At 71.1% G+C, this 114,108-nt stretch carries 94 protein-coding genes and 1 pseudogene (2 of these 95 running past the window's edge); 37 read left to right on the top strand and 58 right to left on the bottom strand.

Annotated elements, in window-relative coordinates:
* The 10 genes from ACIBEJ_RS22195 to miaA form a co-directional block, all read right to left on the bottom strand.
* A protein-coding gene (locus tag ACIBEJ_RS22195; protein ID WP_397184670.1) for a 2Fe-2S iron-sulfur cluster-binding protein crosses the window boundary here: on the bottom strand, positions 1 to 601 show its 5' end (the start). The gene continues 2,492 nt to the left of window position 1, outside the view; 601 of the gene's 3,093 nt are visible here — the first part of the coding sequence; it begins with the start codon at positions 599 to 601; its stop codon lies off the left edge, out of view.
* Positions 598 to 837, bottom strand: a complete 240-nt coding sequence (locus tag ACIBEJ_RS22190) for a sarcosine oxidase subunit delta (protein ID WP_397184669.1) — start codon at positions 835 to 837, stop codon at positions 598 to 600. Before ACIBEJ_RS22190 ends, ACIBEJ_RS22195 begins: the two co-directional genes overlap by 4 nt.
* Positions 837 to 2,039 (bottom strand): sarcosine oxidase subunit beta family protein, encoded by a 1,203-nt coding sequence (locus tag ACIBEJ_RS22185; RefSeq protein ID WP_397184668.1) that lies wholly within the window; start codon positions 2,037 to 2,039, stop codon positions 837 to 839. The genes ACIBEJ_RS22190 and ACIBEJ_RS22185 overlap by 1 nt, the downstream gene beginning before the upstream one ends.
* 316 nt (positions 2,040 to 2,355) lie before the next feature.
* Positions 2,356 to 4,968: an FAD-dependent oxidoreductase gene (locus tag ACIBEJ_RS22180; RefSeq protein ID WP_397184667.1), complete on the bottom strand. Its 2,613-nt coding sequence runs from the start codon at positions 4,966 to 4,968 to the stop codon at positions 2,356 to 2,358.
* 494 nt (positions 4,969 to 5,462) lie between these two features.
* The gene (locus ACIBEJ_RS22175; protein ID WP_397184666.1) at positions 5,463 to 5,825 is read right to left on the bottom strand and encodes a phosphomannose isomerase type II C-terminal cupin domain; all 363 of its coding nucleotides are present in this window, start codon (positions 5,823 to 5,825) and stop codon (positions 5,463 to 5,465) included.
* A 48-nt stretch (positions 5,826 to 5,873) separates the two neighbouring features.
* Positions 5,874 to 6,632, bottom strand: a complete 759-nt coding sequence (locus ACIBEJ_RS22170; RefSeq protein WP_397184665.1) for an SDR family NAD(P)-dependent oxidoreductase — start codon at positions 6,630 to 6,632, stop codon at positions 5,874 to 5,876.
* On the bottom strand, positions 6,632 to 8,908 hold the full coding sequence (locus ACIBEJ_RS22165; RefSeq protein WP_397184664.1) for a tetratricopeptide repeat protein: 2,277 nt from the start codon (positions 8,906 to 8,908) through the stop codon (positions 6,632 to 6,634). Before ACIBEJ_RS22165 ends, ACIBEJ_RS22170 begins: the two co-directional genes overlap by 1 nt.
* Before the next feature lie 19 nt (positions 8,909 to 8,927).
* Positions 8,928 to 9,683, bottom strand: coding sequence for a hypothetical protein (locus tag ACIBEJ_RS22160; protein WP_397184663.1), 756 nt, complete (start codon positions 9,681 to 9,683; stop codon positions 8,928 to 8,930).
* Positions 9,684 to 9,708: 25 nt separating this feature from the next.
* Positions 9,709 to 10,521, bottom strand: coding sequence for a diaminopimelate epimerase (gene dapF, locus ACIBEJ_RS22155; RefSeq protein WP_397184662.1), 813 nt, complete (start codon positions 10,519 to 10,521; stop codon positions 9,709 to 9,711).
* Positions 10,518 to 11,411, bottom strand: a complete 894-nt coding sequence (miaA, locus tag ACIBEJ_RS22150) for a tRNA (adenosine(37)-N6)-dimethylallyltransferase MiaA (RefSeq protein WP_397184661.1) — start codon at positions 11,409 to 11,411, stop codon at positions 10,518 to 10,520. The genes dapF and miaA overlap by 4 nt, the downstream gene beginning before the upstream one ends.
* Positions 11,412 to 11,491: 80 nt before the next feature.
* Between miaA and ACIBEJ_RS22145 the strand changes: the two genes are divergently transcribed.
* A complete protein-coding gene (locus ACIBEJ_RS22145) occupies positions 11,492 to 11,773 on the top strand; it encodes an antitoxin (RefSeq protein WP_397184660.1) in 282 nt (93 codons plus the stop codon).
* Here the strand turns inward: ACIBEJ_RS22145 and ACIBEJ_RS22140 are convergent.
* Positions 11,770 to 12,297, bottom strand: coding sequence for a methylated-DNA--[protein]-cysteine S-methyltransferase (locus ACIBEJ_RS22140; protein ID WP_397184659.1), 528 nt, complete (start codon positions 12,295 to 12,297; stop codon positions 11,770 to 11,772). The genes ACIBEJ_RS22145 and ACIBEJ_RS22140 overlap by 4 nt on opposite strands.
* On the opposite strand from ACIBEJ_RS22140, the gene ACIBEJ_RS22135 reads away from it, so the two are divergent.
* Entirely contained in the window at positions 12,266 to 13,162 is an 897-nt protein-coding gene (locus ACIBEJ_RS22135) for a ribonuclease Z (protein WP_397184658.1), read from the top strand. The two genes, ACIBEJ_RS22140 and ACIBEJ_RS22135, sit on opposite strands and share 32 nt — an antisense overlap.
* On the opposite strand, the gene ACIBEJ_RS22130 is transcribed toward ACIBEJ_RS22135, so the two are convergent.
* The 5 genes from ACIBEJ_RS22130 to miaB form a co-directional block, all read right to left on the bottom strand.
* Positions 13,159 to 13,827 (bottom strand): hypothetical protein, encoded by a 669-nt coding sequence (locus ACIBEJ_RS22130; RefSeq protein ID WP_397184657.1) that lies wholly within the window; start codon positions 13,825 to 13,827, stop codon positions 13,159 to 13,161. The two genes, ACIBEJ_RS22135 and ACIBEJ_RS22130, sit on opposite strands and share 4 nt — an antisense overlap.
* 25 nt (positions 13,828 to 13,852) lie before the next feature.
* Positions 13,853 to 14,293 (bottom strand): MarR family winged helix-turn-helix transcriptional regulator, encoded by a 441-nt coding sequence (locus ACIBEJ_RS22125; protein WP_397184656.1) that lies wholly within the window; start codon positions 14,291 to 14,293, stop codon positions 13,853 to 13,855.
* A gap of 145 nt (positions 14,294 to 14,438) precedes the next feature.
* On the bottom strand, positions 14,439 to 15,173 hold the full coding sequence (locus ACIBEJ_RS22120) for an isocitrate lyase/phosphoenolpyruvate mutase family protein (protein WP_397184655.1): 735 nt from the start codon (positions 15,171 to 15,173) through the stop codon (positions 14,439 to 14,441).
* Positions 15,174 to 15,470: 297 nt separating this feature from the next.
* Positions 15,471 to 16,010 carry a hypothetical protein gene (locus ACIBEJ_RS22115; protein WP_397184654.1) on the bottom strand — a complete coding sequence of 180 codons (540 nt, stop codon included), beginning with the start codon at positions 16,008 to 16,010 and terminating at the stop codon, positions 15,471 to 15,473.
* A 914-nt stretch (positions 16,011 to 16,924) separates the two neighbouring features.
* Positions 16,925 to 18,418, bottom strand: coding sequence for a tRNA (N6-isopentenyl adenosine(37)-C2)-methylthiotransferase MiaB (gene miaB, locus ACIBEJ_RS22110; RefSeq protein WP_397184653.1), 1,494 nt, complete (start codon positions 18,416 to 18,418; stop codon positions 16,925 to 16,927).
* 173 nt (positions 18,419 to 18,591) lie between these two features.
* On the opposite strand from miaB, the gene ACIBEJ_RS22105 reads away from it, so the two are divergent.
* The 5 genes from ACIBEJ_RS22105 to ACIBEJ_RS22085 all read left to right on the top strand — a co-directional run bounded on the left by ACIBEJ_RS22105 (position 18,592) and on the right by ACIBEJ_RS22085 (position 23,683).
* A complete protein-coding gene (locus ACIBEJ_RS22105) occupies positions 18,592 to 19,311 on the top strand; it encodes an amino acid ABC transporter ATP-binding protein (protein ID WP_397184652.1) in 720 nt (239 codons plus the stop codon).
* A gap of 18 nt (positions 19,312 to 19,329) precedes the next feature.
* Entirely contained in the window at positions 19,330 to 20,193 is an 864-nt protein-coding gene (locus tag ACIBEJ_RS22100) for a glutamate ABC transporter substrate-binding protein (RefSeq protein WP_397184651.1), read from the top strand.
* A gap of 62 nt (positions 20,194 to 20,255) precedes the next feature.
* Positions 20,256 to 20,924 (top strand): amino acid ABC transporter permease, encoded by a 669-nt coding sequence (locus ACIBEJ_RS22095; RefSeq protein ID WP_397184650.1) that lies wholly within the window; start codon positions 20,256 to 20,258, stop codon positions 20,922 to 20,924.
* Positions 20,921 to 21,793 carry an amino acid ABC transporter permease gene (locus ACIBEJ_RS22090; protein ID WP_397184649.1) on the top strand — a complete coding sequence of 291 codons (873 nt, stop codon included), beginning with the start codon at positions 20,921 to 20,923 and terminating at the stop codon, positions 21,791 to 21,793. The genes ACIBEJ_RS22095 and ACIBEJ_RS22090 overlap by 4 nt, the downstream gene beginning before the upstream one ends.
* A 66-nt stretch (positions 21,794 to 21,859) precedes the next feature.
* Positions 21,860 to 23,683: a prolyl oligopeptidase family serine peptidase gene (locus tag ACIBEJ_RS22085; protein ID WP_397184648.1), complete on the top strand. Its 1,824-nt coding sequence runs from the start codon at positions 21,860 to 21,862 to the stop codon at positions 23,681 to 23,683.
* Here the strand turns inward: ACIBEJ_RS22085 and ACIBEJ_RS22080 are convergent.
* Together ACIBEJ_RS22080 and ACIBEJ_RS22075 are read right to left on the bottom strand one after the other, a co-directional pair.
* Positions 23,680 to 24,510 carry an NAD(P)H-binding protein gene (locus ACIBEJ_RS22080; protein ID WP_397184647.1) on the bottom strand — a complete coding sequence of 277 codons (831 nt, stop codon included), beginning with the start codon at positions 24,508 to 24,510 and terminating at the stop codon, positions 23,680 to 23,682. The genes ACIBEJ_RS22085 and ACIBEJ_RS22080 overlap by 4 nt on opposite strands.
* Positions 24,511 to 24,528: 18 nt before the next feature.
* Complete coding sequence (locus ACIBEJ_RS22075) at positions 24,529 to 25,560, bottom strand: saccharopine dehydrogenase NADP-binding domain-containing protein (protein ID WP_397184646.1); 1,032 nt, start codon at positions 25,558 to 25,560, stop codon at positions 24,529 to 24,531.
* A gap of 89 nt (positions 25,561 to 25,649) precedes the next feature.
* On the opposite strand from ACIBEJ_RS22075, the gene ACIBEJ_RS22070 reads away from it, so the two are divergent.
* On the top strand, positions 25,650 to 26,237 hold the full coding sequence (locus ACIBEJ_RS22070; RefSeq protein WP_397184645.1) for a TetR/AcrR family transcriptional regulator: 588 nt from the start codon (positions 25,650 to 25,652) through the stop codon (positions 26,235 to 26,237).
* A gap of 182 nt (positions 26,238 to 26,419) precedes the next feature.
* Here the strand turns inward: ACIBEJ_RS22070 and rny are convergent, their stop codons facing one another.
* The 4 genes from rny to ACIBEJ_RS22050 form a co-directional block, all read right to left on the bottom strand.
* On the bottom strand, positions 26,420 to 28,036 hold the full coding sequence (rny, locus tag ACIBEJ_RS22065; RefSeq protein ID WP_397184644.1) for a ribonuclease Y: 1,617 nt from the start codon (positions 28,034 to 28,036) through the stop codon (positions 26,420 to 26,422).
* Positions 28,037 to 28,972: 936 nt separating this feature from the next.
* A complete protein-coding gene (recX, locus tag ACIBEJ_RS22060; RefSeq protein ID WP_397184643.1) occupies positions 28,973 to 30,496 on the bottom strand; it encodes a recombination regulator RecX in 1,524 nt (507 codons plus the stop codon).
* An 11-nt stretch (positions 30,497 to 30,507) separates the two neighbouring features.
* Positions 30,508 to 31,623 carry a recombinase RecA gene (gene recA / locus ACIBEJ_RS22055; RefSeq protein ID WP_397184642.1) on the bottom strand — a complete coding sequence of 372 codons (1,116 nt, stop codon included), beginning with the start codon at positions 31,621 to 31,623 and terminating at the stop codon, positions 30,508 to 30,510.
* 142 nt (positions 31,624 to 31,765) lie between these two features.
* Positions 31,766 to 33,133, bottom strand: coding sequence for an alkaline phosphatase PhoX (locus tag ACIBEJ_RS22050; protein WP_397184641.1), 1,368 nt, complete (start codon positions 33,131 to 33,133; stop codon positions 31,766 to 31,768).
* 151 nt (positions 33,134 to 33,284) lie between these two features.
* On the opposite strand from ACIBEJ_RS22050, the gene ACIBEJ_RS22045 reads away from it, so the two are divergent.
* Complete coding sequence (locus ACIBEJ_RS22045; RefSeq protein ID WP_397184640.1) at positions 33,285 to 33,557, top strand: hypothetical protein; 273 nt, start codon at positions 33,285 to 33,287, stop codon at positions 33,555 to 33,557.
* Here the strand turns inward: ACIBEJ_RS22045 and ACIBEJ_RS22040 are convergent.
* Together ACIBEJ_RS22040 and ACIBEJ_RS22035 are read right to left on the bottom strand one after the other, a co-directional pair.
* Positions 33,540 to 33,734 (bottom strand): DUF3046 domain-containing protein, encoded by a 195-nt coding sequence (locus ACIBEJ_RS22040; RefSeq protein ID WP_397184639.1) that lies wholly within the window; start codon positions 33,732 to 33,734, stop codon positions 33,540 to 33,542. The genes ACIBEJ_RS22045 and ACIBEJ_RS22040 overlap by 18 nt on opposite strands.
* Before the next feature lie 249 nt (positions 33,735 to 33,983).
* On the bottom strand, positions 33,984 to 34,472 hold the full coding sequence (locus ACIBEJ_RS22035) for a VOC family protein (RefSeq protein WP_397184638.1): 489 nt from the start codon (positions 34,470 to 34,472) through the stop codon (positions 33,984 to 33,986).
* Between the two features lie 88 nt (positions 34,473 to 34,560).
* Between ACIBEJ_RS22035 and ACIBEJ_RS22030 the strand changes: the two genes are divergently transcribed.
* Positions 34,561 to 39,252 carry a DEAD/DEAH box helicase gene (locus ACIBEJ_RS22030; protein ID WP_397184637.1) on the top strand — a complete coding sequence of 1,564 codons (4,692 nt, stop codon included), beginning with the start codon at positions 34,561 to 34,563 and terminating at the stop codon, positions 39,250 to 39,252.
* A gap of 441 nt (positions 39,253 to 39,693) precedes the next feature.
* Positions 39,694 to 40,785 carry a glutamate--cysteine ligase gene (locus ACIBEJ_RS22025; RefSeq protein WP_397184636.1) on the top strand — a complete coding sequence of 364 codons (1,092 nt, stop codon included), beginning with the start codon at positions 39,694 to 39,696 and terminating at the stop codon, positions 40,783 to 40,785.
* A gap of 17 nt (positions 40,786 to 40,802) precedes the next feature.
* On the opposite strand, the gene ACIBEJ_RS22020 is transcribed toward ACIBEJ_RS22025, so the two are convergent.
* Positions 40,803 to 41,939, bottom strand: coding sequence for a cytochrome P450 (locus tag ACIBEJ_RS22020; RefSeq protein ID WP_397184635.1), 1,137 nt, complete (start codon positions 41,937 to 41,939; stop codon positions 40,803 to 40,805).
* A gap of 37 nt (positions 41,940 to 41,976) precedes the next feature.
* On the opposite strand from ACIBEJ_RS22020, the gene ACIBEJ_RS22015 reads away from it, so the two are divergent.
* Positions 41,977 to 42,396 (top strand): MarR family winged helix-turn-helix transcriptional regulator, encoded by a 420-nt coding sequence (locus ACIBEJ_RS22015; RefSeq protein ID WP_397184634.1) that lies wholly within the window; start codon positions 41,977 to 41,979, stop codon positions 42,394 to 42,396.
* Here ACIBEJ_RS22015 and ACIBEJ_RS22010 read toward each other — a convergent pair.
* Both ACIBEJ_RS22010 and ACIBEJ_RS22005 read right to left on the bottom strand, forming a co-directional pair.
* A complete protein-coding gene (locus ACIBEJ_RS22010; protein ID WP_397184633.1) occupies positions 42,383 to 43,030 on the bottom strand; it encodes a M15 family metallopeptidase in 648 nt (215 codons plus the stop codon). The genes ACIBEJ_RS22015 and ACIBEJ_RS22010 overlap by 14 nt on opposite strands.
* 12 nt (positions 43,031 to 43,042) lie before the next feature.
* Positions 43,043 to 44,191 carry an ROK family protein gene (locus ACIBEJ_RS22005; protein WP_397184632.1) on the bottom strand — a complete coding sequence of 383 codons (1,149 nt, stop codon included), beginning with the start codon at positions 44,189 to 44,191 and terminating at the stop codon, positions 43,043 to 43,045.
* A gap of 142 nt (positions 44,192 to 44,333) precedes the next feature.
* Between ACIBEJ_RS22005 and ACIBEJ_RS22000 the strand changes: the two genes are divergently transcribed.
* From ACIBEJ_RS22000 to ACIBEJ_RS21985, 4 genes are all read left to right on the top strand, one after another.
* Positions 44,334 to 45,677: an extracellular solute-binding protein gene (locus tag ACIBEJ_RS22000; protein WP_397184631.1), complete on the top strand. Its 1,344-nt coding sequence runs from the start codon at positions 44,334 to 44,336 to the stop codon at positions 45,675 to 45,677.
* 149 nt (positions 45,678 to 45,826) lie between these two features.
* Positions 45,827 to 46,699, top strand: coding sequence for a carbohydrate ABC transporter permease (locus tag ACIBEJ_RS21995; RefSeq protein WP_397184630.1), 873 nt, complete (start codon positions 45,827 to 45,829; stop codon positions 46,697 to 46,699).
* Complete coding sequence (locus ACIBEJ_RS21990) at positions 46,696 to 47,547, top strand: carbohydrate ABC transporter permease (protein ID WP_397184629.1); 852 nt, start codon at positions 46,696 to 46,698, stop codon at positions 47,545 to 47,547. Before ACIBEJ_RS21995 ends, ACIBEJ_RS21990 begins: the two co-directional genes overlap by 4 nt.
* A 73-nt stretch (positions 47,548 to 47,620) precedes the next feature.
* Positions 47,621 to 49,039, top strand: coding sequence for a glycoside hydrolase family 3 protein (locus ACIBEJ_RS21985; protein WP_397184628.1), 1,419 nt, complete (start codon positions 47,621 to 47,623; stop codon positions 49,037 to 49,039).
* Positions 49,040 to 49,423: 384 nt separating this feature from the next.
* On the opposite strand, the gene ACIBEJ_RS21980 is transcribed toward ACIBEJ_RS21985, so the two are convergent.
* Genes ACIBEJ_RS21980 through ACIBEJ_RS21960 form a run of 5 tightly spaced genes read right to left on the bottom strand, consistent with a single transcriptional unit; the run spans position 49,424 to position 55,364 of the window.
* Positions 49,424 to 50,704 (bottom strand): 2-oxo acid dehydrogenase subunit E2, encoded by a 1,281-nt coding sequence (locus ACIBEJ_RS21980; protein ID WP_397184627.1) that lies wholly within the window; start codon positions 50,702 to 50,704, stop codon positions 49,424 to 49,426.
* Positions 50,697 to 51,662: an alpha-ketoacid dehydrogenase subunit beta gene (locus tag ACIBEJ_RS21975; protein WP_397184626.1), complete on the bottom strand. Its 966-nt coding sequence runs from the start codon at positions 51,660 to 51,662 to the stop codon at positions 50,697 to 50,699. Before ACIBEJ_RS21975 ends, ACIBEJ_RS21980 begins: the two co-directional genes overlap by 8 nt.
* Positions 51,659 to 52,570 (bottom strand): thiamine pyrophosphate-dependent dehydrogenase E1 component subunit alpha, encoded by a 912-nt coding sequence (locus ACIBEJ_RS21970; protein WP_397184625.1) that lies wholly within the window; start codon positions 52,568 to 52,570, stop codon positions 51,659 to 51,661. The genes ACIBEJ_RS21975 and ACIBEJ_RS21970 overlap by 4 nt, the downstream gene beginning before the upstream one ends.
* Entirely contained in the window at positions 52,567 to 53,964 is a 1,398-nt protein-coding gene (locus tag ACIBEJ_RS21965) for a condensation domain-containing protein (protein WP_397184624.1), read from the bottom strand. Before ACIBEJ_RS21965 ends, ACIBEJ_RS21970 begins: the two co-directional genes overlap by 4 nt.
* Complete coding sequence (locus ACIBEJ_RS21960; RefSeq protein ID WP_397184623.1) at positions 53,961 to 55,364, bottom strand: class I adenylate-forming enzyme family protein; 1,404 nt, start codon at positions 55,362 to 55,364, stop codon at positions 53,961 to 53,963. Before ACIBEJ_RS21960 ends, ACIBEJ_RS21965 begins: the two co-directional genes overlap by 4 nt.
* A gap of 204 nt (positions 55,365 to 55,568) precedes the next feature.
* On the opposite strand from ACIBEJ_RS21960, the gene ACIBEJ_RS21955 reads away from it, so the two are divergent.
* From ACIBEJ_RS21955 to ACIBEJ_RS21945, 3 genes are read left to right on the top strand one after another with little or no spacing between them, the layout of a single operon-like run.
* On the top strand, positions 55,569 to 55,805 hold the full coding sequence (locus ACIBEJ_RS21955) for an acyl carrier protein (protein ID WP_397184622.1): 237 nt from the start codon (positions 55,569 to 55,571) through the stop codon (positions 55,803 to 55,805).
* Positions 55,802 to 57,064: a condensation domain-containing protein gene (locus ACIBEJ_RS21950; RefSeq protein WP_397184621.1), complete on the top strand. Its 1,263-nt coding sequence runs from the start codon at positions 55,802 to 55,804 to the stop codon at positions 57,062 to 57,064. Before ACIBEJ_RS21955 ends, ACIBEJ_RS21950 begins: the two co-directional genes overlap by 4 nt.
* On the top strand, positions 57,061 to 59,058 hold the full coding sequence (locus ACIBEJ_RS21945) for a N,N-dimethylformamidase beta subunit family domain-containing protein (RefSeq protein ID WP_397184620.1): 1,998 nt from the start codon (positions 57,061 to 57,063) through the stop codon (positions 59,056 to 59,058). The genes ACIBEJ_RS21950 and ACIBEJ_RS21945 overlap by 4 nt, the downstream gene beginning before the upstream one ends.
* A 390-nt stretch (positions 59,059 to 59,448) precedes the next feature.
* On the opposite strand, the gene ACIBEJ_RS21940 is transcribed toward ACIBEJ_RS21945, so the two are convergent.
* From ACIBEJ_RS21940 to ACIBEJ_RS21910, 7 genes are read right to left on the bottom strand one after another with little or no spacing between them, the layout of a single operon-like run.
* Positions 59,449 to 60,162 carry a PIG-L family deacetylase gene (locus ACIBEJ_RS21940; protein ID WP_397184619.1) on the bottom strand — a complete coding sequence of 238 codons (714 nt, stop codon included), beginning with the start codon at positions 60,160 to 60,162 and terminating at the stop codon, positions 59,449 to 59,451.
* On the bottom strand, positions 60,159 to 61,307 hold the full coding sequence (locus ACIBEJ_RS21935) for a hypothetical protein (protein ID WP_397184618.1): 1,149 nt from the start codon (positions 61,305 to 61,307) through the stop codon (positions 60,159 to 60,161). The genes ACIBEJ_RS21940 and ACIBEJ_RS21935 overlap by 4 nt, the downstream gene beginning before the upstream one ends.
* A 24-nt stretch (positions 61,308 to 61,331) precedes the next feature.
* Positions 61,332 to 61,985: a DUF6875 domain-containing protein gene (locus ACIBEJ_RS21930; protein WP_397184617.1), complete on the bottom strand. Its 654-nt coding sequence runs from the start codon at positions 61,983 to 61,985 to the stop codon at positions 61,332 to 61,334.
* Between the two features lie 3 nt (positions 61,986 to 61,988).
* Positions 61,989 to 63,218, bottom strand: a complete 1,230-nt coding sequence (locus tag ACIBEJ_RS21925; RefSeq protein ID WP_397184616.1) for an FAD-dependent oxidoreductase — start codon at positions 63,216 to 63,218, stop codon at positions 61,989 to 61,991.
* Entirely contained in the window at positions 63,215 to 64,201 is a 987-nt protein-coding gene (locus ACIBEJ_RS21920) for a methyltransferase (protein ID WP_397184615.1), read from the bottom strand. Before ACIBEJ_RS21920 ends, ACIBEJ_RS21925 begins: the two co-directional genes overlap by 4 nt.
* A gap of 43 nt (positions 64,202 to 64,244) precedes the next feature.
* Positions 64,245 to 65,555 (bottom strand): MFS transporter, encoded by a 1,311-nt coding sequence (locus tag ACIBEJ_RS21915; protein WP_397184614.1) that lies wholly within the window; start codon positions 65,553 to 65,555, stop codon positions 64,245 to 64,247.
* Positions 65,548 to 69,645 (bottom strand): thioester reductase domain-containing protein, encoded by a 4,098-nt coding sequence (locus tag ACIBEJ_RS21910; protein ID WP_397184613.1) that lies wholly within the window; start codon positions 69,643 to 69,645, stop codon positions 65,548 to 65,550. Before ACIBEJ_RS21910 ends, ACIBEJ_RS21915 begins: the two co-directional genes overlap by 8 nt.
* Before the next feature lie 114 nt (positions 69,646 to 69,759).
* Here ACIBEJ_RS21910 and ACIBEJ_RS21905 point away from each other — a divergent pair, with 114 nt between their 5' ends.
* A complete protein-coding gene (locus ACIBEJ_RS21905; RefSeq protein ID WP_397184612.1) occupies positions 69,760 to 71,268 on the top strand; it encodes a glycoside hydrolase family 3 protein in 1,509 nt (502 codons plus the stop codon).
* On the opposite strand, the gene ACIBEJ_RS21900 is transcribed toward ACIBEJ_RS21905, so the two are convergent.
* A complete protein-coding gene (locus ACIBEJ_RS21900; RefSeq protein ID WP_397185277.1) occupies positions 71,258 to 72,436 on the bottom strand; it encodes an ROK family protein in 1,179 nt (392 codons plus the stop codon). The genes ACIBEJ_RS21905 and ACIBEJ_RS21900 overlap by 11 nt on opposite strands.
* Positions 72,437 to 72,525: 89 nt before the next feature.
* Here ACIBEJ_RS21900 and ACIBEJ_RS21895 point away from each other — a divergent pair, with 89 nt between their 5' ends.
* Both ACIBEJ_RS21895 and ACIBEJ_RS21890 read left to right on the top strand, forming a co-directional pair.
* On the top strand, positions 72,526 to 74,304 hold the full coding sequence (locus tag ACIBEJ_RS21895; protein ID WP_397184611.1) for an endonuclease/exonuclease/phosphatase family protein: 1,779 nt from the start codon (positions 72,526 to 72,528) through the stop codon (positions 74,302 to 74,304).
* A gap of 8 nt (positions 74,305 to 74,312) precedes the next feature.
* Complete coding sequence (locus ACIBEJ_RS21890) at positions 74,313 to 74,762, top strand: RrF2 family transcriptional regulator (protein ID WP_397184610.1); 450 nt, start codon at positions 74,313 to 74,315, stop codon at positions 74,760 to 74,762.
* Here ACIBEJ_RS21890 and ACIBEJ_RS21885 read toward each other — a convergent pair.
* Positions 74,733 to 75,923, bottom strand: coding sequence for an MFS transporter (locus ACIBEJ_RS21885; protein WP_397184609.1), 1,191 nt, complete (start codon positions 75,921 to 75,923; stop codon positions 74,733 to 74,735). The genes ACIBEJ_RS21890 and ACIBEJ_RS21885 overlap by 30 nt on opposite strands.
* 82 nt (positions 75,924 to 76,005) lie before the next feature.
* On the opposite strand from ACIBEJ_RS21885, the gene ACIBEJ_RS21880 reads away from it, so the two are divergent.
* Positions 76,006 to 76,593, top strand: coding sequence for a TetR/AcrR family transcriptional regulator (locus tag ACIBEJ_RS21880; RefSeq protein ID WP_397184608.1), 588 nt, complete (start codon positions 76,006 to 76,008; stop codon positions 76,591 to 76,593).
* Positions 76,580 to 77,353 carry a DNA-formamidopyrimidine glycosylase family protein gene (locus tag ACIBEJ_RS21875; RefSeq protein WP_397184607.1) on the top strand — a complete coding sequence of 258 codons (774 nt, stop codon included), beginning with the start codon at positions 76,580 to 76,582 and terminating at the stop codon, positions 77,351 to 77,353. Before ACIBEJ_RS21880 ends, ACIBEJ_RS21875 begins: the two co-directional genes overlap by 14 nt.
* Here the strand turns inward: ACIBEJ_RS21875 and ACIBEJ_RS21870 are convergent.
* From ACIBEJ_RS21870 to ACIBEJ_RS21835, 8 genes are all read right to left on the bottom strand, one after another.
* Positions 77,350 to 77,706 (bottom strand): helix-turn-helix domain-containing protein, encoded by a 357-nt coding sequence (locus ACIBEJ_RS21870; protein WP_184966807.1) that lies wholly within the window; start codon positions 77,704 to 77,706, stop codon positions 77,350 to 77,352. The two genes, ACIBEJ_RS21875 and ACIBEJ_RS21870, sit on opposite strands and share 4 nt — an antisense overlap.
* Before the next feature lie 256 nt (positions 77,707 to 77,962).
* The gene (locus ACIBEJ_RS21865) at positions 77,963 to 78,460 is read right to left on the bottom strand and encodes a CinA family protein (RefSeq protein WP_397184606.1); all 498 of its coding nucleotides are present in this window, start codon (positions 78,458 to 78,460) and stop codon (positions 77,963 to 77,965) included.
* Complete coding sequence (pgsA, locus tag ACIBEJ_RS21860; RefSeq protein WP_397184605.1) at positions 78,457 to 79,029, bottom strand: CDP-diacylglycerol--glycerol-3-phosphate 3-phosphatidyltransferase; 573 nt, start codon at positions 79,027 to 79,029, stop codon at positions 78,457 to 78,459. The genes ACIBEJ_RS21865 and pgsA overlap by 4 nt, the downstream gene beginning before the upstream one ends.
* Positions 79,030 to 79,093: 64 nt before the next feature.
* Entirely contained in the window at positions 79,094 to 80,497 is a 1,404-nt protein-coding gene (gene rimO / locus ACIBEJ_RS21855) for a 30S ribosomal protein S12 methylthiotransferase RimO (RefSeq protein ID WP_397184604.1), read from the bottom strand.
* Between the two features lie 36 nt (positions 80,498 to 80,533).
* Entirely contained in the window at positions 80,534 to 81,298 is a 765-nt protein-coding gene (locus ACIBEJ_RS21850) for a helix-turn-helix domain-containing protein (protein WP_397184603.1), read from the bottom strand.
* A 78-nt stretch (positions 81,299 to 81,376) separates the two neighbouring features.
* Positions 81,377 to 83,893, bottom strand: coding sequence for a DNA translocase FtsK (locus tag ACIBEJ_RS21845; RefSeq protein ID WP_397184602.1), 2,517 nt, complete (start codon positions 83,891 to 83,893; stop codon positions 81,377 to 81,379).
* Between the two features lie 408 nt (positions 83,894 to 84,301).
* Positions 84,302 to 84,928, bottom strand: a complete 627-nt coding sequence (locus ACIBEJ_RS21840; protein WP_397184601.1) for a response regulator — start codon at positions 84,926 to 84,928, stop codon at positions 84,302 to 84,304.
* Positions 84,925 to 90,138: a HAMP domain-containing protein gene (locus ACIBEJ_RS21835; RefSeq protein WP_397184600.1), complete on the bottom strand. Its 5,214-nt coding sequence runs from the start codon at positions 90,136 to 90,138 to the stop codon at positions 84,925 to 84,927. The genes ACIBEJ_RS21840 and ACIBEJ_RS21835 overlap by 4 nt, the downstream gene beginning before the upstream one ends.
* Before the next feature lie 95 nt (positions 90,139 to 90,233).
* Here ACIBEJ_RS21835 and ACIBEJ_RS21830 point away from each other — a divergent pair, with 95 nt between their 5' ends.
* Positions 90,234 to 92,663 (top strand): SpoIIE family protein phosphatase, encoded by a 2,430-nt coding sequence (locus ACIBEJ_RS21830; RefSeq protein WP_397184599.1) that lies wholly within the window; start codon positions 90,234 to 90,236, stop codon positions 92,661 to 92,663.
* On the opposite strand, the gene ACIBEJ_RS21825 is transcribed toward ACIBEJ_RS21830, so the two are convergent.
* On the bottom strand, positions 92,653 to 93,555 hold the full coding sequence (locus tag ACIBEJ_RS21825; protein ID WP_397184598.1) for an aldose epimerase family protein: 903 nt from the start codon (positions 93,553 to 93,555) through the stop codon (positions 92,653 to 92,655). The two genes, ACIBEJ_RS21830 and ACIBEJ_RS21825, sit on opposite strands and share 11 nt — an antisense overlap.
* Complete coding sequence (locus tag ACIBEJ_RS21820) at positions 93,552 to 94,493, bottom strand: LacI family DNA-binding transcriptional regulator (RefSeq protein ID WP_397184597.1); 942 nt, start codon at positions 94,491 to 94,493, stop codon at positions 93,552 to 93,554. Before ACIBEJ_RS21820 ends, ACIBEJ_RS21825 begins: the two co-directional genes overlap by 4 nt.
* A gap of 94 nt (positions 94,494 to 94,587) precedes the next feature.
* Between ACIBEJ_RS21820 and ACIBEJ_RS21815 the strand changes: the two genes are divergently transcribed.
* Positions 94,588 to 95,463, top strand: a complete 876-nt coding sequence (locus ACIBEJ_RS21815) for an NAD-dependent epimerase/dehydratase family protein (protein WP_397184596.1) — start codon at positions 94,588 to 94,590, stop codon at positions 95,461 to 95,463.
* Entirely contained in the window at positions 95,463 to 96,509 is a 1,047-nt protein-coding gene (locus ACIBEJ_RS21810) for a mandelate racemase/muconate lactonizing enzyme family protein (protein WP_397185276.1), read from the top strand. The genes ACIBEJ_RS21815 and ACIBEJ_RS21810 overlap by 1 nt, the downstream gene beginning before the upstream one ends.
* Before the next feature lie 2 nt (positions 96,510 to 96,511).
* Here ACIBEJ_RS21810 and ACIBEJ_RS21805 read toward each other — a convergent pair whose 3' ends face one another.
* Positions 96,512 to 97,315, bottom strand: coding sequence for an NAD-dependent epimerase/dehydratase family protein (locus ACIBEJ_RS21805; RefSeq protein WP_397184595.1), 804 nt, complete (start codon positions 97,313 to 97,315; stop codon positions 96,512 to 96,514).
* 136 nt (positions 97,316 to 97,451) lie between these two features.
* Between ACIBEJ_RS21805 and ACIBEJ_RS21800 the strand changes: the two genes are divergently transcribed.
* Genes ACIBEJ_RS21800 through ACIBEJ_RS21780 form a run of 5 tightly spaced genes read left to right on the top strand, consistent with a single transcriptional unit; the run spans position 97,452 to position 102,256 of the window.
* Positions 97,452 to 98,765, top strand: coding sequence for an extracellular solute-binding protein (locus ACIBEJ_RS21800; RefSeq protein WP_397184594.1), 1,314 nt, complete (start codon positions 97,452 to 97,454; stop codon positions 98,763 to 98,765).
* A complete protein-coding gene (locus tag ACIBEJ_RS21795; RefSeq protein ID WP_397184593.1) occupies positions 98,762 to 99,688 on the top strand; it encodes a carbohydrate ABC transporter permease in 927 nt (308 codons plus the stop codon). Before ACIBEJ_RS21800 ends, ACIBEJ_RS21795 begins: the two co-directional genes overlap by 4 nt.
* Complete coding sequence (locus ACIBEJ_RS21790; protein WP_397184592.1) at positions 99,685 to 100,542, top strand: carbohydrate ABC transporter permease; 858 nt, start codon at positions 99,685 to 99,687, stop codon at positions 100,540 to 100,542. The genes ACIBEJ_RS21795 and ACIBEJ_RS21790 overlap by 4 nt, the downstream gene beginning before the upstream one ends.
* Positions 100,543 to 100,582: 40 nt before the next feature.
* Positions 100,583 to 101,344, top strand: coding sequence for an IclR family transcriptional regulator (locus ACIBEJ_RS21785; protein ID WP_397184591.1), 762 nt, complete (start codon positions 100,583 to 100,585; stop codon positions 101,342 to 101,344).
* A gap of 12 nt (positions 101,345 to 101,356) precedes the next feature.
* A complete protein-coding gene (locus ACIBEJ_RS21780; protein ID WP_397184590.1) occupies positions 101,357 to 102,256 on the top strand; it encodes a 5-dehydro-4-deoxyglucarate dehydratase in 900 nt (299 codons plus the stop codon).
* Positions 102,257 to 102,738: 482 nt separating this feature from the next.
* On the opposite strand, the gene ACIBEJ_RS21775 is transcribed toward ACIBEJ_RS21780, so the two are convergent.
* Positions 102,739 to 103,560, bottom strand: coding sequence for a carbohydrate-binding protein (locus ACIBEJ_RS21775; RefSeq protein WP_397184589.1), 822 nt, complete (start codon positions 103,558 to 103,560; stop codon positions 102,739 to 102,741).
* A gap of 151 nt (positions 103,561 to 103,711) precedes the next feature.
* Between ACIBEJ_RS21775 and ACIBEJ_RS21770 the strand changes: the two genes are divergently transcribed.
* Entirely contained in the window at positions 103,712 to 105,085 is a 1,374-nt protein-coding gene (locus tag ACIBEJ_RS21770; protein WP_397184588.1) for a pyridoxal phosphate-dependent decarboxylase family protein, read from the top strand.
* A gap of 465 nt (positions 105,086 to 105,550) precedes the next feature.
* Here the strand turns inward: ACIBEJ_RS21770 and ACIBEJ_RS21765 are convergent, their stop codons facing one another.
* Positions 105,551 to 106,987, bottom strand: coding sequence for an aldehyde dehydrogenase (NADP(+)) (locus ACIBEJ_RS21765; protein ID WP_397185275.1), 1,437 nt, complete (start codon positions 106,985 to 106,987; stop codon positions 105,551 to 105,553).
* 274 nt (positions 106,988 to 107,261) lie between these two features.
* Here ACIBEJ_RS21765 and ACIBEJ_RS21760 point away from each other — a divergent pair, with 274 nt between their 5' ends.
* The gene (locus ACIBEJ_RS21760) at positions 107,262 to 108,533 is read left to right on the top strand and encodes a glucarate dehydratase family protein (RefSeq protein WP_397184587.1); all 1,272 of its coding nucleotides are present in this window, start codon (positions 107,262 to 107,264) and stop codon (positions 108,531 to 108,533) included.
* A gap of 34 nt (positions 108,534 to 108,567) precedes the next feature.
* Positions 108,568 to 109,746, top strand: a complete 1,179-nt coding sequence (locus ACIBEJ_RS21755) for a hypothetical protein (protein ID WP_397184586.1) — start codon at positions 108,568 to 108,570, stop codon at positions 109,744 to 109,746.
* A 171-nt stretch (positions 109,747 to 109,917) separates the two neighbouring features.
* Here ACIBEJ_RS21755 and ACIBEJ_RS21750 read toward each other — a convergent pair whose 3' ends face one another.
* The 4 genes from ACIBEJ_RS21750 to ACIBEJ_RS21735 form a co-directional block, all read right to left on the bottom strand.
* Entirely contained in the window at positions 109,918 to 110,409 is a 492-nt protein-coding gene (locus ACIBEJ_RS21750; RefSeq protein ID WP_397184585.1) for a DUF402 domain-containing protein, read from the bottom strand.
* A gap of 11 nt (positions 110,410 to 110,420) precedes the next feature.
* Complete coding sequence (locus ACIBEJ_RS21745; RefSeq protein WP_397184584.1) at positions 110,421 to 111,104, bottom strand: response regulator; 684 nt, start codon at positions 111,102 to 111,104, stop codon at positions 110,421 to 110,423.
* Entirely contained in the window at positions 111,059 to 111,241 is a 183-nt protein-coding gene (locus tag ACIBEJ_RS21740; RefSeq protein ID WP_397184583.1) for a hypothetical protein, read from the bottom strand. The genes ACIBEJ_RS21745 and ACIBEJ_RS21740 overlap by 46 nt, the downstream gene beginning before the upstream one ends.
* A gap of 207 nt (positions 111,242 to 111,448) precedes the next feature.
* Entirely contained in the window at positions 111,449 to 112,570 is a 1,122-nt protein-coding gene (locus tag ACIBEJ_RS21735; RefSeq protein WP_397184582.1) for a sensor histidine kinase, read from the bottom strand.
* Between the two features lie 134 nt (positions 112,571 to 112,704).
* On the opposite strand from ACIBEJ_RS21735, the pseudogene ACIBEJ_RS21730 reads away from it, so the two are divergent.
* Both ACIBEJ_RS21730 and ACIBEJ_RS21725 read left to right on the top strand, forming a co-directional pair.
* A pseudogene (locus ACIBEJ_RS21730) lies at positions 112,705 to 113,346 on the top strand (ABC transporter ATP-binding protein); the annotation flags it as partial.
* 74 nt (positions 113,347 to 113,420) lie between these two features.
* A protein-coding gene (locus ACIBEJ_RS21725; protein ID WP_397184581.1) for an ABC transporter permease crosses the window boundary here: on the top strand, positions 113,421 to 114,108 show its 5' portion. Its footprint extends 77 nt past the window's final position; 688 of the gene's 765 nt are visible here — the first part of the coding sequence; it begins with the start codon at positions 113,421 to 113,423; its stop codon lies off the right edge, out of view.

Here is a 114,108-nt window from a genome sequence, read left to right as displayed (position 1 = left end):
GCAGATGCCACAGCCGCTCGCCCGAGCCGCGCCGCTCGACCGCGGTCACGTAGTTGCCGTCGTAGTAGCCGATCGCGGTGGTCCTGGTCAGCACCCGCACCTCGGGCAGCACCGCGAGCAGGCGCGCGGTCCCGCGGGCCCAGTCGAGGGCGGGCGCGCCGTCCAGCCTGACCCGGCTGCCGAGCAGGTCGCCGCCCAGCTCCGGCTGGTCGTCCACCAGGATGACGCGCGCGCCCGACTCCCCCGCCGCCATCGCCGCGGCCAGCCCCGCCGGGCCGCCGCCGACCACCAGCACGTCGCAGTGCAGGTAGCCCTTGTCGCAGCGGCGCTCGTCCGGCTCGGAGAGGTCCACGCGGCCCTTGCCGCGCAGGCTCCACGCGGCCAGGCCCTCGCGCAGTTCGACCGTCGTGGCCGCGAGCATGGGGTCGGCGCCCACGCGGACCAGGGCGTTCGGCTCCTCGGGACCGGCGGTGAACACGCCGCGCGGGCGGCCCAGGCCGACGCTGCGCCCGACCACCCGCACGCCGTTGCGCAGCAGCGCCGCCGCGAGCGTGTCGCCCATCCGGCCCTCGTAGGGCCGATCGTCGAAGGTGAACCTCACGGGTGCGGCCTCATCTCGTGCGTGACGGTGTGGCGGTGCAGGGAGAACCAGGTCCGGCAGCCGTGCGCGTGGAACCAGCGCTCGTGGAACCAGCCCTTGGGGTTGTCGCGCATGAACAGGTATCCGGCCCACGCCTCGTCGTCGACGTCCGGGGTGTAGGCGATGCCCGCCTGGCCGCCGTAGGTGAACTCGTTCTCGTCGCGTGGCCCGCAGTGCGGGCAGTCGATCAGCATCATCAGTGCGCCACCGCCGCGGCTCCGTGCTCGTCGATGAGGACGCCGGTGGTGAACCGCTCCAGCGCGAAGGGTACGGCCAGCGGGTGCGGCTCGTCGTTCGCGATCGTGTGCGCGTACACCCAGCCGGAGCCCGGCGTCGCCTTGAACCCGCCGGTGCCCCAGCCCGCGTTGACGAACAGGCCCTCGACCGGGGTGCGGCCGATGATCGGGGAGGCGTCGGGCGAGACGTCCACGATGCCGCCCCAGGTGCGCAGCACCCGGACCCGGCTGAAGATCGGGAAAAGTTCGAGTGCCGCGGCCATCTGGGCTTCGATGACGTGGAAGGCGCCGCGCTGGCCGTAGGAGTTGTAGGCGTCGATTCCGGCGCCCATGACCAGTTCGCCCTTGTGGGCCTGGCTGACGTAGACGTGGACGGCGTTGGACATCACGACACAGTCCAGGACGGGTTCCAGCAGTTCGGACACCAGGGCTTGGAGGGGGTGGGACTGCAGGGGCAGCCGGAATCCGGCCTTCTCCGCGAGGACCGAGGTGTGCCCGGCGGCGGCGAGCGCCACTTTCCCGGCGGCGATGCGTCCCCGAGTGGTCTGGACGCCCGTGACCCGATTTTTCACCATTTCAAAGCCTGTGACCTCTATGTTCTGGATGAGGTCGATGCCGTAGGCGTCCGCTTTGCGGGCCAGGGCCCAGGCGACGTGGTCGTGCTTGGCGATCCCGCCCCTGCGCTGCAGCGTGGCGCCGAGGACCGGATAGCGGGCGGAGTCGGAGACGTTGATGATCGGGCAGAACTTCTTGACCTCGTCCGCCTCCAGCCACTCGGCGTCGACGCCGTTGAGCCGGTTGGCGTTGACCCGGCGCCTGCCCTCGCGGACGTCGCCCAGGTTGTGGGCGAGATTGAGCACGCCTCGCTGGCTGAACTGCAGGTCGTAGTCGAGGTCCTCGCTCAGTCCCTCCCAGAGTTTGAGCGAGTGCTCGTAGATGGCGGCGCTCTCGTCCCACAGGTAGTTGGAGCGGATGATCGTGGTGTTCCTGGCCATGTTGCCCCCGGCCAGCCACCCCTTCTCCAGGACGGCCACGTTGGTGATCCCGTGGTTCTCGGCCAGGTAGTAGGCGGTGGCCAGCCCATGGCCACCGGCGCCGACGATGACCACGTCGTAGGCGGGCTTGGGATCCGGATTCCGCCACAAAACCTCAGGATGACTCACGCCGCCGCCCTCCACTCTCCCTCAACCCACACTTTCTAGCCAACGCCACCACAGGCCGCCCCTCAGGTCCGACAGCCCCAGGTCTGACCAACCACGGCCCGACATACCCCCGTCCAACGACCCACCACGGACCGACCAACCACGGGCCGACATGCCCCGGTCTGACAACCCCAGGTCTGACCGACCACAAACCGACCGACCACAGACCGACCGACCACAGACCGACCGACCACAGGCCGACCGACCACAGGCCGACGCACCACGGGCTGACCCACCGAGGGTTGACCACCTCCGGCATGACCGAGCCCCGGGCGGGTCATCGGCGGATCTTCTCCATCTTGGCGTCGAACAGGGGCTCGGCGGCCACCTCGGCCGGGATCGGGCGGCCGAAGTAGGCGACCTCCACGGCGGTGCCCGGGGCGGTGAGGTCGATCGGTAGCCAGACGTAGGCGATCGGGCGGCCGATGGTGTGGCCGTAGGCGGCGCTGGTGGTGTAGCCGACCGTGGCGCCGCCGTGCCGTACCGGCTCCTTGCCCATCACGACCTCGGCCGTCAGCAGCGGCACCAGCTTGCGCGTGATCTCCTTGGACAGCGCGTCACGGCCGAGGAAGTCCTTGTCCTCCCGGACGGCGAAGGCCAGCCCGGCCTCGTACGGATTGTGCTCGGGCGTCATGTCCACGCCCCACAACCGGTACCCCTTCTCCAGCCGCAGACTGTTGAACGCCGCCCGCCCACCGGCGATCGGCAGCCCCGTGGCCCAGAGCGTGTCCCAGAGCTTGAGCCCCAGGTCGGCGCTCGTGTACAGCTCCCAGCCCAGCTCCCCCACATACGACACCCGCATGGCGATCACCGGCACCTGCCCGACATATCCCTGCTTGCAGGTGAAATACCGGAACCCTTCATGCGACATGTCCAGATCCGTGAGCGGCTGCACCAGCTCGCGAGCCCGCGGCCCCCACACGCCCACACAACACGTCCCAGGCGTGATGTCCCGAACGTGCACGTCACCCGGCGCATGCCGCTGCAGCCAGTCGAGGTCGAGATTCCCGTTGGCCCCGACCTGGAAGCGGTCCTCGGCCAACCGCGCGACCGTCAGATCGGACCGCACCCCGCCCCCGGCGTCCAGCAGCAGCGTGTACGTCACGGACCCGGGCTTCTTGTCGACATGGTTCGTCGTCATGCGCTGCAAGAACCCCGCCGCCCCGGCCCCCGACACCTCGATCCGCTTGAGCGGCGTCATGTCGTAGAGGGCGACCTGCTCACGGGTGTAGTACGACTCGGCAGCGGCGATCGGCGACCAGTACCGCGCCGCCCAAGCATCCCGCTCCCGCACCCCACCCAGACCAGAAGAGGCCAACTCACCTCGCCGGAACGCCTCCGGGTCAGCGTGGCCGGGCGCCGGGTCGGCCGGGGCGGAGACTGCCGAGTCAGCTTGCCCAGGCAGCCTCGGGCTGGCCGGACCGGAGAGTGTCGGGGCAGGTTGGGCGGGGAGCGTCGGGGCGGCGGTGTGTGGTGGCGCTTGGTCGGGTTGGGCTGGCCGTACTGGATCTTCGGGCAGTTGCGCGTTGGCGGTGAACCAATGGGGGCGTTCCCAGCCGGCGCCCTCCAGGAAGTAAGCCCCCAGCTCCTGTTGCCGCAGGTAGAAGGGGCTGGTCCGCATGGGGCGGGGGGAGTCCATGGGCTGGAGCGGGTGGATGATGTCGTAGACCTCGATGAAGTTCTGCTTGCCGCGTTCCTCGATGAAGGCGGGCGCGAGGTGGACGGGCTCGAAGCGGTTCAGCTCGCACTCGTGCAGGTCGAAGCTGGAACGCCCGTCGACCAGCACCTCGGCCAGCGCCTTGGCCACCCCGGCCGAGTGCGTCACCCACACCGCCTCCGCCAGCCAGAACCCGTCGAGCTGCGGCGCCTCCCCGATCAGCGGGAACCCGTCCGGTGTGAAGGAGAAGATCCCGTTGATCCCGTCCGTGTAGGCGGACTCCTTGAGCGCGGGGAGCAGATCGACCGCGTCCTGCCAGGCGGGTTCGAAGTCGGTGTCGGTGAACGCCTGTACCGACGGCATGGTGGTGCCGTTGGGGCCGATCTCGTCCTGGCGCACGGGCATCGGCCGGTGTGCGTAGGATCCGACGCCGATCTGATCCCCGTGTTCCCGGAAATACAGGTCTTTGTCCTGGTGCCGCAGGATGGGGCGTACCGCTTCAGGATTTCCCGCCAGTACGGCCAGCGCCTCCGACCGCGCGTATTGATGAGCCAGCGGCAGCAACGGCACGCTCACGCCCGCCATCGCCCCGATGCTCGGCCCCCAGAACCCCGCCGCGCTCACCACCACATCAGCCGGAATGACCCGATACTCGGGCCCCACCTCGACCGCGACCCCGGTGACGCGCCCGCCCTGCTGCTCGATCCCGACGACGGTGTGGTGCGCCAGGAACCGCGCCCCGCGCTCGATCGCCCGCCGCGCCTGCGCCTCGCCGCAGCGCAGGGCGTTGGCCAGCCCGTCCGTGGGCACGAAGTAGCCGCCGAGGACGCGCGCGGGGTCGAGCAGCGGCCACAGTTCGAGGCAGCGCTCGGGGCTGATGACCTCGCCGTGCACCCCCCATGCCTCGGCCCAGCCCTGGCGCCGCCGCAGGTCCGCGACCCGTTCCTGGGTGGTGGCCACCTCCAGGCCGCCGACCTGCTTGAAGCACCACTGCCCGTCGAGCGAGAGCCCGCTGTACTTGTTGACCGTGTAGGTGGCGAACTCCGTCATCGTCTTGGACGGATTGGTCTGGAACACCAGCCCCGGCGCATGGGAACTCGACCCTCCGGCGGCGAACAGAGGCCCCTGCTCGACCACGGTGACGTCGGTCCACCCCCGCCCGGTCAGCTCGTCGGCCAGGGCACAGCCCACAATGCCGGCTCCAATGATCACTAACCGCGGCCGGGACACCATGCGCCCTCCGGTTGTTCCCTAATACGCAACACGTACCGGACTACGCAACGAACATAGAGCCCACCCGACCCCCCAAACAAGAGCCCCCACCCCACCAACCCCCTCAGGCAAGAGGTCCCCCGGCCCGGATTCCATGCAAGACAAACGACTCCAAGACAGCCAAGAAGGGGACAGGACAGGCCGGGACAAGGTGGGGCGCGGTGGCCGGCCAAGGGGGCCGTTGCGGTGGGGACCACGTCCGACGTGAGAAGCGATCCCCCCGATCGGCGTCAACCAGCGACGGCGGGTGGCGTCAGGCTGGCTTGCCGTAACAGAAAAGGGGGACGCCCCGTAGCAGAAAGGGGGACGCAGCGTAGCAGAAAAGAGGGGCGCCGTAACAGAACAGACCGCAGCCGAAAAGAAGGGCGCGCCGTAAAAGATACTGGCGCGCCGTAAAGCCGCAAAAGAGACGGGCGCGCCACAAGAGATGGGCGCGCCGCGGACGAAAGGAACGATCAAGAACGCCCGTAGGCGTCCTCCAGGCGTTCGATGTCGTCTTCGTCGAAGTGGCCGAAGGCGATTTCGAGGATGCGGGTCGCCGGGCCGGAGCTGCTGAGGCGGTGGGTCTGGCCGGCGCGGATCAGCGTCCGGTCCCCCACCTCCGGCTCCGTACGCTCGCCGTCGATCTCGAACACACACCCCGGGTCCAGCGCCACCCACAGCTCATCCCGCGACTTGTGCCGCTGAAGGCTGAGCCGCTGCCCAGGAGCCACGTCGATGATCTTGACAGTCGACATCTCATTCAGGGTGAACCGCTCAAACCCACCCCAAGGCCGCTCGTCCCGGATAACTGCCGCCAGACGGTCGATGTCGCCCATAAATCCCCTTAAAACCTCTCCGAAAGCGAAAGATCAGAGAGCAAGCTATCAGGTCAGCAGAATCCCGCCGTCCACCGGAAGCGTCACGCCCGTGATGTACGACGAAGCGTCGCTCGCCAGAAACACAGCCGCCGCCACGAGTTCATCGGCCTCGCCCACCCGGCCCATCACCACCCGCTGCTCCAGCATGCGCTCCAGGTACCCGGGACTGTACTCCTGCGTCATCTCCGAGGCGAAGAACCCGGGCTCCAGGCAGTTGACCCGGATCCCGCGCCGCCCCGTCCACTGTTGCGCCAGGTCACGCGTCAGCCCGGCGACCCCGGCCTTCGACGCGCTGTAGGCCGCCTGCGGCAGCCCCGCCGTCGTCTCGCCGAGGATGCTGCCGATGTTGACGATCGACGAGCCGGGCCGCATGACCCGCGCACACGCCTGCGCCATCCAGTAGGTCCCGTGCAGGTTGATGTCGACCACCCGCCGGAACTCCTCCGGACTCTCCCGCAACGCCGGTACGGCAGTGCCCACCCCGGCATTGTTCACCAGCACATCGACCCGCCCGAACTCCGCCACGGCCGCCTCGACCAGCGCCTGGCACTGCTCGACCACGGCCACGTCGGTGGCCAGGGCCACGCAGCGCCGCCCGGACTCCTCGACCAGCTTGCGGGTCTCGTCGAGCCGGTCCGCGCGCCGGGCGCCGATCACGATGTCGGCGCCCGCCTGGGCCAGCCCGCGGGCGAAGGCCACGCCCAGGCCCGACGAGGCCCCGGTGACGATCGCCACCTTCCCGTCGAGCCTGAACCTGTCGATCATCAGAGGCCGTACTCCTTGACGATGCGCTCGTGCCGCTCGACCTCGACGTCGATCTCGCGGGCCAGGTCGAGCCAGGCCAGCGGGTGCGACCAGCGCTCGGTGGCGTCGTCGAGCAGGGCGTCGACCTCGTTGGCGCTGACGTCCGGCGGAACGGCGACCCAGCCGTAGACGCCAGGCAGCGTCTCGCCGGAGGTCGGGTGGGTGACGGTGTAGTTTTCCTCGGAGTAGACCCACATCGGCCAGCCGCGCTCGGCCATGACCTCGGTGAACTCCGACCAGTCGCTCTCGGACGGCGCGGCGCCGTCGAAGAAGTAGCTGACGTAGCCGCCGGGACGCAGGATGCTCACGGCCGCGAACGGCGGCACGAAGTTCTCCTGCTCCTTCGGGTCGTCGGGGATGGGCTCCAGCAGTTGCGGGTCGAAGACGACCAGGTCGCCCGCGTTGTACTCCATGCCACGTGGCTGCGGCAGCGCCAGCCGCGCCGTGGCGGGGCCGGTGCGGATGGACAGCACCTGCCGCTGACCGCCGTCGGGCGCCGGGAGGATGACCCGGATCAGGCCCATCTCCTCCTCGATCGGGCCCTCGGTGGACTGGATCGGCATCCCGATCTTGGCCGCGCCCTTGCGTACCGTGTCCCAGTCCTCGGCGGCGGTGGCCATCACGACCATGCGCCAGACGTCCTCGTCGTTGAGCTCGTCGAGCACCTCCAGCAGCACCTGGGCGCCGCGGGCGTTGTCGTCGAGCTGCTGCGCGGCGCCCGAGACCAGGCGGCGCGCCTCGGTGCCGGCGCCGGCGGCGATGGCGTGCTCGCCCTCGGCGACGGTCTCGGCCCAGCGCTCGCGGGCGCTGTGCAGGCGGGCGAGCGTGAGGTGCTGCGCGGCGTGCGGCAGCATCGCGGCCATCTGCTCCAGCCGCTCGTCCTGGCGGGCCTCGATGAGCAGCGTGGTCAGGTACGCCACGTCGTCGGCGTCGGCGGTGGCGATGTCACCGGAGTCGACGAGCATCTTCCAGTAGATGTCGGCGCCGGTGGACGGGTAGCCGAGGAAGCCGAGCGTGGTGGTGTGGCGGCGGGTGGCCTCCAGGTCGGTGCCGGAGATCGGGGCCAGCCAGCCCACCCACTTCTCGGGGTCGGCGTTGAAGCCGTCCGCGGCGTCGAAGTAGGCGACCCGCTCCTCCTCGGGACCGGGCGCCTCGGGCTCGCCGGTGGCGTCGGCGGCGGCGCGCAGGGCGGCGATGCGGCCCGCGGCGCTCTCCGCGTCGCGCAGCTCGCCGGAGAACTGCTCGGCGAGGTCGGCCAGCAGCCGCGCCTGCCACACGCCCTGGCGGGCGATGGCCAGGTCGCCGGCGACCAGGGCCAGCTCGACGCGGGCCTGGTAGCCGCCCATCATGCTGAAGTAGTCGATCCACTGGCGCAGGACGCGGCCGAGCTGCCAGGTGTTGGTGATCTGCGAGGAGCCGGCCAGCTTGAGCACGACCTGCGACCACTCGACGAAGTCGCGCGGGTGGTTGCCCACGACGTCGAGGTCGGGCAGCGCGTCCACGGCCTCGGCGGTGCGGCCGAGCTCGGCCAGGATGCGCGCGCGGCGCACGCCGTCGCGGTGGGGCTTGGCGGGCGGGTCGTCGGCCGGGAAGTCGGTGGCGGCCTGCAGTGCGGTCAGCGCGGCGTCGGCGCGGCCCACGGCCAGCAGTGCGCGGGTGCTCTCGGCGCCGAGCTCCCAGCTCGCCGCCTTGTCGGCGGCGCGCAGCCGCTCGACGGCGGACTCGGCGTAGGTGACGGCCTCCTCGGCGCGCCCGGCGTCGATCAGCGCCGCGACGTACTGCGTCACCAGACCGGAGTACGCGGGCTGGTCGGCCTGCACCCCTTCGATGGCCGCGCCCAGCTTCTCCAGGCGCTGCTCGGCGTAGCCGGGGCCGTCGGCGTTGGCCCAGGCCAGGGCGAGCGCCTCGACGGCGGCGGGAGCCGCGGGGCAGTCACGCACGTCTTCGCGCTCGGCGAACGCGAGCAACTCCTCCGCGTCGTCGATCGCCACCGCGCCCTGGGCCCGGTCGCCGACCCGGCCGATGAGGTGCCAATAGCGGGCGTAGAACTCCAGCCAGGGCAGCCCGAGCGCCTCCGCCTGCTGGGCGATGGCCGGGGCCATCACGTCGAGCTGGGGATAGCGGCCCTCGTAGGCCTGTGCGGGGAGGTCTCCCAGCGCCATGGCGAGGCCCACGTTGCCCGCCTCGGAAAGCTGCTGCTGGGTGTCGCCGACCCAGGCCCAGATGTCCACGTCCATGGGGAGTCAGTCTGCCAGGTCAATGGGCGTGCCCCAAACGGAGAAGCCCTATCAGCTCATCCGATTCAGCCGCGTTCAGGACAGAAAATACCGGAGCCATGAGCCGGTCGGTCGTCTCCTCGATCTCCGCCCTGCGCGCGACCACCTCGGCGGACGGCCGCTCATAGGGCTCCGGCCAGGTGAAGAACCGCGCGATCGCCTCGCCCGCCGCGTCGCCGAACGGTGTTCCCTCGTGCTTCGCCGCGAGCACGGCCTCCAGCGGATGCATCCCCGCCGCGATCACCGCATTGGCGTGCAGACCGCCCCGTAGCTCCCGCACGACGTGCATGAGCTGGGTGGCCCGCGCGGGCGCGTCATCCGGCAGGGGTACGGCCCGCCACCCGGCGAACAACGGAGCCCCGACCGCAGACGCCTTCTCGACGACCGGTTCGAGCAGCTCGGCGATCCTGGCGCAGCCGTCGAAGCCGCCGAGCCTGCGGCGCCCCCACGCGTGGCAGGCGCCGGCGTAGAGCTCGACCGCCTGCTCAGTGGGCAGCTTTCGGCCGCCGTCCCAGTTCTGCGCGACGTGCTCGGCCGGGTAGAAGGCGACCACGGAGGTGACCACGTCCGCGTCGCACTCGCCGAGCACGCCGCAGCGCCCGCGGAAGTACATCTCGCGCGGGCCGAGCGCGTACTCCTCGCAGAGCGCCTTGACCTCGCGGGAGATCATGAAGTTGCCGCCGAGCACGCCTATGGGCGTCTTGACGTCGATCGCGGTGGTCAGTGGATCAGCCATGCGCCCAGCATCGCTCAGGAGAACATTATTCTGCAAGCGTGAGGTCGCCGGAGGCGATGATCACCGCGGGGCCGCTCAGGTAGCTGGTCTCCTCGTCCAGGGTGACGGTGAGACGCCCGCCGGCCACCTCCACGATCCACTCGCCGGTGGTCTCCCCGCTCAGGTGCGCGGCGGCGACGGCGGTGGCCACCGCCCCGGTGCCGCAGGAGCGGGTCTCGCCCGAGCCGCGCTCGAAGACGCGCATGACCGCGCGGCGCGGGCCCACGGCGTTGAACAGCTCGATGTTGACGCCGCTCGGGAAGACGCCCGGGTCGAAGGCGGGCTGGTGGGTGAGGTCGAGCTGGACGACGGGGTCGCCGATGGCGCAGGCCAGGTGGGGGTTGCCCATGTCGACGTGGAGGCCGGTGTAGTCCTGGCCGGCGACGGTGGTGACGCTCTCGCCGTACACGGTGGGCCTGCCCATGTCGATCGTCACGTCGCCCTGCTCGCCCAGGCGGACCCTGCGGATGCCGCCGCGGGTGGCGATGCCGAACTCGCCCGGCGCGGCCAGGCCGGCGTCGACGAGGTAGCGGGCGAAGACACGCACGCCGTTGCCGCACATCTCGGCCATGCTGCCGTCGGCGTTGCGGTAGTCCATGAACCACTCGGTCTGCCCGGCCTGCTCGGAGACCTCCTGGCTGACCTTGGTGCGGACCACGCGCAGCACGCCGTCGGCGCCGAGGCCGGTGCGGCGGTCGCAGATCTCGGCCACCAGCGCGGCCGACAGGTCGATCTCGCCATCCGGGTCGGGGATGATGACGAAGTCGTTCTCAGTACCGTGGCCCTTCAGAAACTTCATGAGACCAGCCTATCGACCGCAAGGCCCAGTAGATCGGGCGCGTCGTAGGGCAGCCAGACCACGCGGGGGTCGCGGCGGAACCACGATTCCTGGCGGCGGGCGAAGCGCCGGGTGGCGCGGACGGTCTCGGCGAACGCCTCCTCCTCGGTCCACTCCCCTGCCAGATATTTCATGACCTGGGCGTAGCCGAGCGCGCGGCCGGCCGTACGGCCATCTGCCAGGCCCTGCCCGAGCAGGTCCCGCACCTCCTCGACCAGGCCCGCCTCCCACATCCGCCCCACCCGCAGCTCGATGCGGGCGTCGAGCTCGGGCCGCGGCACGTCGAGGCCGATCTGGACGCTCGGATAAAGCGCCTCGTACGAGGGCATCGTCGCCGAGAAGGGGCGCCCGGAGAACTCGATGACCTCCAGCGCGCGCACGATCCTCCTGCCGTTGCTCGGCAGGATCGCCTCGGCGGCCTTCGGGTCGCTCGCCTGGAGCCGGGCATACAGGACGGCGGGCCCCGACTCGGCCAGCTCCGCCTCCAGCCGGGCGCGTACCGCCGGGTCGGTGCCGGGGAAGTCGAGGTCGTCGAGGGCGGCGCGCACGTACAGGCCGCTGCCGCCGACGAGGATCGGCACGTCCAGCTTGTCCAGCAGGGGCCGGACCAGCCGCTGGTACTCGGCCACGCTGGCCGTGACGGTCACGTCCCAGATGTCGAGCAGATGGTGGGGCACACCTCGCTGTTCGGTTTGGGAGAGTTTCGCCGTTCCAATGTTCATTCCTCGGTAAAGCTGCATGGAGTCGGCATTGATGCATTCGCCCCCCAGCCGGAGGGCCAGATCTACGGCGAGATCGGACTTTCCGGCCGCGGTGGGCCCTACGACGGCGATGACTGGCTGCTTGCGCACACCGATAAGTGTGACAACACAAGGGGTATGAAGGAGACGACGGCTCGGGGGGGCCGTCAATGAGACATCGGGGGAAAGACATGTCGATTTTCGACAAGGTCAAGGAGATGTTCGGCGGCCACGACGAGAAGCTGAAGAACATCCCCGAACAGTCCAAGGACACCGCCGGTCAGACTCAGGACTCGGCGGGCGGCATGATGGACGGCCTGCGTGAGAAGGCGGAGGACGCCGCCAACCAGGGCATCGACAAGGCCTCCACGGCCGCGAGCGATGCCACCGGCGGCAAGTATGACGAGCACATCGCCAGGGGCACCGACAGGGCCAAGGACGCCGCCGACAAGATCGACGGCAAGGAAGGCTAGAGATCCAGCAGCGTGGGCTGCAGGTAGCCCTCGTGGGTGAGCAGCCAGCGTTTGGTCTCCACACCGACACCGCCGCTGAAGCCGCCCAGGCCCGCCGCCGCGAGCACGCGGTGGCAGGGCACCACGATCGGGATCGGGTTCGAGCCCATGATCGACCCGATCCCGCGTGCGGGCACGCTCGTGCCGCTGAGCCGCGCGAGCTCGCCGTAGGTGACGACCTTCCCGTACGGCACGCCGTGCAGAGCCCGTAGCACCGCCCGCCGGGACCCGGCCATGAGACTCCAGTCGACGGGCGTCCGGAACTCCTTGAGCTCACCGGCGAAATATTGCTTCAGCTCATCGAGCACGAAAGTCGTACGATCCGGGTCATGAACCTCGTCGAGGCCCACCTGGAGCGGTCGCCAGCCCGTCGCGACCAGCCCGTCCTCGGTGACGGCCACATGGAAGGCGCCGACGGGGGTCGGAAGCTGAGCGTAGGCGACGGTGAGCATCGTGTCCTCTCGTGAACTGGTCGTGCTGGGCACCTCAAGCGCGGTCCCTACCCGACACCGTAATCACAATGGCTATGTTTTGCGGTGGGATGGCCAGGGCTACCTCTTCGATCCCGGCGAGGGCAGCCAGCGCCAGCTCCTGCACGCCGGGCTGAGTTCCAATCGCCTGCACTGGATCTGCGTCACCCACTTCCACGGCGACCACTGCCTCGGCGTGCCCGGCATCGTCCAGCGCATCGCCCGCGACGGCGTCCAGCACGAGGTCAAGGCCGTCTACCCGGCCAGCGGGCAGCAGTACTGGAACCGCCTGCGCCACGCCGCCGTCTTCACCGACACCACCGTCATCACCGAACACCCCGTCTCCGGCGAAAGCGCCGCACTCCCCCCGCTCACCGCGCGCCGCCTGTCCCACCCCGTCGAGTCGTACGGCTACCGCCTCCAGGAACCCGACGGCCGCCGCATGCTGCCGGACCGCCTGAGAAGACACGGCATCACCGGCCCCGCCGTACGCACGCTGCAGCAGGAAGGCGTCCTGAACGGCGTCACCCTGGAGATGTGCAGCGAGCCCAGGAAGGGCCAGTCGGCCGCCTTCATCATGGACACGCGCCTGTGCGACAACGTCTTCGCCCTGGCCGACCGCGTGGACCTGCTGGTGATCGAGTCCACTTTCCTGGCGGCCGAGTCCGCCCTGGCCAGGGAGTACGGTCACCTGACCGCGCAGGAGGCCGCCCTGGTGGCCAAGGAGTCGGGCGTACGCCGCCTGGTCCTCACCCATTTCTCCGAGCGCTACGGCCTCGACGCCGAGCCGGCCTTCCTGGAGGAGGCCCGCGCGGTCTTCGACGGTGACGTCGTCGTGGCCCGCGACCTCATGACCGTCCCGGTCCCGTCCCGCGCCTAGCTCCAGACGGCAACGGCGTACCCCACGCCGTAGGGCGCGCACTCCAGCACCAGCTCGGGCCGCAGTTCCGCCCCCGCCGCCGCACCGGCCAGCACCTGCAGGGGCGCCCGCCCGGCCGCCCAGAGGGCGTCCGCCTCGCCGGGGTCGAGCACCGCGAGCGCCGCGAGGTCCGCTTCGGCGAGCGCCTTGACCAGCCCTCTCTGGTACGGCTCCGCCGCCGGGTCGAGGTACCCCGGCGACTTGCCGGTCAGCTTGGCCGACCCGTCGGCCATGACCAGCAGCGCCAGCCGCACCCCGGCGGCCAGCCGTTCGCCCAGCTCCCGGCACTCCTCTGGACCGGCTTCGGTGGCCACCGCCTGGAACCCGTCCGGCTCCCCGCCCAGCAGCCATCGGCCGATCGTCAGGGACAACGGCAGGACCGGATCGCCCTCCCCCACCCTCACGTCCACGCCCCAGGGGGCCAGCGAACCGGCCGCGCGCGGGCCGTACACCTGCGTGGTCTCGGCGCCACCGACGACGAGCAGCAGGTCGGGGGCGGCGGCACGCAGGGCGGCCACGGCGTCCGCGCACGCGGCACGCAGACCGTCGAGCTCAGGGGCGGCGGCGCCGGCGAGCTCGGGCACGATCAGCGGAGGATGCGGGCAGACGGCCGCGGCGACAAGCACGCCGCCAGGGTATGCGACCCCCGCCTCACCCGCTCTGAGCGCCCTCGTGGACACGGGCGAGCAGATCATGCAGGGTACGCCGTTCCGGCTCCGACAGCGGCGCGAGCAGTGCGTCCTGAACTCCCCGCAACCGCCGCACCTGCTCCTCCAGCGCCCCGCCACCCGCCGCGGTGATGGTCACCAGAACCCTGCGCCGGTCACCCGCGTCCCTGACCCGCTGAACCCGCCCGGCGGCGGCCAGCTCGTCCAGCACCTTGACCACGTCACTCGGGTCGATGGACAGCCGCGCCGCCAGGTCACGCTGGGCATGCGGCCCGAAGTCGGCAAGGGCCGCGAGCACCGCCAGATGCCACATCCGCCACCCACCGGCCGCCAGCTCACCCGCGAGCCCGTCCCGCGCCGCCTTCCCCGTCCTGGACAGGAGATAGGCGGTCAGCCCGAGCAACGTAGGCGGCAAGTCCCCCATACCCCCACATTTTAGGTCAAGCCCAATAATAGGCAACCACCCACGAACCTGCTCTGTGGAGCGGCGCAGGCCGCCTACGCCACGGTCCCGGCCGTCGACGGGGACGAGGTGCGGGCCGGATGGGACACGGTTCGCCGCATGGGGATCACTGGTAGGGGTTGCGGCCCTCGCGGACGCGGGTGAACAGGTCGACCGCGTACGTGTGGGCGGCGGCGTGCAGGCCGTGGCCGAAGCTCACCCTGGCCACGCCCATCGCGGCCAGCTCTGACAGCGGCGGGGAGTCCGGGAGGTAAATCACGTTCATCGGGCCGTCGATCGCGGCGGCCAGCGGGGCGGGGTCGGGGGCGAGGATCGGGTAGACGCAGTCGGCGCCGGCCGCCAGGTAGCGGTGGGCTCGGGCGACCGCGTCCTCCTGGGTCCTGGGGCCGTAGACGAAGGTGTCCACGCGGGCGTTGATCACCAGGTCACCGGCCGCGGCGGCGCGTACCTCGGCCAGGTAGGCGGCCTGCTCGTCCGGGTCGACCATCCGGCCGGTTCGCGGGTCGGAGTCCTCCAGGTTGCAGCCGACCGCGCCGGTCGCCAGCAGGCGCTCCACCAGCTCGGACGCCTTGAGCCCGTAGCCGCGCTCGACATCCGCGGTCACCGGGACGTCCACGACCCGTGCGATCCTGGCCACCGCGGCCAGCATCTCGGCCACCGGCGCCGCCTCGCCGTCCTCGTACCCGAGCACCCGCGCGATCGCCGCGCTCCCCGTCGCCACCACCGCGAACCCCGCCTCCTGTACGGCTCGCGCCGACACGGCGTCCCAGACGTTCGGCAGGACCAGGGGGTCGCCCGGGACGTGCAGGGCGCGCAGGGCAGCGGCTTTCGGACTCGTCATACCCGCAGCCTACGGTCGCACCAGCCACCCCCGCAGGCCCACTCACCCCTGAGACCGCGCGACCACTTCCATGCTGCCGCGGAGCAGAGACGGACCTCGCCTCGGGCCTCTCCCAGAAGCCCGTGACCCCCGGCCGAACCGCGCGACCCCAGGCCGGACGAGGCCCCGGGGCCGGATCACCGACCCGACGAGCACCACACGGGCCCGGGTCAGCGCACCGTGCCCGGTCGGCCCCACCCCGCGCGGGCCCGGGGCCGAAGCGTCCGGGGCGGGTGGGGTGTCAGGGGTGGGTGGGGGTTAGCAGCCGGACTTGGCGCACTGGCCGGTCATCTCGCCGGCGGGGCCGTCGGCCGGGTTGTCCGGGGCGGTGGTGTCGTTGCCTGCCGAGCCCGGCTTGTCCGTGGCGGGGGTGCTTGGCTTGCCGGTCGCGGGCTTCGGGTTGGCCGTGTTGGGCTTGGCGGGAACCTGGGGGTTGGGGTTCTGGGGGACGGCGTCCTGGGGGAGGTTCTCGTCGGCGGCGTCGCCGTCCTTGGGCGCGTCGGTGCTGACGTCGCCCACCGAAGCGTCCTCCTCCTCGGCCAGTCGCGGATCCGGCTGTCGCGGCTGCGTGCCGGTCTGCGTCTGCGTGCCGGTCTGGGGCTGGGCGCCTCCGGCCGGGGAATCGCCGCCGTTGGCCAGGAAGAAGCCGGCGCCTCCGGCCGCGAGCGCGACCACCAGGGCCGACGCGGCGAGGATGGCCGTTCTGTTCTTCTTGGAGGGGGTACGGCGTGCGCGCCGAGGTTCCTCGCCCGGTCCGGTGAGGATCTCAGGCTTGTCCGGCTCGGTCGGGTGATGCATGGGGGACAGCTCCCTGCGGTCGTATCGGGAAAGCTCGCCGGCTTCCGCGGGTGATGGACCACACTAGCCGCAGCAGTCGAATGCTCGCGCAACAATCACAAAGGAATCACGACTTGTCACGCTTTGGAGCCATTCGCCCAGGTGGGCGCGGCCGGCTGGCGTCCGCCATATCCGTAGTGATCGTCTTGGCCATAGCCGGGTTCGGCATTCTGCTGGCATTCGCACCCACCGAACCTTCAGCCGATCTTCAGAATCGGATAACGCCTCTTTCCCCAACTCCCAGCGTCAACGCCGCCCCCGCCGCCTGGATCCAGTTGCTCCCCGCCCCAGGGACACCGGCCCCGGCGTCGCGACCACCCGAACCGCCCGCCGGCCTCCTCCCAAGCCTGGGCCCACCACCGGCCGACGGCTTCCCGCCCACCCTGCACGCGGCCACCCCGAAGACGACCACCTCCGGGACCACCCCACCCAGAAAAGCCCCAAGCTCACCGCCGGCAGCAGTTCAAACCACCCCGGCCGGCACAGGCACCCCACCCCCACCGACAAGGCGACCCAGCGACCAGGCACCGGCCCCGAAGCCGGGACACAACCCATGCGCCACGTTCCCGGACTTCCGCAGGGACTACTGCGACCGCCTGCTCAACAAGCGCGGCTGAGCCAACGCAAAGAGGCAACAAGGCCGGCTCAGCCGGTCTGCGTGCGTTGTCACGGCGAGAACCACGTCCGGCTGCCGGCCACCGGACGAGGCCGCCCGCCGGAGTCGGCGGGCGGCGTGGGCGGCGGCTTGCCGTAACGGAAAAGGCCCGAAAGCGACGGCCTGCCGTAACGGAAAAGGCCCGAAACAGACGGCCCGCCGTAACGGAAAAGGCGCGAAAGAGACGACCCCGCCGCAACAGAGCAGGCCGGTAAAAGCACTAAAGAGCGGAACAAGACGGCGCGGGCAGCGGCGCCGGACGCCCGATGGTGGGCATGCCGAGGGAAACTCCCTTGGACGGCACAGAAGAACCCCCCTGCCGGGACTGCCAGGAGTCGCCGGCGCGGGTGCGGCGAAGTGACACGACAGCGCCATCCGCGACCAGGTGATGGGGCGCCGCGTAGGTGACCTCGACCGTCACCATGTCGCCGGGCCGCGGCGTCTCGCTGTCGCCCACCGCGAAGTGCACCAGCCGGTTGTCCCCCGCGCGCCCGCTGAGCCGCAGCGTGGCCGCGTCCTTGCGGCCCTCGCCCTCCGCGACCAGCACCTCCAGCGTCCGCCCGACCTGCTTCTTGTTCTCCGCCCAGGAGATCTCCTCCTGCAGCGCCACCAGCCGCTCGTACCGCTCCTGCACGACCTCCTTGGGCAGTTGGTCCGGCATGGTCGCCGCGGGCGTGCCGGGCCGGATGGAGTACTGGAAGGTGAAGGCGTTGGCGAAGCGCGACTCGCGCACCACGTCCAGCGTGGCCTGGAAGTCCTCCTCGGTCTCGCCGGGGAAGCCCACGATGATGTCGGTGGAGATCGCCGCGTCGGGCATCGCCTCCCGGACCCGCGAGATGATCCCGAGATAACGCTCGGCCCGGTACGAACGGCGCATGGCCTTCAGCACCCGGTCGGATCCCGACTGCAACGGCATGTGCAACTGGTGCATCACGTTGGGCGTCTCGGCCATGGCGGCGATCACGTCGTCGGTGAACGCGGCCGGGTGCGGCGAGGTGAAGCGGACCCGCTCCAGCCCCTCGACCGTCCCGCAGGCGCGCAGCAGCTTGCCGAAGGCGAGCCGGTCGCCGAACTCCACGCCGTAGGTGTTGACGTTCTGGCCCAGCAGCGTCACCTCGAGGACGCCCTGGTCGACCAGCGTCTGGACCTCGGCCAGCACGTCGCCGGGCCGCCGGTCCTTCTCCTTGCCGCGCAACGACGGCACGATGCAGAACGTGCAGGTGTTGTTGCAGCCGACCGAGATCGCCACCCACGCCGCGTAGGCCGACTCGCGCTTGGTCGGCAGCGTCGACGGGAAGACCTCCAGCGACTCCTTGAGCTCGACCTGCGCCTCACCGGCGATCCGCGCGCGCTCCAGCAGCACCGGCAGTGATCCGATGTTGTGGGTGCCGAACACGACGTCCACCCACGGCGCCTTGCGGACGATCTCGCCCTGGTCCTTCTGCGCCAGGCAGCCGCCGACGGCGATCTGCATGCCGGGGTTGCCGACCTTGGCGGGACGCAGGTGGCCGAGGTTGCCGTAGAGGCGGTTGTCGGCGTTCTCCCTGACGGCGCAGGTGTTGAAGACGACCACGTCGGCGGTCTGTCCGTCCGGCGCGGCCACGTAGCCCGCGTCCTCCAGCAGGCCCGACAGCCGCTCGGAGTCGTGCACGTTCATCTGGCACCCGTATGTGCGCACTTCGTAGGTGCGGGCGCTCTCCTGGGTAACAGTCATCGCACGTTCAAGGGTAGTCGTTGTACGGCTTGCGCCGTCCCCCTCGCCGGCTAAAACTCCAGCTTGGTGGCGTGATGTGATCGGATCGGTACCGCCCGGTTAGTGACCAGCGTCCTTACGCCCCTTAGGTTGCATCCATGACGGAGAACGGGCACGCGTCTCCACTAGTACAAATGGAGAACGTCAACAAGCACTTCGGGGCGCTGCACGTCCTGAGGGACATCAACCTGACCGTCTCCCGTGGCGAGGTCCTGGTCGTGATCGGCCCTTCGGGTGGAGGGAAGTCCACGCTCTGCCGTACCATCAACCGGCTTGAGACCATCGACGACGGGAAGATCGTCTTCGACGGACAGGTGCTCCCGGACGAGGGCAAGGCGCTGGCCAAGCTCCGGTCCGAGGTCGGGATGGTGTTCCAGTCGTTCAACCTCTTCGCCCACAAGACGATCCGCGAGAACGTCACCCTGGGTCCCACGAAGGTGCGCGGCACGGCGAAGGACCAGGCCGACAAGCGGGCCATGGAGCTGCTGGAACGGGTGGGCATCGCGACCCAGGCGGACAAGTATCCCGCGCAGCTCTCGGGTGGGCAGCAGCAGCGCGTCGCGATCGCCAGGGCGCTGGCGATGGATCCGAAGATGATCCTCTTCGACGAGCCCACCTCGGCCCTGGACCCGGAGATGGTCCAGGAGGTTCTCGACGTCATGATCGGGCTCGCGCGCGACGGGATGACCATGATGGTCGTCACGCACGAGATGGGGTTCGCACGCAGGGCGGCAAACCGGGTCGTGTTCATGGCCGACGGCCAGATCGTCGAGGAGAACACCCCTGACGAGTTCTTCACCAACGCCCAGACCGACCGGGCGCGGGACTTCCTGTCGAAGATCCTCACGCACTGAAGATTGAGGTAGAGACTCATGTACAAGCGTCGAATCGGCGTCGCGGGCGCCGTGGCCGCACTCGCGGTCGGACTGGCGGCCTGTGGCGGCGGCGGGGGCGGCAGCTACTCGACCGTGGTCGACAAGGTGACGGGTGCCAGCGAGGTCATCGTCGGCACCAAGTGGGACCAGCCCAGCCTGGGGCTGAAGACCGGCAACGAGCCCGTCGGCTACGACGTCGACATGGCCAAGGCCGTCATCAAGGAGCTGGCCGGCGGCAAGGATGTCAAGATCACCTGGAAGGAGGCGCCCTCCAAGAACCGCGAGGCGCTGCTCCAGAACGGCACCGTTGACATCATCTTCGCCACCTACTCCATCACCGAGGAGCGCAAGGGCAAGGTCTCCTTCGCCGGGCCGTACATCGTCGCCCACCAGGACACCATGGTGCGCGCGGACGACGCGGCGATCGCCAAGGCGATGGACCTCAAGGACAAGCGCATCTGCCAGGCCGCCGGCTCCAACTCCTACAAGCGCATCACCGACCCGCCGCCGGACGGCAAGCTGGGCCTGCCGGCCAAGCTGGTCGGCGCGAGCAACTACTCGGAGTGCGTGCAGAAGCTGAGCGGCTCGAACCTCGACGCGGTCACCACCGACGACCTGATCCTGGCGGGCTTCGCCAAGCAGGCCGGCGGCAACTTCAAGATCCTCGGTGACCCGTTCACCGACGAGAAGTACGGCATCGGCCTGAAGAAGGGCGACACCAAGACCTGCGAGGCGGTCAACAAGGCCGTCACCGCGCTGTACCAGAAGGGCGAGGCCCAGAAGATCTGGACCACGTGGTTCGGCGACGCCAAGGGGCTGACGGCGCCCACCGCCGCGCCGCCCTTCGAGGGTTGCGCGTAAGGACACGCCCATGTCGCGGCGGCCGGTGAACCGGCCGCCGCTGCTATATGCGGTGGAGCACAATGGACGAACTCATTGAATACGGGCCGGACCTTCTCAAGGGCTTCCTGGTCAACCTTCAACTGTCGGCGATCTGCACGGTCCTCGCACTGGTCCTGGGCACGATCCTGGTGGCGATGCGCGTCTCCCCGATCCCGGTCCTGCGGGCCGCGGGCACGACCGTCGTCAACGTCGTCAGGAACACGCCGCTGACGCTGCTGCTGGCGTTCAGCGCGCTGGGCCTGAGCGACACGCTCGGGCTGACGTTCTCGCAGGAGCCCTACGACAACGCGTTCTGGCTGGTCGTGATGGCCATGTCCGTCTACGCCTCGACGTTCGTGTGCGAGGCGCTGCGCTCGGGCATCAACACGGTCCCGATGGGCCAGGCGGAGGCGGCCCGCGCGGTCGGGCTGACGTTCCTGCAGACGCTGCGGCTGATCATCCTCCCGCAGGCCTTCCGCGCCGTCATCGCCCCGCTGGGCAGCGTGATCATCGCGTTGATCAAGAACACCACGGTGGCCCAGGCCGGCGGTCTGCTGGCCGACGCGGCGTTCGTGATGTACGACACCTTCGACACCACGGGTGTCTCCATCCCGATCTTCATCGGGCTCGTCATCGCCTTCATGGCGGTCACCCTCCCGATCGGCTGGTTCACCGGCTGGCTGGCCAAGCGACTGGCGGTGGCGCGATGACCCAGCAGCAGGCAACCGTCCTCTACGACGCGCCCGGACCCAAGGCGCGCCTGCGCAACAACCTCTACACGCTGATCACGGTGGTCGCCCTGCTGGGCATCGCCGCGTACGTGGTGTTCAAGCTCAACGAGAAGGGCCAGTTCGCCGGCAACATCTGGGCGCCGTTCTTCGAGTGGGAGACCTGGAACCAGTACCTGATCCCCGGTGTGCAGGGCACGCTGACGGCGGCGGTGCTGGCCTCGATCTTCGCGCTGGTCTTCGGCGCCGTGTTCGGCCTGGCCAGGCTCTCCGACCACAAGTGGATCAGGATCCCGGCCGGCTGGGTGGTGGAGGTCTTCCGCGCCATCCCGCTGCTGCTGCTGATCTTCTTCATCTGGTTCCTGGCGCCCGAGCTGATGGGCGGCGGCGACTACGGCCTGCTGGCGCTGGTGATCGGCCTGACCCTGTACAACGGGTCGGTGCTGGCCGAGGTCGTGCGGGCCGGCGTGCTCGCCGTGCCGAGGGGCCAGTCGGAGGCGGCGTACGCGATCGGCATGCGCAAGAGCGGCGTCATGCGGCTGATCCTGCTCCCGCAGGCGCTCACCGCGATGATGCCCGCGGTGGTGAGCCAGCTCGTCGTCCTGCTCAAGGACACCGCGCTCGGCTACATCATCACCTACATCGACCTGCTGAACATGGGCTTCAAGATCCTGCCTTCGGTGCATTTCGGCACGAAGCTGGTCGCGGCCATCTTCATCGGTGTCTTCTACATCGGGCTCAACATGCTGCTGAGCTGGTTCGCCACCTGGCTGGAGCGGCGCAGCCGCCGCAGCCGCAAGACCGCGGCCAAGCCGGTGGCCCTGACCACCGACATGGGCAACATGGCCTGAGTTCGTGAGGGGTGGTTCCGCCGGACCACCCCTCACGAGCGGCCTTTTTCCGGCAGGATGCGGGCTATGCCGTGGCCTTCCCCCATCTCCACCACCGACGTCGCGCGCGCGGGTCTGCGACTGGGCTGGCCCAGCGCCCAGTCAGGGCAGGTGTGGTGGACAGAGGACCGTCCCGACGAGGGCGGCCGCACGACGATCATGCACAGGGCCGCCGACGGCTCACGGCGCGAGCTGCTGCCCGCCCCGTGGAACGCCCGCACCCGCGTCCACGAGTACGGCGGGCGTCCCTACGCCGTCACCCCCGACGACCGGATCGTCTTCACCCACCTGGCCGACCAGCGCCTCCACCTCCTCGACGGCGAGCCACGGCCGCTCACCCCCGACGACGGCGCCCGCTACGCCGACCTGCTGGTCCGCGACGACCAGGTCTGGTGCGTGCGCGAGCGCCACACCGGTGAAGGCAAGGTCGTGCGCGCGATCGTCTCGGTCCCGTTGGAGGGCGGCGACGCGCGCGAATGGGTGACCGGCGCCGACTTCTACGCCGCGCCCGCCCTGTCCCCCGACGGCCGCCACCTGGCCTACATCTGCTGGAACCACCCGCGCATGCCCTGGAACGGCACCGAACTGCGGGTGCTCCGCCTCGAGGACGGCTCCTCCTGGACGGTCAAGGGCGGCACCTCGGAGTCGGTCCTGTCGCCGCAGTGGAAGGACGACCAGACGCTCTACCTGGTCTCCGACTGGTCGGGCTGGTGGAACCTCTACCAGATCACCATGTACGGCACTTCCTCCCAGGCACTGTTCCCCGCCGAGGAGGAGTTCGCGTGGCCGCTGTGGGTGCTGGGCGGCCGGCCGTACCTGCCGCTCGACGACGGGCGGCTCGCGGTCGTGCACGGCCGCGGCGACCTGCGCCTGGCGCTGCTCGACCCCGACTCGGGCGAGCTCGCCGACCTCGACGTCCCCTATGACGGGTGGGAGCCCAAGCTCGCCGCCGACGGCACGTCTCTGGTCGGGCTCGGGTACGGCGGCGCCGTCCCCCGCTCGGTGGTCAGGATCGACACGGTCACCGGCCGGGTGGAGGCGCTGCGGCGCGGCATCGACGAACTGCCCGACGTCGCCTACCTGCCCACGCCGCGCGCGGTGGAGTTCCAGGGCAGGTTCGGACGGCACGTGCACGGCTTCCTCTACCCGCCCGCGAACCCGGAGGCCGAGCGGGAGGGCCGCCCGCCGTACGTGGTGTTCGTGCACGGCGGCCCCACCGGGCACGCGCAGTCGGAGCTCGACCTGGAGAAGGCGTTCTTCACCTCGCGCGGCATCGGGGTGCTCGACGTCAACTACGGGGGCTCCAGCGCGTACGGCAGGGCCTACCGCGACCGGCTCAAAGGCCAGTGGGGCGTCGTCGACGTCGAGGACACGGTCGCCGCGGCCGAATGGCTGGCCGCCGAGGGCCACGCCGACCCCGCCAGGATCGCGGTGCGCGGCGGCAGCGCGGGCGGCTGGACGGTGATGGCCGCGTGCTGCCGTTCCGACGTGTTCGCCGGAGGCGTCTCCTACTACGGCGTCAGCGCCCTGGCCCCGCTCATCGCGCACACCCACGACTTCGAGTCGCGCTACATGGAGTGGCTGGTCGGCGCCGACGAGTCCGTCTACGCCGAGCGCGAGCCGCTGGCGCTGGTGTCCGGGGTGTCCTGCCCGATGCTGCTGCTCCAGGGGCTCGACGACCCGATCGTGCCGCCGGACCAGTCGAGCGCGTTCGCCGACGCGCTGTCCGAGCGGGGCATCGCGTGCACGTACCTGGCGTTCGAGGGCGAGTCCCACGGCTTCCGGCGGGCGGAGACCCGCACCACCGCGCTGGCCGCGGAACTCGCCTTCTACCAGCAGATCTTCGGCTAGCTCTGGCCGATGACCAGCGGCGGCCGCCCGCCCACCCGCTCGATCACGTCGGTGACACGGAAGAGCGGGTGGTCGGTGGTGCCGAGGAACCGGAAGATCCCCCACAGATGGGTCAGATGCTCCACCGTGTACGGGTCCCCGTACCGCTCCATCGCCCGCTCTTCCCAGACCTCCGGTGCGACGTCCACGTACTCCAGGCCGAGCGCCGCCGCGGCCTGCCCGATCGTCGTCATCTGCCCGGTGAGCGGCACGACCGGGTCGACCGGCCCCGGTTCCTCCAGGAACCCGGCGGCGACCCTGGCCACGTCCTCGGCGGCGATGAGCGGGATCCTCGTGTCCGGCGCTCCCAGCGGCAGGCCCAGCTCGCGCTCGTCCGCCGCCACCTGGAGGTTCTCGAAGAAGACCGCGGCCCGCAAATGCACCGCACCGACTCCGGCCCAGTCGAAGACCTGCTCCGAGAGCCAGTGGCGGCGCATGCGCGGGGTGAACGCCTCCGGTGAGGCGTCGAGCTGCGACACCTCCACGACCCGTTCGACCCCGGCCCGCTGGGCCGCGGCGGCGAACGCGGCGGTGGCGTCGAGCAGCCCGGCGGTGACCGGGTAGGTGAAGTAGGCCCGCGAGACGCCCTCGAAGGCCGGGATCACCTGGGAGATCTCCCGCAGGTCCCCGACCGCCACCTCGGCGCCGCGTTTGCGTAGCTCCTCGGCCCGGTGGTCGTCCTGGCGGACGAACGCCCGCACCTGGTGCCCGCGGTCGAGCAGCAGCTCGGCGACCATGCGTCCGGTCGCGCCCTGGGAACCGCCCGCGGCTCCGGTGACCAAGATCATCGTTACGCCCTTCGGTGATCAGGAGGAGGTGGGAGGTTCGGGCAGGGTCAGGGTGAACAGGCCGAGCCGTTCCAGATCCCGCAGGAACGGACCGGCGGCGAACGCCTGCGCCGGGCCGTAAACGCCCGGACCCCCGGGACCGCGCCCGTCGGCCAGCCGGACAGCGGCCTCCACCGAGGCGACCGCGCTCTCCTTCCACAGGTCCCGGCCGCTGGCCTGACCTGCCCGGTTGCCGTCGGCGGTCACCGCCTGGACGGCCACGGTGAAGCGCGATCCGGCGCGGGTGCCGGCGTCGACGTGCTCGTTGGTGAAGGCCCGCTCGTCGCTGAAGGTGTCGGCCGTGAGCTGCGCCTCCACCCTCCTGGCGCGCACGTGGCGGGGGATGGTCACGACGTCCGAGGACGGGAGTGGGGCGATCATGGTACGCGGGCCCAGCGGCGGCGGGAAGGGATAGACGGCGTTGCGCGGTTCGAGATCGCCGACGTGGAAGGCGCCGTCGGTGTAGGTGATCCGCCGGGTGTCGGCGAACAGCAGCTCGGCGGTCCCCTTCGCGCCGGTCGTCAGCATCCAGTCGCTCACGGCGTAGCCGACCGTGATCCGCTCGAACTCCCCCATACCATCCGCGACCGCGCCCGCGAGCAGGTCACCAAGCCCGCCGTAGAAGCTCATCGCGGTGACCATGGTGATGCCCGCGGCCTGGGCGCGGGCGTCCATCTCCGCGAACATCCAGGCGGTGTGGTGCTGTTCCAGCGCGTGGTCGACGTAGTGGCAGCCGCCGTCGGCGGCGGCCCGCGCGAGCGGCTTTCCGGTGTGGGTGAACGGCCCCGCGCACTGGATCAGCACGTCCGCCTCGGCGGCCAGCTCCCGCAGGGCCGCCGAGTCGTCCAGCGCTGCCTGACGCACCCGGACCCCGCCGCCGAGCTCGTCGGCCATGGCCTTGAGCCTGCCGTCGTCGCGGCCGGCCAGGATGACGTCCGCGCCCCGGGCGCGTAACTCGGCGGTGGCCAGGCGGCCGGTGTGGCCGGTGGCTCCGTAGACGGCGATGTTCACGGGCTAGCCTCCATGTTCCATACTGGCGGTAGGTAACTTGCCTCCGAAGTTACGTACCGCGAGTATGGAAGTCAATGGGGAGCACGAAGATGACGCGCCGCACCCAGGCGGAGCGCTCGGACACGACCACGTCGCAGCTCATCGGCGCGGCGCGAAAGCTGTTCGGCGAGTACGGCTACGCCGCCACCTCCATCGACGCCGTCGCCGCCACGGCCGGGGTCACCAAGGGCGCCGCCTACCACCACTTCGAGGGCAAGCTCGGGCTGTTCCGCGCCACGTTCACCCGTGCACAGGAAGAGCTCGCCACCCACCTGGAAGAGGTCGGCGCCGCCTCGCCCGACACGTGGACGGCGTTGCGGCGCGGGTGCCGCACGTTCCTGGAACACTGCCTGGACCCGGGCTTCCGCCGCATCGTCCTGCTGGACGCGCCTTCGGTGCTGGGCTGGGAGGAGGTACGCCAGATCCAGCATGCGAGCGTCCTTCGCGTCTTGCTGAACGCGATGCGGGCCACCGACGCGCATCTGGCGTCGGAGACCCTGACGATCCGGGGGCAGTTGATGTTCGGCGCCCTGTGTGAGGCGGGCATGCTGCTGGCCCGCTCCCCCGACCCCAAGGCCGCCCTGGGCCCCATAACCACCCAGGCCGACATCCTCCTGACCGCCCTCCACAACCCCTGACCCCACCCTTCTCTGGCCTCTGCCCATGAGCTCCTGGATTGCCGGGCCGCGGGAAAGGGCTGGCGAAGGGCCGTTGCGGTGGGGACCACGTCCGACGTGAGAGGCGATCCCCCCGACCTGCGCCGGCGCACGTCGGCGGGTGGGGGGTGCGGTGGCTGGGCCGTACGGGGCCATTGAAGGACTTACCGGGCGAACTCCGTGGCGCGGGACTCGCGGACGACGGTGATGCGGATCTGGCCCGGGTAGGTGAGCTCTTCTTCGACCTGTTTGGCCACGTCGCGGGCGATCACCTGGGCCTGGATGTCGTCGATCGCGTCCGGCTTCACCATCACGCGGATCTCGCGCCCGGCCTGCATGGCGAACACCTTTTCCACGCCGTCGTACGACTGCGCGATCTCCTCCAGCCGCTCCAGCCGCTTCACATACGCCTCCAGCGACTCCCGGCGCGCGCCCGGCCTGCTGCCGGAGATGGCGTCGGCCGCCTGGGTCAGCACGGCCTCGACCGTGCGGACCTCGACCTCGTTGTGGTGGGCCTCGATGGCGTGCACCACGTCCTCGGCCTCGCCGTAGCGCCGGGCGATCTCCGCGCCGATCAGCGCGTGCGAGCCCTCAACCTCGTGCGTGAGCGCCTTGCCGATGTCGTGGAGCAGAGCGCAGCGCTTCATGAGCGCCTGGTCCATCTTGAGCTCGGCGGCCATGATGCCGGCGATGTGGGCGGACTCGATGAGGTGCTTGAGAACGTTCTGCCCATAGGAGGTGCGGTATCGGAGCTGCCCGAGCAGCAGGGTGAGTTCGGGGTGCATGTCCGTGATGCCCAGCTCGACCAGGGCGTCCTCGCCGGCCCGCGCGCACAGGTCCGCCACCTCCTGGCGGCTGCGGTCGTGCGCCTCTTCGATGCGTTGCGGGTGGATACGCCCGTCGAGCACGAGCTTTTCCAGGGTCAGCCTGGCAGTCTCCCGGCGTACCGGGTCGAAACACGACAGCAGCACCGCTTCGGGGGTGTCGTCGATGATCAGATTCACGCCCGTCGTGGACTCGAACGCGCGGATGTTGCGCCCCTCGCGGCCGATGATGCGGCCCTTCATCTCATCGCCCGGCAGGTGCAGCACGCTGACCACCGACTCGGCCGTCTGCTCGGCCGCGACACGCTGAACGGCCAGCGTCACGATCTTGGTGGCCCGCTTCTCGCCCTCCTTGCGCGCGGCGCCCTCGATCTCCCGGATGATCAGCGCCGCCTCGCGCTTGGCCTGGTTCTCGATCTCCTTGACCAGCTCGGACTTGGCCTGGTCCGCGCTCAGCCCGGAGACCCGCTCCAGGATGGCCCGGCGTTCGTCCTCGACCTGCAGAAGCTCCTCGCGCCGCCCGGCCAGCTCCGTCTCGGTCTCGGCCAGCTTGCGGTCGCGCTCGCTCTGCCGCCGCGCCTCCTCGTCCAGCCGCTGCTCACGCTCGGCCAGCCGGCCCTCCCGGCGTTCGAGGTCGGTGCGCAGCTCCTTGAGCTCGGACTTCAGGATGCGGCTCTCCTCCTCGACCTCCCGCCGCATCTGGGTCGCGCTCGCCGCCGCCTGCTCAGACCTGCGCAGAATGTCCTCGGCGTCGATCTCCGCCTTGGCGCGGATCTCCCCGGCCTCGGCGCGCGCGAGATCCAGTTCCCCCTGAACCGCCGCCTCCTGCTCGGGGGACGGCTTCGCCGTACCCGGTCCGTGTCCTGACGTACGCCGCAGCACGACCACCAGCGTCGCCATCGTCACGAACACCATCAGGAGCACAGCCACCAGCAACACCACGACCAGCGGATCCATGTGCTCCCCGCCCTCCTCGCGTCAAAAGACTTTCCAAACGCGGCCTAAAAACGGGAGGGGTCACGTGCGCGGCACAGACAGCCCGATCGGCGTGTGGTCCGATATCAAGCCAAGACCGACCGGGCGTCGGCCCACGTGGCCAACACCTCGCCTGTCTCGGTCAATCGAGCTCGCTCGTACGTCGTTCACCGGTATGGCAATCCGCGCTGCGCGGAGTAACTCCTCACTGCCGTCGAGGTTATGCGTCGAACAAGTCACGAGCAAGCAAACGCATCATCAAGCGTGTCTTACCGGCCACTTCTTACCAATTCAGACACTTATCCCACCCAACACCCCAAACACCCCCAATGTCCCAACCCCACCCACCACCAACCCCAGAACCCGCCCCTCCCAAGCAACCTCAACCCCCTTGAGAAGCCCCCTCACGAGATGCACCAAGGCTTCCGCCACCCCACAACCGGCCCGCCACAACCGGTCTGCCACAGCCGGTGCGCTGGATGGCCGGTGCGCTGGATAGCCGGTGCGCTGGATAGTCGGTTTGCCGGATGGCGGTTTGCCGGAGAACCGCTGCGCCGGGATGCCCATCTGCTGAGGAGGGCCGGTGCTGAGGAGGGGCCGGTACCAGGGGGCCGGTGCCAGGAGGGCCAGTGTGCCGGGAACCCGTGGGCCGGACGGCGGGTGTGCCGGACAGCGCGCCTCACGGCTGGGCACTGAGCGGACACAACCCGGGCACGTGTCACAGCGGCCGGGCAGGGTGGCTCGACGGGCGGCGGGTGTGCCGGGGAGTTCGTGGGCCGGTCACCGAGCGGGCGTTCTCCCCAGGCACTCGGCTCGCAGGGGCCGGGCGGCGTGGCTGGGTGCTGACCCCCGCGAGAGGTGGGGCGGAGCGGGGGCCGCATCGCGGGGGTGCCGGCTCAGGCAGGTGGTGTGAGGTGGTTAGGGAAAGTCGTCCTCTATTTCCACGCCCTCCTGCTCCAACGCCTCCCGGATGACCCGGAACGCCAGCCCGCCCGAGTACCCCTTGCGCGCCAGCATCCCGGCGAGTCGGCGTGTTCTGACCTGAGGGTCGAGCCCCCGGGTGGAGGACAGTTTGCGGTCCACCAGTCGCCGGGCGGTCTCTGCCTCCTGGTCGGAGTCGAGGCGTTCGACCGCGTCCTTGACCGTGTCATTGTCGACGCCCCGGTGCCGGAGTTCGGCGGCCAGGGCGCGCCGGGCCAGGCCGCGGCCGTGGTGGCGGGAGTCGACCCACGCCTCCGCGAACGCCTCGTCGTTGATCAGCCCCAGCTCGGTGAACCGATCGAGTACGGCGTTGGCCGCCTCCTCCGGCACCTCCCGCTTACGCAGGGCCTCGGCCAACTGCGCCCGGGTCTTGGGCGCCAGCGTGAGCATCCTCAGAACGACACCCCGCGCCACCGCCTCGGGATCAGCCGGTGGCCCAGAGCCCGCCGTACTCCCCTCGTCCGGCCCGTCCGGCAGCCAACCCCCCGAACCACTCCTACGACCTGAACCGCCCCAGCGGCCCGAACCACCCGAGCGACCTGAACCACCCGAACGGCCCGAACCACCCGAACCACCCGAGCCATCCGAACGGGTGGAACCTCCAAAGCCGCCCGATCCGTCCGATCCGTCCGACGACCGGCGCCGGGAACCACGGCCCGAGCCTCTGCTGCCCTTGGCCCCACGCCCAGACCGTCCACCACTCCGCGAGCCCCGCTGCTCACCCCGCGCAGCCTCTCCTGCGGGCTCCCCGAAAAGCCCCCCACCAGCCGCCGGCGGCCCCGGCTCATCAAAGAGCCCCCGATCGGGCAGCGGCTCGTCGAAGAGCCCCCGGTCGAGCACAGGCTCCTCAAAAAGCCCCTGGTCAGGCACCGACGGCACGGGCTCGTCCACGAGCCCTCGATCGGGCACCCCCTGCGCGGGCTCGTCGCTGAGCCGCCGATCGGGCACCCCCTGCGCGGGGTCAGCAAAGAACCCTTGGTCAGGCTCGGCCGAGGTGTCGGAGTCACCCCAACCGGTCCAGGGAGCGGGACCAGTCGAAGCTTGGAACGCCTCGGGCTCACGCTCGGCAGCCGGAGTCGGTGGCTGCCGGGTGGCGCGTACCTCCTCCAGCGAGGACGGCCAGCCGTCCACAGCCCCGCCACCGCGACGCGAGCCACCATCCGCCGCCCCGCCACCGCGGCGAGAGTCGCCACGACTGGAGCCGCCCGTGAAGCCACCGTCGCGACCGGAACCGCCCGCAGTACCACCTCGGCGCCGGGAGCCGTCTGTGAGACCGCCGCCATGACCGGATCCGCCCGTCGAACCGCCACCGCGCCCAGAGCCGTCCGTGGAGTCGCCGTCGCGGGCGGAGCCGGGTGTGGGGCCGGTGCGGCGGCGGCCACTCTTGTCTCGGCGTGGGCTGTCCGGCCAGGCGCCCCAGTCGTTGGGGTGAGGCGCCTGTGCCGGGTCGTCGTCGCTCATGTGCCGACCGATCAGACGTCACCGGGCTTCGGCGCGGCAGCGGCCTTGGCGGCGCGGCCCGTCGGAGCGGCGGGCGCCGTCGGTGCGGCGGCGGCCGCGGCAGCCGGGGCGGAGTCGGCCGGGGCGTCCAGGCGCGGGCCGACACCCAGCTTGTCCTTGATCTTCTTCTCGAGCTCGTTGGCCATGTCGGGGTGGTTCTTCAGGAAGTTGCGGGCGTTCTCCTTGCCCTGGCCGAGCTGGTCGCCCTCGTAGGTGTACCAGGCGCCGGACTTGCGCACGAAGCCGTTCTCCACACCCATGTCGATCAGGCCGCCCTCGCGCGAGACGCCCACGCCGTAAAGGATGTCGAAGTCGGCCACGCGGAACGGCGGAGCCATCTTGTTCTTCACGACCTTGACCCGGGTACGGTTGCCGACCGCCTCCGTGCCGTCCTTCAGGGTCTCGATGCGGCGGATGTCGAGGCGGACCGAGGCGTAGAACTTCAGCGCCTTGCCGCCGGTCGTGGTCTCGGGCGAGCCGAACATGACGCCGATCTTCTCGCGGAGCTGGTTGATGAAGATGGCGGTGGTGCCGGTGCTGTTGAGGGCGCCGGCGACCTTGCGCAGCGCCTGGGACATGAGGCGGGCCTGCAGACCCACGTGGCTGTCGCCCATCTCGCCCTCGATCTCCGCCTTGGGGACCAGGGCGGCGACCGAGTCGATGACGATGATGTCGACGGCGCCCGACCTGATCAGCATGTCGGCGATCTCCAGCGCCTGCTCACCGGTGTCGGGCTGGGAGACCAGGAGGGCGTCGGTGTCGACGCCGAGCTTCTTCGCGTACTCGGGGTCGAGGGCGTGCTCGGCGTCGATGAAGGCGGCGATGCCGCCCGCGCGCTGGGCGTTGGCCACGGCGTGCAGGGCGACCGTCGTCTTACCCGAGGACTCGGGGCCGTAGATCTCGACGATCCTGCCCCGGGGGAGCCCGCCGATGCCGAGGGCCACGTCGAGCGCGATCGAACCCGTCGGGATCACCTCGATCGGCGCGCGGGCGTCGTCGCCGAGGCGCATGACGGAGCCCTTGCCGAACTGCCGCTCGATTTGCGCGAGGGCAGTCTCAAGGGCCTTCTCGCGGTCGTTGATAGCCATGGGAACTCCCCTGAAGGGTCGTGGTCCGGTCGGTCGAGTGAAAGCTACGGGCTGCCACCGACAATTTCCCGCCGTTGCCACGAAGTCGCGGTCCGGCGTGTTCATAGTAGCCGAACGACTGTTCGATCAACGCCCGAACACGCTACAACGAACCACGCCGCCAGGGGCCGGTGATGGCGAAGGTGATGCCCGGGGTCTGAATGTTGGCGAACAGCCACTTCCCGCTCGGGTCGAAGACCGATCCGCACCACTCCGAGCCTCGATAGTCGCCGGGCGGAACGCTCTTGCCGCGCACGCCGCCCTCCGGGATCACCACCGCGTTCTCCGCGAACGGGAAGATCTCGCCGTCCGAGGTGAGCCCGTGCAGGAACTCCGCGCCGCTCCCGTCCTCGCACAGCACGATCCCGCCGCGCGGGCTCACGCAGATGTTGTCGGGGTTGTTCAGCACGGAGGCGTCCGGCGAGGCGAACAGCACCCGCATCTTGTCGCGCCGCAGGTCGTACTCGAACACCTGGCCCTGGCCAGCGGGCCCGCCGCTGGTGCTGACGATGTAGACCTTGCGCCGGTGGTACCAGGCGCCTTCGAGCCTGCGGAAGGACGCGCCGCCCTTGGCGATGCCCTGCTCCACCACGGAGGTCTCGCCGGGCCCCGGGTCGGGCTCGTCGATGACGACCCATCCGATCTCCGGATAAACCGTCCCCGTCCCGTCGGCGTAGGTCGTGTAGGGGCCGTCGCCGATGGTCAGCATCTCCAGCGTGCCGCCCTTGCCCAGCTTGCCGCGCACGCGCGGGCGGAAGCGGTAGAGGCCGCTGGGAGTGGCGTCCTCGGTCTCGTACACGTACCCGGTCGCGGGGTCCACCGCGACGGCCTCGTGCGAGAACCTCCCCATCTCCTTGTACGGCACCGCGTCCGAGACCCCGTCATGGGGCACCTCGAAGATGTACCCGTGCCGCACCTCGCCGTTGACCAGCGTGGTCTCCTCGCACGACAGCCAGCTCCCCCACGGCGTGGGCCCGCCGGCGCAGTTGCGCACCGTTCCCGACAGCGAGGCCCACGACGCCAGCCAGGCGCCCCTGCGGGTGTCGAAGGCGAGGTTGGTGGTGCCGCCGCCGGCCTGGGGGTCGTAGTTGGGCGAGAAGTAGGCGCCGGTCAGGTCGCCGACCTCGTGGTTGCGGACCAGGACGGTCACGTGCGGCCCGCCGTACCGGAAGCCCCATCGCGGGCGGAAGGCGGCCATTCCGTCGTGCAGGGCGGGGGTGGGGCGGCCGTCGGTCATGCGGTCGCCGGTCCAGCCGTGGGAGATGTAGGAGAAGCCTTCTGGCAGTTTGAGCAGTTCGAGGCCGGTCGTGCGGTCGCGTACCGGACGCAGAGGACCGTAGTCGACGCTGAACGGGTGTTTCACCATCGTCGCGGCGTCGGCCGTGCGCGCCGAGAGCGCGGCGAGCGGCCCGCCGGCGGCCGCGCCGATCGCCGCGGTGCGTAAGAAGCGGCGCCTGTCGATGCTTGTCATGTTTGCACCCTCCTCGCCGCCAGTGTCCTTCCGGCGACGCGAGGGTGTCACGCGACTTAACCGAAAGGACATTCCCGGGCATTGCGCCAGCCCTGTTGCCATGCCCCGTGAGCTGGGGAGATCCTGAGGAGAACGGTCGAAGGGCGGCGACGTGGCGAGCACGTACACCGGGGAACGGCGCACCCATCTGGAGGCTCTGGCCGACCTGCTGCCCGCGCACGGGCTGGTGGGTCGCATGGTCGGCGGCGACGATCCGGTGCTGTGGGCATGGCATCCGCGCAGCGGCAAGCAGACCATCATCTTCGCCACGCCCGCGCACCGGGGGTGGCTGTTCCTGTGGTCGCCCGGCGGGCAGGGCAGCGCCGACGACCTGGACCAGACGGCCAGGTCGCTCAGGGACACGCTGTCAGTGGAGCCTGGGTGAGACGCTCTCGACCTGGCAGACCGCCCGCCAGACGGATTTGGCGCTCTCGCCGTCGGCCAGCGCCTGCACGACCGTGCGCCCGCCGAGCGGGGCCAGCACGTAGTCGCGGGCCCACGAGTCGGCGTACGCGTCACCGAAGTGCACGCGCATCCTTCTCCAGAATTCGGTCAGGCGCATGCACCAAGTATCGACGAGCTGAGGCATGGGTAAGACACCCGCATGCCAAAGGCCTCCAAGTCTTCATCGACTAAACCCCCCACATCCCCCAGGAAGCGGGCCAATCGCGCTAAGCGTCGCCATGTGCTCGTTTTACTCCGCACCGCCGTACTGCAGGAGAAGGCCGATCGTTCGGAACGGCATGCGGGAATCCGCCCCGAGCCCCGCACGGGAAGGCCGCGCACCCGGCGGGCGTCGCGGCGCTGACCCTCACATCACGCGCGAGCCGTACATCTCTCCCAGATGGTCGGCGAGCAGCTCCAGCCTGGCGCCGTCGGGGTCTTTGAAGTAGATGGAGGCGCCGCTCTCGATCTGGTGCGGCACGCCGGCCATCTCCAGCTTCCCGCGCAGCCGTTCCCACGTGGCGGGGTCGACGGAGATCGCGATGTGGTGCAGCCCGCCGAGCACTTCCTGGTACGGTCCGAGATCGAGGCCGGGGAAGTCGAAGAAGGCCAGCAGGTTGCCGTTGCCGATGTCGAAGAAGAAGTGGTTGGAGCCGCGGTAGTCGCGGTTCTCGAAGATCTCGGTGAGCGGAAACTCCAGAAGCTCCTGGTAGAAGCGGATCGTCCGCTCGACGTCCGAGGAGATGAGCGCGAAGTGGTGCAGCCCGCGGGCGCTGCTGGACGGCCGGTGCGGTAAGAGGTATTTCTCCCTCAGCCGCACCCGTTGCGCGTCGATGGCCGCGTGGTCGGTGGTCACAGTCGGTGTATGTCCGTTCGTGCGTCACTCAACCACCCCCAGCCGCGGCAATGCGTTTTCTGTCGGTACGGCGAGGCAGTATGTGCACGTGAGCTCGCTTGCCCATTTCAGCCCGCTGACCAGCCAATGGTTCACCGGCGCCTTCGTCGCGCCCACCGCCGCCCAGGAGGGGGCGTGGGCGTCCATCGCCCGCGGCGACAACACGCTCGTCGTGGCGCCCACCGGCTCGGGCAAGACGCTCGCCGCCTTCCTGTGGTCGCTCGACCGCCTGGCCACGAGCGAGCGGGAGGCCAAGGGCACCAAGGTCCTCTACGTCTCGCCGCTCAAGGCGCTGGCCGTCGACGTCGAGCGCAACCTGCGCGCGCCACTGGCGGGCATGAAGCAGACCGCGCGGCGGCTGGGCCTGCCGGTGCCGGAGATCTCCGTCTCGATCAGGTCGGGCGACACGCCCGCCGACGAGCGGCGCAGGTTCGCGACCAGGCCCTCCGACATCCTCATCACCACGCCCGAGTCGCTGTTCCTGCTGCTGACCAGCCAGGCGCGCGAGGCGCTGCGCGGCGTCGAGACGGTGATCGTCGACGAGGTGCACGCGGTGGCGGCGACCAAGCGCGGCGCGCACCTGGCGCTCAGCCTCGAACGCCTCGACGCTCTGCTGGAGCGGCCCGCGCAGCGCATCGGGCTGTCGGCGACCGTGCGCCCGGTGAGCGAGGTGGCCGCCTTCCTGGGCGGCGCCCGCCCCGCCGCGGTGGTCCAGCCGCCCTCCGACAAGCGGATCGAGGTCGAGGTCGTCGTCCCCGTCGAGGACATGACGGAGATGGAGGCGCGCCCCGGCGAGCCGCAGGACGACTTCGCCGAGCCGGTCAACCGCTCGATCTGGCCGCATGTCGAGGACAAGCTGTTCGACCTGATCGAGGCCCACAGCTCCACGATCGTCTTCGCCAACTCGCGGCGGCTGGCCGAGCGCCTGTGCACCCGGCTCAACGAGCTGGCCTTCGAGCGCGAGCAGGGGCCGGAGGCGCTCGACCTGACCGGGTTCGACCAGCCCGCGCAGATGATGGCGCAGGCCGGGGCGAGCAAGGGCGCGGTGCCGGAGATCGTCCGCGCCCACCACGGCTCGGTCTCCAAGGAGGAGCGCGCGCAGATCGAGGAGGCGCTGAAGTCGGGCCGGCTGCCCGCCGTGGTCGCCACCTCCAGCCTGGAGCTGGGCATCGACATGGGCGCCGTCGACCTGGTCGCCTGCGTGGAGGCGCCGCCGAGCGTGGCCAGCGGGCTGCAGCGCATCGGCCGCGCCGGGCACCAGGTGGGCGCGGTCTCCAGAGGCGTCATCTTCCCGAAGTACCGCGGCGATCTGGTGCAGACCGCCGTCGTGGCCGAGCGCATGAAGGCCGGCCAGATCGAGGAGCTGCGCTATCCGCGCAACCCGCTCGACGTGCTGGCCCAGCAGATCGTGGCGATGACCGCGCTCGACGAGTGGACGGTCGACGAGCTCGAAGCTCTGGTACGGCGGGCCGCGCCGTACTCCACCCTCCCCAGGACCGCGCTGGAGGCGACGCTCGACATGCTCGCCGGCCGCTACCCGAGCGAGGAGTTCGCCGAGCTGCGCCCGCGCGTCGTGTGGGACCGCGTGACCGGCACCCTGCAGGGACGGCCCGGCGCGCAGCGGCTGGCCGTCACCAACGGCGGCACGATCCCCGACCGCGGCCTGTTCGGCGTCTTCCTCGTCGGCGAGAAGGCCTCGCGGGTGGGCGAGCTGGACGAGGAGATGGTCTACGAGTCGCGCGTCGGCGACGTGTTCGTGCTGGGCGCGACCTCCTGGCGGATCGAGGACATCACCGCCGACCGCGTGCTGGTCTCCCCCGCGCCCGGGCAGCCGGGCAAGCTGCCGTTCTGGCACGGCGACACCGCGGGGCGCCCGGCCGAGCTGGGCAGGGCGATCGGCGAGTTCCTGCGCAAGCCGGAGGAGGAGCGGATGCGCGCGGCCGGGCTCGACGCCTACGCCTCGGGCAACCTGCTGTCCTACCTGGCCGAGCAGCGCGAGGCCACCGGCTACGTCCCCGACGACCGCACGCTGCTGGTGGAGCGTTTCCACGACGAGCTGGGCGACTGGCGCGTGGTGATCCACTCCCCCTACGGCGCGCGGGTGCACGCGCCCTGGGCGCTGGCGATCAACCGGCGGCTGCGCGAGCGCTACGGCGTCGACGTGCAGGCGGTCCATTCCGACGACGGCATCGTGCTGCGCATCCCCGACACGCTGGCCGAGCCGCCCACCGACGTGGCCGCCTTCGACGCCGAGGAGATCGAGCAGCTCGTCACCGAGGAGCTGGGCGGCTCGGCGCTGTTCGCCGCGCGCTTCCGCGAGTGCGCGGGCCGGGCGCTGCTGCTGCCGCGACGGGTCCCGGGACGGCGCAGCCCGCTGTGGCAGCAGCGCCAGCGTGCCGCCCATCTGCTGGGCGTGGCCAGCCAGTACGCCTCGTTCCCGATCGTGCTGGAGACCATGCGCGAGTGCCTCCAGGACGTCTTCGACGTGCCCGGCCTGGTGGCGCTCATGCGCGACATCGCCGCCAGGAAGGTGCGGGTCGTGGAGGTGGAGACCTCGCAGGCCTCGCCGTTCGCGGCCTCGCTGCTCTTCCACTACATCGGCGCGTTCATGTACGAAGGCGACGCCCCGCTGGCCGAGCGCCGCGCCCAGGCGCTGGCCCTCGACACCTCGCTGCTGGCCGAGCTGCTGGGCCAGGCCGACCTGCGCGAGCTGCTCGACCCCGACGTGATCGCCGACACCGAGCGGGAGCTGGCCCGGCTCGACCGGCCGCTGCGTGACCAGGAGGACCTCGCCGACCTGCTGCGTTCCCACGGTCCGCTGCTCGCCGCCGACGTCAGCGTGCGCGGCGGCGACCCCGCCTGGCTGGCCGGGCTTGCCAGCGCGCGCCGCGCGCTGGCGGTGCGGATCGCCGGCGAGGAGCAGTGGGTCGCGATCGAGGACGCCGCCCGGGTGCGCGACGCGCTCGGCGCGCCGCTGCCGGTGGGCGTCCCGCACGCCTTCCTCGAACCGGTCGCCGACCCCCTGGCCGACCTCGTGGCCAGGCACGCCCGCACCCGCGGCCCCTTCCACTCCGGTACGGCTGCCGCCCGCTTCGGCCTCGGCGTCGCCGTGGTCACCGACGCGCTGCGGCGGCTGGCGACGACCGGGCGGGTGGTCAGCGGCGAGTTCCGTCCCGGCGGGCGGGGCGAGGAGTGGTGCGACTCCGGCGTGCTGCGGATGCTGCGGCGCAGGTCGCTGGCCCGGCTGCGCAAGGAGGTGGAGCCGGTCTCGCCCGAGACGCTGGCGCGCTTCCTGCCCGCCTGGCACGGCATCACGGCCCCCGATCCGGCAGGCGGGAGCGCCGGTCTCGGCGGGATCGCCGGACGCGACGGTGACGGCGGTCACGGCGGAAGCGCCGGACGCGACGGTGGCGGCGCTGGGCGCGACGGCGGTTGGGCGCGGGGTGGCGGGGCGGCGCGGGCCATGGACTCCCTGGTCGGGGCGCTCGACCAGTTGCAGGGGGCGGCGGTGCCCGCCTCGGCGCTGGAGACGCTCGTGCTTCCCGCCCGGGTCCCCGGCTACCATCCCGGGCTGCTCGACGAGCTGACGGCGGCGGGCGAGGTCATCTGGTCCGGCCAGGGATCGCTGCCCGGCGGCGACGGCTGGATCTCCCTCTACTTCGCCGACACCGCTCCCCTGCTCATGCCGGAACCCGCCGAGATCACCCTGACGCCGCTGCACGAGCAGATCCTCGGGGTGCTCGGCGGAGGCGGGGCGCTGTTCTTCCGCGGATTGTCCGACCAACTCGGCTCGCTCGACGACGGGGCCCTGACGACGGCCCTGTGGGACCTGGTGTGGGCCGGGCGGGTGTCCGGTGACACGCTGGCGCCGCTGCGTGCGGCGCTGGGCACGGGCCGGCCCGCGCACCGACCGGCGACCAACCGGAGGCGGCGGGCCGTACTGCCCAGCCGCAGCGGCCCGCCCACGGTCGCCGGACGCTGGTGGCTGCTGCCCGCCCCCGCCGACCAGCCGGCCCAGCGTGCCCAGGCACAGGCCGAGGTCATGCTCGAACGCCACGGCGTCGTCACCAGGGGCGCGGTCACCTCCGAGCGCCTGCCAGGCGGGTTCACGCCGATCTACCAGGTGCTGCGGGCGTACGAGGAGAGCGGGCGCTGCCGCCGCGGCTACTTCGTGGAGGGGCTGGGCGGCGCCCAGTTCGCCCTGCCGGGCGCGGTCGACCGGATGCGCGCCATGTCCACGGAACCCGAGCCCCGCCCCCTTCCCGAGTCCCACCCCGGCACGCACCAGGCTTCCGCGTCACGTCCCGGTACCGGCACGCACCCGGCTTCCGCGTCACGTCCCGGCGCCGGCCCGCAGCGTGGTTCCGAGGCTGATCGGGCCCGGCGCGCGGTGGTGCTGGCCGCCGCCGATCCGGCCAGCCCGTTCGGCGCCGCCCTACCCTGGCCCGCGCATCCCGGCGGGCACAAGCCGGGCAGGAAGGCGGGTGCCCTGGTGGTGCTGGTCGACGGGCACCTGGTGCTCTACGTGGAGCGGGGCGGCAAGACGCTGCTCTCCTTCTCGGACGACCTCCGGCTGCAGCCCGCGGTGGACGCGCTGGCACTGGCGGTCCGTGACGGGGCGCTGGGGAAGCTGACGGTGGAACGGGCCGACGGCGGCCACATCAACGACTCGCCACTGGCTGCCGCCCTGGAGTCGGCCGGGTTCCATCCGACGCCCCGGGGGTTGCGCCTGCGCGCGTGACGGCGGCCTGCCGGCCTCGGCGACGCAGGGCCGGTGGCTCGCAAGTCCGAGTGGGGCCAGTGGCTTGCAAGTCCGAGCGTGGCCGGGAAGCAGCGCATGCCCAGGAACGGCGCGTAGCCAGGAAGCAGGGCGTGGCCAGGAACGGCGCCTGGCCAGGAACGGCGCGTAGCCGGGCCGCAGTGCATGCCCAGGAACGCGGCGTGCCCAGGAACGGCGCGGGGCCGGGCAGCGGTGCATGGCCGGGCAGCGGTGCGGGGCCGGGAACGGCGCGTGAGTGGGGCCTGTCCGGGAAGCTCGGGTGAACGGGGGCTTACGACCCCGAGCTCCGCGCGCGTGTCCGGGCGAGGGACGTGCCGTCCGGGTTGGGGCTGGTCAGGTGGGGTGGGGACGGGATCATGATGGTGACGTTGCCGTAAGGGTTGAAATGGGTATAAACCACTCGTGACTCCCCTCATCGGGATCGAGGAGGAGTACCTAATCGTCGATCCCCACACACGACATGTGGCACCCCGGGCGGCGGATGTTCTGGCCGCAGCGACGAACGTCATGGGTGAGGACATCACCCAGGAGATCAGCAGGTTCCAGATCGAAGCCCGCACCGCACCGTCGGGCGACCTGTCCGAGTTGGGGGCGAGACTGCGCGCCGCCCGCACGGAGGTCGCGAAGGCGGCGCAGGAATGCGGGCTGGCGCTGGTCGCCAGCGCCATGCCGGTACTGGGCCAGCCGGGGCCGATTCCGCTGAGCGACGATCCGCGCTACGAGAACGGGCAGGTGCGCTATCGGGCCCTTCAGGACGAGCTGTGCATCTGCGCCCTCCACGTGCACGTGGACGTGCCGGACGAGGAGCTTGCCGTCTACGTCGGCAACCACCTGCGCCCCTGGCTGCCCACGCTCATCGCGCTCGCGGCCAACTCGCCGTTCTTCGTCGGCCGGGACACCGGCTACGCCTCGTGGCGGGTGATCAGTTGGAGCCGGTGGCCGGTTTCGGGGGCTCCGCCGTACTTTGCCAGCTTTGAGGACTATGAGCGGGCGGTCGGCACGCTGTCGGACTCCGGCGCGCTCATGGACGCCAAGACGCTCTACTGGGACGCCCGCCCCTCCTCCACCCTGCCCACGGTCGAGGTGCGCGTCGCCGACGTGCCGCTCGACATCAACGACAGCCTCACGATCATCGGGCTGATCCGGGGGCTGGTGGTCACCGCGCTGGGTGACGTGGCTCGGGGCGATCGGGGGCTGCCGATCGGGACGGAGGTGATGCGCGCCGCGTACTGGCGGGCGGCACGCGACGGGCTTGACGGCGACTGCTTCGACCTGCGGGCGGGCGAGCTGGCGCCCGCGCCGGTGATGGCGCGCCGCCTGCTCGGCCACGTACGGCAGGCGGTCGGCGACGCCGGCGACCTCCCGTTCGTCGAGGAGGGCCTGGACCGGCTGATCCGCCGCGGCTCGGGCGCGATCCGCCAGCGCAGCGTCCACCGGCGCGACCACGACCTCGCGGACGTGGTGGACGACCTCATCGTCGCCACCGTCGCCTGACACCCGCGAGCACCGCGTCACCAGATCACGGGAAGGCTGGCCGGCCCGTCGTCGAGGGGGTTGCCGGTCCATGGGACGTCCTCGGGCGCGCAGGCCAGCCGCAGGCCGGGCACCTGCTCGGCCAGCGCGGTGACGGCGGCGACCAGCTCCATGCGGCCGAGCGCGGCGCCGATGCAGTGGTGGGGTCCGTGGCCGAAGGCCAGGTGCGGGTTCGGCGTGCGTGCCGGGTCGAAGCGGGCGGGGTCGGGGACGAGGTCCGGGTCGTGGTTGGCGGCTTCCAGGCGGACGAGGACCCGGTCGCCGGCGGCCAGCCGTACCCCGGCGAGCTCGACGTCGGTCTGCGCGTAGCGCGCGAACGCCTCGCCGTGCAGGCCCGCGGAGTGGCGCAGCATCTCCTCGACCGCGGTGGGGACGTCCTCGATCCGGCCGAGGCCGCCCGCCTGGCCGAGGTGGACGATGCCGATCGACAGCGTGTTGGCCACGGTGAGGTAGCCGCCGAAGACGAGGGAGATGGCGGTGGTGAGCAGTTCGTGCTCGTTCAGGCGGCCGTCGTCGGCATCACGGACCGCGATGATCTCGCTGAGCAGGTCGGGGCCGGGGTCGGCGCGCTTGGCGGCGATCAGGGCGGGGAAGTAGGCGTTGAGCTCGTCCCATGCCTGCTCGAAGCCCACGCCGCCGCCGGTGATGCCGGAGGCGGCGTCGGCCCAGGTGTAGAAGCGTTCGCGGTCGGTGACGCTGATGCCGAGCATCCGGCTGGTCACCCCCAGCGGCAGCGGGCGGCCCACGAGGGCGACCAGGTCGGCGCCCGGCCCGGCCGCGCGCAGGTCGGAGACGAGCTCGCCGGCCAGTTCCGTGATGGCCGGGCGCAGCCGTTCCACGGCGCGGGGGGTGAAGGCGCGCGAGATCAGGCGGCGCAGGCGCGCGTGCGGCGCGCCGTCGCTGAGCAGCGAGGCCGGTCCCTCGGGCGCGCCGGGCGGGGCCATGGTGAAGCGCGCGTCGGACAGCACCTGCCTGGCCAGCGCCGCGCCGACAACCGCCCACGCGGGCTGACCGTCCGCCGTCACGACTCTCGCGATGGGCGAGGTACGGCGCAGCTCGTCGTGCACCGGCGTCGGACTGAAGGGGCCGGGGCGGTCAAATGGTAGATTCCGCATATCGTGAAGCTAGCATATAGTGAAGGTGCATCACTACATGACCATTGAGGCATTCGAGCGCACGCTGGAGCTGGCCGTACTGCTGCGCGAGGAGATGGAGCGCAGGCTCGCGGCGGACGGCCTGACGCCGGCCCGCGCGCAGGTGCTGCGGGAGCTCGGCGGGCGCGGACCGCTGCAGCAACGCGAGCTGGCGGCCACGCTGGAGGTGAGCGCGCGCAACATCACCGGCCTGGTCGACGGCCTCGCGGCCACGGGTTTCGTGACCCGCGAGCCGCACCCCGACGACCGGCGGGCCACGCTCGTCACGCTGACGGCGCGGGGCACGGCGGCGGTGCGGGCCATGGCGGACGGGCGGGCGGAAGCCGCGGCGGCGCTGTTCGCGGGGCTGGCGCCGCAGCGGCTGGCCGCCTACACCGCCGACCTGGACGTCCTGCTGGGAAACCTCAGAAAGGCGTAGGCCCGTAGTGGGCGAAGGAGGCGCCGGTGGTGAAGGCCCAGTAGCGGTCGCCGTAGGACCAGTGCCACCACTCGGTCGGGTAGTTGATCAGGCCGACCTCTTCGAGCGCCTCGCCCAGGATGGCGCGGTGCTCGCGGGCCCGCGGGCCGATGTTGGCGGCGCCGGTGTAGCAGGCGCCGTCGCTCTGCTCGGGGTTGTCGTTGACGGCCGTGCCCATGTCGTACTCGACGCCCTCCGGCGAGCACAGCGTGAGGTCCACGGCGGCGCCCGCGGTGTGCGGCGCGACCTCGACCGGCGAGACGTAGCGGCTGGCCGCGACGTGCGCCTCGGCCGGCGACATCTCGGGGAAGGAGGCCAGGAGCTGGTCGCGGTACTCCTCGAAGTAGTGCCGCTGCGTCGGGATCGGGCGATAGCCCTCGACGATCATCAGGTGGTAGCCGGCGGGCAGCAGCCGCTCGGCCTTCTCCAGCCGGGCCAGCAGCCCGGCGCGCAGGTGCGCGTAGGCCCCGATCGCGTCGGCCAGGCGGTCGTCCACGCGTAGCCGCCCGCGTACGTCGGCGAGTGGCTCCCCGTTTTCGCGTACCGGAATCGCCGCCACCCGAGGGTCCGAAATCAGCACGATGTCAGCCGCCATGGGCACAAATTCTCACACAGTGTCGGAGAAGACCTGTTCACGGGCCTGCTCAAGCGCGGCCACGAGCGCCCCGCGCAGCACCGGATTGCCGGCCACGCCGGTGGTCACGACCCGGGAGGGCGAGGGGCAGACGCGGGCCACGGCCTGTTCCACCTTGGCCGCCAGGCGTGCCCCGCCGGCGCGGCCGATGTCGCCGCTGAGCACGATCAGGCCGGGGTCGAGCACGACCGCGATGGCGGCGCAGCCGACCGCGAGCCGCGCGGCCACCTCGTCGAGGTAGCGGTCGCCGCCGTTGCGTACCTGGTCGGCGACGGACAGGCCGCTCACCTTGTGCCGCTTGGCCAGGCCCTCCAGCGCCTCGTGGCCGACCAGCCGCTGGAAGGAGCCGGACTGCGGGTGGTGGACGTCGGTGGGCAGGGGTTCGCCGGGCACGGGCAGCCAGCCGATCTCGCCCGCGCCGCCGGTGAGGCCGCGGTGCAGCCGGCCGCCGAGCATGACGCCGAGGCCCTGGCCGATTCCTGCCCAGATGACCGCGAAGTCCTCGTGGCCGGCGGCGGCGCCGTACCTGTGCTCGGCCAGCGCGACGAGGTTGACGTCGTTCTCTATGGTCACCGAGGCGCCGAGGGTGTCGCGCAGGCTCGCCAGCACGCCGACGTGCCAGTCGGGCAGGTCGTGGGAGAAGCGCACGTCGCCGGAGCGGGGGTCGACGACGCCGCGGGTGCCGATGACGAACGAGCGCAGTTGCGACTGGCCGATGTTGGCGGAAGCACACGCCCGTTGTACGGCTGAGTGCACCGCTTTGACCGGATCTTTGGTGCCCCGCGGATTGACCGTCACCTCGACGACGATTTTACCTGTGATGTCGGCCACACCGACGGTCAGGCTGTCGGGCAGGACCTCGAGTCCGGCGACATAGGCGCTCGACGGAACCACGGCGTACAGGGCGGCGTGCGGCCCCCTCCCGCCGGCCCGCTCGCCGACGACCTCGACCAGCCCGCGATCTTCCAGGCGAGCGAGAAGCTGGCCTGCGGTTACCTTGGAGAGCCCGGTTCGTTCCCCCAGCTCGGCACGGGTCAACGGTCCTTGGTAAAGGAGCAGTTCGAGTGCCGATCTGTCGTTCAGCCGGCGCAGCAGCCGCGGGGTTCCCGGGCTTCGGCTCATGAATGCGCCCCCTCTCGTCACGATCGGCTAACGGACCGTTTCTTTTAATAAAGTTTCTTGTTAGTTTAGCAGCAATCGTTCGGACTGACGATCAGCCAGCCTGGTGCGGACCGTAGGCCAGCACCATGGAAGGGAGAACCCTGTGAGGATCGCGAAGATCACAGCCACTACGGTCACCACAGCCGCTCTGGCTCTTGGCGTGGCCGCCTGTGGAGGCTCCGAGACGCCCACCTCCTCCGCGGCACCGTCCGCAGGCGCCTCCAGCGCCGCCCCCGGCCAGAAGTTCGCGGGCCAGACGCTCACCATGTGGCGTCTCGGCACCCCGAAGGACGTCTCGACCAAGCTCATGAACGACATCAACACGAAGTTCAAGGAGCTCACCGGCGCTGACGTCAAGGTCGAGTTCGTGCCGTGGCCCGACGCCCAGAAGAAGTGGACGACCGCTCTCGCCGCCGGTGAGGGCCCGGACGTCACCGAGTTCGGCAACGACCAGGTCGCCGCCTGGGTCAAGCAGGACGCGCTGCAGGACATCACCGATGTCGCCAAGTCGACCCCCGACTTCCAGTCGATCCCGCAGAACCTGTGGAGCTACGAGACGATCGACGGGAAGATCTACGGCGTTCCGTGGGGCGGCGGTACCCGCGCCGTGCTCTACCGCAAGGACTGGTTCGACGAGCTCAAGATCGAGACTCCGAAGACCTGGGAAGACCTGGTGGCCGCGGCCAAGACGATCCAGGAGAAGAAGGGCAAGGACGTCGACGGCTTCGCCTTCAACGGCGGCTCCGACGCCAACATGTCCCTCTCCCCCTTCGTCTGGTCGGCCGGCGGCGACTTCGCCGCCAACGAGGGCGGCAAGTGGACGGGCAAGCTCACCGAGCCCGGCTTCAAGGAGGGCTTCCAGTTCTACACGGACCTCGTCGCCAAGAACGGCGTGTCCGGCAAGGCCCGCCTGAACCTGAACTCCATCGAGATCTCGCAGCGCTTCGCCGCCGGCAAGGTCGGCATGTACGTCACGGGCGGCTGGGACATCTCCCAGGTGAAGGAACAGAGCAAGGGCAAGATCGACGAGTCGAAGATGGCCTTCTTCTCCCTGCCCAACAAGGACGGCAGCGGACCGGCCCCGGCCTTCCAGGGCGGCAACGACATCGCCATCTGGAAGGACAGCAAGAACCCCGAGCTCGCGGCCGAGTACATCAAGGTCGCGGCCGGCAAGGAGTTCGGCACCCTCTACGCCACCTCGGAGGGCCTGCTCCCGCTCTACCCCGAGGCCCTGGCCAAGCTCGGCGAGGACCCGATGCAGAAGGCGTTCACCGACACCTTCGCCGTCGCCAAGGGCTTCCCTGCCAGCCCCAACTGGGCTGAGGCCAACGACACCAAGGCCGTGCTTCAGAACGCGGCGCGCAAGGTGATCAAGGGCGAGGCGACCGTCGACGAGGCTCTGGCCGCCGCCAACACCGAGCTCGAGTCCATCCTCAACCAGCAGTAACGATGAGTGATACGTCAACCATCGCCCGAGGCGGAGGCCACCGTGCCCCCGCCTCGGCGCGGCGTGCGAAAGCGCCGCGCCGGCCCAGCGGACTGCCTCCGCGGTTTGTCCCGTACGCCCTGCTGCTGCCCGGCCTATTGGTCATCGCGGTGTTGTTGCTCTATCCGCTGTACCAGATGGTCGACATGTCCTTCCACAAGGTCGGGCTGCGGCAGATCCGGCCGAAGAACCCGCTGCCCGCGGAGTTCGTCGGCACCGACAACTACACCGCGGCGTTGCAGTCCGACCTGTTCGGCGTCGCCGTACGCAACACGCTGATCTTCGCCGTCGTCACGGTCGCGCTGACGCTGATCCTCGGCACGCTCGTCGGGCTGCTGCTGCACAAGCTCGGCCCGAAGATGTCCACGACGGTCATCGTCGGCACCATGGCCGCCTGGGCGGTCCCGCCCACCTCGGCCGCCGTCGTGTGGAAGTGGCTGTTCGACGCCGACTCCGGCGTGGTCAACTGGGTGCTCAACCTCCTGCCCGACTGGTTCTCCCAGTTGCTCTTCGGCCGCGCCGACTGGAGCGGCGTGCCGTGGCTGAACGACCCGTCCGACATCTACTTCGTGCTCATCCTGACCGTCGTCTGGGCCTCGTTCCCCTTCATCGGGGTCTCGATCCTGGCCGGGCTGAAGAGCATCCCGAGCGAGCTGTACGAGGCGGCGCGGGTGGACGGCTCCACGGCCTTCCAGACGTTCAGGAAGATCACCTTTCCGCTGCTGCGGCCGGTCTTCTCGGTCCTGGTCGTGCTCTCCATCATCTGGGACTTCAAGGTCTTCACCCAGCTCTTCATCCTGGCCGGCGGCAGCAACATGCCCCGGGAGGCCTTCAACTTCTCGGTGTGGAGCTACATCGAGGCCTTCAACCCGCCGCCTGACATGGGCCTGGGCTCGGCCATCGCCGTCGTGCTGACCGTGATCCTGCTGCTGATCACGTTCGTGTACGTACGGCAGATCGTGAAGACGGAGGACGTCCGATGAATCCCGTGACCCGCAAGAGGCTCGGCAAGATCGGCCTCAACACGGCCGGGATCGCCGTCTTCCTTTTCGCGATCTTCCCCGTGTACTGGATGGTCTCCGCGGCCTTCAAGCCCAACGACCAGATCTACACGACGGAGTTCATCCCGTTCCCGATGCCGCCCACCCTCGAACACGTCGAGCGGGCCTTCACCAAGGGCATCAACGGCAACTCCATCTGGATCTACATGATGAACAGCGCCATCGTGTCGCTGAGCACCATCATCATCGGCGCCGTGTTCGCGCTGCTGGCCGCCACCGCGGTCGCGCGCTTCCGGTTCCGCTTCCGGACGAGCTTCCTCATCCTGCTGCTGATCGTGCAGATGGTGCCGTCCGAGGCGCTGCTCATCCCGCTGTTCCTGAACGTGCGGCAGATGGGCCTCTACAACGAGCTGCTCGGCCTGATCGTCATCAACGTGGGCCTGACGCTGCCGTTCTCCGTGTGGATGCTGCGCACCTTCGTGGCCGCCGTCCCGAAGGAACTGGAAGAGGCCTCCTGGATCGACGGCGCCAGCCGTTTCACCACCTTCTGGCGGGTCCTGTTCCCGCTGGTCGCGCCGGGCCTGGTGGCCACGAGCATCTTCTCGTTCATCACGGCCTGGAACGAGTTCGTCTTCGCGCTCACGCTCATCGAGGACTCCAGCAAGTTCACGATGCCCAGGGCACTGTCGTTCTTCGTCGGGCAGCGCTCGACGGACTGGGGCGGCATCATGGCCGCGTCGACGCTGATGACGATCCCGGTCCTGATCTTCTTCCTGCTGGTGCAGCGCCGCATGGTCTCCGGCCTGGTGGCCGGGGCCGTCAAGGGCTAGCACCCCGCAAGCGGCTCGCGCCGCCCGCCGTCAAGGCCGCGGCGCGAGCTACCAACCTCCGTGATGAGGAGTTATGAGTCAGAGTGATCGGGGGCTGCGCCGCCTGGCGGCCGGCACACTGCTCGTCGCCTTCCAGGGCACCACGGCGCCCGACTGGGTGCTGAGAGAACTGGAGCAGGGCCTCGGCGGAGTCACGCTCTTCGGTTTCAACGTCGACAACCCCGCCCAGGTGGCGGAGCTGACCGGTAGCCTGCGGGCGGCCGGCGAGCCCGTCATCTCGCTGGACGAGGAAGGCGGCGACGTGACCCGTCTCGCCTACCACGTCGGCAGCCCCTACCCGGGCAACGCCGCTCTGGGCGCGGTGGACGACGTCGAGCTGACGCACCGGGTCTACCGGGCGATCGGCTCGGAACTCGCCGCGTGCGGGATCAACCTGGACATGGCCCCCGACGCCGACGTCAACACCGCCGACGACAACCCCGTCATCGGCACGCGTTCGTTCGGCAGCGACACCGCGCTCGTGGCCCGCCACACCGTGGCCGCCGTCCGCGGCCTGCAGTCGGTGAACGTGGCCGCGTGCGTCAAGCACTTCCCCGGCCACGGCGCCACCCAGATGGACTCGCACCTGGCCATCCCCGTCGTGGACGTCACCCTCGACGTCCTGCACGAACGCGAGCTCGCCCCCTTCCAGGCGGCCATCCAGGCGGGCGCCAAGTCCATCATGACCGCGCACGTCGCCGTGCCCGCCCTCACGGGCGACACCCCCGCCACCCTGTCCGCCGCCGCGCTGAGCGTGCTGCTCCGTCAGGAGCTCGGGTACGACGGCGTCGTCGTCTCCGACGCCCTCGACATGCACGCGATCACCAAGAGCGTGGGACTGGCCGGTGGCGCGGCGCGGTCGCTGGTGGCCGGCGCGGACATGCTCTGCCTCGGCCCGACCCCCAGCTACGCCGACGTCCAGCACGTCATCGCCGAGATCGCCGCCACCGTGCCGGTGGAGCGGCTGGAGGAGTCGGCGGCCCGGGTGGCCGCGCTGCGCGAGTGGTTCGGCTCCGGTGGGGTTCCCACCGCCGAGCTGAACGTGATCGGCCTGGCCGCGGCGCGGCGGGCCGTACGCCTGACCGGTTCCGCCAATCCCCTGTCCGACCCCCTCGTGGTCGAACTCGACACGCCGCCGACGATCGCGGTCGGTGACGTGCCGTGGGGTCTGGAACTGCCCGAGGCGGAAACGATCAGATTGAAGCCCGAGGACGCGGATCCCAGAGGGCTCTTGGAACGCGCCACGGGCCGCTCGCTCATCGTCGTCGTCAAGGACGCCCACCGGCACTCGGCCAGCCGGCACCTGGTCACGATGCTGGTGACGGCCCGTCCTGACACCACGGTGATCGAGATGGGCCTGCCTGTGTGGCGGCCGGAAAGCGCCGCCTACATCGCCACCTACGGCGCCGCTCGCGCCAACGCGATGGCCGCGGTAGAACTCCTCACCGTCTGACGCCCCTCCGTTCTTCCAGACCCGAGGCTGACAACCCGTGGCATGACGGTCCGGGGGCTGACGACCCGTGGCACGACGTTCTGGCGGCTGACAGCCCGTGGCATTACAGCCTGTGGGCTGACGGCCCCTGGTATGACAGCCCAGAGGTTGATGGACCAGAGGTTGATGGACCGGAGGCTGACAGCCCGTGGCATGACGTCCTGGAGGCGGACAGTCCGTGGCGTTACAGCCTGTGGACTGACGGACCCTGGTTTGACGTTCTGAGGGGTGAACAGGGCGGCCGGGGCGGGGTGTCAGGGTTGGCGTTCAGGCGGCGGTTCTGTGCGCACCGCCTGAACGCCTGCCCTCCGGGCCCGAACCCCTGGGCCCGGGGATCTCGGCCCGCTAGGCGAGCGTTCCGCCCGTCCAGCCGGTCACGGCCGTTCGCAGGGCGGCGAGGAACAGCGAGGCGTCCCGGCCGTTGATCAACCGGTGGTCGTAGGCCAGGCCGATCAGGGCGGGAGCGCCGCCGGGTGGCGAGGTCACGGCCAGGGCGCAGGCCGTACCCGGGAAGACGAAGGGGATGGCCATCTCGACGTCGCCCTCGGTGTGCAGGGTGACCACGAAGTTGGCGCCGGTGAGGTCCGCCTCCTTGAAGTCGCCGGTCGTGGCGGCCAGGCGGTGCTTCATCAGCGTGCCCGCGACGTCCTTGAGCGTACGGCCGGCCGCGTCGTGCACCACCGGCACGTACAGGCCCTCACCCAGGTCCACTGTCACGCCGATGTCCGGCGTGGCCGACAGGACCGCGTGGTTGCCCTCCGGCCTCGCGAAGAACAGCGGGAACTCGGTGTGCAGGCTCGCGACCGTCTGGACGAAGATCTCGGCCACCCCCACGGGGCGGCGGACCTCCTTGGTGAGGGCCCGGGTGCGCTCCAGCGCGGGTGTCAGGTCCATGCGCACCGCGACGTAGGCCGCCGGGATGGTCTGGTGGGACAACTCCACGGCCCTGGCGACGGCGCGTTGCACTCGGGGGAGTTCGTGGCGGTCGGCTGCGGTCAGCAGGCGTTCGACGTCTGCCCGCCGTACCAGATGGACGCCGAGGCTCGCGACCTGCTCTGGGGTGATGCCGTGCTGGTCGATGAGGGCCTGGGCGGGCGCGGTCACCAACGGCCCGTCCCCCGCACCCCCTCCGGCCGACCCAGCAGACGCGCCAGCGGTGGCCGACGTGGGAGCAGAGCTGGCAGCCCCGGTGGTGGAAGCCGCGGAGCTGGTGGTGCCCAAGGCTGTGATGCCGGGTGTGGTGGCACTCAGGGCGGCGGCGTCCGTGGCGGCGGTGGCGCCGGTGGTGGCGCCGGGGGTGGTGGTGCCCGTGGCGGCTGTGGTGGCCGTCGTGGGAGCAGGGCTGGCGGGCCCGGTGACAGAGGCCGCGGAGCTGGTGGTGCTGGGGGTGGGTTCGGGTGGGCCGATGGTGGCGATGACCTCGTCGGGGTGACACCACGTGCCGGCCTTCAAGGCGTGGCGGAGGACTCCGGTGGTGTCGGCGGGGAGTTCCTCGGTCGCCTTGGAGGTCTCCACGAGTACGACGGCGTCGTCCTCGTGCACCTCGGCCCCGTCCGGAACCAGCCACTCCACGATCATGTACTCGGTGTCGTTGTTGTTCAGCTTGGGCACGCGCAGCTCAGCCACGGACGACCTCCCTGATGGCGCGGTGGATCACGGCCTCGTCCACGACCACCTCGCGCTCCAGATGGGCGGCGGTGGGGATGACGGAGTCCGCGGAGTGGACGAGCGTCACCGGGCCGGCGAGCCGGTCCCAGTGCCGCCGGTGGACGGCGTGGGCGACCTCGGCCCCCCAGGTGCCACCCGCGGTGCTCTCCTCCACGACGAAGACGTACGGCGCGGCCGGCACGTCAAGGTCGAACGGGTAGAGGCGCGAGGGAACCAGCAGGGTGCAGGAGATCTCCTCTTCCATCAGCAGCGAGTACATGGCGGCCACCGCCCGGTGGGCCATCCCGCCCGGCGCGACGATCACGCAGTCGGGCCGGTCGTCGAGGAAGACGCGGGCGACGCCGCCCGTGTTCTCGACGGTGAAGGGCGGCTGGACGGTGTGCATGGGCCGGGTGTAGAGGACCTTGTCCTCGAACAGGACGCAGGGTTCCTCGCGGGCCAGCATCTCCTCGAACACGGCGAGGTTGTCGTGCAGGTGCGACATCTCGTACAGGGCGAGGCCGGGGATGCCGACGAAGTGTTTCTGGAGGCTCTGGCTGTGGGTGGGGCCGTAGCCTCGGCCGCCGCCGACGGGGCAGCGGACGATCATGCGCATGGGGACGCGGGAGCCGTACATGGAGACGGACTTGGAGGCGAAGTTGAGGAGCTGGTCGAAGGCGAGTGCGGCGAAGTCGCCGAACATGATCTCCACGATGGCGCTGTCGCCGCACAGGGCGAGTCCGGCGGCGACGCCGGTGATCGCGCTCTCGCTGATGGGGGTGGTCAGGACGCGGCCGGGGTGGCGGGTGGACAGGCCGCGGGTGACCTTGAAGGCGCCGCCGTAGGGGTCGAGGACGTCCTCGCCGAGCAGGTACAGGTCCTGGCGGGTGTCCATGAGGGTGTGGAGGGCGGTGTTGAGGTTCTCGGCTACTCTCATGGCCGCGCCCATCGGGACGGCGGGCGGGCGACGACGTCGGCGGCCACGGCCTCGACGCGAGCGCGGGCGGCCTGGTCGAGGCGTTCGGACTGCTCGGGGTGGGCGGCGGCGTAGAGGGCGTGCCAGTCGCGCAGTTCGCGCATGACCTCGGGCGGGCGGGTGTCGTCGCCCTTGCTGTGCGGGCCGATCCTGTGGGTGACGAACTCGGCGATCAGCGGGTGGCCCTGCCGTACCTCTGCCACGAGGGGCTCCAGCGCGGTGCGGATGCCGGGCAGGTCGAAGCCCTCGACCAGGTGGTGGGCGAGGCCGAAGGCGGCGGCGCGGCCGGCGATCGTGCCGGACAGGTTCGCGGCGATCGGGGTGGACTGGGCGATGCCGTTGTTCTCGACCACGACGAGGACGGGCAGCCGCCACAGCGCGATGAGGTTGAGCGCCTCGTAGACGGCGCCTTCGCCGAAGGTGCCGTCGCCGATGTAGACGAGCGCGAGCGCGCCCGTCCCCGCCCTGGAGAGGTGCAGGGCGACGCCGGCGGCGACGGGCAGGCTCTCGCCCTGTACGCCGGTGGACAGGTAGCCGTCGCGGCGGATGTGCTGGCTGCCGCCGACCCCGGCGCAGACCGCGCCCTCGCGGCCCATGATCTCGGCCAGCAGCCCTTCGAGGTCGCCGAAGCGGGCCAGGTAGTGGCCGTGGCCGCGGTGGTTGCTGAAGACGTGGTCGGCGGGGGTGAGCAGGGGCCGTAGCGCGACGGGCACGTACTCCTGGCCGAGACAGGTGTGCGTGGTGCCGTTGAGCAGCCCGCGGGCGAACAGGTCGAGCAGCTTCAGCTCGAACGCCCTGATCTCCAGCATGAGCGAGAGGTCGGCGTCGTCGAGCTTCGGCACCAGCGCCCGGTCGAGCGTGGTCGTCATCGGCGCATCACCTCGACGAGCCCGGCGATGGTCGGGCTGTCGAAGAAGTCGTCCAGCTCGATCTCGACGCCGAGGCGCTTGCGGATGCGGGCGATGATCTGGGTGATGGTCAGCGAGTGCCCGCCGAGGTCGAAGATGTCGTCGTGCGGCTCCACCGGCGAGAACTTGAGCACCTCCTCCCAGATCGCGGTGATCTCCGCGAGCAGCGGGTCGTCGGGCGCGGCCTCGGCGGCGGCCTGCCTGGACGCCTCCGGCGCGGCGGCGGCGAGGTCGTGGAAGGCGGCCAGTTCCTTCAGCGGGCGGTCCGCCTCGACGCGGGCCAGCAGCGCCTGGAGGTCGGCGGCGACGCGGCCGGGGTCGGGCAGTTCCAGCGGGTCGTGGCGCAGGCTCGCGACGAGCCCGGCGGGGCCGTCGAGGAGCTGGAGCTGCAGGGCGCCGCGCACGGCCTGGTTGAACGCCAGCCACTCGACCTGCCAGCCGGGGATCTCGGGTCCGGCCTTGCGGTAGCTGACACTGACGGGGGCCAGCGCCGCGTGGGGCCTGGTCCCGGGTACGGCACGCGCCACCGGCACCTCGCGGAAGCCGTACACGAGCCGCAGCTCGGCACGCAGACCGGCGGCGAAGTCCTGGAACGACGCGTCCGGCGAGGGCGTGCTGAAGACGGGCACCTCGTTGACGAACGCCCCGATCCTGCCGCTCTCGGCGGGGGTGCGGGTGGACAGGTCGACCGCGGTGACGACGTGCTCGTTGCCGTAGGAGCGCAGCAGGGTGTGCAGCGCCGCCAGCACGACCTCGAACCTGGTCAGGCCGGGCAGTTCCGGCGGCTCCAGCGTGAACTCCAGCACGCCGCCCTCGCCGGCGCGGCGCGAGCGCAGCCGCGACCCGGGCACCGCCACCTCGCCCGGCTCGCGCCAGCGCGCCGCCCAGAACGCCTTGGCGTCCTCCAGCTTGGCCGCCACCCGCTCCACCTGGGTGTCCTCGTGGTCGGGCAGCGGGCCGGGCTCGCGGCCCTCGTAGAAGGCGGCGAGGTCGGCGACCAGCACGTCCTTGGACTGCCCGTCGAAGACCAGGTGGTGGGCGAGGACCTGGAGGCGGTCGCCGGCCAGCGTGAAGCGGATCAGCGGCCCCTTCTCCAGGTCGAAGGGCCCGTCGACGGGCTGCGCGTCCAGCGCGGGACGAAGGGCCGCGGGGATCAGGTGCGGCACGCCGGCGCGTTCCTCGACGGCGCGGGCGAGCAGCGGGTGCCGCTCGACGAGCCTGGTCACGGCGGCGGCCAGGCGCTCGCGGTCCGGCGGTGTGGCGAAGCGGACGGTCAGCGGCATGTGGTAAGCCGACCCGGCGCCCATGGTTTCCATGATCCACATGCCGTGCTGGGTGAAGGTCGCTTCGGTCATCTAACAACCTCTCGAAGTGCGTGTTTGTCCACTTTGCCGTTGTGGTTGCGCGGCAGAGCGTCGAGGGAGATGAGGCGGACGGGCTGCTCGTGGGGAGCCAGGCGCTCCTTGAGGAAGATGCGCAGGTCCTCGTGGGCGACCGGGCCGACGACGGCGACCGCGACGGCCTTGCCGAGCGTCGTGTGCGCCACGTCGAAGGCGGCGGCCTCGGTGACGTCGGGGTGCTGGTAGACGGCGTCCTCGACGTGGAGGGTGGAGACCTTGTAGGCGCCGGACTTGATGACGTCGCTCTCGCGGTCCACGAGGTAGAGGTAGCCGTCCTCGTCGAGGTAGCCGAGGTCGCCCATGCGGACCCAGCCGGCGCGGAAGACCTCGCCGGTGGCCGCGTCGTCGCCGTAGTAGGCGCGGACCGCGGCGGGCGAGCGCATCCAGACCTCGCCCGTGGTGCCGTCCGGCAGGGGTTCGCCCCGCTCGGTGGCGATCTTCACCGCGCCGCCGGAGGCCGGTCGGCCCACGCTGGACGGACGGTCGGGGTCGAAGATCATGACGGTCTGGGCGGGGGCGGCCTCGGTGGAGGTGTAGTAGTTGGTGATCGTGGCGCTGGGGAAGGCGTCCCCGAGCCCGGTGGCGATCTTTGCGGGCAGCGGCGCGGCGGCCGAGCCGAGCAGCAGCACGCTCGACAGGTCGTGGCGCTCGTGCACGCGGGCGGCGAGCATCTCGATGGCCATGGCCGGGACCAGGAAGACCGTTCCGGCCTGGTAGTGCTCGACGAGCTGGGCGAAGCGGCCGGGCGTGAAGCGGGGCAGCGTCACCGTCTCCGGGTGCGCGTCCACCGCGTTGACCAGCATCCACTGGCCGGCGTTGGTGCCGATCGGGAAGGCGTGGGCCAGGTGCTTGCTGTGGGCGAAGGGGCGGCGTCTGCCGCCGCAGCCGTGGGCGAGGTTGGCGTGGGTGGCGGAGACGCCCTTGGGGCGTCCTGTGGTGCCTGAGGTGTAGAGGATCTGGGCGAGGGAGCCGGGCGCGGGTAGCGCCGGACCGGCCGCGGCGGCCGGTGCGTGCGGGACCTCGCCCGGGCGTAAGACCAGGCTCGCGCCGCAGTGCGCGAGCATCGCGTCGACGTCGGCGCGGGCGAGCCGGTCCGACAGCGGTACGGCCACGCCGCCCGCCTTCACCGCCCCGAAGAAGGCGACGGCATAGTCGAGCCAGTCGCCGTTTCCATAGACCAGCCCCACCCGGTCACCCTCGCGCACACCCCGTTCGACCAGCGCGGCGGCCAGGTCGGTCGACCTGGTCTCCCACTCACCGAAGGTCAGCGAGCCCGTGCCGTGGACGGTCATCGCCACGCGGCCGGGGTCCGCGGCTGCACGCGCGCGGAGCAGGGATGGAAGCGTCACGCTCACGATCGCCCCCAGGCTCGAACGCTTCTATTAGGAAAGTTTCCTTTTATTTCGACGAGCGCCAGTCTCGCACGCTGCCGCGACAGAGACAAGCCCCGAACCCTTGCGCTGCTGGCCTTGCGGTCTTCCAAAGATCCGTGGAACACTCGCAACAGTAAAGAATCTTTCCAGTAAGGTGCTCTCTCCATCCGGGAGGCCAAGCTAGTGATGATCAAGGAAAGGCTCGCCGAGCTCGTCGCGGAGTCGTCCGACGGCGAGATCAGCGCCCACGAGGCGCTGACGGCGGGAGTACCGCTCAGCGCGCTGGGTTTCACCTCCATCGCGCAGTTACGCCTCATCGACGCGATCGAGTCGGAGTTCGGCGTCGAGATCGACCTCACCGACGAGGGGGTCGCCCTGCTCGACGACCTCGACGCGCTGGCCGGGCGCCTGGCCGCGCGGTGAACGCCGACTTCGCCGCGCGCGACTCGGGCACGGCGCCGCTGACCTGGGGGCAGCGGGCGATCTGGGAGGCGATCCGGCGAACGGCCCCCGACGACCACTACTTCAACTTCGGCCGGGTGCTCAAGGTGCCCGGCCGCCGCTCCGCCGCCGAGGTCACGCGCGCCCTGGCGGCCCTGGTGGAGCGGCACGGGGCACTGCGCACCCGCCTCGGAGACCAGGCCGAGCAGCGGCTGTCGGCCAAGGGCACCCTGCCCGTCGAGATCGTCTCCGGAGACCCGGACAAGATCGTGGACGAGCTGGCCGCGACCCGGTTCGACTACGCCGGCGAGTGGCCGCTGCGGGTCGCGCTCGTGGCCGACGGCCACGCCGTCACCCACGTGGCGCTCGTCTTCTGCCACCTCGCCGCCGACGGCGTCGGCGCCGAGATCGCCGTGCGGGACCTGCGCGCGCTGATCCTGCGCGGCCGGGTGGCCGGTCCCGCCGCCCCGCAGCCGCTCGAACTGGCCCGCTGGCAGGCCGGCGCGGAGGGCCGCCGGGTGGCCGGCGCCGCCGCCGCGCACTGGGAGCGCGAGCACCGCCGCGTGCCGGCCACGATGTTCGCCGAGCCGGGCGGCGAGGAGAGCAGGCCGCCCATCTGGCGGGCGATGCTCCGCTCCCCCGCGCTGGGCCTGGCCGTACGCGCGATCGCGCACGCCTGGCGCACCTCGACCTCGACCGTCCTGCTGGCCGCGACGGCCCAGCTCGCCGGCCGGCACTCCGGGCACGACACCTGCGTGATGCTGCCCATCGTCGCCAACCGCTTCCGCCGCGACAGCCTCGGCATCGTCAGCACGCTCTCCCAGGAGGGCCTGTTCACGCTGGACGTGCGCGGCGAGTTCGCCGACGTGCTGCGCGCCGCCGGGCCCGCCGCGATGCGCGCCTACCGCTCCGCCTACCACGACCCGGCCGACCGGGCGCGCGTGGTCGCCGACGAGAGCGCGCGCAGGGGCGAGCCCGTCCACCCCAACTGCTGCTTCAACGACATGCGCCTGGCCGACCCGGGTCCCGCGCCCTGCGCGCCGGCCGAGCTCGACAAGGCGCTGGAGGACAGCGCGCTGGAGTGGCCCATGAGCCAGGACATGCTCAACTGCAGGTTCTGCGTGCACGTGACCGGCGAGGGCGTCTCGCTGACGGCCGACACGCGCTACCTGCCGCGCCCCGCCATGGAGCGCTACCTGCGCGACCTGGAGTCGATGCTCGTCGAGACGGCCCGCCGATGAGCGTCAGCGCCTACGCCGCCGCCACCTCCTGCGCGCAGGGGTCCTCGCTGCGGTTCACCCTCTCCGCGCCCGCCGACGTCGAGGTCGCCGACGTCGCCGACGAGCGCGTCGTCTTCTCCGGTACGGCCACGCGCGACTGGAAGCTGGAGATCGGCGCCGACTGGCCCAGTTCCCTCTACCGGGCCCGGTTCGGCCAGGAGATCCCCTGGCCGCAGAGCCTGCCGGGCCGGCACCCCTGCCCCGACAACGAGGTCTACTTCGTCGTACGGCAGGCCGTGGCCACCGCCCCGATCCTGGTCAGCCTGCCGTTCACGACCTGGCAGGCGTACAACAGGGCGGGCGTGCCCGGCGAGGGCGTCTACTGGACCGAGTCCCCGCAGCGGGCGGCCAGGGTCAGCTTCGACCGTCCGGGCGGCGGCCCCTCCCCCGAGCGCTGGGAGCAGGGCATGCTGAGCTGGCTGCGCCCGGCCGGCTACGACGTCGCGTTCTGCTCCAACCTCGACCTGCACGACGGGCTCGACCTGCTGACCCGCCACCGCATGCTCATCGTGAACGGCCACGACGAGTACTGGAGCGCGGGCATGCGCGACGCCGTCGAGGAGTTCGTCCGCCTGGGCGGCAACGTCGCCTTCTTCGCCGGCAACACCGCCTGGTGGCAGATCCGGCTGGAGGACGGCGGGCGGACCATGGTCTGCCACCGCGACGCCGTCGCCGACCCGGTCGCCGATCCTCGCCTGGCGACGGTGGAGTGGTCGGCCGCGGGCCGTCCGGAGAACTCGCTGACCGGTGTCAGCTTCCGCGCGGGGGCGGGCACGTGGGGTCCGTACATGCCGCTCATGCTGGAGGAGCCCTACAGGGCGCGCTTCGCCTCCCACTGGGTCTTCGAGGGGACCGGGCTGGCCGACGGGGACGCGTTCGGGCGGGGCTGCCTCGGCTACGAGACCGACGCGGCCGAGTTCGAGGAGGTGGGCGGCGTGCCGCGGGCGACCTCCCGCGACGGCACGCCCGCCTCGTTCGTCGTGCTGGCCACCGCGGACCTGCGCCACTGGGCCGCCTACGGCCAGGGCGGTATGGCCACGATGGGCGTCTTCACCAGCGGCCTCGGCCAGGTCTTCACCGCGGCCACCGTCAACTGGGGCAACACGCTGCACGACCCGGCGGTGGAGCGCATCACCAGGAACGTCATCGACCGCTTCTCGGCCGGGCCCGCCGAGCGGTGGGAGGTCATCGGGCCGGGCGCCGACGTGCGGGCGATGGCCGTCTTCGGCCGCACCCTGTACGCGGCGGGCACCGACGGCACGCTCCTGAGCCGCGAGCTGTGCGGCCAGAACCTGCCCTGGACCCGCACGGCGGCCACCGGCGACCTGCGCGGCCTGGCGGTGCCCAGAGAGGCCGCGGGCGGCCGGGGAGTCGCCCTGTACGGCATCAGCGCCACAGGCCGCCTGCTCCAGCTCGACGCCCTACAGCTCGACACGCTGAAACTCGACGCTCAAGAGCCGGACACCCCACAACCCGACGCCCAAGGGCCTGACACCCCACAACCCGACGTCCCAAAGCCCGGCACCCCAAAGCACCACGCCCCAAAACCTGATCAGCCAGACATTCCCACCACGGTCTGGCGTGACCTGGGCCCCGCGCCGGAGGACGCCGTGGGCCTGGCCATCGCCGACTGCACGTTCTACGTGGCCACCGCCTCGGGCGAGCTGTGGAGCCAGGTCTTCGGATCCTCCGGATGGGAACCGGCCGGTTCCTCGGCGGGCGCGGTCAGCCTGGGCGGGATGAACGGCCGCCTGTTCGCCGTGGACGAGCGCGGCAGCCTGCTGACCATGCTGCCCGGCGGCACGTGGCAGGTGCACGGGGCGCAGGTCCCGGGCACCGTCCTGACCGCCCACGCCGGACTGCTCGTCGCGGCCGGCCCCGGCCTGCCGCTGCGCTGGCGCCCGCTGAGAGGCGCTGCGGAGAAGAAAGCCGGCAGGGGCGGCGCCGTGGCGTGAAGAGAGCCGGCGGGGATGGCCCCGCCGGCTCTCAGGTGAGGTGGCGGTTTACCACCAACCGCCCCAGCCCCACCATCCTCTACGGCAGCCGCCACCCCAGCGGCGCCATCTACGGTTACGCCTCCGCCTGTGGCGGCGACGGCGGTGGCCATGGCCCCAGCCATCCCAGGAATCTGCTGGGAAGCCGACATTCGCCATGATTCCCCTCCTCATGAGCAAGCTCCCATAACGGGAGCTCCCATATGCCGACAAATCGACGCTAACACCGCATAAGTCGCATATAAGGAGATAAAGGGAGTATTGGCGCGTTCTTGGAGTCAGGGCCCGCCAGCCCAAGACCTCATGGGGACGATCGGTGGAAAGTATCTTGCGGTCTTGGCGTTAGCCAGATCAGAAGCGGGCCGCCCATACCAACTCGTGCATGAGCGGCCCCGGCATCGCCAGCACCTCCCCGAAGTCGGTGGCCAGCGGCGCGAGCTGGGAGGCGTAGGCCAGCACCGCCCGGCGTTTGGCCACCCACGCCTCCCCCCTCAGCGACGGGGCACGGCAGGGCGCGATCGCGCAGGACAGCGCCCTGATCGGTGCCCCGGCCCGAGGATGGTCGGCCAGCGCGCCCGCCGCCGCCTCGGTCCCCCACTGGGGCACGACCGAGGCGTACGGCAGGTCGGCGTAGATCCAGGGCGCGGGCAGCCCCGCCTCGGCCAGGGCGTCGAGGGCCTGGTCCCGTACCTGGGCGTGGTCGGTGTTGCCGATGCCCATGGGGATCAGGACCCGGGTGGCGGCGCCGGCGTGGGCGCGCAGGAACTCGGCCAGGCCCGCCAGTCGTACACCGTTGGCGGGCGCGTCGGGGTTGTCCAGGACGAGCTGCTCCACGCCGAGCAGCTCGCACGCCCGCGCGTCCTCGGCCCGCCGCTCGCGGGCCGCCTCCGCGGCCGAGGTGAACCCGCACAGCCGCTCCCACGCCGACGGCGCGCGCCCGGCCGGCGGCGTGCCGCCGAACACGGTCACGAACACCGCCGGTCGCGGCAGCGCGCTGAGCAGCCCCGACACCGACAACGCCGCGTCGTCGAAGTGCGGCGACAGCACGATCGTGCGGAAGCTCACTGCCCGGCTCCGTTCCGCGCCAGCGCCAGCCCGCGGCTGCCGCGTTTGCGGACGTAGGCCAGGCCGTCGCAGACCGTCTCCAGGGCGGGCGCGGCCAGTTCGACGCGTTCCGCCACCTGCCAGACGTCCTGCTCGCGCACCCATGGCCAGATCGTGTCGGCCATGCGCTCCTCGGCCAGGGAGATCAGCAGGACCTCGGCGGGCAGGTCGTGCAGCACGTCGAGGTCCTGGCCGTAGTAGAGCATCTCGCCCAGCAGGTAGACCTTGGCCGGCCAGCGGCGGTGCGCGGCCAGGTCCTCCAGGCTGTCGGGCAGCGCCGCCACGCCGTGCTCGTGTTCGAGCCGGTCGCGGAAGAGCGGGTTGGGCTCGGCCGCGCGCACCGCGTACCCCTTGGCGAGCAGCCGCGAGGTCAGCGCCCCCTGGCAGGCGCCGACCTCGACCACGGGACCGTCCCCGGGCGCGCACCAGCGCGCCACCCACGCCGCCGTCGCGTCCAGCCGCCCCATCTCGTACGGCGAGCCGCGAAACTCCCACGGATCGTCGGCCAGCGCCGCGTCGTCCCCGAGGCTGGCCGTGAGCGCGTAGAGACGGTCCGCCTGGCCCGCCTCCACCTGGAAGAACCGCTCCACCGAGGGCACCCGCTCGGTGGTGACCAGCCGGTCGGCCACCCGGCTGGCCAGCAGGGCGGCGCCGTGCCGTACCACGAACCCGATCTTCGCCGCGGCCTCGGCGGAGGTGAGCGCGGCGGCCTGGCCGGCGAGCACCTGAAGGTGCGCGCTGTCACCGGCCGAGCAGACCGCCGCGCCCGCGGTGCGCGCGACGGTCCAGCCGTGCCGCGCCCGCCGCATGCGGTGGTCGGCGGGCGAGTGCGTCCACACCACCGGCGCGGACCCGGTCGCGGGCAGGCCGCCCAGGGCGGCCGACACCTGCTCGGGACCGGGTGGCGGGGCGGTGTTGCGGCCGGGCTCGACGTACGGCGCGAGCAGGTCCAGCCGCTCGCGCAACGGCAGCCCGCCGGGCAGCACGATCGCCGCGGCGGGCACCCCGACCAGCACGTGAACGTCGTCGTCCGCATGCCGGGTCAGGACGGAGACGAACTCCAGGGCGACGTCCTCGGCATGCAGGACGGCTAAGACAGGCAGCATGTGGTTTCCCCCGTGATGTCGGTGTCAGCGCGGGCGGACCGCGGCGATCGCCTCGCGCAGCGCCGCCGGCGGACGGTCGCCGAAGCGCTCCAGGTAGGCGGTCGTCTGCTCTGGATCGTCCTTGAGGAACGGGAAGTCGCTGGCGACCATGTGCCGGATCGCGAGCAGCGGGACCGGGCTGCCGAGCGGGCGGAAGTCGGGGTTCCAGAGTCCGGCCTTGGGCGGCGGCCCAGGGTAGAACTCCCCGATCATCAGCCCGGCCTCGACGTACTCCGGCTTGAGCTGGAGCTGCGCGGCGTCGATCAGCTCGGCCGCGCGCGCGTCCGACAGGTCGGGCACCAGCACCAGGATCGTGCGGAACTGCGGCGAGACGCCGGCGGGCGCCACCAGCCGCTGGAACCAGGAGCGGTATCCGGCCAGCAGGTCGGACAGCTCCTCCACGGTCGGCTCGCCGGGGCAGACGGCCAGGTAGAAGGTGCCCCGGTCGAGGGAGGTCTGGGCGTAGGGGCAGACGGGTCCTTTCCTGCCGAGGGACGGATGGGGCCGGGTCAGGTACGCGCGCGCCCAGTCGACGATGGCGCGCAGCGGCTTGCCGTACATCTTGACCAGGTCGGAGTCCCCGTCGAGGTCGGCCACTTCGATGAGCACGCGAGTGGGGTCGGTGGGATCCGTGAGCATGGTTTAGCGGACCTTCCTGGCGAGCATGGCGACGGCGGCGAGCCCGGCTGCGCCCACGGCGGCCCAGCGCAGGACGGCGTCCTGCCGCTTCGCCTTGGCGAGCGCGTCGGCGTAGGGCGTGGTGGTGTGGGAGACCATGGTGTAGAGCGGAACCCAGCGACCGGGGAAGATCCTCGCCAACGTCAGATCGGCGCGCTTGCGCGCGTGGTGGAGCGGCGAGCGCACGCGCTCGCGCAACTCGACGAAGTTCTGCCTGGACAGCTCGTCCAGGACGTCGGTGTGCGGCCGGCGGCGTCGCTCGAACGCGGCGAACGCGGCGGCCAGGTCGTCGGGATGCTCGTCAAGACAGGCGTCGAGCACGGTGCAGTCTTCGAGGGCGGAGTTCATGCCCTGGCCGTAGAAGGGGTAGACGGCATGGGCGGCGTCGCCGATCAGCACGACCTGGCCCTCGTGGTGCCAGGGGGCGGTGCGGATCGAGACGAGGTGGCCGACGGGCCGCTCGGCGAACTCCTTGGCCAGGTCGGGGATGAGCGCGAGCGCGTCGGGGAAGCGGTCGGCGAAGAACGCCTCCGGGTCGGTGATGGCGGCGAGCTTGTCGTAGGGCAGGAAGAGGGTGGCGGTGGCGGAGCCGTCCAGGTTCGGGTGGGTGACGATGAGACCGTCGTCGCCGCCCGGCCAGACGTGCAGCGCCTCGTGGTGGCTGGGCATCCTGGGGATGGTCAGCTCCTTGTACCCCCAGGGCAGGTACTCCTGGCGGAAGTCGGCGCGGGCGCCGCGGTGCATGAGCGTCCTGACCGTGGAGAACGCCCCGTCGGCGCCCACGACCGCGTCCGCCTCCGGCAGGGCGGCCAGGGCGGTGTCGAAGTGGAAGGCGGCGCCGGCCGCGTCGGCCTGGTTGATCAGGCTGATGACCAGGTCGCGGCGGCGGATCGAGTGCAGGATCTCGGTCTGGCGGTTGCCGTAGGGGTGGAAGGCCACCTTGCCGTCGGGCGCGTGTACGGCCCGGCCCCGCATGGGCACGGTCAGCGGCCGGATCTCGGCCATGAGCCCCACGTCGGTGAGCGCCCGCATGCCGCGGGCCGACAGGCCGAGGTTGATCGAGCGGCCCTCCTCGTCGTCGTAGCGGCGCGGGTCGGGCCGCCGCTCGTAGACCTCGACCCGGTGGCCGCGCCTGACCAGGTAACAGGCGAGCAGGCTGCCCGCGGGCCCCGCCCCCACGATCGCGATCTTCACTGCGCCTCCCGCCGCGCCACGAGCAGTTCGTCGGTGCCGGGGGCCGACAGCGCCAGCCGCTCGATGCCGCCCAGCCCGGCCGCCGCCGCCCAGCCGGCGATCTCGTCGAAGGTGTACAGGCGGCCGCCCTGGGTCGCGGCGAGGTTGAGGCTGAAGCCGCCCAGGAAGGCGGCGTCGTGCGCCCCCGTGCCTTCCGGCGGGTCGGCGAAGGGCTCCAGCACGAGCAGCACGCCGCCGGGCCGCAGGGCGCGGGCGGTGCGGGCGACCAGGTCGGCCGCCGCCTCGGGGTCGAGGCCGTGTACGACGTTGAACAGCAGCGCGGCGTCGTGGCGACCGTCGATGTGGTCGGCCAGGTCGCCGGGGACGAGCTGGATGCGCTCGGCCAGCCCGGCCTCCTCCACGTGGGCGCGGCCCTGGGACAGCGCGCCGGGCAGGTCGATGACGGTCGCGGTCAGCTCGGGCGCGGCGCGGCAGAAGGCGATGCTGTAGATCGCGTGCCCGCCGCCGACGTCGAGGAGGCTGCCGCCGCCGATCTTCGGCGCAGCCTCGACCACCGCAGGGGCCAGCATCCAGGCCAGGCCCGCGAGCATGGCCTGGAAGTCGCGTACCCGGTCGGGGTCGCGCTCCAGCCACGGGTAGAACGGCTCGGGCGGGCGGCCGGCGCGTACCGACTCCTCCAGCCCTTGCCACAGCTCGCCCAGCAGTTCGTGCCAGACGGCCAGGGCGGGCGCGAACCCGCCGCCGGCGTTGCGGTCCAGCCAGGGGCTGGCCGCGGGGCCGGCGGTGTAGAGGTCCCCGGCCTTGCGCAGGTAGCCGAAGCTCACGAGCGCGTCGAGCAGCACGGTCAGCGTCCCGGCCGGCAGGCCGAGCTTGGCCGCCACGCCGGCGGCGCTCTGCGGGCCGGCGCCCAGGACCTCGAAGAGGCCGAGCCGCTGGGCGGTCCCGGCCGTGCGGAAGGCCATGGCGCCGATCAGGTCGAGCATGGCGCCAGGGCCTTGGTTCAGATCACGAAAGGAATGTAATGCGTCAGGATCTAGATAGAGCGGCATCCGAGGGCTCCTCGATGTCGGGCAGTTCCGTCTCCACCCGGCGCAGGCGCGGCTGGAGGTAGGCCAGAGGCGCGAGCACGAGCAGCCCGGCCCCGGCGAGCAAGAAGATGAAGGCGATCCCGCGGCCGGGACCGGTTCCGATCAGCGCCCCCACGCTGTCGGCCAGCGCCCCTCCTGGCGCCAGCATCGGTTCGAAGACCCGGTCGGCCAGCGGCCCCGCGGCCAGATAGGTGAGCACGGTGGCGGCCTGGGTGACCATGCGGACCGCGCTGAGCACGCGGCCCAGCTCGTTCGGCGCGGTCTTGAGCTGGATGACGGTGATCCCGGTCCCCTGCACGAACGGCAGCGTGAACAGGAACACGGGCGCGACCACGGCGATCAGCCAGGGCGATGGGCTCAGGCTGTGGGCGGCCAGCAGCACGCCGCCCGCGGCCATGAACGCGAGCATGCCGCGCACCCGCCGCTTCGGCCCGCCCCAGGCGCTCATCAGCAGCCCACCGGCGAAGATCCCCCCGCCGCCCGCGGCCATGAGCACGCCGAGCACGGCGGCCGAGCCGAACGACAGGATGAGCGGCTGGACGAGCACTCCGGCGATGCCGAAGAACAGGTTGTAGGCGGCGAGCAGTGCGACCAGCCAGAACAGTCCTTGCCTGGTTCGCAGGTAGGACAGGCCGAAGGCCAGGTCACGCAGCCACGGCTCGGGCGGTCTGCCCTCTCCGGGCCGGGTCACGGCCCGCGACAGGGGCACCAGGTGGAGCACCACCCGGGAGATCAGGAAGGCCGCCAGGTCGATGACGACCACTCCGGTGAGTCCGACGCCGACCAGCAGCGTGCCGGCCAGCAGCGGCGAGGCGATGCGCACGGCGTCGGCCACCTGCATCATGCCGTTGGCCCTGCCGAGCTGCTCCTGCGGCACCAGCAGGGGCATCATCGAGTGGTAGGCGGCCATCTGCGCGGTGCCGAAGACCGCGCCGACGGCGGTGACGACGTAGATGTGCCAGACCTGCAGCCCGCCGGTGGCCAGCAGCAGCGCCAGCGCGCCGGTGGTCAGCGCGGCGCCGAGGTCGGCGCCCATCATGAGCTTGCGCCGGTCCCAGCGGTCGGCCAGCGAGCCGACCAGCGGCGCGAACAGCACCTCCGGCAGGATCGCGCAGAGCGTGATCGTCACGAACTGCGTGGCCGAGCCGGTCTGCTGGAAGACCCAGACACCGAGCACGAAGCCGGTGATGCTGGAGGTGATGATCGACAGCAGTTGCGACGACCAGATGATGACGAAGGTCCTAGGCACGACATCCTCCCGGCAGGATTCCGGAGTCGATCAGGTCGTCGAGGTAGGCGTCGAGCAGCGTGGGCGCGGGCGGGCAGACCAGGCCCGCCTGGGCCAGCCTGGCCTCGGTGACCGAGCAGTCGAAGCGCGGGCCGCGCTCGTCGCCGTACTCGGCGAAGTAGGCGGGGAAGGCGGCGATCGGCAGCTCCTCACCCTTGTCCAGCCGCTCGCGCACCTCCGCCCGCCACTCCGCCGCGGGCGACAGGGCCACGGCAACGCCGTGCGCGGCCATGCCGTCCGCGAGCTGGGCGGAGCTGAGCGTGCCCGGGTTGTGGTAGTGGAAGTCGCCCTCCGCGCCGCTCCTGGCGAGGTGGCCGATGGCGGCGGCGACGTGGTCCACGGGCGCCATGTCCAGGTGCTCGCCGTCGGGCACCGTGCCGAGCAGCGCGCACGTGGACAGGAACCTGGCCAGGAAGTCGTTCCTGGGCACCTTCCCGGTACGGCTGTCGCCCGAGATCCGCGCCGGCCGGTGGATCGCCACCGGCAGCCCCGCCTCCCTGGCCGCGGCGGCCAGCCGGTCGGCCACCCACTTGCTCTGGTCGTAGCCCAGGTGCAGGTGCTCGGGGTCGGGCAGCAGGTCGCCCTCGCGCACCACCCGCTCCCCCGGCGCCAGGTAGACGCCGAGCGTGGAGACCAGGTGCACGGGCGTGGCGGTGCGGGCGGCCAGGCGCAGGATGGCCAGCGTGCCGTCCACGTTGGCGGGCTTGAGCCGGGCGTAGGGGCGGGTGAAGTCGACGGCGCCGCCGTTGTGGACGATCAGGTCCATCTCGCGGGCCGGGGCGATCGGGCCGGCGGCCAGGTCGCCGGGCTCCGGGACGATCCGGTCGGCGAACTCCTCGCGCCACAGGCCCTGCGCCTCGAGGTTGCGGCGCAGGCGGCCTGCCGGGTCGGCGCCTCTGACCAGGCAGTGCACGGTCGCCGCCGAGCGGGTCAGCAGGTCGGCGAGGAGGTGGGCGCCCAGGAAGCCGGTGGCGCCGGTCAGCAGGACCCGTCCCGGCTCGCGGCGGGGGCGGGCGGGGACCACGGCGTAGTCGGCGGGCAGGACGGCGTCGCCGTACAGGCCGGGCGGGGCGGTGGCGGGGGCGTGGCCGTCGAGGGCGGCGGCGAGCTCGGCCAGGTCGGCGCAGGCGAAGAAGACGGACAGCTCGACGCGGACGCCGGTGGCGTCGGCGAGGCGGGTCACGGTGCGGGGGGTGAGCAGGGAGTGGCCGCCGAGGTCGAAGAAGTTGTCGCGGCGCCCGGCCCGCACGCCGAGCACCTCCTCCCAGACGGCGGCGACGGTCTCCTCGGTGGGGGTGCGCGGGCGCTCGTAGGCGACGGCGGCGATCTCGGGCTGGGGCAGGGCGCGGAAGTCGACCTTGCCGTGGGCGGTGAGCGGCAGCACCTCCAGCGCGACCGAGGCGGCGGGCACCATGGCGGGCGGCAGCCGGTCGGCGAGGAAGGCGCGTAAGTCGGCGGTGGCGGGCGGGTTGCCGGTCAGGTAGGCGACCAGGCGGCCGGCCGAGGAGGTCACCACCGCCTCGCGGACGCCGGGATGGGCGAGGCACGCGCTCTCGACCTCGCCCGGCTCGATCCGGACGCCGTTGATCTTGAGCTGCCGGTCGGTGCGGCCGAGGAAGTCGAGCGTGCCGTCGGCGTTGCGGCGGACGAGGTCGCCGGTGGCGTACATCGTGGCGCCGGGCAGGAACGGGTCGGGCTGGAAGCGGGCGGCGGTCTGCTCGGGGCGGCCGAGGTAGCCGCGGGCGACGCACTCGCCGCCCAGGTGCAGCTCGCCCGGCACGCCGACGGGCGTGGGGTGTCCGTGCCGGTCCAGCACGTACGCGCGCACGTGCGGCAGGGCCGTGCCGATCGGCAGATGGGTGCGCCCGGTGAGCTCGCCGCCGTCGACGGTCCGGTAGACGGTGGCGCAGACCGTGGCCTCGGTGGGCCCGTAGTGGTTGTAGAAGGCGACGCGGCCGCCGGTGAGCGTGGCCCAGGCGCGCAGCCGGTCCAGGGGCACGCTCTCGCCGCCGACCATCATCGTGGTCAGCGGGCCGGTGTCCACGGGGCCGTGGCCGGACAGGTCCTCGACCCACTGCTGCCACAGGGCGCTGGCGGTGTCGACCATGGTGATGCCGAGCCGTTCGCACAGGGCCAGCAGCTCGGGGCCGCCGAGCGCGGCGGGCTCGGGGTGCAGGACCAGCGCGGCGCCGCTGAACAGCGCGGGGAAGATGTCGCCGACCGAGGCGTCGAAGCTCAGCGGCGGCACCATAAGCACCCGCTGGCCGGGGCCGAAGCCGTGCGCGTCGCGGAAGGACATGGCCAGGCGCGCGGCGGTGCGGTGCTCGACGACGACGCCCTTGGGCGTGCCGGTCGAGCCCGAGGTGTAGATCACGTAGGCGGCGCCGGGTTCGCTCGCGCCGCCCGGCAGCCGCTCCACGCCCGCCTCGGAGATCACCGCGGCGCAGCCGTCCAGCATGAGCCGAATCCTGGCCTCCGGCTGGGCCGGGTCGACCGGCACGTACGCGCCCCCCGCTTTGAGCACGGCCAGCAGCGCGACGATCGCCTCCGGGCAGGCGCGCATCCTGATCCCGACGAGTGAGCCGGGCGCGACGTCGAGTTCCTCGGCCAGCAGGGCGGCCCGCCGGTCGAGTTCGGCGTAGGAGAGCAGGCCCGCCTCGGTGACCACGGCCGGGGCGTCGGGGGTGCGGGCGGCCTGCTGGGCGACGAGCCCGTCGAGCCGGTCCGGCAGCACCAGCGCGAGTTCGGCGGCGGTGAGCATGCGCAGCTCGCTCAGCCGCTCGCCGGGCCGCTCGACCATCTCCTCCAGCAGCCGCCGCAGGTGCACGGCCATCCGCTCGACGGTGGCGGGCTCGAACAGCTCGCTGCTGTAGGTGAGCATGAACTGCAGGTGGGTCTCGTAGACGACCACGTCCACGGCCAGGTCGAACTTGGCGGGGGCCAGCCCGGACACGACGGGGGTGCGCTCCAGCCCGGCGAGCGTGAGGCTGCCGGTGCCGTCGGTCCGCCCTTCCTCCGGGTTGTCGAGGTTGAGCATGGCCTGGATGAGGACGCCGTCCTCGCCGCGCCGCCGTAACGCGGCCACCACCTCGTCGAAGGGCACCTCGCGGTGCGCGAACGACTTCAGCACCCGGCGCCGCACCCGCTTGACCAGGTCGCGCACGGTCGGGTCGCCGGCCAGGTCGGCGCGGAGCGCGAGCGTGTTCACGAACGGGCCGAAGACCTGCTCGAAGTCGACGTCCTCGCGCCCGGCGACGGGGATGCCGACGCAGAAGTCCTCCTGCCCGGAGTAGCGGGCGAGCAGCGTCTGGAAGGCGGCCAGCAGCACCATGAACGGCGTGCACCGCTCGGCCCTGGCCAGGGCGGTCACCCGCGTCCAGAGCGCGGCGGGCATGCGGTGGATGACCAGGTCGCCGGCGCCGGTGGGCGCGGCCGGGCGCGGGTGGTCGGCGGGCAGGTCGAGGGCGGGCACGCCGCCGAGGTCGGCGGTCCAGAAGTCGAGGTGCGCGCCGTGGTCCTGCTCGCGCTGTCGCCGGGCGTAGTCCGAGTACGGCGGCGCCGCCGGCAGCTCGGGAGCCGGTCCCCCGGCGGCGTGGGCCGCGTACAGGGCCGACAGCTCGGGGAACAGGATGCGCTCCAGCGACCAGGCGTCGCCGATGATGTGGTGCAGCACGAACACCAGCACGTGCTCCCGCGCGCCCACGCGCAGCAGGCTGACCCTGGCCAGCGGCCCGTTGGCCAGGTCGAAGGGGCGGTTGGAACGTTCGGCCAGCAGGGCGGGCAGGTCTGCCTCGGTGGTGTCGAGGAGCTCGACGGGGACCGGCGCGGCCGGGCTGACCAGGGCGGACGGTACGCCGCCGGCCTCGGGGAAGACGGTCCGCAGGGCCTCGTGGCGGGCGGCCAGGTCGGTGAAGGCGCGTTCCAGGGCGGCGACGTCGAGGGGCCCGGTCAGCCGCTCGGCGACCGCGATGTTGTAGGAGGAACCTCCGCTGGAGAGGCGGTCGAGGAACCACAGGCGCTCCTGCGCCCTCGACATGACCGCACTGTGCATGACGACCTCTCCTTGAGGACCATTTGGGAGGTTCACAAACTCTTAGGAAACTTTCCTATTTATTAGCCGAGTTTGATGCTATACACAGGTGATGACCACAGACAAGGACTTGGCATGACGTCATGGGTGAGCTCGCGGAACACCGAGAGTTCCACGCTGGCCGGGCTTGCCGACGCCGTGCTGCAACCCGGATTCAAGGGCACGACCCTGCCCGATTGGGTCCGTAAACGCCTTGCGACCGGCTTAGGCGGCATCGCCCTCTATTCGCGAAATTTGGTTGAAAACGGACAGATAGCGGCACTTACGGCGGCAATCCGGGCGGAGAACCCGGATGTGATCCTCGCGCTCGACGAGGAGGGCGGTGACGTCACCCGCCTGGAGGCGTTCACCGGCAGCTCGCGGCCCGGCAACCTGGCGCTCGGCGCCGCCGACGACCCCGTGCTGACCCAGGGGGTCGCCAACGGCATCGGACGCGACCTCGCGCGCGCGGGCGTGAACCTCAACTACGCGCCCGTCGTGGACATCGACGCCGGCCTCGACAACCCCGTGGTCGGCACCCGCGCGTTCGGCGCCGACCCCGAACTCGTCGCCCGGCACGCCGCGGCCTGGGTCACCGGCCTGCAGGCGGCGGGCGTGGCCGGATGCGCCAAGCACTTCCCCGGCCACGGCGCCACGGCCGTCGACTCCCACGACGCGCTGCCGACCGTCGAGCTGTCCGCCGAGGAGCTCGCCGTCACCGCCCTGGTGCCCTACCGCTCCGTCATCGCCGCGGGCGTCAAGGCGATCATGACGGGACACCTGCTGGTGCCCGCCTACGACGCCGACGCCCCCGCCACGGTCAGCGGGCCCATCATGATGCGGCTGCTGCGCGAGGAGCTGGGCTTCGACGGACTGATCGTCACCGACGGGATCGAGATGCCCGCCGTCTCGGCCGAGTACGGGCTCGGGGGCACCGCCGTACGGGCCCTGGCGGCCGGAGCCGACGCGCTCTGCGTGGGCGGAGAGAACGCCACGCCCGGCGTGGTCGGGCTGCTGCGCAACAGCATCATGGCCGCCGTCGCCGACGGCACGCTGCCCGAGGAGCGGCTGGCCGAGGCCGCCGCACGTGTCCGTGCCGTCTCGGCGTGGGCCGCCCGCCACCGCGACCCGTTCCCCCGGCTGCCCGGCGACGACGGCGCGGAGGCCGCCGCGCGGCGCGCGCTGCGCCTGACCGTCCGGCGTCCGCCCTCGGGCTCGGGACCGCCGCACGTGATCGAGCTGGACGCCCCCACCAACCTCGCCGTCGACCCGGTCACCCCCTGGGGGATCGGCCTCCCGCTGTCGCGCCTGCTGCCCGGCGCCACCGCGGTACGGCTGAGCGCCCCGGACACCGGCGAACTGGACGCGGCGGTCGAAGCGGGCGCCGGGCGCCCCTTGGTGATCGTCCTCAGGACCGCCTACCGGCACGCCCACCTGACCGGCGCGGTCGACCGCGTGCTGGCCCGCGTCCCCGACGCCGTCGTGGCCGAGCTCGGCGTGCCCGGCGAGCAGGTGCCCGGCGCGGCCCATCTGGCGACCTTCGGCGGCACCACGCTGTGCTGCGAGATCGCGGCGGAGGCGCTGGCGAAGCTGCTCAGGAGCTGAGCAGCTCCTCCCTGGCCTGGTCGAGCGCGGCCAGCACGGCGCCGCGCAGCACCGGGTTCTGCTCCATCGTGCTGGTGACCACCTGCGGGCGGACGGGGCAGATGCGCGCCACCGCCTCCTCCACCCGCGAGGTCAGGGCCGCGCCGCCCGCGTGGCCCACCTCGCCGGCCAGGACCACCAGCCCCGGGTCGAGGATCACGCACACGGCCGCCACGCCGAGGGCCAGGCGGTGGGCCAGTTCGTCGAGCAGGGCGTCGCCGCGCTCCCCCGCCGCCACGGCCACCTTGACCGCCTCGCCGGCCGAGGCAGCGGCGAAGCCGTACCCCTGGGCGAGCTCGGCGACCACCTCGGCGCTGACGAGCGACTGCAGGCCGCCCGCGAGCGTCGGCAGGCGGCCGGGCACGGCGCGGATGTCCTGGGGCAGCGGCACGCCGGGCACGGCGAGGTAGCCGATCTCGCCCGCGCTGCCCGAGCGGCCGCGGTGGAGCTTGCCGCCGAGCATGACCGCGAGGCCGAGGCCGCGGCTGGCCCACAGCAGCACGAAGTCGTCGATGCCCTGCGCGGCGCCGTCGGAGCGCTCGGCGATGGCGGCGAGGTTGACGTCGTTCTCGATCGTCACCTCGCGCCTGAGGTCGCCGGCCAGCGCCTCGTGGATGCCTTCGTGCCAGCCGGGCAGGTCGAAGGAGAAGCGCACGTCGCCGCTGCGCGGGTCGACCACGCCGGGGGTGCCGATCACGACGCCGCGCAGCCTGGCCAGGCTGACCTTCGCGCTGCGGCAGGCCTTGACGATCGCGCCGTGCACGACCGGCACGGGGTCGTCGTGGCCGTTGGGGTCGACGCTGACCTCCGCCACCGTGCGCCCGTGGATGTCGGCGATCACCGTGGAGATGAGCTCGGGCCCGACCTCCAGCCCCGCCACGAACGCACTGGAGGAGACCACCGAGTAAAGGGCGGCGTTGGGCCCGCGCCCGCCACCCTGCGTGCCGACGACCTCGACCAGCCCACGCTCCTCCAGCCTGGAGAGCGTCTGTGAGGCCGTCACCTTGGACAGGCCCGTCAGATCGCCGATCTGGCCCCGCGTCATGGGACCGGTGGCCAGCAACAGGTCGAGAGCGGCCCGGTCGTTGATCTCTCGCAGCAACCTGGGCACACCAGGACGTCGCTCCACGCTGTATCCCACCGTCATTCAGTCAAGGTTGTTGGAAGTTTAGCGCTCCAGCTCTTGCGAATCATCGCAGGCGAACACGAGGATGCCTCATGCCCCTCCCCCGCGGCCCGCTCCTCCTCGCGCTCGGCGTCACTTTGCTGTTCGATGTCCTGCGTGTCTTCCTGCCCTCGCTGATCACGCTTTTCGGCCGCGCGGGCGAGACGCCACCCGAGCTGATGGGCCTCTACGCGGCCGCATGGTTCATTCTGCCCTTCCTCGCCGCTCTGGTCAGGCCGCGATGGGCGCTCGCGGGCGGCGCGCTCGCGCTCGTGCTGGCCCGCTTGCTGCTGCAGGCGGAGTTCTCGCAGCTCTACGTCGCCTCCGCGGGCGTCAGCGCCGGCCTCGTCTTCCTGTACGGCAGCGCCCGCACCATGCCCAGGACCTGGGCCGCCCCCGGGATCATGGGCGGCCTCGCGCTGTCGTTCACCGTCCACTTCCTGCTGGACGGCGTGGACCTGGTCTGGCGCGAGGGCCCGCTCCCCTGGCTGGCGAGCGCCACGCTGTGCGCCGTCTTCCTGGCCCTGACCTGGGGCTTCCGCCCACCGCCCGAGGCCGATCCCGCCCCGTGGTCGGTGTGGTTCCTGGCGGGTCCCGTGATGCTGGTCGCCGGCATGTCGGCCACCGCGCAGCGCACCGACGCCGGGCCGGGCGCGGGCTGGCTGTGGGTGGTGCCGGTGGTGCTGGCGTTCGTCTTCTCCCCCTACCTGGCCACCCGGCCGCCCCGCTCCACATCGAGCGCGATCGGGTTCGGCGTGTTGTGCGCGGCGGGCGCGGCGTTCCTGCAGCCGTGGGCGGTCGTGGTCGGCGCCGCCGTCCTGATGGCGGTGCCCGGCGGGGCCGCCAGACGGCCAGGCGCGGCGTTGCTGGGCGGCGGGCTGGTGTTCTTCCTGGGGCTGTTCGCCTACTACGCCGCCTATGACATGAACCTGGGCTTCCCCAACCGGCTCGTGCCGGTCGCGGCGGGACTGCTGATCGCCGGGGTGGGCCTGTCGGCGTACTTCCGCCACCGGCCGCCCTCCTACGACCTGGGCCGGATCTGGCCGCTGACGGCCGGCGCGCTCGTGGTGGCGCTGCTGGTCGGTGCGGCGGCCTACCAACCGGCGGCAGCCGTACGGGCGAAGGAAGGCGACACGTTCACGCTCATCGCCTACAACATCCGCATGGGCTTCGACCTCGACGGCCGGCTCTCGCTCGACCGGATCGCCGCGTGGGCCGGCGCGCAGGAGCCCGACGTGGTCCTGCTCAGCGAGGTGGACCGGGGCTGGCTGCTCAACGGCGGCCACGACGACCTGGCCCGCATCGCCCGCCGCCTCGGCATGAACTACTACTTCGCCCCGGCCGCCGACGAACTGTGGGGCGACGCCGTTCTGACCAGCCTCCCGATCCAGCCGCCGGTCTCGCACCGGCTCGGCCGGCACGACTACCCCACCGGCGCCCAGGCCCAGACGTTCGTGGTCGAGGTGGGCGGCAAGGAGGTGGGCATCGTCAACACCCACCTGCAGGCGCCGGAGGGCCAGGCGCCCGAGGTGGCGGCGATCGTGCGCGACCTGCGCGCGGGCGGGCGGCCAGTGGTGCTGGCCGGGGATCTCAACCTCCGGCACGGCGACCCCGGCCTGCGCGTGCTGGAGTCGGCCGGCCTGTCCGACCCGCTGGTCGCGCTCGGCGACCCGCCCACCTCGCCGGCCGACGCACCCAAGGAACGCATCGACCACGTGCTCGTCAGCGAGGGTGTCACGGTCGTCTCAGCCACGGTGCCGCGCCTGCGCTACTCCGACCACCTGCCCGTTTTGGCGCTCCTGCGCATAACCAGTGTTGACCACCAGGGATAATCGACAACATGCGCCTTTCCGCTCGTGTCGACTACGCCCTCCGTGCCGCCGCCGAACTCGCCGCGGCCGGCGCCGGCCCCACCACCGTGGGCGAGCTCGCCAAGGAGCAGGACATGCCGCCCAAGTACCTGGAGAACATCCTGCTCCAGATGCGGCGCGCCGGGCTGGTGCGCGGCCAGCGCGGCCCTGAGGGCGGCTACGTCCTGGCTCGTCCGGCGGGTGAGATCAGCCTCGCCGACGTCATCAGGGCCGTCGACGGCCCGCTCGCCAACGTGCGGGGCGAGCGCCCCGAGCACGTCGGCTACCGCGGGCCCGCCGAGTCGCTGCAGGCCGTCTGGATCGCGCTGCGCGCCACCGAGCGCGCGATCCTCGAAGAGGTGACGCTCGACCACGTAGCCACCGGCGCGCTGCCCGAGCGGGTGCGCCAGCTAGCCGCCGACCCCGCCGCCTGGGACTGATCCGGGGACCGGCTGACCGCCGCGGGCCGCCGCCCACAGCAGGAGCAGCGCGGCCACCTCGACGACCGCCGCGGCCGCGGGGAGCACGGCGGTGCCCCACGCCTCCAGCAGCAGGCCGCCGAGCGCGCCGCCGCCGGACACGCCCACGTAGACCGCGCTGCTGTTGAGCGCGAGCGCCTGGGGGCCGGCCGTACCGGCCAGGGCCAGCAGCCGCGTCTGGGCCGGTGGCGGGATCCACCACGACACGCCCGCCCAGACCGCCAGCAGCGGCAGCAGCGCGAGCAGCGGCACCGGCCGCACGAACCAGCAGGCGGTGAAGGCCGCCATCACGGCCGTGAAGCCGCCGACGCCCGCCAGCAGAGCCCGGTCGGCGCCCCATTTGTCGGCCGCCCGGCCGCCGAGCTGACCGCCGGCGAGCCCGGCCACCCCGGCCAGTACGAAGATCCAGCCCAGCTCCGCCGCCGACACCCCGGCGAGGTCGCGCAGGTAGGGGGCCAGGTAGGTGAGCACCATCATGCTGCCCATGACGATCGCGACGATGCCCAGCACCCCGAGCAGCACCGGCCGCCGGGCCAGCGGGCGCAGCCGCTCGCCGATCGGCATCGCCGCCACCGGCGGCAGTTCGGGCAGCGTCCAGCGTACGGCCAGCAGCGCGACGACGCCGAGCGCGCCGCCGAGCCCGAACGTGGCCTGCCAGCCGAAGGCGCCGCCGACCCAGGTCCCGATCGGCACGCCCAGCGCGAGCGAGCCGGTCAGCCCGCCCATGACCAGGGCCAGGTACCGCCCGCGGCGTCCCTCGGGCGCGAGCGCGGTGGCGATCGCGTAGGCGGCGGGCACGACCGCGGCGGCGGCCAGCGCGGCCAGCACCCGCCAGCCCATGAGCAGCGCATAGGAGTCGGTGAACGCCGCGGCCCAGTTGGCGGCGACGAACACCAGCAGCGCCCCGGTGACCAGGCCCCTGCGCGGCCAGCGCGCGGTCACCACCGAGGCCACCGGCGCCCCGATCGCGAAGGCCAGCGAGAACACGGTCACCAACTGTCCGGCCGCCGCCTCACTGACCCCGAGGTCGGCGGCGATGGCGGGCAGCACACCGGCGATGACGTAGTCGTCGGTGGCGAAGGCGAACGTGGTGAACATCAGCGCGAACAACCACGCGGGCATGACTCTCCCCTCGATAAAGGTAACACTCGTTACCCATATAAGGTAACGAGTGTCACCCCACCGCCGTCAAAGGGAAATCCGGATGGCCAGGACGCCCGACCCGCAGCGCCGCTCCGAGCTGCTCGACCAGATCGTCGACTACCTCGCCGACCACGGCCTGTCCACGCTGTCCATGCGGCCGCTGGCCGAGCACCTCGGCAAGTCCACCCGGGTGCTCACCCACCACTTCTCCGGCAAGGAGGAACTCCTGTCGGCCACCATGCGCCGCCTCGACGAGCGCCACCGGGCCTGGCTGCGCTCCCTGCCCGGCTGGCAGGGCGGCGAGAGCGTCGGCACGATCGTCCGCCGCACCTGGGACTGGCAGCTACGCGAGGAGAACCTGCCCGTCGCCCGCCTCATCCACGAGATCGAGGGCCTGGTCGCGGGCGGGCGCCTGGCCGGGCACGTGCCGGAACTGCTATCGGACCGCTCCGCCTTCGTGGCCGACCTGCTGCGCGAGCGGGGCGTACCGGAGAAGGACGCGCGGCGCATCTCCACGCTGGTCAACTCCGCCTACACCGGCCTGCAGATCGACTTCCTGACCACCGGCGAGCGCGAGCGCGTGGAGGGCGCGCTCGACCAGCTCACCGCGATGCTGGACGAGTGGGTGGCCGAGCATGCCCGAGGGTGACGCCGTCTACCGCACCGCCACGCGGCTGCGCGCCGCGCTCGACGGGCGCGTGCTGACCCGCACGGACTTCCGCGTGCCACGCCACGCCACCGCGGACCTGTCCGGCCGCACGGTCCTCACCACGGCCTCGTACGGCAAGCACCTGCTCACCAGGATCGAAGGCGGCCTGACCGTCCACACGCACCTGCGCATGGACGGGAGCTGGCGGATCATGGAGCCGGGCCGCCGCCTGCCACCCGGCGACCAGGTACGCCTCGTGCTGGCCAACGCAGAACACCAGGCCGTGGGCCTCAAGCTGGGCATGGTGGACCTGGTCAAGGACGAGCGCGAGGTCATCGGGCACCTGGGCCCCGACCTGCTCGGAGAGGGATGGGACGCCGCGGAGGCGGTCCGCCGGCTGCGCGCGGACCCGGGCAGGAGCATCGGCGAGGCGCTGCTGGACCAGCGCAACCTCGCGGGCATCGGGACGATCTACCGGGCCGAGACGCTCTTCCTGCGCGGCGTGTGGCCCTGGCGGAAGGTCGGCGAGATCGAGAATCTGGACAGCCTGGTCTCGCTGGCGCAGCGCCTGCTGGACGCCAACAAGGTGCACGCGGGCACGGTGACCACAGGCGACCGCCGTCCGGGCAACCAGACGTGGGTCTACGGCAGGGCAGGGCGGCCCTGTCGCCGATGCGGCACCCGCATCAGCCGCGGGGAGATGGGGGCACAGCCACAGGAACGCCTGATCCTGTGGTGTGGGAACTGCCAGCCGCGCTAGGCGGCCACCATGTCCTTCACCTCGGGGAACACCGAATCGGAGATGGAACCGGGAACCGACTCGGAAAGCGGCAGACGCTCGTGCTCGGGCGCGTCGGCGAGAACCGGAGCGGCCTGGAGCTCGGCCAGCGCGAACTGGTCGGACACCTCACGCAGCACCTGCGACAACGGCACCCCGAGGGCGCCGCAGATCGAGGCGAGCAGCTCCGACGACGCTTCCTTCTGCCCACGCTCGACCTCGGACAGGTATCCGAGCGAGACACGCGCGAGCGTCGACACCTCACGAAGGGTGCGACCCTGCCGCACCCGCAGCCGCCGCAGCACGTCACCGAGCAGCTGACGCAGCAGAATCATCTGTCGCTCCCTCCCCGGCGTGGATGTCGGCACCACGCCTCGCGCGATCGGACTCTTCTTCTTGGCTTCGTACATACTCCTCGCCGTCATCATCGGGCGTCGCCGCCGCGTCGCACGTGGTTCGTCAGGCCCGCCGGCCGGGCGCTCAATGCTTGCTGATGGCTCACGGACCTCACTCACAGCTCCACCGTACCCGTATCCACCGACACCGCGTCAGACCGTGCTTGGCATGTTCGCTGGGGACGTAACACGGTAATCACCCGGAATGTTCCCCATTGCTCCGCTTCAGCACACCTGCGAGGAGATCGACAGCCTCGTCCACCGTCCTTACCCGGATCTCCTCACGCGACCCTCCTCGCCCCAGATTTCGCCGCCAAACCTGGTCACCAGGTCCGCTCACGGCGATGTGCACGGTGCCCACGGGCTTGCCGTCCTGCGGATCGGGTCCGGCCACTCCGGTGACGGCCAGGCCGTAGGTGGCACCGCACAGCTTCGCCGCCCCCCGCGCCATCGCCGCCGCCACCTCGGGGTGCACCGCCCCCTCCCGCCGCAGCAGATCCTCCGGTACGGCCAGCAGCGCGTGCTTCAGATCCGTGGCATACGCGATCACCCCGCCACGGAACGCCCTGGAGGCCCCCGGCACACCGGTGAACGCGGAACCCAGCAGCCCGCCGGTCAGCGACTCGGCCACGGCCAGGGTCGCCGAGCGGCGTACCAGGAGATCGAGAGCCTCCGCCGCGCGCGCACTGCTCACTCGCCGCGCACCTGCCTGGCCACGCGCCGCAGCCGGACCGCGCGGAAGACGTAGTCGACGCCCGTGCCCACGGTGACCAGCACCGCCGCCCCCATGACCACCCAGCGCACCGGGTCGGAACCCCACGGCAGGATGTACAGGACGATCGCGGCGATCTGCAGGACCGTCTTGACCTTGCCGCCGTAGCTGGCCGGGATGACCGCGTGGCGCAGCAGCACCAGCCGCAACAGCGTGACGCCGAGCTCGCGGCCGAGGATCACGATCGTGACCCACCAGCCCAGCTCGCCCAGCACCGACAGGCTCACCAGCGCCGCCCCGGTCAGCGCCTTGTCGGCGATCGGGTCGGCGATCTTGCCGAAGTCGGTGATCAGGCCGTAGCGCCTGGCCAGCTCGCCGTCGAGATGGTCGGTGATCGAGGCCACCGCGAACACCCCGAGCGCGGCCAGCCGCCAGCCCGTGCCGGGCAGGAAGAGGCAGACGACGAAGAAGGGGACGAGCACCATCCGGACGACCGTGAGAACGTTGGCGATGTTCCAGGGGCTGACCACCCGGCGCTCGTCCTTCGTCACGACCCGGCCTCCGGTGCGGGGAACGCCGGATGTTCTGGACGCCAGAGGCCGGCGGGCCGCACGCTCATGGACCGGCCTTGATCCGCGCGATCAGGTCGACCCCCTCGGCGTCGACCGCGACCGCGCGCACGATCTGGCCCGGCACCAGGCCGATGCCCTGCACGGTCACCGAGCCGTCCACCTCGGGGCCCTGGTGCGCCGCGCGGCCCTCGTAGCCGCCGTCGCCGAGGTCCTCCTCGATGAGCACGTCGAGCTCGGTGCCGATGCGCTCCTCCGCGCGCTGCGCGGTCAGCTCCTCGGCCAGCTCGGTCAGCATCCGCACCCGCTCGTCGACGACGTCCTGGCCGAGCTTGCCCGGCAGCGAGGCGGCCTCGGTGCCGTCCTCGTCGGAGTAGCCGAAGACGCCGATCACGTCGAGCCTGGCCGCCTCCAGGAAGCCGACCAGCTCGCCGAACTCCTCCTCGGTCTCGCCGGGGAAGCCCACGATGAAGTTGGAGCGCACGCCCGCCTCCGGCGCCTTGGCGCGCACGGCGTCCAGCAGCTCCAGGAAGCGCTTGGGGTCGCCGAAGCGGCGCATCCTGCGCAGCACCGAGCCGCTGGCGTGCTGGAAGGACAGGTCGAAGTAGGGCGCGACGCCCTCGGTGCCGGCGAGCACGTCGATCAGGCCGGGACGCAGCTCGGCAGGCTGCAGGTAGCTGGCCCGCACCCGCTCGATGCCCTCGGTCGCGGCCAGCTTGGGCAGCAGCTTCTCCAGCGCCCGCAGGTCGCCGAGGTCCTTGCCGTAGGACGTGGAGTTCTCGCTCACGAGCACCAGCTCGCGCACTCCGCGATGGGCCAGCCAGTCGGCCTCGGCCAGCAGCTCCTCCGGGTCGCGCGAGACGTAGGCGCCGCGGAAGGCCGGGATCGCGCAGAACGTGCAGCGGCGGTCGCAGCCGGAGGCGAGCTTCAGCGAGGCGACCGGGCTCTCGTCGAGCCGCCTGCGCAGCACCCTCGGCCCGCTGGCCGGAGCCAGCCCCTCGGGCAGGTCGCCGTGACCGGGAATGGCGGACTTGGGCGCGCTGGCACGATCTACCGGCGAGATGGGCAGCAGGGTACGGCGGTCGCGTGGCGTGTGCGGCGTCAGCGGCCGGCCGTCGAGCACGTCGTCGAGGCGCTCCCCGATCTCGGCGTAGTCGTCGAAGGAGATGACCGCGCTCGCCTCGGGCAGCGCCTCGGCCAGCTCCTTGCCATAGCGCTCGGCCATGCACCCGGCCGCGACCACCTTCGCGCCGGAGTCGGCGGCGGCCAGCAGCGTGTCGATCGAGTCCTTCTTCGCAGAATCGATGAAGCCGCACGTGTTGACGACGACGACGTCGGGGTCGTCGTCACCGAGCTGCCAACCGGCAGCCTCGATGCGCGCGGCGAGCTCCTCGGAGTCGACCTCGTTGCGCGCGCAGCCCAGGGTGATCAGCGATACGGACTTTGACATGGTGAACACTACGGTATCGGGAGTTGGCCACTACCTTCACCGTGGCCGGGGTGCTGATGGCCCGAACGAGCGCCGCACCCTCTCCCCGCTGCCGCCCGGCTGGCCCAGATCCTTGCCGTTGACCTGCAGCAAGACCGCTCCGGCATCGCCGAAGAGCAGCTTCATCTGAGTCGGCGCCCGCCACGTCGAGCTCTTGCCCGCCGCCAGCGTCCCGGCGAACAGCTTGCGTCCCTTCGCGTCCCGCACGTTCAGATAGGACGAACGCTTGGCCTGCACCCGCACCACGACGAGATCCTTCATCACCGGCGCCGCCTTCTTCGGCGCCGGCGGCGGCGGCTCGGTGAACGGCGTGTTGGGCGGCACGCTGGGCACGGCCGAGACCGGTGTGACGTCGGCCACCCTGGTCTCCCCCGAGCCACCCATCACCCGCACGACCCCGAACACCACCACGATCGCCAGCGCCACCCCCAGCGCCATCGTCCAGTTGGGCCCGCGCCGCTCGCGCAGCTTCACCCGGCGGTCGGCCTGGAAGATCGTGGCCGCCCGCACCGGCATCGGCACGCCGCCATGGTGCTCGTCGTAGAGATGGACCATGGCCTCCGGGTCGAGGCCGACCGCCCTGGAGATCGCCTTGATGTGCCCCCTGGCATAGAAGTCGCCCCCGCACAGGGAGAAGTCATCGCGTTCTATCGCGTAGATCAGGGCCTCGCGCACGCGCGTGGTCGCGCTGAGCTGGCCGACCGTCAGTCCCGATTGCCGCCTGGCCGCAGCCAGCGCGGACCCGATGCTCTGCTCCTGCACGGCAAACGCCTCCCCGCCCCCGACGTTGCGTAGTGGTCCATATTCAACCAGTAATCGCCGGGCGGGGAAGCATCGGGGTCACTCGCCGCGCAGGTCGGCCAGCAAACCGGCGAGTTCGTCGGGTTTCACCATGACCTCGCGGGCCTTGGAACCCTCGCTCGGGCCGACCACGTTGCGGCTTTCGAGCAGGTCCATGAGCCGCCCGGCCTTGGCGAAGCCGACACGCAGCTTGCGCTGCAGCATCGAGGTCGAGCCGAACTGCGTGGTGACGATCAGCTCGGCCGCCTGCAGCAGCAGGTCGAGGTCGTCGCCGATGTCCTCGTCGATCTCCTTCTTGACCGCCACCGCGGCCACGTCGTCGCGGTACTCCGCCTGCATCTGCCCCTTGCAGTGCTCGACGATCTCCGCGATCTCCTTCTCGGAGACGAACGCGTTCTGGATGCGGATCGGCTTGCTGGCGCCCATCGGCAGGAACAGCGCGTCACCCTGGCCGACGAGCTTGTCGGCGCCCGGCTGGTCGAGGATGACCCGCGAGTCGGTGAGGCTGGAGACGGCGAAGGCGAGCCTGGAGGGCACGTTGGCCTTGATCAGACCGGTCACGACGTCCACCGAGGGCCGCTGGGTGGCGATCACCAGGTGGATCCCGGCCGCGCGGGCGAGCTGGGTGATGCGGACGATGGAGTCCTCGACGTCGCGCGGGGCGACCATCATGAGGTCGGCCAGCTCGTCCACGATCACCAGCAGGTACGGGTAGGGCTGGTAGACGCGCTCGCTGCCCGGCGGCGGCTGCAGCTTGCCCGCCCGCACCGCCTTGTTGAACTCGTCCACGTGCCGGAAGCCGCTGGCCGCCAGGTCGTCGTAGCGGCGGTCCATCTCGCCCACGACCCATTCGAGGGCCTCCGCGGCCTTCTTGGGGTTCGTGATGATCGGGGTGATCAGGTGGGGGATGCCCTCGTAGACGCTCAGCTCCACCCGCTTGGGGTCCACGAGCACCATGCGGACCTCGTCCGGGGTGGCGCGCATGAGGATGCTCGTGATCAGCCCGTTCACGCAGACGGACTTGCCCGCGCCGGTCGCGCCCGCGATGAGCAGGTGCGGCATCTTGGCGAGGTTGGCCACGATCGTGCGGCCCTCGACGTCCTTGCCCAGTCCCACGATCATCGGGTGGTGGTCGGCCTGCGCCACCTGGGCCCGCAGGACGTCGCCGAGCGCGACGAGGTCCTTGTCCGCGTTGGGAATCTCGACCCCGATCGCCGACTTACCCGGGATCGGCGACAAGATCCTGACATCCGCCGATTTAACGGCATAAGCGATGTTTTTGGTGAGGGCGGTGACTTTTTCCACCTTCACCGCGGGCCCGAGCTCGATCTCGTACCGCGTCACCGTCGGACCCCGCGTGAAGCCCATCACCTGCGCGTCGATCGTGAACTGCTCCAGCACGCTGGTCAGCGCGTTGACCACGACGGTGTTCGCCTTGGTCTGCGGCTTGGGCGCCGAGCCCGGCTTGAGGCTCTGAAGATCGGGAAGCTGGTACGGCCCGGCCTGCGGCGACAGGACCAGTTGCTCCACCTTGCGCGGGGCGGGACTCGGCTCCGGCGGCTCCGGCCTGCGGGCCTCCGGCGCGGGCGTCGGCTCCTCCTCGTCGGTGAGCCCCGGCACGATCTCCGGCGAATGGTCGCCGCGGCCCTCCTTCTCCTTCTCCTTGAGCACCGGCGTGTCGTAGGGCTTGACCAGGTCGCCGCCCTCCGGCTCGCCCGGCTTCTTCGCCCTGGTCCGCTTCTTGCCCGCCTCGCCGGGCTGCGCGGGGCCGTGCCGTTCGAAAAGAAGGTGTTTGAGCTCGGCCAGCCGTTCGGGAATGCGGTGGACCGGCGTGGCCGTGATCACCAGCACGCCGAACCCCGACAGGATCAGCAGCAGCGGGATCGTGATGAACGGCGGCAGGATGCTGTGCGGCGGCGCCGACACGATGAACCCGATGATGCCGCCCGCCTCCGACACCTTGTCCATGCCGTCGGTCTTGGTCCCCGAGGGGTACGGCACGCCGTTCGCGACGTGGATGACGCCCAGGATGCCGATGAGCAGCGCGCTCCACCCGATCACCATGCGGCCGGTGTCGGCGTTCTGGTCGGGGTGGCGCAGGAACCGCCAGGCCAGCAGCCCGAGCAGCAACGGCAGCGCCCAGGCCAGCGACCCGAACACCCCGTGGACCACCGCGTTCACCACGTCGGAGACCGCGCCCCTGGCGTCGCGCCACGTCATGGCGGCCAGCACGATCGCCCCGGCCAGCACCGCCAGCCCCACGCCGTCGCGCCGATGGGCCGGATCGAGCTCACGGGCACTGGAGCCGAGCGCGCGGGCGGCACTGCCGATGCCGTTGGCCAGCAACATCCACAGCCCGACGATCAGCTTGCCGATCATCGTGAAGACCCAGCTGATGGGGTCCTGGTGGGTCACGGACGACTTGCGGGCCGAGCCCGTCCCCTTCGCCTTGGGGCGTCCCGCCGACGCGGACGTCCGCTTGGCGGGGGTCGCCCGGGACGAGTTCGACCGCTTCGCCGGCCCCTTCGGTGCGCTTTTCGGCGTACGGGTGGCCATGATGCCAAAGCTACGTCCCCAACCCCCGCCATGGCACACAGGCTCGCCGACACCGCCCCAAATATCCCCACCCCCACCCGTCCCACCCCTTACATCCCCCACCCCCGCCCGCTCCGGTCCGGCCCACCCCCGCCGCCCCACCCACCCCCGCCGCCCCACCCCATTTCCACCGCCGCCTTGACCCACCCGCACCGCCGCCCTGGCCCCCCTGCACCGCCACCCTGACCCACCCGCACCGCCACCCCAGTCCCTCGGCCTCCGGCGCTCCCACCCCGGCCGACATCGCGGGCGACCTCGCAGGGCGACTGACCCGGGATAGCTCTTCTCCCGGAGCGAGGACAGGCCGGGGTGCCCTTGCGCCCGGCCAGCCGGAGACCGGGATCCGGGCGGAAACCCGGGGTTGAGGGGTCAGGGGGTGGGGTGGAGGGTGTCGAAGGCGGATTGCATGGCGTTGACGCGGTCGGCCAGGTCCTTGATGGCGGCTCGGAGGCCGTCGTCGTCCGGGGCCTCGGTGGTCAGGGCTGACAGGCGGTCCTCCACCGCCCTCAGCCGTTCGGCGAACGTGGTCACGGCGTCGGCGTCGCGGGCCGCCTCCGGGTCGCCGCGGAGCAGGTCACGCAGCAACGCCGCCTGCTCACGCAGCATGTGGCTCTTGCGGGACAGTTCGATGAAGACGGTCACCTTGCTCCGCAGCACCCAGGGGTCGAAGGGCTTGGTGATGTAGTCCACGGCCCCGACGGCGTAACCGCGGAAGGCGGCGCCGGAGCCGGTGTCGGTCCCGGTGAGGAAGATGATGGGGACGTCACGGGTCTGGTCGAGGCGTTTGATGTGGGCGGCGGTCTCGAAGCCGTCCATGCCGGGCATCAGCACGTCCAGCAGCACCACGGCGAAGTCGTGGCGCAGCATGAGCTTCATGGCCTCCTGCCCCGACCTGGCCTTGAACAACTGCTGCTGCAACGGCCGCAGCACCGCCTCCAGCGCGACCAGGCTCTCGTCCTTGTCGTCGACCAGGAGGATCTTGACCTGGCGGATCATCGCGCCCCCTCCCCCGCCTCGGCGCCGCGCTCGCCGTCGAGCCAGCCGCGCATGACCTCCAGCAGGTGGTCGAGGTCCACGGGTTTGGGCACGTAGTCGGAGGCCCCGCAGGCGATGGTCTTCTCCCGGTCGCCGGGCATCGCCTTGGCCGTCAGCGCGATGATCGGCAGGTCGGTGAAGCGGGGCATCTGCCGTACGACGCCGAGGGTCTCGTAGCCATCCATCTCGGGCATCATCACGTCCATGAGCACCAGGGCGATCTTCTCCTCACGTTCGAGCGCCTCGATGCCCTCGCGGCCGTTCTCGGCGTAGATGACCTCCATGCCGAGGCGGCCGAGGACGTGGGTGAGGGCGTAGACGTTGCGGATGTCGTCGTCGACGATCAGCACCCGCCTGCCGGCGAACGCGGCCCCGACCGGCCCGTCGACGAGGGCGCTGAGCTGGGCCGCCGACTCCCACAGCTCGTCGCCGCTGTCGACGACCGGCCATTCGGCCTGGGCCGGGGCGGCGCGGGTGTCCACGGCCCTGCGCAACGGCTCGGTGGGCAGCCAGGCGGGCACGGTCGCCACGGCCTCGCCGCCGCCGGACTCGACGGTGACGCTGGTCGCGGGGCACACGGCGGGCACGAACAGCGTGAACGTGCTGCCGCGCCCCGGTTCGCTGACGGCGTGGATCTGGCCGCCGAGCAGCCGGGCGATCTCGCTGCTGATCGACAGCCCGAGCCCGGTGCCGCCGAACTTGCGGCTGGTGGTGCCGTCGGCCTGCTGGAAGGCGCCGAAGATGGCGGGCAGCTTGTCGGCGGCGATGCCGATGCCGGTGTCGGAGACGGCGAAGGCGATCACGTCGCCCGGCCGCGTGGGACCGTCCTGATCCTCGGTGGTGACGGCGCCCACGTTGGACACGGCCAGGCGTACCTCGCCGCTGCTGGTGAACTTGACCGCGTTCGACAGCAGGTTGCGCAGGATCTGCTGCAGCCGCCGCTCGTCGTTGAACAGCTCGCGCGGTACGCCCGGGCGGACCTCGATCTCGAACGTGAGACCCCGGTCCACGGTGAGCGGGCGGAAGGTGGCGTCCACGTAGTCGAGAAGCTTGCTGAGCGGCAGGTTCTCCGGGCGCACGTCCATCCGGCCGGCCTCGATCTTGGACAGGTCGAGGATGTCGTTGATGAGCTGGAGCAGGTCGCTTCCGGCGTTGTGGATCGTGGAGGCGAACTCGACCTCCTGCGCGGACAGGTTGTTCTCGGGGTTGTCGGCCAGCAGCCTGGCCAGGATGAGCAGGCTGTTGAGCGGTGTACGCAGCTCGTGCGACATGTTGGCCAGGAACTCCGACTTGTAGCGCGAGGAGGTGGCCAGCAGGTGCGCCTTCTCCTCCAGGGCCGCGTTGGACCTGCGCAGCTCGGCCTGCTGGCGCTGGAGCTCGTCGGAACGGCCCTGCAACTGCTGGGCCAGCCGCTGCGACTCCGACAGCAGCGACTCGGTCCTGGCGTTGGCGATGATCGTGTTGATGGCCACGCCGATCGTGACCACGAACTGGTCGAAGAAGGCCAGGTGGACCTCGCTGAAGCGGCTGAAGGAGGCCAGTTCGACGACGCCGAGCACCTTGTCCTCGAACAGGATCGGCAGCACGACCACGCTGGCCGGCGCGGCCTCGCCGAGTCCGGTGTGGACCTTGATGTAGTCGGTGGGCACGTCTTCGAGCAGGATGCGCTTCTTCTCCAGCGCGGCCTGGCGGATCAGGCCGGGGCCCTCGGTGCCCGGGTCGGGGAGCACGTCCCTGTCGTGGGCGGCGCCGTAGCCGGCGATGAAGGCGAGGGAGCCGTCGCGCGCGTCGAGGTCGGCGAGGTAGAACGCGCCGAACTGCGCGCTGACCAGCGGCGTGAGCTCGCGCAGGATGAGGTCGGCGACCTCGACGAGGTCGCGGTGGCCCTGCATGAGCCCGGCGATGCGCGCGAGGTTGGACTCCAGCCAGTCCTTGGCGCGGGTGGTCTCGCGCAGGTTGGCGACCATGAGGTTGACGTTGTTCTTGAGCTCGGCGACCTCGCCCTTGGCCTCCAGGCTGATGCTGCGGCTGAGGTCGCCCTGGGCGACGGCGCTGGCCACCTCGGCGATCGCGCGTACCTGGGTGGTGAGGTTTCCGGCGAGCTCGTTGACGTTCTTGGTGAGGCGCTCCCAGGTGCCGTAGACGCCCTCGACCTCGGCCTGGCCGCCGAGCCTGCCCTCCGAGCCGACCTCGCGGGCCACGCGGGTGACCTCGGCGGAGAAGGAGGAGAGCGTGTCGACCATGGTGTTGATCGTGGTCTTGAGCTCCAGGATCTCGCCGCGGGCGTCCACGTCGATCTTCTTGGACAGGTCGCCGTTGGCGACGGCGGTGGCGACCTGCGCGATGTTGCGTACCTGGGAGGTGAGGTTGGAGGCCATGAAGTTGACGTTGTCGGTCAGGTCCTTCCAGACGCCGGACACGCCGCGCACCTGCGCCTGACCGCCCAGGCTGCCTTCCGTGCCGACCTCGCGGGCCACGCGGGTGACCTCGTCGGCGAAGGCGGAGAGCTGGTCGACGGTGGTGTTGATGGTGTCCTTGAGCTGCAGGATCTCGCCCCGGGCATCGACGGTGATCTTCTTGGACAGGTCGCCGTTGGCGATGGCCGTGGTGACGACGGCGATGCTGCGTACCTGGGAGGTGAGGTTGGACGCCATGAAGTTGACGTTGTCCGTGAGGTCCTTCCAGACGCCGGACACGCCGCGCACCTGCGCCTGACCGCCCAGGCGGCCCTCGGTGCCGACCTCCCGGGCCACGCGCGTGACCTCGTCGGCGAAGGCCGAGAGCTGGTCGACCATCGTGTTGATGGTGTCCTTGAGCTGCAGGATCTCGCCCCGGGCATCGACAGTGATCTTCTTGGACAGGTCTCCCTCGGCGATGCCGGTGGTGACCTGGGCGATGTTGCGTACCTGGGAGGTGAGGTTGTCGGCCATGAAGTTGACGTTGTCGGTCAGGTCTTTCCAGACGCCGGACACGCCCTTCACCACCGCACGGCCGCCGAGCTGGCCCTCCGTGCCGACCTCGCGGGCGACGCGGGTGACCTCGTCGGCGAAGGAGGAGAGCTGGTCGACCATCGTGTTGATGGTGTTGGTCAGCTCCAGGATCTCGCCCTTGACCTCGACCGTGATCTTCCGGGACAGGTCGCCCTGGGCGACGGCGGTGGCCACCTGGGCGATCGAGCGCACCTGGGTGGTCAGGTTGTCGGCCATGAAGTTGACGTTGTCGGTGAGGTCCTTCCAGACGCCGGAGACGCCGCGTACCTGCGCCTGACCGCCCAGGCGACCCTCGGTGCCGACCTCGCGCGCCACCCGGGTGACCTCGGCGGCGAAGGCGGACAGTTGGTCCACCATCGTGTTGACGGTGTCCTTGAGCTCCAGGATCTCGCCCTTGACCTCGACCGTGATCTTCCGCGACAGGTCGCCCTGGGCCACGGCGGTGGCGACGGTGGCGATGTCGCGTACCTGGGTGGTCAGGTTCGAGGCCATGAAGTTGACGTTGTCCGTCAGGTCCTTCCAGACGCCGGACACGCCCTTCACCACCGCCCGGCCGCCGAGCTGACCCTCCGTGCCGACCTCGCGGGCCACGCGGGTCACCTCGTCGGCGAAGGCGGAGAGCTGGTCCACCATCGTGTTGATGGTGTCCTTCATCTGCAGGATCTCGCCGCGCGCGTCCACCGTGATCTTCTTGGACAGGTCGCCGTTGGCCACGGCCGTGGTGATCTGGGCGATCGAGCGCACCTGGGAGGTGAGGTTGTCGGCCATGAAGTTGACGTTGTCGGTGAGGTCCTTCCAGGTGCCGGAGACCCCGCGCACGTCGGCCCGGCCGCCGAGCTGGCCTTCCGTGCCGACCTCGCGCGCCACGCGGGTCACCTCGCTGGCGAAGGCCGACAACTGATCGACCATCGTGTTGATGGTGTCCTTGAGCTGCAGGATCTCGCCCCGGGCATCAACCGTGATCTTGCGTGACAGGTCGCCCTGCGCGACCGCGGTCGTCACCTGCGCGATCGAACGCACCTGCGTGGTCAGGTTGGACGCCATGAAGTTGACGTTGTCGGTGAGGTCCTTCCAGGTGCCCGAGACGCCCTTCACCTCGGCCCGGCCGCCGAGCTGCCCTTCCGTGCCGACCTCCCGGGCCACCCGAGTGACCTCGTCGGCGAAGGCGGAGAGCTGGTCGACCATCGTGTTGATGGTGTCCTTGAGCTGCAGGATCTCGCCCCGGGCGTCCACGGTGATCTTCTTCGACAGGTCGCCGTTGGCCACCGCCGTGGTCACCTGCGCGATCGAACGCACCTGCGTGGTCAGGTTGGACGCCATGAAGTTGACGTTGTCGGTGAGGTCCTTCCACACCCCGCTCATCCCGCGCACCTGCGCCTGACCGCCCAGGCGGCCCTCGGTGCCGACCTCGCGGGCCACGCGGGTCACCTCGTCGGCGAACGCCGACAACTGGTCGACCATCGTGTTCACGGTCAGCTTGAGCTCCAGCAGTTCGCCGGTGGCCTCGACCGTCACCTGCCTGGTCAGGTCGCCCCTGGCCACGGCGGTGGTGACCACCGCGATGTCGCGCACCTGCGCGGTGAGCCGCCCGGCCATGGCGTTGACCGCCTCGGTCACGTCACGCCAGCTCCCCTGCATGCCCTGCACCTTGGCCCGGCCGCCGAGCCGTCCCTCGGTGCCGACCTCGCGGGCCACGCGGGTCACCTCGCCGGAGAACAGCGCGAGCTGGTCGACCATGCGGTTGACCGCCTTGCCCATCAGCCGCAGCCCGCCGCGCAGCGGCCGGCTGTCCTCCTGGAGGTCGACCCGCTGCGACAGGTCGCCGTCGGCGACGGCGTTGAGCACGCGGGTGGCCTTGGCCGCCGGAATCACCAGGGCGTCTATGAGCGAGTTGACCGCGGTCACGTTCGCCGCCCACGAGCCGGCGCCCTGGCTGGGGCTGATCCGCTCGTCGAGGTGGCCCTGCCTGGCGACCTCGGTGCGGACTCGGGTCAGCTCCCTGGACATGTGCTCGTTGCGCTCGACCACCTGGTTGAAGGCGACCGCGAGCTCGGCCAGGACGGGGTCGTCGGGCACCGGCAGCCTGGCGCGGAAGTTGCCGTCGCGCAGGCCGTGAAGGGCGACGAGTAACGGACGCAGGTCGGCGGATTGGAGCGCTCCAGGAGCCGGCGAAGTGACCATGGCCGCCTTCTTCACAACCGGAGGTATCAGTGGCTTCAGTCTGCCACTCTGAGTGTGACCGAACTGCCACATCGAGTGATGTTCTAGGAAGTCGCGTGGACGCCACCCGGGTTACGAGCACGGCCTTGGACGGCACGCCCCATGCCCCGGCCGCGGCCCGCCGCTTCGTCCGCGACGCCCTCGCCGAATGGCAGCTGAGCCACGTCGAGGCGGACGCGGTGCTGCTGACCAGCGAACTCGTCACCAACGCCGTCGTCCACGCGGGCACGGCGATCGAGCTGACCTGCCGCCTCGACGCGGCCGCCACCCCGCCGCGGCTGGAGATCGAGGTGGACGACCACCACCCCTCGCGCCTGGTCCTGGCCGCCGGCGCCCCGCCCACCACCTCCGGCAGGGGGCTGGCGCTGGCCGGGATGCTGGCCGACGCGTGGGGCGTCACCTACTCCCGCTCGGCCAAGCGGGTGTGGGTGCGCCTCGACCTCATGGCGGACGACGGTACGCACGAGCCGGGCGGGCCACCGGCCGCCGCCCCCGCGACCGCCGCGGCGCCGGTGGAGTCGCTGCACGTGGCGGTGATCGTGGCCGACGCCCAGGGCCGCGTGCTGCTGTGGAACCCGGAGGCCGAGGCGCTGCTCGGCCGCCCGGCCGCCGAGGCCGTCGGGATGACGCTGGCGGAGCTGGTCGCCTGGCGCGGCCACGGCCGCTACGCGCTGACGCTGGAGGACACGCTCGGCCTGGGCCGCTGGCGCGGGGCGTCGTGGATGTGGCACCGCGAGGGTCATCTGGTGCCGGTGTACGTCTCCCACCTGCGCACCGGCGGCCGGGTGGGCGATCGCCGGGTGGTGTGGATGGTCGTGGCGGAGGACCATCGTTACGTGCTGGCGCCGCCGCCCACGCCGCTCAGGCGCGAGGCCGGCGAGCGGATCATGGAGGTGCTCGGGCACACCCGCCCGCTGTCGGAGCGCCTGCAGGCCACGGCCCAGGTGATCCAGGCGTCTTCCGGGGCGGACGCGGCGTACGTGCTGGTCAGGAGCGAGGACGACGAGGGCTTCGCGGTCGCGGGCGGCGCGGGCGCGACGGCGGGGCTGGTGGGGGTGCTGGGCGCGGGCGTGTTCTCGCGCTCGGCCGCGAGCCCGAGCATGGTGGACGACCTGCTGAAGACGGACGTGGAGCTGGCCGAGCAACTGAACGCCAGGTCGCTGGCGTGCGCCCCCCTGCGTACGGCCGGCGAGGTCCACGGCTACCTCGTGGTGACCTCCGCCGAGCCGGGCCGCTTCGACAGCGCGCTGGCCGCCGGGCTCCAGCACGTCGCCGACCAGGTGGCCCTGCACGTGGAGCGGGAACGGCTGGCCGAGCGCGACCGCGCGCACCGGGGCCGGCTGTCGTTCCTGGCCGAGGCGGGCGAGCTGCTGGCCGGCGTGCACGACGAGGAACTGCTCGCGGCGCTCGCGGCCCAGCTCGTCGTCCCCAAGATCGCGCAGTGGGCGGCGGTGTACCTGACCGACCTGTCGGGTGCGACCCGCCTGGCGCACGTCTGGCACAGCGAGGAGCGCCACAACGCCGAGCTGCGCCGCGTGCTGCCGGCCAGCCCGTCGCAGGAGCTGGGCAAGGCCGAGTGGCCGCCGGGCGCGGCGACGGTGCTGTCGTTCCCGCTGCTGACCGGCGACCGGTCGCTCGGGGCGCTGGTGCTGGGCCGGGCCGAGCCGCTGCTTTCGCACGAACTGGCCGACCTGCTCGCGGACCTGTGCCGGCTGGTGGCGCTCAACCTGCACACCGCCATGCTCTACGCCCGCCAGGAGACCACCTCGCGGGTCCTGCAACGCAGCCTGCTGCCGGTGACCACGTCCTCGATGCCTGGCCTGGAGTCGGCGGTGGTCTACGAGCCGGCCGAGGAGGGCGCGGACGTGGGCGGCGACTTCTACGACCTGTTCGCCGTCGGCGACCGGTGGTACTTCGCGCTGGGCGACGTCTGCGGCAGCGGTCCCGAGGCGGCTGCGGTGACCGGGCTGGCCCGCCACGCCGTACGCCTGCTGGCCAAGGAGAGCTACCCGGTGGCGGCGATCCTCGACCGGCTCAACGCGACGTTGATCGACGAGACGGAGGAGGGCCGGTTCCTGAGCCTGCTGTGCGGGGAGCTGACGCCGCTGCCGAAGGGCGGCGCGCGCTGCGCGATCGCCTCGGCCGGGCATCCGCCGCCGCTGGTGCTGCGGGCGGACGGCGTGGTGGAGACGGTCGCCGTGCCGCAGTTGCTGCTGGGCATCGAGGGTTCGGCGGAGTTCTTCGACGAGATCTTCGAGCTGGAGCCCGGCGACGTGCTGCTCTGCGTGACCGACGGGGTGACCGAGCGGCGCGCGGGCAGCCGGTTGCTGGACGACGACGACGGGCTGGCCAGGCTGCTGGCGGCGTGCGCGGGGCTGAGCGCGCACGCGGTCGCCGAGCGGGTACGGCACGCCGTCGACACCTTCGCCGCCGAGCCGTCCCGCGACGACCTCGCGATGCTGGTGCTGAAGGCGGTCAGGCCGTGAAGCGGTAGGTGGTGCTGGACTCCATGCGCTCGCCGGGCCTCAGCACGGTCGAGGGGAAGTGCGGCTGGTTGGGCGAGTCGGGGAAGTGCTGGGTCTCCAGGCAGAACCCGGAGAACGGCCCGTACGGCGTGGCCGTGGGGTCGAGCATGCCGCCGGCGTAGAACTGCACTCCTGGCTCGGTGGTGGCGACCTCCATGGCCAGGCCCGAGACGGGTTCGACGACCCGGATGCCGCCGTCGAGCACGAAGCAGTGATCGTAGGCGGCGCCGTACCGCTGCCCGATGACCGTCGGGGAGGTGAAGTCGAACGGGGTACCGCGCACGGGCGCGAGCTCGCCCGTGGGGATCTTGCCATCGTCGACCGGCAGGTAGCGTCCGGCCTCGATGCGCAGGAGGTGGCCGCGGACGTCGCCGCCGCCGGCGAGGTTGAAGTAGGTGTGGTTGGTGAGGTTGACGACGGTGGGCGCGTCGGTGACGGCGGTGTAGTCGAGGCGGAGCGCGTCGCCGTCGAGGGTGTAGGTGACGGTGGCGGTGAGCTCGCCCGGGTAGCCCTGGTCGCCGTCGGGGCTGGTGAGGCTGAGGGTGACGGACTTCGGCGAGGACTCGGTGACGGTCCAGTCGTGCTTGTCGAAGCCCTTGACGCCGCCGTGGAGGCTGTTGGCGCCGTTGTTGACGGGCAGGGTGTGCTCGACGCCGTCGAGGGTGAACCTGCCGCCGGCGACGCGGTTGGCGTAGCGGCCGACGACGGCGCCGAAGTAGCGGCTGCGGGTGAGGTAGTCGGCGGGGTCGTCCAGGCCGAGCACGACGTTGACGCCGCCGACCTCCAGCGACTGCAGGACGGCGCCGTAGGGCAGCACGCGGGCGCGCAGCGCGCCGGACGTCAGCTCGATCATCTGGGGGCCTCCCCGGTGGATTCGCGGACGATGAGCGCGGTGGGCAGCCTGACGGGTCCGGTCCGCGCGCCCAGGAGCAGGTCGACGGCGGCGCGGCCGGCGGCTTCCGTGGGCATGGCGACGGTGGTGAGCTTGGGCCGGTTGAGTCGTCCGGGCAGGATGTCGTCGACGCCGACCACGCTCACGTCCGCGGGCACGCGTACGCCGAGGTCGGCCAGGCCCTCGATGAGGCCGAGCGCGACCAGGTCGTTGTAGGCGAGCACGCCGGTGGCGCCGGAGTCGGCGACGGCGCGGGCGGCGGCGATGCCGCCCTGCTCGGTGGGCTGGTTGGGCCCGATGACGGGCACGCCTCTGGCGGCGACGCGCATCTCCTCGCTGGTCCAGGAGCCGGCCGGGCCCCTGACGTAGGCCAGGCGGCTGTGGCCGAGCCGGCGCAGGTGCTCCAGGGCGAGCGCGGCGCCCTGGGCGACGTCCATGAGGACCCAGGGCAGGCCCTCGACCTGGCGGTTGACCACGACGAACGGCACGTCCTCCGCGAGCCGGACGATCTGCTCGTTGGCCAGCCGGGGGCTGCACAGGATGACGCCGTCGACCTGCTTGGCGAGGGTGCGGATCAGCTCCTCCTCGGCCCTGGGGTCCTCGTCGGTGTCGGCGACGAAGACGTGGTGGTCGTTGGTCCTCGCGTGGCTCTGGGCGGCCTTGATCAGCGGCGGGAAGAACGGGTTGGCGATGTCGGCGACGATCAGGCCGAGGTTCATGGTGCGCCCGGTGGTGAGGGCGCGCGCGGCCCGGTTGGGCCGGTAGCCGAGCTGGTCGGCGGCGGCGAGGACGCGGTCGCGGGTGGCCGGGTTCACCAGGTGCGGAGCGGAGAAGCTGCGGGAGACCGTCGAGACGTGCACTCCGGTGGCCCTGGCCACGTCCCTGATCGTCACCGTCATCGGCGCTCCCCCCTGCAAACGGTTGCCCACAAACCTTGACGGTTGCGCTTGCGGCCGTCAAGGTCGATGCAACCGTTTGCTTTAAGGAGAGACGATGACGCGTACGCTCGTGACCGGGAGCGCGGGCAGGCTCGGCCGCAGCGTGGTGACGGCCCTGGCCGAGGCGGGGCACGAGGTGATCGGCATCGACCAGGCGCCGGGCACGCCCGCGCAGGCCGCCGCCACGATGCCGGCGGACCTGACCGATCTGGGCGAGGCGTTCGAGGTCATGACCCGCTTCCGGCCCGACGCGGTGGTGCATCTGGCCGCGATCGCGGTGCCGTTCAGCAGGAGTGACGCGGTCACGTTCAGGGTCAACAGCCAGCTCGCCTTCAACGTCTGCGAGAGCGCGGTCCGCTCCGGCGTCGGGCGCGTCGCCGTCGCCTCCAGCCCCACGGTGATCGGGTACGGCACGCCCGGCTGGACCCCGTCGTACCTGCCGATCGACGAGGTTCATCCACTGGCCCCCTGGAACGCCTACGGCCTGTCCAAGCAGGTCGCGGAGGAGGTCGTCAGGAGCTTCGCGCGCACCGCGCAGACCCGGCTGGCCGTCTTCCGCCCCTGCTACGTCGTGGCGCCCGAGGAGTGGGAGGGCGCGCCCACGCAGCAGGGTCACACGATGGCCGAGCGCCTCGACCGGCCGGAGCTGGCCGGGGTCTCCCTGTTCAACTACATCGACGCGCGCGACGCGGCCGACTTCGTGCGCACGCTGCTGGAGAAGCTGCCGGACATCCCGAACGGGGAGGTGTTTTTCGCCGGGGCCGCCGACGCGCTCACCCGCGAGCCGCTGCCGGAGGTGCTGCCCAAGGTGGTGCCGAGCACGGCCGGGCTGGCCGACACCGTGGGCGAGACGGTCTTCTCCTGCGCGAAGGCCGAGCGCCTGCTCGGGTGGCGGGCCGCGCGGAGCTGGCGGACGGAGCTGGGCTCGTGATCGCCGACCTCGTGGTGACGCCGCGCACCGTCCCGCTGCGCCGTCCGTGGGGCGCCGACGTGCCCGCCAACCACCTGCTCAAGGTCGAGGTACGGCTGGCCGACGGCCGCGTCGGCACCGGGTTCTCCTGGACGCCGCAGATCGGGGCGCGAGCCGTCCAGGCGTTGCTGGAGAACGAGGTGCGCGCGTTCGCCCTCGGCCGCGAGCCCGACCCCGGCGTGCTGTGGGACCTGCTGTGGCGGCACCTGCGCGAGGCGGGCGGCGGCGGGCTGACCACGATCGCGATGGCCGGTCTCGACCTCGCGCTGTGGGACCTGCGCTGCGGCGGCGCGAGCCTGGCCGACGCCCTGGGCAGGCGGCGCGCGTCGGTGCCCGTCTACGGCAGCGGCGTCAACCTCCACTACGACATGGACGAGCTCGTCGCGCAGGCCGGGCGGTGGAAGGCCGCCGGCTATCCGGGCGTCAAGGTCAAGGTCGGGCGGCCCTCGCTGGCCGAGGACGTGCGGCGGGTGGCGGCGGTCCGCGAGGTCGTCGGGCCGGACGTGCTGCTCATGGTCGACGCCAACCAGCGCTGGGACCTGCCGTCGGCGCGGCGGGCGATCGCGGCGCTGGCGGAGTTCGGGTTGTACTGGGTGGAGGAGCCGCTGCCCGCCGACGACATCGGCGCGCAGGCCCGGCTGCGGGAGTCGGTCCCGGTGCCGATCGCGGTGGGCGAGAGCGCGTACACCGTGTATGACTTCCGTGACCTGCTGGTGGCCGGGGCCTGCGACGTCGTGCAGCCGAACGTGGTGCGGGTGGGCGGGGTGACGCCGTTGCTGCGGATCGCGGAGCTGGCCAGGACCTTCGGTGTCCCGACCTTTCCGCATCTGCTGCCGGAGGTGTCAGGGCAGGTGGCCATGGCGTTGCCGCTGGCGTGCATGGTCGAGGAGGTCGAGGACGCCTCGTTCGCGGCGCTGGGGGTGCTGGCGGAGCCGTACCCGGTGGAGATCTCGGACGGGGAGCTGACCACGGCCGGGAACCCGGGGCTGGGGCTGCGCTGGCGCTGAGCTCACCAGGCTTCGCCCAGGGGCCTGATCGTGAACATGCCGCCCGCCCGGTCGTGGACCGGGTCGGTGAGGTCGGGCTCGCCCTCGGCGGCGAGGACGGGAGCGGCGTGGGCCTCGGAGTCGTCGTGGGAGACGTAGCCGATGGCCTGGGCCTCCTCCAGCGACCACCAGCGGCGGGCGTTGTCGGAGACGCCCCACACCACGTGGTAGCCGGGCGCGGTCAGCGCGGCCTCGACCAGGCGGGTCAGGTCGTCGGGCGAGATCCAGGTGGCCAGGCCGCGGGTGTCGCCTGAGGCGTCGTTGCAGGTGCCGAGCCTGATCACGGTGACGTTCATGCCGAAGCGGTCGTGGTAGAGGCTGCCCAGGGCCTCCATGACGACCTTGCTCACGCCGTAGAGGGTGTCGGGGCGGGGGAAGGCGTAGTCGGGCAGGTCCTCGCCGGTGACCGGGCGCGTGTGGAACCCGGCCGCGTGGTGGCTGCCGACCAGGACGACGTGCTCGACGCCCTCCTTCCTGGCCGCCTCCAGCAGGGCGTGGGTGCCGTTGATGTTGGCCTGGACGATGTCGGCCCATGGGTGCTCGCGGCTCTGGCCGCCCAGGTGCAGGACGGCGTCCACGCCCTTCATGGCCGCGGCCAGCGCGGGCTCGTCGTTGAGGTCGGCCTGCGCGAACTCCTCGCCGGGGCCCAGCTCACCGGGCGGCAGCGGATGCAGGTCGGACAGGCGGACGGTCCTGGACGGGCGGGCGAGGCGGGGCCGCAGAAGGGTGGCGACCTTCCCGGCGGCTCCCGTGACGAGGATGCGCATGAGGACTGTTGTACACAAGTCTGATCGAAATTCACATCCTTGAATATTGACCGTGACATAGGTGCGTCGTTACGTTCACATGAACCAGCTCCACATTTGGAGAACACGTCCACATACGTGAACAGGAGGCGGTCTGATGTCACGCAACCTGATCGGGGCCGGCGTTGCCATGGCTCTGGCCGTAACAGTGGTGGGTTGTGGATCGCAGTCAGGCTCCGGCGGCGGCACCGACGCCCTGGAGATCTGGATCCGTCAGGTGCCCAACTCCCCGTCGCACAAGACCGCCCAGAAGTTCGTGGCGGAGTTCGAGAAGGCCAGCGGCGTCAAGACCAAGCTCGTCTCGCTGTTCGACGACTTCGAGACCAAGCTGCAGCAGCAGGCCCAGGCCAAGGACCTGCCCGACGTGGTCATCAACGACACCGCCCGGCTGGGAAACATGCAGCACCAGGGCTGGCTGCGCGAGGTCGACAAGGCCAAGCTGGCCGGCCAGGACAAGGTGACCGAACTGGCCTGGAAGGCGGCCGCGGCGGGTGACGGCAAGCATTACGCGGCGCCGTTCTCCGCGCAGTCGTTCGCGCTGATCATCCGCAAGGACTGGCGCGAGAAGCTCAAGCTGGAACCGCCCAAGACCTGGGAAGACCTGGCCGCGCTGGCCAAGGCGTTCACCGAGAAGGACCCCGACGGCGACGGCACCGCCAACACCTACGGCTTCGTCGCCCCGGCCGGCACCAAGCGGGGCTACGCCTCGTGGTACGTCTCCTCGCTCGTCTACGCCAACGGCGGCGACTTCATCAAGGCCAACGGCGGCGGCAAGTTCAGCTCCACCGTCAGCGACCCGAAGACGGTCGAGGCGGTCAAGTGGATGCAGGACCAGTTCTGCACCGCCAAGACCGTCAACCCCGGCGCCGTCAGCAACGACACGACCGTCACCCACACGGTCTTCGAGAAGGGCCAGGGCGGCATCTACCTGGTCGGCCCCTACGTGCTCGCCCGCTTCGTCAAGAGCGTGGGCGACGACAAGATCGAGGTCGTCCAGGTGCCCAAGGGCCCGTCCGGCGGCCCCGGCACCCTCGGCGAGGGTGAGAACGTCTACCTGATGGCCGGCTCCAAGATGGAGCCCGCGCAGCAGAAGTTCGCCGAGTACGCCATCTCCGCCGCCGGCCAGCGGATCGGCATGAACGGCGACAACGAGGGACCGATCGTCCGCCTGCCCGTCAACCAGGAGGTGGACCTCGGGGCCGAGCGCAAGGACCCGCGCTGGAAGGTCTTCGCCGAGGCGTACCCGACGGCCGTCTACACGCCGCCGGTGCCGGACTGGACGCCGTTCCGACAGAAGGCCGCCGACGCGATCAACGCCGCCTGGGCCGACTGCGGCAAGGACGTCAAGGCCACCCTCGACGAGCTCAACACCACCTTCACCACGGAACTGACGACCCAGAAAGCGTCATGACCACCACGCTGTCGCCCCCGCACACGGGGACCGCTCCGCGCCGCCGCCACAAGCGGATCCGGCGGCGCGGCGCGCTGGTCCCCTGGTTGTTCCTCGCCCCCGCCCTCCTGCTGTTCCTGTACTTCAAGTTCATCCCGATCTTCGTGATGATGAAGGACAGCTTCTTCGAGGTCCGGCCCTTCCTCGGCAACCGCTGGGTCGGGCTGGAGAACTACGAGACCGCCCTCACCGACGGCGCCTTCACCTCGGCCATGTGGCACAGCGCGGTGCTGGCCCTGCTGACCACGGTCGGCTCGATCGTGCTCGGCCTGGTGCTGGCGCTGCTGGTCGAGGGCCCGGCGCGCTACCTGTGGTTCGTCAGGACCGCGGCGTTCCTGCCGGTCGTGACCACGATCGCGGCGGTCGCCGAGGTCTGGCGGATCATGTACCACCCCGGTCCCGACGGGCTGCTCAACACCGTGGCCGGCTGGGTCGGGCTCGGGCCCATGTCATTCCTGTCCAGCGAGGACAGCTCGCTCTGGTCGATCATGGGGATGATGATCTGGCGCGGCGCGCCGTACGACATGATGATCTTCGTCGCGGGGCTGGTCGGCGTGGACCGCACGCTCTACGAGGCGGCGGCCGTGGACGGCGCGACGGTGTGGCAGCGCTTCTGGCGGGTGACGCTGCCCGCGCTGCGGCCGGTCTTCTGGATCCTGTTCACTCTGGCGGCCATCCGCGGACTGCGCGTCTTCGTCGAGGTCTACGTGCTCACGAACGGCGGGCCCAACGGCTCCTCCGAGGTGCTCATGACGCTGATCTACAAGGAAGGGCTGCAGAACAACCGCTTCGGGCTCGCCTCGGCCGCCTCCGTCGTGCTGTTCCTGGCGACGCTGCTGCTGACGGTGATCGTCCAGGTGCTGCGGAGGAGGCAGGCGCGATGAGGTTCGACAGCACACTCGGACTGGAGAGCAAGCGCGGCCCGCTCGCGGTCACGCTCAAGACCATCCTGTACGCCGCCATCGTCGTCGTCTTCCTCGGGCCACTGGTCGGCCTGCTGATCAACGCCTTCGGCGCGGTGCCCGACCCGACCCGCTTCTCCCTGCCCGACAGCTTCTCCCTCGACAACTTCATCCAGGCGGGCAACCGCAAGGTCTTCCTCTACCTGCTGAACTCCTTCGTCGTCGTCGGGTTCGGACTGCTGCTGCAAATGATCGTCAGCGTCTTCGCGGCATACGCGCTGGCCCGCAAGAAGTTCCGCGGGATGACGGTCGTGCTGCTGCTCATGCTGGTGACGATGATGATCCCGGAGGAGGTCATCATCCTGCCGCTGTCGGCGGTGCTCGGCGAGCTGCCCCTGATCGGGACCCGGCTCATCGGCACCTACGCGGGCATGATCCTTCCGATCGGCGCCTGGGGCTTCTCCATCCTGGTCATGACCGAGTTCATGAAGGAGGTCCCGGTCGAGCTGGAGGAGGCGGCCAGGATCGACGGCGCGGGCGAGATGCGGACGTTCTTCACGATCATCCTGCCGCTGTGCCGGCCCGCGATCGGCGTGATCGGGGTGTTCGGCTTCACCATGATCTGGGACCAGTACGTGCTGCCGCTGATCGTGGCCACGGACTCCGACCAGTGGACCCTGCCCATCGCGCTGCGCTCGCTGCGTTCCGACGAGGAGGTCGGGATCGGCGTGCTGCTGGCGGCGTCGCTGCTGGCGCTGCTGCCGTCGATCATCGCGTTCCTGGCCTTCCAGCGGCAGTTCATGCGCGGTCTGACCAGCGGCGCCATCAAGGGTTAAGTGTCCATGTATATGAACGCCATCCAATATCCTGGACCCTATGGAGTCCTCGATGGTCAAGTCAGCCGAGCGAACGGTTCGCATCCTGGAGACGCTCGCCGCGTCCCCGGACCGCCTCTCCCTGTCGGAACTGCAGGCCCAGACCGGCTTTCCGCGCAGCAGCCTGCACGCGCTGATGCGTACCCTGGTCGAGCTGAAGTGGGTGGAGACGGACGGGGCCAAGTCGGCCTTCGGCATCGGCCCGCACGCCCTGCTCACGGGGACGGCGTACCTGGACAAGGACCAGGCCCTGCCCTTCGCGCTGGAGACCCTGGACGACCTGCGCGACGAGATCGGGCACACCGTGCACTTCGCCCGGCGCGACGGGGCGCACGTGCTCTACCTGGCCACGCGCGAGGGCCGCAGGACCCACAACGTGATACCGCGCGTCGGCCGCCGGCTGCCCGCCCACGTGACCGCGCTCGGCCAGGCGCTGCTCGCCCAGCTCACCTACGACGAGGTCACCGGCCTGCTGCCGGACAAGCTGGTCGGCTACACGCCGCACACGCTGACCGACCACGCGAAGCTGGCCAAGGAGCTGGAGCAGGTCCGCACCCGCGGCTGGGCGCTGGAGAGCGAGCAGGGGACCCCCGGAGTCAAGTGTGTCGCGGTCGCGGTCGACTACCGCATCCCCGCGACCGATGCCATCAGCTGCTCGATGCCCGCCGACCTGGACGACGACAAGCTCGACAAGGTCATCGACGCCGTGACCCGGCACACCCGCAAACTGATTGCCACCCTGCGCAGGGAGGGCATTCGCTAGAAAGGACCGTACATGCGTCTTGATGGTGTTCTCTTCTTCCCGGTGACCCCCTTCGGAGCCGACGGCGACGTGGCGGAGACGGTGCTCGCCGAGCACGTCGCCCGAGGGGTCGCGGCCGGGGCGGGAGGAGTGTTCACCGCGTGCGGCACCGGCGAGTTCAACGCACTCGACCTGGCCGGATACACGCGGGTCGTCAAGGCGAGCGTCGCGGCGACAGCCGGGAACGTGCCCGTCTTCTCCGGCGCGGGCGGTGTCGCCGGGCGCGCCTACGCGCGGGCCGCCGCCGAGAACGGCGCCGACGGGCTGCTGCTCTTCCCGCCCTACCTCGTCTCGTCCCCCACGCAGGGCCTCGTCCGGTACGTCAAGGACGTGGCGGCCGAGACCGACCTTCCGCTCATCGTCTACCAGCGGGGGAACGCCCGGTTCACCCCCGAGGCCGTGGCCGAGCTGGCGGAGCTGCCGAACGTGATCGGGTTCAAGGACGGGCTCGGGGATCTTGACCTGTTGCAGCGGATCATCCTGACGGTGCGGCAGGGCAGTGACCGGGAGTTCACGTTCTTCAACGGAATGCCGACGGCGGAGCTGACCGTGCCTGCTTACCGGGGGCTCGGCGTCACGCTCTATTCCAGTGCGGTGTTCGCGTTCGCGCCCGAGATCGCCTTGGCCTTCTACAAGGCCGTCACGGGTGGGGACGAGGAGTTGACCCGGGCTCTGCTGACCCGGTTCTATCTGCCGCTGGTGCGGTTGCGGGATGTTCAGCCTGGGTATGCGGTTTCGCTGGTCAAGGCGGGCGTGCGGCTGCGGGGGCTGGAGGTGGGCGGTGTACGGCTGCCGCTGCTTGACCCCGCTCCTCAGCATGTGGCGGAGCTTGAGCGGATCATCGCGGCAGGCTTGGAACTGGCCGGAGCCTGAGACTGCCGCGCCAGGATGGCCCCCTCACCACGGCCGTTCCTCACCACGGCCCGAGGGGGACCCTCCGCCCTGCCACGACCGTTCCTCACCACGGCCGTTCCCCGCCACGGCCCGAGGGGGACCCTCCGCCCCGCCACGACCGACCCTCACCACGGCCGACCCCCACCACGGCCATTCCTCGCCACGGGCCGAGGGGGACCCTCCCCCTCACCACGGCCGTTCCTCGCCACGGCATGAGGGGACTCTCCGCCCCGCCACTCTCGTCGGGCACACACCACTTCGCCACGACCTGAGGGGCACGCACCGCTTCTCCCTTGGCCTGACGGCCTGGAGGGAACGCACCGCTTCTCCCTCGGCCTGATGGGCACACGCTGCCTGGCCACCTCGCGCTTTTGCCGTCAGCCTTTCATGCCCTGTGGACATCAAGGGGCCTTGGCAGGGGTGGGCCGCCGCCGGGGTGGAGGTGCCCGGCGGCGGATGGCTCACACGCGTTGCCAGAGCGCCGGGACGTTGGGCGGTTCCCAGCCGGCCTGCGAGGTGTGGGACTGCAGGCACCGGTAACTGGAGCCCCCATAGGTCACCTGCGCACCGGCCGCGTACCCGACGCCCGCAGCCCAGGTGCCGCCGGGCGGCGGACTGGTGGGCGGGGGGCTCGTGGGGGGTGGGCTCGTGGGCGGAGTGCCCGGCACCCGCAGCACGAAGTCGAAGGTCGCCTCCCGACGCCCGCCGACCGTGCGCACCGTCATCAGCAGCGCCGGGTTGAAGATGGTGTCCGTGTTGTTGCGCGGCTCACCGGGGAAGTAGAGCTGCGTCGTGAGCACGGGCCGGTTGGGCGCCTGCGCCTTGACGTGGATGTGCCGGGTACGTCCCGGATAGAGACCGGGCACGATCGTGGTGAGCTGGAAGGCGCCGTTCGCGTCGGTGAACTGGTGGCCGCGGAAGTTGAACCCGACGTTGTCGTAGTTGCCGTTGGTGTCGCACTGCCAGAAGTCCAGCAGGACGTTGGGGAGTGGCTGGCAGGCGAGTCCGAAGACGTATCCGCTGACGGTGAGCGGGGTGCCCGATCCGGGGAGCGTGCTGCGCCGGGGCGAGTTGGGTTTGAAGTAGGGGCCTTCCGTCTGCGCCGGCGTGGGGTCGTCGCCGTCGTCGCAGAAGGGCGTCGGGGTGAGCGGCCCGCCCTCGGCCCAAACGGTGCGGGCCAACGCGGGCGCCCCCGCCGCGAGCAGCGGCACCGGTGTGGCGATGAGTGCTGCTTTCAGAAGGGTTTTGCGGGAGATTGCGGGGGTGGTTCCCTCTTCTTCCATGGGGGTCCTTCTCCTTGTCAGAGTTGGCCCCAAGTTCGCATCGTGGACATGACTGGAGAACCCTTCAGATCTCCATAACGTGGCCCTATGTCAATGTTCAAATCTGAACAACACCGGCATATGGCAACACCTGCCAGAAAGGAACGCTCGCATGCCGTACCCCCTTGAACCTACTCCCGAGGACGCGCGTGCGATGGGAATGGCCGCCCTGGAGTTCGTCCAGACCTATGTGAACGGCCTCGCCGACGCGCCGGCCGGCGACTTCGACGGCGCCGCCAAGCTCGCCGCCGAACTCCGTGAACCCGCGCCCGAGGAGGGCCGGCCCTTCGCCGCGCTGCTCGACGTCGTGGCCAGAGGCGCCGCCGCCGGCGTCACCACGGCCGGCCCCGGATACCTCGCCTACATCCCCGGCGGCGGCCTCTACGCCTCGGTGCTCGCCGACTTCGTAGCCGCCGCAGCCAACAAGTACGTGACTGTATGGAACCTCGCCCCCGGCTTCGCCCAGATTGAGGCGACGGTGCTGCGCTGGTTGTGCGACCTGTTCGGCTACCCGGCCGCCGCCCGCGGCGTCCTGACCTCCGGTGGCTCCCTGGCCAACTTCTCGGCCATCGTCACCGCCCGAACCGCGCTCCTGCCCGAGAACTTCCTCGACGGCGTCATCTACGCCACCGGCCAGACGCACGCCTCCTGCGCCAAGTCGGCGATGCTCGCCGGGTTCCCGCGGGCGAACGTGCGGGCCGTACCCACGCTCGACACCCTCGCCATGGACCCGCAGGCCCTGGAGAAGATGATCGACGAAGACCGCCAAGCGGGCCGCCGGCCGTTCCTGGTGATCGGCAACGCCGGCACCACCAACACCGGCGCCGTGGACCCCCTCGACGAGCTCGGCGCGACCGCACGCAGGCACGGACTGTGGTTCCACGTGGACGCCGCCTACGGCGGCCCCTTCCAGTTGACCGAACGCGGCCGGGCGGCCTTCCGCGGCATCGAGACAGCCGACTCGATCACCCTCGACCCGCACAAGGCCATGTTCCTCCCGTACGGCACCGGCGCCCTCCTCGTCCGCGACGGCGCCCGCCTACGCGCCGCCCACCACGTGGGCGCCGACTACCTCCAGGACCTGAGCGCCGAAGAAGAGATCCCGAACTTCACCGAATACTCCCCCGAACTGACCCGCCGCTTCCGCGGCCTCGCCCTGTGGCTCCCGATCAAACTCCACGGCCTGTCCGCCTTCCGCACCGCACTGGACGAGAAGCTGGATCTGGCCAGGTTCGCCTACGAGGAACTGGTCTCGGCGGGCTTCGAAGTCCCCTGGGAACCCCGCCTGAGCACGGTCGCGTTTCGCATACCGGGCGACGACGACCGCCCCAGCCAGGAACTGCTGCGACGAGTGAACGCCGGCGGCCGAGTCTTCCTGTCCAGCACCCTGGTAAACGGCCGCTTCTTCGTCCGCCTGGCAGTGGTCAGCTTCCGCACCCACCAAGACCGCGTAAGAGAAGCCCTAGAAACCATCGGCCACCCCTAACCACCCCACCCCGACCCATCGCCCCGCGCCAGAACCCCGGACCCCATCCCCCCGCGCCACCCCCGGCCCTCACCCCGCGCCACGCTCACCTGCGCCACCCTCGCCCCGCGCCGCCACCCCGATCCATTACCCAGCGCCACCCCCCGACGACCCACCTACCCCGACATCCGGCCCCTCCTGCCGCCCCTCCTCTTCACGCCCGCGCCACCCCCGTCCTTCCCACCCGGCCCTCCTACCGCAGTGCCCGCCTCCTCCCCTCGCCCCACTTCCTTCCCGCCCCGCCCTTCCCCGCCCGAAGCCCTCGCCCTCGCCCCAAAGGCATAACCAGTTGCTCCACCCCGAGCCGCCCCACCACATGGGTGTAGGGCCACTCCCCCACCCGGCCGACTGGCAGCCCAACAAACCGGCCCTGCCCTCCTTGGGCAGGCGCAGAGCCGGTCCTTCAACCCCAGCGCGTAGGCCGGGTCAGGCGTTCAGCCGGCCATCCACCCGCTGAGGCACACCCAGCGGGTTGTCATCCCGCAGCTCAGGCGGCAGCAGCTCACCTGGCCAGTCCTGATAGGCAGTGGGCACCAGCCACCGATCAATGGCAGTCGCCCCCACAGAGGTGTGCGCGGCGTTGGTGGAAGCAGGCCAGGGCCCGCCATGGTGCATCGCCCAGCAGACCGCCACGCCGGTCGGCCAGCCGTTCCAGATCAGCCGCCCAGCCTTGCGCCCGAGCACCTCCGCGACAGCAGCCCCCTCCTCAGGCACGGTGCCATGCACGGTTGCCGTCAACGACCCTTCCAACCGCTCAAGTACGCCCAGCAGCTCCGACACCTCCCGGTAGGTCACCACAACCGAGGCCGGCCCGAAGCACTCCTCAGCGATCCGAGGCAACTTGTCCGCGAACTCCCCGATCCCGGTGACGAACACCTTGGGCGTAACCGCCCAGGCCCCCTCCCCCGCCTTCCCCTCCGCCAGCAAGGGCAGCTCGGACAGCCGCCCAAGCCCGTCCAGATACCCGTCCCTGATCCGCTCGGCCAGCATCGGCCCGCCCGTGGTCTCCCGAACCGCCGCCGCCAGCCGTTCCAGAAGCGCGGGATCCTCCGGCACAAACAGAAGCCCCGGATTGGTACAGAACTGCCCGACCCCCAACGTCAGCGACCCCGCGAACCCACCGGCCACGTCCTCCGCCCGAGCCGAAGGCAGCACCACGACCGGATTGACGCTCCCCAGCTCCCCGAAGAACGGAATGGGCGTCTCCCGCTCGTCGATCAGCGCCTGAATGGCCTTGCCTCCGGCGACCGACCCGGTGAACCCCACCGCCACCACAGCCGGATGCCGTACGAGCTCCGCCCCGGCCTCCATTCCATGCACCAGCCCGAGCAGATCAGGCGAAGGCAGGGCAGACCGCACCACCTCCGCCACCAGCTCGGAGGTATGCGGATGCCCAGGATGCGCCTTGACCACGACCGGACACCCAGCCGCCAGCGCCGAAGCCGTATCCCCTCCCGCCACCGAGAACGCGAAAGGAAAATTGCTGGCCGCAAAAACGGCGACCACACCGGCCCGCGCCCGCTTCATCCTCCGCACATCCGGACGAGGAGGCGTCAACGACGAATCCGCATGGTCGATGATCGCCTCGACATACCCCCCATCCCTGATCACCTGCGCGAAAAGCCGGAACTGCCCGGCAGTCCGCGCGATCTCCCCCCGCAACCGCACCTCACCCAGCGCGGTCTCCCGCTCGGCGACCACCCAGAGATCGTCCGCCCGCGCCATCAACGCATCGGCCACCGCCTCAAGCACCTGAGCCCGCTCTGCAACCGACACATCTCGCCACCCACCCCCCACGTCCCCCGCAGCGGCCCCCTGGGCACCGCCGGCACCGGGACTCCCCGCACTTCCAGCACCCCCGATGCCATGACCGACTCCGCCTCCATGGTCGGCTCCGACGCCATGCCTGGTTCCAGTAGCCGCTGCGACGGCGGCGGTGACGATTGTGTTGACGCGGGCGCTGTCGGTTTCGGGCAGTGCGGCGCCCACGGTCTCGCCGGTCCTAGGGTCATGTCCGTAGATCATCTTTTGGCCTCCCAGTGCAATATCACACTTCACAACGTATCGCTTGACACCCCTACAGGGCGATTCTTACAGTTGCGACACCTGTCCACAAACCTGTCTTTCGTTCACATATATGGACGGCGGTTCTATGATCATCCAGGAGATCCGTGTCACGCCTGTCGCGTTCCGAGACCCGCCGCTGCTGAACGCCGCCGGCGTCCACGAGCCCTGGGCACTGCGCACGATCATCGAGGTGATCACCGAAGACGGCCTGTCCGGCCTCGGCGAGACCTACGGCGACCTCGACCACCTGACGAAGATGCGCGAATGCGCGCCCGCCCTCATCGGCGTGGACGTGCACCACACCAACGAGATCTACACCCGCATCAGCGCCATCGTCGGCGACGTCGTCAGCGACCTGCACGGTCTGACCGGCACCTCCACCAAGGAGAAGAGCATCGATCGCGTCTTCTCCCCCTTCGAGGTGGCATTGCTGGACATCCGGGGCAAGGCGGCCGGAGTCCCGGTCTGCGACCTGCTGGGTGGCCGGGTGCGGGAGGCGGTGCCGTACAGCGCCTATCTCTTCTACAAGTGGGACAGTCACCCGGGCGGCACCCCCGATCGCTTCGGCGCCGCGCTCGACCCCGCCGGGCTGGTGCAGCAGGCCGCACTACTGATCAAGGAGTACGGCTTCCGCTCCATCAAGCTCAAGGGCGGCGTGCTCCCACCCGACGAGGAGATCGCCGCGATCCGGGCGCTGCATGAGGCGTTCCCCGGCGTACCGCTGCGGCTGGACCCCAACACCGCCTGGACCCCGGAGACGTCCATCCGCGTCGCCCACGAGCTGAACGACGTGCTCCAGTATCTCGAGGACCCCTGCCCCGAGATTTCCGGCATGGCAGACGTGGCGAGAAACATCACGACAAAGCTCGCCACCAACATGTGCGTCGTCACGCCCGAACACCTCCCTCCGGCCATCGCCTCCGACGCCATCCAGGTACTCCTGCTCGACCACCACTATTGGGGCGGCCTGAACCGTTCCGCCCAGGTCGCGGCCCTGTGCGGAACCTTCGGTCTCGAACTGTCCATGCACTCCAACTCGCATCTCGGCATCAGTCTGGCCGCGATGACCCACCTCGCCGCCGCCACCCCCAACCTCACCTACGCCTGCGACACCCACACGCCGTGGCAGGACGGCCAGGACGTCGTCGCCCCCGGAGCCCTGCGCTTCGTGGACGGCTCGGTGCCGGTGCCCCACGGCCCCGGCCTGGGAGTGGAACTGGACCGCGAGGCGCTGGCCAGCATGCACGAGCAGTACCTGACCTGCGGGCTCACCTCCCGGGACGACACCGGCTACATGCGACGTTTCGACCCCGAGTTCGTGGTCAAGCGAGGCCACTGGTGACGATGAGAAGGCAGCCGACGAAAGGGACCGCCCGGTGAACATCGCCTACCTCTACCCCTGGGACGTCGTAGGCGACCCCACCGCCCCCGGCCGCATCGCCGACCTGGGCGTCGAGGCAGTCGCCCTGGCCGCCTCCTACCACTCCACCAGAGCCGCCACTCCTTACCACCCGAACCACCGCGTACTGGACGTAGCCCACTCAGCCTTCTACTTGCCCGTTCGCCAGGACGCTTGGGGCCCCGTGGTCCCCGCCTCCCCCACCTGGACGCCTCCCGACGCCTACCTAACGGCCCGCGACGCACTGAAGGCAGTCGGCTTGAAGGTCCTGGCCTGGACCGTGCTCACCCACAACTCCTACTTGGGCAGCAAGCACCCGGGCCTCGCGACCCGCAACGCCTTCGGCGACCTCTACGCCCACGCCCTCTGTCCCGCCCACCCCGAAGTCATCGACTACTGCGAACGCCTAACCCGCGAAATCCTCACCGTCGCCGAACCCGACGGCCTCATCCTCGAATCCTGCGGCCCCATGGGCTTCGGCCACCAGAACATGCACGAGAAGACCGCCGGAGCCGACTGGAATGGCCCCCTCGGCGACCTTCTCTCCCTCTGCTTCTGCACCGCCTGCGCCCCCCGGTACCCCGAAGGCACCCGAGAGCACGTAAAACGCATCATCGACACCCAGGCCCCCAGCTCCACCACGACGGCAGCAGCCCTGGCCGACCGCGCACAAGCCGTCCAAGAAGTACGCCTGAGCCTCTCCACCCACCTACGCCAGCGCCTGATCTCCGTAGCCCGAGAACTCTCCCCAGAAACCCCGATCACCCTCCACGCCAACCCCGACCCGTGGGCGGCAGGCGCCTTCGCAGCCCTCCCGAACGGCGAACCCGACGCGGACGTCCTGGTCGGCAACTGCTGGGGCGACCCCACCGCGGACGCAGACCGCCTCACCACCCTCGCCAACATAGCCAATAGAGCCAACACGGCCGACACGCCCACCAGTGCCGCCAAGCCCTCACCAGCAGCGGCCCGCCCCACCCCTCAGCGGATCGGCGCCTACGTCCTGGCCCTCCCACCCCGCCCGGCCGACGCCACAGTCCTAGCCGACCAGATGGCGACCTACGCGAAGGCCGGAGCCACCGAGCTTCACCTCTACCACGCGGGCCTCGCCTCCCCCGCCCGCCTGTCCGCCCTCCGCGCAGCCATCAACCGCTAACCGACGCCCCCAGGCACCACCCCGCCGCACCACACCACCGCACCGCCCCGTCGCGCCCCACCACCAGGCACCAACCCCGCAACCAGGCACCATCCCGCCACGCCCCACCACCAATGCTGCCCGCTACCAGGTACCTACTCGGCAGGTCAGAACCAGCGCCCCGGCAACCCCTCAGTCGATGACCTGGCTCAACCACCGCTCGTGCGCCCCGCCGAACGGCCCCTGGCCTTCCGTGACGGCCTTGAACACCCACCGAGCCGACTCCTCAGCCGCGGCGATCACCTCAGCCGGATATCCGAACCGCACCTGATGCGCGGCGAATTCGTCCTCATCATCCAAGTAGATAACCCCGGTCCGCTTCTTCACCACGTCCAGATCGAGATCCACCATCGTCACCAGTTCGTCCCGCCATTCGGGCACCGTCGTGACGTCCACGTAGATGGCGGTTCGGTGCGGTTCGGCGTTGAACAGCGCCACCCACCACTGATCCCGCGGGAACAACATCACGAACGGCTCTTCCCACATCACCGGCGGCTCGTGTCCCTTGGCCCCGATGGTCCCGGCTCCGGCACCCACCCACACGCCGTGGGCGTCTTCCCCGAGCCGCCGGGCGGCATGGTGCCAGTGGAGCGAACCATCAAATTTCCGGAATTCCACCCTCATGTCAGGTGACGCTATCGTGTCGCGCCCACGAGCCCGCTCTCGTAGGCGGCGATCACGAGTTGTGCCCGGTCGCGAGCGTCCAGCTTGGTGAGCAGGCGACCGATGTGAGTCTTGACCGTGGCCAGGCTGAGGTGCAGATACTCGGCGATCTCATGGTTGGACAGCCCACGCGCGATCAGCGTGAGCACCTCGCGTTCGCGCTCGGTCAGCCCGTCGAGCCCCCGGAACGCGGGCACGGCAGGCGTACGGGCGAACTCCTCGATCAGCCGACGCGTGACGGTCGGCGCGAGCAACGCCTCCCCCGCCGCCACCACGCGGATCGCCGACAGCAGATCTGCCGGAGGCGTGTCCTTGAGCAAGAACCCGCTGGCCCCGGCCCGCAGAGCCGCATATACATACGCATCAAGGTCGAACATCGTCACGATCAGAACCCTGGTCCCGCCGCCAAGTCGACGGGTGGCCTCGATGCCATCCATTTCCGGCATCCGCACATCCATGAGCACGACGTCGGGCCGCACCACCGCGGCCAGCGTCACCGCCTCGACCCCCGTGGCCGCCTCTCCCACGACCTCCAGGCCGGGCTCGGAGTCCACGAGCAGCCGAAAGCTCCCCCTGAGCAACGCCTGATCGTCGGCCACCAGCACCCGGATCACGGACTCGCCCCGCTCACCAGCCTCGAACTCAGCTGTCTCCACCCCGGCAGCCCGTCTCCCTTCTCCAACGTCACGTGCTGCGCGTCCAACGTCAGGCGCCGGTCCTCCGTCGTCACCCGCCGGTTCTCCACCAGCACGTGCTCGTTCTCCACCATCACGTGCTGGTTCTCCAACGTCATGTGGTGGACGACTCGTCTCCTCTACGTCCCCTTCGGAAATACTGAGCTCCCCGTCAGACGACCCGCCTTCGTTCGCATTCTCGCCATACTCCGCAGTGCCGCGTGACAGCACCCCGTCCGCATCGAACTCCCCGTCAGACAGCCCGCCTTCAGCCTCGTCCTCGCCGTGCTCCGCAGGGCCGCGTGACTGCGACCCGTCCGCCCCGCTCATGACGCCTTCCCGTACGGCAGCGCCGCCCGCACCCGAAAGCCCTTGGCCCCGGGCCCGGCCTCGAAGGCCCCGCCGTACATCATGACCCGCTCCCTCATCCCGACCAGACCGTGCCCAGGGCCCGTCCCCGGCAGCACACGCCTGCCGGGTCCGTCGTCGGTGACCTCGATGCGCACGACCTGTCCGTCGGTGGCCACCGACACGCGGGAGCGGGCGGGTGCGGCGTGTTTGACCACGTTGGTGAGCGCTTCCTGGACGATCCGGTACGCCGACAGACTCACCCCTTCCGGTACTTCACTGACATCACCGACGTCGAGTTCGACCTCGATCCCGGCGAGCCTGGCCCGGTCGACGAGTGCGGGCAGACCGTCCAGTCCGGGCACCGGCCCCAGATCGGGCGCCTCGGGAGAACGCAGCACGCCCAGCAGGTGACGCATCTCGCCCATGGCGTTTCTACTGGCCGTCTCGATCACGCCCAGCGCATCGCGCGCCTCCTCGGGCCGGGTAGAGAAGACGTGGCTGGCCACGCCCGCCTTGACCGCGATCAGCCCCACGCTGTGAGCGACGACGTCGTGCAACTCGCGGGCGATGCGGAGCCGTTCCTCGGCGACGGCCTGCTCGGCCTTGCGCGCCGCGTCACGCGCGGCGAAGGCGCGGCGCTCGCGGACGGCCAGGCCGAAGCTGAACGCGACGCAGAGCGCGGCGAGGGTCGACGCGGTCTCTCCCATGACCCAGGTGATATCGCCTGGCACCCCCGCGACGAGCAGCGTGATCAGGGCCAGGACGCTGAAGATCGCGATGGAGCTGACCGGCAGCCTGCGCGATGAGGCGGAGGCGACTAGATATGCGGCGAAGGCGGGCGCGGCGAACGCCAGTGAGGGGAAGTTCGTGACGATGGCGACCACGGTCGCGGCCATCACCACTGCGAAGACGGCGACCGGCCACAACCGGCGTACCGCCAGCGGCACGGCGAGCGCGAGCGGCAACGTGAGCCGGAACCAGCCGGGAGCGTCGACGTCCGCGGCGTCCGCCAGGAAATACAGCCCGAACGCCCACGCGAACACGCAGTCGAGCGCGATGAGCTGAGCGCGGCTGAGCCGCCTGGCGAACAGGTCCACGCGAAGAAAGGTATCCGGAGGTCGGGCGGGGCGCGTCATCCCACGGTCTGACTGTGCGGGCCTCGAATGACACCGTGGTCTGACGGATCACAGTCCGATGTGCGAACGACCCGCCGTACCGCACCCTTGATCGCGTGATCGAACTCAGACAACTGACCAAACGATACGGGGACACGCTCGCCGTGGACGGGCTGAGCTTCCGCGTGGAGCCCGGGCACGTGACCGGCTTCCTCGGGCCCAATGGTGCCGGAAAATCGACGACCATGCGCGTGGTGCTCGGCCTCGACGCGCCCACCTCCGGCCACGCGCTGGTCAACGGCGGCCGTTACGCCGACCTGCGGCGCCCGCTCCACGAGGTGGGTGCGCTGCTCGACGCCGACGCCGTCCATCCCGGCCGGAGCGCCTACAACCATCTGATGTGCCTGGCGCTGAGCAATGACATAGGTGCGAGCAGAGTCGCGCAGGTCCTGGAGCTGGTGGGCCTGAGCGGCGTGGCGCGCAGGAAGGCGGGCGGATTCTCGCTCGGCATGAAACAGAGGCTCGGCATCGCGGCGGCGATGCTGGGCGATCCGGGGGTGCTGATGTTCGACGAGCCGGTCAACGGCCTCGACCCCGACGGCGTGCGCTGGATCCGGGGCCTCATGCGCGGGCTGGCGGCGGAGGGCAGGACGGTGCTGCTGTCCAGCCATCTCATGAGCGAGATGGCGCTGACCGCCGACCGTATCGTCATCGTCGGCCGCGGCCGGTTGGTGGCCGACGCGTCCGTGGCCGAACTCACCGACGGATACCCCTCTTTGGAGGAGGCGTACATGGCGCTGACCGCCTCCAGCGTCGAGTACGGAGCCGTGCGATGAGAGCGGTCCTGGCCTCGGAGTGGCTGAAGCTGCGCTCGGTCGGCTCCACGGGCTACGCGGTCGGCGCGGCCTCGCTCGTGACCGTGCTCGGAATCGGCTGGACCCTGTATGTCGCGAGCCTGGCCGACGAACACGGCTCGGTCACCGCCGCCGCCCCTGAGGTGGGGTTCCTGCCGTTGGCGCAGATCAGCCTGGCTGTCCTGGGCGTGCTGGCGATCACCTCCGAGCAGGCGAGCGGCATGCTCAGAACCAGCCTGGCCGCCGTGCCGCGGCGCGGGCGCCTCCTGTTCGCGAAGGCCGTGGTGGTCGGCGGCGTGACGCTCGCCGCGGGCACAGCCATCCTCATCTCCACCTACACGATCAGCCGCCTCATCGCCGGCGACCGTGCCCTGGGCTTCAACCAAACCGGCCTGCTCGACGGCCTGCCGACCGTGCTGGCATCCAGTCTGTCGGTCGCGGTGCTGGCGCTGGTCGGCCTCGGGCTGGGCGCCGCCACCCGCTCGACCGCCGCGGGCATCGTCTCGGTGGTTTCGCTGCTGTTCGTGCTCCCCGGTGTCGCCAACTACCTGCCCGCGCCGTGGAACACGCGGATCGCCTCGATCATGCTTCCCAACCTGACGTCACAGATCGCCGGCGAGCGCCTGTCCCGCCGCCTCGGCGACGGAGTCCTGCCGCCGTGGGCGG

Origin of the sequence: Nonomuraea sp. NPDC050790, assembly GCF_044456745.1 — a bacterium.
Classification (GTDB): Bacteria; Actinomycetota; Actinomycetes; order Streptosporangiales; family Streptosporangiaceae; genus Nonomuraea.
The sequence above is the reverse complement of the archived record's forward strand: the minus strand, read 5'-3'. Positions and strand labels throughout refer to the sequence as shown.

What these genes read in the sequence shown, in the direction of transcription:
- ACIBEJ_RS22085 (WP_397184648.1), top strand. Translation starts at nt 21,860, where the DNA reads ATGCCGTGGCCTTCCCCCATCTCCACCACCGACGTCGCGCGCGCGGGT.
- ACIBEJ_RS21800 (WP_397184594.1), top strand. Translation starts at nt 97,452, where the DNA reads ATGTCACGCAACCTGATCGGGGCCGGCGTTGCCATGGCTCTGGCCGTA.
- ACIBEJ_RS21910 (WP_397184613.1), bottom strand. Translation starts at nt 69,645, where the DNA reads ATGCACAGTGCGGTCATGTCGAGGGCGCAGGAGCGCCTGTGGTTCCTC.
- ACIBEJ_RS22015 (WP_397184634.1), top strand. Translation starts at nt 41,977, where the DNA reads ATGACCATTGAGGCATTCGAGCGCACGCTGGAGCTGGCCGTACTGCTG.
- ACIBEJ_RS21835 (WP_397184600.1), bottom strand. Translation starts at nt 90,138, where the DNA reads ATGGTCACTTCGCCGGCTCCTGGAGCGCTCCAATCCGCCGACCTGCGT.
- ACIBEJ_RS21965 (WP_397184624.1), bottom strand. Translation starts at nt 53,964, where the DNA reads ATGACCGAAGCGACCTTCACCCAGCACGGCATGTGGATCATGGAAACC.
- ACIBEJ_RS21780 (WP_397184590.1), top strand. Translation starts at nt 101,357, where the DNA reads ATGCGTCTTGATGGTGTTCTCTTCTTCCCGGTGACCCCCTTCGGAGCC.
- ACIBEJ_RS22115 (WP_397184654.1), bottom strand. Translation starts at nt 16,010, where the DNA reads ATGCATCACCCGACCGAGCCGGACAAGCCTGAGATCCTCACCGGACCG.
- ACIBEJ_RS21985 (WP_397184628.1), top strand. Translation starts at nt 47,621, where the DNA reads ATGAGTCAGAGTGATCGGGGGCTGCGCCGCCTGGCGGCCGGCACACTG.
- ACIBEJ_RS21750 (WP_397184585.1), bottom strand. Translation starts at nt 110,409, where the DNA reads ATGAGGGTGGAATTCCGGAAATTTGATGGTTCGCTCCACTGGCACCAT.
- ACIBEJ_RS22180 (WP_397184667.1), bottom strand. Translation starts at nt 4,968, where the DNA reads ATGGTGTCCCGGCCGCGGTTAGTGATCATTGGAGCCGGCATTGTGGGC.
- ACIBEJ_RS22005 (WP_397184632.1), bottom strand. Translation starts at nt 44,191, where the DNA reads ATGAGCCGAAGCCCGGGAACCCCGCGGCTGCTGCGCCGGCTGAACGAC.
- ACIBEJ_RS22145 (WP_397184660.1), top strand. Translation starts at nt 11,492, where the DNA reads ATGTCGATTTTCGACAAGGTCAAGGAGATGTTCGGCGGCCACGACGAG.
- ACIBEJ_RS21820 (WP_397184597.1), bottom strand. Translation starts at nt 94,493, where the DNA reads ATGACGGTGACGATCAGGGACGTGGCCAGGGCCACCGGAGTGCACGTC.
- ACIBEJ_RS22170 (WP_397184665.1), bottom strand. Translation starts at nt 6,632, where the DNA reads ATGATCGACAGGTTCAGGCTCGACGGGAAGGTGGCGATCGTCACCGGG.
- ACIBEJ_RS21770 (WP_397184588.1), top strand. Translation starts at nt 103,712, where the DNA reads ATGCCGTACCCCCTTGAACCTACTCCCGAGGACGCGCGTGCGATGGGA.
- ACIBEJ_RS22105 (WP_397184652.1), top strand. Translation starts at nt 18,592, where the DNA reads ATGGAGAACGTCAACAAGCACTTCGGGGCGCTGCACGTCCTGAGGGAC.
- ACIBEJ_RS21870 (WP_184966807.1), bottom strand. Translation starts at nt 77,706, where the DNA reads ATGATTCTGCTGCGTCAGCTGCTCGGTGACGTGCTGCGGCGGCTGCGG.
- ACIBEJ_RS21990 (WP_397184629.1), top strand. Translation starts at nt 46,696, where the DNA reads ATGAATCCCGTGACCCGCAAGAGGCTCGGCAAGATCGGCCTCAACACG.
- ACIBEJ_RS21905 (WP_397184612.1), top strand. Translation starts at nt 69,760, where the DNA reads ATGACGTCATGGGTGAGCTCGCGGAACACCGAGAGTTCCACGCTGGCC.
- ACIBEJ_RS22010 (WP_397184633.1), bottom strand. Translation starts at nt 43,030, where the DNA reads ATGGCGGCTGACATCGTGCTGATTTCGGACCCTCGGGTGGCGGCGATT.
- rimO (WP_397184604.1), bottom strand. Translation starts at nt 80,497, where the DNA reads ATGTCAAAGTCCGTATCGCTGATCACCCTGGGCTGCGCGCGCAACGAG.
- ACIBEJ_RS21975 (WP_397184626.1), bottom strand. Translation starts at nt 51,662, where the DNA reads ATGAGAGTAGCCGAGAACCTCAACACCGCCCTCCACACCCTCATGGAC.
- ACIBEJ_RS22175 (WP_397184666.1), bottom strand. Translation starts at nt 5,825, where the DNA reads ATGGGCGACATCGACCGTCTGGCGGCAGTTATCCGGGACGAGCGGCCT.
- ACIBEJ_RS21790 (WP_397184592.1), top strand. Translation starts at nt 99,685, where the DNA reads ATGAGGTTCGACAGCACACTCGGACTGGAGAGCAAGCGCGGCCCGCTC.
- ACIBEJ_RS22120 (WP_397184655.1), bottom strand. Translation starts at nt 15,173, where the DNA reads ATGACGAGTCCGAAAGCCGCTGCCCTGCGCGCCCTGCACGTCCCGGGC.
- ACIBEJ_RS22190 (WP_397184669.1), bottom strand. Translation starts at nt 837, where the DNA reads ATGATGCTGATCGACTGCCCGCACTGCGGGCCACGCGACGAGAACGAG.
- ACIBEJ_RS21875 (WP_397184607.1), top strand. Translation starts at nt 76,580, where the DNA reads ATGCCCGAGGGTGACGCCGTCTACCGCACCGCCACGCGGCTGCGCGCC.
- ACIBEJ_RS21945 (WP_397184620.1), top strand. Translation starts at nt 57,061, where the DNA reads ATGAGCGTCAGCGCCTACGCCGCCGCCACCTCCTGCGCGCAGGGGTCC.
- ACIBEJ_RS22070 (WP_397184645.1), top strand. Translation starts at nt 25,650, where the DNA reads ATGACGCGCCGCACCCAGGCGGAGCGCTCGGACACGACCACGTCGCAG.
- rny (WP_397184644.1), bottom strand. Translation starts at nt 28,036, where the DNA reads ATGGATCCGCTGGTCGTGGTGTTGCTGGTGGCTGTGCTCCTGATGGTG.
- miaB (WP_397184653.1), bottom strand. Translation starts at nt 18,418, where the DNA reads ATGACTGTTACCCAGGAGAGCGCCCGCACCTACGAAGTGCGCACATAC.
- ACIBEJ_RS22040 (WP_397184639.1), bottom strand. Translation starts at nt 33,734, where the DNA reads ATGCGCCTGACCGAATTCTGGAGAAGGATGCGCGTGCACTTCGGTGAC.
- ACIBEJ_RS21795 (WP_397184593.1), top strand. Translation starts at nt 98,762, where the DNA reads ATGACCACCACGCTGTCGCCCCCGCACACGGGGACCGCTCCGCGCCGC.
- ACIBEJ_RS22160 (WP_397184663.1), bottom strand. Translation starts at nt 9,683, where the DNA reads ATGGCTGATCCACTGACCACCGCGATCGACGTCAAGACGCCCATAGGC.
- ACIBEJ_RS21880 (WP_397184608.1), top strand. Translation starts at nt 76,006, where the DNA reads ATGGCCAGGACGCCCGACCCGCAGCGCCGCTCCGAGCTGCTCGACCAG.
- ACIBEJ_RS22080 (WP_397184647.1), bottom strand. Translation starts at nt 24,510, where the DNA reads ATGATCTTGGTCACCGGAGCCGCGGGCGGTTCCCAGGGCGCGACCGGA.
- ACIBEJ_RS21845 (WP_397184602.1), bottom strand. Translation starts at nt 83,893, where the DNA reads ATGGCCACCCGTACGCCGAAAAGCGCACCGAAGGGGCCGGCGAAGCGG.
- dapF (WP_397184662.1), bottom strand. Translation starts at nt 10,521, where the DNA reads ATGAAGTTTCTGAAGGGCCACGGTACTGAGAACGACTTCGTCATCATC.
- ACIBEJ_RS21955 (WP_397184622.1), top strand. Translation starts at nt 55,569, where the DNA reads ATGATCAAGGAAAGGCTCGCCGAGCTCGTCGCGGAGTCGTCCGACGGC.
- ACIBEJ_RS21885 (WP_397184609.1), bottom strand. Translation starts at nt 75,923, where the DNA reads ATGCCCGCGTGGTTGTTCGCGCTGATGTTCACCACGTTCGCCTTCGCC.
- ACIBEJ_RS21895 (WP_397184611.1), top strand. Translation starts at nt 72,526, where the DNA reads ATGCCCCTCCCCCGCGGCCCGCTCCTCCTCGCGCTCGGCGTCACTTTG.
- ACIBEJ_RS21920 (WP_397184615.1), bottom strand. Translation starts at nt 64,201, where the DNA reads ATGCTCGACCTGATCGGCGCCATGGCCTTCCGCACGGCCGGGACCGCC.
- ACIBEJ_RS22165 (WP_397184664.1), bottom strand. Translation starts at nt 8,908, where the DNA reads ATGGACGTGGACATCTGGGCCTGGGTCGGCGACACCCAGCAGCAGCTT.
- ACIBEJ_RS21760 (WP_397184587.1), top strand. Translation starts at nt 107,262, where the DNA reads ATGGACGGCGGTTCTATGATCATCCAGGAGATCCGTGTCACGCCTGTC.
- ACIBEJ_RS21890 (WP_397184610.1), top strand. Translation starts at nt 74,313, where the DNA reads ATGCGCCTTTCCGCTCGTGTCGACTACGCCCTCCGTGCCGCCGCCGAA.
- ACIBEJ_RS21825 (WP_397184598.1), bottom strand. Translation starts at nt 93,555, where the DNA reads ATGATCGAGCTGACGTCCGGCGCGCTGCGCGCCCGCGTGCTGCCCTAC.
- ACIBEJ_RS21815 (WP_397184596.1), top strand. Translation starts at nt 94,588, where the DNA reads ATGACGCGTACGCTCGTGACCGGGAGCGCGGGCAGGCTCGGCCGCAGC.
- ACIBEJ_RS21740 (WP_397184583.1), bottom strand. Translation starts at nt 111,241, where the DNA reads ATGACGTTGGAGAACCAGCACGTGATGGTGGAGAACGAGCACGTGCTG.
- recX (WP_397184643.1), bottom strand. Translation starts at nt 30,496, where the DNA reads ATGAGCGACGACGACCCGGCACAGGCGCCTCACCCCAACGACTGGGGC.
- ACIBEJ_RS21970 (WP_397184625.1), bottom strand. Translation starts at nt 52,570, where the DNA reads ATGACGACCACGCTCGACCGGGCGCTGGTGCCGAAGCTCGACGACGCC.
- ACIBEJ_RS22020 (WP_397184635.1), bottom strand. Translation starts at nt 41,939, where the DNA reads ATGCGGAATCTACCATTTGACCGCCCCGGCCCCTTCAGTCCGACGCCG.
- ACIBEJ_RS22050 (WP_397184641.1), bottom strand. Translation starts at nt 33,133, where the DNA reads ATGACAAGCATCGACAGGCGCCGCTTCTTACGCACCGCGGCGATCGGC.
- ACIBEJ_RS21785 (WP_397184591.1), top strand. Translation starts at nt 100,583, where the DNA reads ATGGAGTCCTCGATGGTCAAGTCAGCCGAGCGAACGGTTCGCATCCTG.
- ACIBEJ_RS21935 (WP_397184618.1), bottom strand. Translation starts at nt 61,307, where the DNA reads ATGCTGCCTGTCTTAGCCGTCCTGCATGCCGAGGACGTCGCCCTGGAG.
- ACIBEJ_RS21775 (WP_397184589.1), bottom strand. Translation starts at nt 103,560, where the DNA reads ATGGAAGAAGAGGGAACCACCCCCGCAATCTCCCGCAAAACCCTTCTG.
- ACIBEJ_RS21805 (WP_397184595.1), bottom strand. Translation starts at nt 97,315, where the DNA reads ATGCGCATCCTCGTCACGGGAGCCGCCGGGAAGGTCGCCACCCTTCTG.
- recA (WP_397184642.1), bottom strand. Translation starts at nt 31,623, where the DNA reads ATGGCTATCAACGACCGCGAGAAGGCCCTTGAGACTGCCCTCGCGCAA.
- ACIBEJ_RS21930 (WP_397184617.1), bottom strand. Translation starts at nt 61,985, where the DNA reads ATGCTCACGGATCCCACCGACCCCACTCGCGTGCTCATCGAAGTGGCC.
- ACIBEJ_RS21840 (WP_397184601.1), bottom strand. Translation starts at nt 84,928, where the DNA reads ATGATCCGCCAGGTCAAGATCCTCCTGGTCGACGACAAGGACGAGAGC.
- ACIBEJ_RS22090 (WP_397184649.1), top strand. Translation starts at nt 20,921, where the DNA reads ATGACCCAGCAGCAGGCAACCGTCCTCTACGACGCGCCCGGACCCAAG.
- ACIBEJ_RS22125 (WP_397184656.1), bottom strand. Translation starts at nt 14,293, where the DNA reads ATGGGGGACTTGCCGCCTACGTTGCTCGGGCTGACCGCCTATCTCCTG.
- ACIBEJ_RS22095 (WP_397184650.1), top strand. Translation starts at nt 20,256, where the DNA reads ATGGACGAACTCATTGAATACGGGCCGGACCTTCTCAAGGGCTTCCTG.
- ACIBEJ_RS22100 (WP_397184651.1), top strand. Translation starts at nt 19,330, where the DNA reads ATGTACAAGCGTCGAATCGGCGTCGCGGGCGCCGTGGCCGCACTCGCG.